General features: G+C 66.6%; 111 protein-coding genes, 1 tRNA gene and 1 riboswitch (2 of these 113 only partly in view). Of the genes, 65 read left to right on the top strand and 47 right to left on the bottom strand.

Translation table 11 applies throughout. The features are described 5' to 3' along the window. The 3 genes in view from FHR21_RS02185 to FHR21_RS02175 are tightly spaced (at most 12 nt apart) and all read left to right on the top strand, a layout consistent with a single transcriptional unit that may run on beyond the window. Positions 1-625, top strand: partial view of an FAD-binding protein gene (locus tag FHR21_RS02185; protein WP_184094849.1) — the final stretch only. Its footprint begins 1025 nt before the window's first position; only the last 625 of its 1650 coding nucleotides appear in the window; the start codon falls outside the window, past its left edge; the stop codon is at positions 623-625. Between the two features lie 11 nt (positions 626-636). Further along, the gene (locus tag FHR21_RS02180; protein WP_184094847.1) at positions 637-1209 is read left to right on the top strand and encodes a nuclear transport factor 2 family protein; all 573 of its coding nucleotides are present in this window, start codon (positions 637-639) and stop codon (positions 1207-1209) included. A gap of 12 nt (positions 1210-1221) precedes the next feature. Then, positions 1222-2229, top strand: coding sequence for a zinc-dependent alcohol dehydrogenase family protein (locus FHR21_RS02175; protein ID WP_184094846.1), 1008 nt, complete (start codon positions 1222-1224; stop codon positions 2227-2229). Between the two features lie 21 nt (positions 2230-2250). On the opposite strand, the gene FHR21_RS02170 is transcribed toward FHR21_RS02175, so the two are convergent. Beyond that, a complete protein-coding gene (locus FHR21_RS02170; RefSeq protein WP_184094844.1) occupies positions 2251-3174 on the bottom strand; it encodes an SDR family NAD(P)-dependent oxidoreductase in 924 nt (307 codons plus the stop codon). A gap of 196 nt (positions 3175-3370) precedes the next feature. Here FHR21_RS02170 and FHR21_RS02165 point away from each other — a divergent pair, with 196 nt between their 5' ends. The 6 genes from FHR21_RS02165 (at position 3371) to FHR21_RS02140 (ending at position 11406) form a co-directional block, all read left to right on the top strand. Further along, complete coding sequence (locus FHR21_RS02165; protein WP_184094842.1) at positions 3371-4183, top strand: SDR family NAD(P)-dependent oxidoreductase; 813 nt, start codon at positions 3371-3373, stop codon at positions 4181-4183. 4 nt (positions 4184-4187) lie between these two features. After that, positions 4188-5642: an aldehyde dehydrogenase family protein gene (locus FHR21_RS02160; protein WP_184094840.1), complete on the top strand. Its 1455-nt coding sequence runs from the start codon at positions 4188-4190 to the stop codon at positions 5640-5642. A gap of 10 nt (positions 5643-5652) precedes the next feature. Beyond that, positions 5653-7254, top strand: a complete 1602-nt coding sequence (locus FHR21_RS21155; RefSeq protein ID WP_184094838.1) for a GMC family oxidoreductase N-terminal domain-containing protein — start codon at positions 5653-5655, stop codon at positions 7252-7254. Continuing rightward, positions 7251-7943 (top strand): SDR family NAD(P)-dependent oxidoreductase, encoded by a 693-nt coding sequence (locus tag FHR21_RS02150; RefSeq protein WP_221234952.1) that lies wholly within the window; start codon positions 7251-7253, stop codon positions 7941-7943. The genes FHR21_RS21155 and FHR21_RS02150 overlap by 4 nt, the downstream gene beginning before the upstream one ends. Before the next feature lie 81 nt (positions 7944-8024). Further along, positions 8025-9521: a class I adenylate-forming enzyme family protein gene (locus FHR21_RS02145; RefSeq protein WP_184094836.1), complete on the top strand. Its 1497-nt coding sequence runs from the start codon at positions 8025-8027 to the stop codon at positions 9519-9521. Positions 9522-9552: 31 nt separating this feature from the next. Beyond that, the gene (locus FHR21_RS02140; protein WP_221234951.1) at positions 9553-11406 is read left to right on the top strand and encodes an AMP-binding protein; all 1854 of its coding nucleotides are present in this window, start codon (positions 9553-9555) and stop codon (positions 11404-11406) included. Here the strand turns inward: FHR21_RS02140 and FHR21_RS02135 are convergent. Continuing rightward, positions 11386-12594 carry a cytochrome P450 gene (locus FHR21_RS02135; RefSeq protein WP_184094832.1) on the bottom strand — a complete coding sequence of 403 codons (1209 nt, stop codon included), beginning with the start codon at positions 12592-12594 and terminating at the stop codon, positions 11386-11388. The genes FHR21_RS02140 and FHR21_RS02135 overlap by 21 nt on opposite strands. Before the next feature lie 94 nt (positions 12595-12688). Between FHR21_RS02135 and FHR21_RS02130 the strand changes: the two genes are divergently transcribed. The 4 genes from FHR21_RS02130 to FHR21_RS02115 all read left to right on the top strand — a co-directional run bounded on the left by FHR21_RS02130 (position 12689) and on the right by FHR21_RS02115 (position 17353). Next, positions 12689-13531, top strand: a complete 843-nt coding sequence (locus FHR21_RS02130) for an alpha/beta fold hydrolase (protein ID WP_184094830.1) — start codon at positions 12689-12691, stop codon at positions 13529-13531. Beyond that, positions 13528-15192 (top strand): class I adenylate-forming enzyme family protein, encoded by a 1665-nt coding sequence (locus FHR21_RS02125; RefSeq protein ID WP_184094828.1) that lies wholly within the window; start codon positions 13528-13530, stop codon positions 15190-15192. The genes FHR21_RS02130 and FHR21_RS02125 overlap by 4 nt, the downstream gene beginning before the upstream one ends. 84 nt (positions 15193-15276) lie before the next feature. Then, the gene (locus tag FHR21_RS02120) at positions 15277-16530 is read left to right on the top strand and encodes an FAS1-like dehydratase domain-containing protein (RefSeq protein ID WP_184094826.1); all 1254 of its coding nucleotides are present in this window, start codon (positions 15277-15279) and stop codon (positions 16528-16530) included. Positions 16531-16585: 55 nt separating this feature from the next. Then, entirely contained in the window at positions 16586-17353 is a 768-nt protein-coding gene (locus FHR21_RS02115) for an enoyl-CoA hydratase/isomerase family protein (protein WP_184094824.1), read from the top strand. 71 nt (positions 17354-17424) lie between these two features. Here the strand turns inward: FHR21_RS02115 and FHR21_RS02110 are convergent, their stop codons facing one another. The 3 genes from FHR21_RS02110 to FHR21_RS02100 all read right to left on the bottom strand — a co-directional run bounded on the left by FHR21_RS02110 (position 17425) and on the right by FHR21_RS02100 (position 23476). Next, entirely contained in the window at positions 17425-19701 is a 2277-nt protein-coding gene (locus FHR21_RS02110) for an arylsulfatase (RefSeq protein WP_184094822.1), read from the bottom strand. 85 nt (positions 19702-19786) lie between these two features. Next, positions 19787-22360, bottom strand: a complete 2574-nt coding sequence (locus tag FHR21_RS02105) for a TonB-dependent receptor (RefSeq protein WP_184094820.1) — start codon at positions 22358-22360, stop codon at positions 19787-19789. A 282-nt stretch (positions 22361-22642) separates the two neighbouring features. Then, positions 22643-23476 carry a sterol desaturase family protein gene (locus FHR21_RS02100; RefSeq protein WP_184094818.1) on the bottom strand — a complete coding sequence of 278 codons (834 nt, stop codon included), beginning with the start codon at positions 23474-23476 and terminating at the stop codon, positions 22643-22645. Positions 23477-23567: 91 nt separating this feature from the next. Here FHR21_RS02100 and FHR21_RS02095 point away from each other — a divergent pair, with 91 nt between their 5' ends. The 4 genes from FHR21_RS02095 to FHR21_RS02080 all read left to right on the top strand — a co-directional run bounded on the left by FHR21_RS02095 (position 23568) and on the right by FHR21_RS02080 (position 26573). Beyond that, positions 23568-24464: a LysR family transcriptional regulator gene (locus FHR21_RS02095; RefSeq protein ID WP_184094816.1), complete on the top strand. Its 897-nt coding sequence runs from the start codon at positions 23568-23570 to the stop codon at positions 24462-24464. A 76-nt stretch (positions 24465-24540) separates the two neighbouring features. Then, positions 24541-25113 carry a carboxymuconolactone decarboxylase family protein gene (locus FHR21_RS02090; protein WP_184094814.1) on the top strand — a complete coding sequence of 191 codons (573 nt, stop codon included), beginning with the start codon at positions 24541-24543 and terminating at the stop codon, positions 25111-25113. Beyond that, positions 25110-25934 (top strand): enoyl-CoA hydratase/isomerase family protein, encoded by an 825-nt coding sequence (locus FHR21_RS02085; RefSeq protein ID WP_184094812.1) that lies wholly within the window; start codon positions 25110-25112, stop codon positions 25932-25934. The genes FHR21_RS02090 and FHR21_RS02085 overlap by 4 nt, the downstream gene beginning before the upstream one ends. A 114-nt stretch (positions 25935-26048) precedes the next feature. Continuing rightward, positions 26049-26573, top strand: a complete 525-nt coding sequence (locus FHR21_RS02080) for a TetR family transcriptional regulator (RefSeq protein WP_184094810.1) — start codon at positions 26049-26051, stop codon at positions 26571-26573. A gap of 6 nt (positions 26574-26579) precedes the next feature. Here FHR21_RS02080 and FHR21_RS02075 read toward each other — a convergent pair whose 3' ends face one another. From FHR21_RS02075 to FHR21_RS02045, 7 genes are all read right to left on the bottom strand, one after another. Further along, a complete protein-coding gene (locus FHR21_RS02075; protein ID WP_184094808.1) occupies positions 26580-27359 on the bottom strand; it encodes a tyrosine-protein phosphatase in 780 nt (259 codons plus the stop codon). Positions 27360-27366: 7 nt separating this feature from the next. Further along, complete coding sequence (locus tag FHR21_RS02070) at positions 27367-28437, bottom strand: phosphotransferase (RefSeq protein WP_184094806.1); 1071 nt, start codon at positions 28435-28437, stop codon at positions 27367-27369. Positions 28438-28560: 123 nt separating this feature from the next. Then, positions 28561-29400 carry an acyl-CoA thioesterase gene (locus tag FHR21_RS02065; RefSeq protein ID WP_184094804.1) on the bottom strand — a complete coding sequence of 280 codons (840 nt, stop codon included), beginning with the start codon at positions 29398-29400 and terminating at the stop codon, positions 28561-28563. Beyond that, positions 29381-30619, bottom strand: coding sequence for a hypothetical protein (locus FHR21_RS02060; protein WP_184094802.1), 1239 nt, complete (start codon positions 30617-30619; stop codon positions 29381-29383). The genes FHR21_RS02065 and FHR21_RS02060 overlap by 20 nt, the downstream gene beginning before the upstream one ends. Positions 30620-30630: 11 nt before the next feature. Then, positions 30631-31827 carry a sulfotransferase family protein gene (locus tag FHR21_RS02055; RefSeq protein WP_184094800.1) on the bottom strand — a complete coding sequence of 399 codons (1197 nt, stop codon included), beginning with the start codon at positions 31825-31827 and terminating at the stop codon, positions 30631-30633. After that, complete coding sequence (locus FHR21_RS02050) at positions 31824-32645, bottom strand: SDR family NAD(P)-dependent oxidoreductase (protein ID WP_184094798.1); 822 nt, start codon at positions 32643-32645, stop codon at positions 31824-31826. Before FHR21_RS02050 ends, FHR21_RS02055 begins: the two co-directional genes overlap by 4 nt. 37 nt (positions 32646-32682) lie before the next feature. Beyond that, positions 32683-34293 carry a class I adenylate-forming enzyme family protein gene (locus FHR21_RS02045; RefSeq protein ID WP_184094796.1) on the bottom strand — a complete coding sequence of 537 codons (1611 nt, stop codon included), beginning with the start codon at positions 34291-34293 and terminating at the stop codon, positions 32683-32685. A gap of 145 nt (positions 34294-34438) precedes the next feature. On the opposite strand from FHR21_RS02045, the gene FHR21_RS02040 reads away from it, so the two are divergent. Further along, the gene (locus tag FHR21_RS02040; protein ID WP_184094794.1) at positions 34439-35152 is read left to right on the top strand and encodes a 2-oxo acid dehydrogenase subunit E2; all 714 of its coding nucleotides are present in this window, start codon (positions 34439-34441) and stop codon (positions 35150-35152) included. Beyond that, positions 35152-35919 (top strand): enoyl-CoA hydratase/isomerase family protein, encoded by a 768-nt coding sequence (locus FHR21_RS02035; protein ID WP_184094792.1) that lies wholly within the window; start codon positions 35152-35154, stop codon positions 35917-35919. The genes FHR21_RS02040 and FHR21_RS02035 overlap by 1 nt, the downstream gene beginning before the upstream one ends. Positions 35920-36030: 111 nt before the next feature. Here FHR21_RS02035 and FHR21_RS02030 read toward each other — a convergent pair whose 3' ends face one another. Further along, a complete protein-coding gene (locus tag FHR21_RS02030) occupies positions 36031-37122 on the bottom strand; it encodes a helix-turn-helix transcriptional regulator (RefSeq protein ID WP_184094790.1) in 1092 nt (363 codons plus the stop codon). A gap of 87 nt (positions 37123-37209) precedes the next feature. Here FHR21_RS02030 and FHR21_RS02025 point away from each other — a divergent pair, with 87 nt between their 5' ends. The 4 genes from FHR21_RS02025 to FHR21_RS02010 are packed head-to-tail and all read left to right on the top strand — an operon-like array spanning position 37210 to position 41066. Next, positions 37210-38226 (top strand): alcohol dehydrogenase catalytic domain-containing protein, encoded by a 1017-nt coding sequence (locus FHR21_RS02025; protein WP_184094788.1) that lies wholly within the window; start codon positions 37210-37212, stop codon positions 38224-38226. Continuing rightward, entirely contained in the window at positions 38223-39386 is a 1164-nt protein-coding gene (locus FHR21_RS02020; protein ID WP_184094786.1) for a sulfotransferase family protein, read from the top strand. Before FHR21_RS02025 ends, FHR21_RS02020 begins: the two co-directional genes overlap by 4 nt. Further along, on the top strand, positions 39383-39868 hold the full coding sequence (locus FHR21_RS02015; RefSeq protein WP_184094783.1) for a VOC family protein: 486 nt from the start codon (positions 39383-39385) through the stop codon (positions 39866-39868). Before FHR21_RS02020 ends, FHR21_RS02015 begins: the two co-directional genes overlap by 4 nt. Positions 39869-39881: 13 nt before the next feature. Continuing rightward, positions 39882-41066: a hypothetical protein gene (locus tag FHR21_RS02010; protein ID WP_184094781.1), complete on the top strand. Its 1185-nt coding sequence runs from the start codon at positions 39882-39884 to the stop codon at positions 41064-41066. 20 nt (positions 41067-41086) lie between these two features. On the opposite strand, the gene FHR21_RS02005 is transcribed toward FHR21_RS02010, so the two are convergent. Further along, positions 41087-42211 (bottom strand): Gfo/Idh/MocA family protein, encoded by a 1125-nt coding sequence (locus FHR21_RS02005; RefSeq protein ID WP_246427031.1) that lies wholly within the window; start codon positions 42209-42211, stop codon positions 41087-41089. Positions 42212-42401: 190 nt separating this feature from the next. Here FHR21_RS02005 and FHR21_RS02000 point away from each other — a divergent pair, with 190 nt between their 5' ends. Next, positions 42402-43430, top strand: a complete 1029-nt coding sequence (locus FHR21_RS02000; protein ID WP_184094777.1) for an NAD(P)H-dependent flavin oxidoreductase — start codon at positions 42402-42404, stop codon at positions 43428-43430. Positions 43431-43836: 406 nt separating this feature from the next. Here FHR21_RS02000 and FHR21_RS01995 read toward each other — a convergent pair. Next, a tRNA-Gln gene (locus FHR21_RS01995) sits at positions 43837-43910 on the bottom strand. A gap of 196 nt (positions 43911-44106) precedes the next feature. Here FHR21_RS01995 and FHR21_RS01990 point away from each other — a divergent pair. Continuing rightward, on the top strand, positions 44107-45399 hold the full coding sequence (locus FHR21_RS01990; RefSeq protein WP_184094775.1) for an FAD-dependent oxidoreductase: 1293 nt from the start codon (positions 44107-44109) through the stop codon (positions 45397-45399). 7 nt (positions 45400-45406) lie between these two features. On the opposite strand, the gene FHR21_RS01985 is transcribed toward FHR21_RS01990, so the two are convergent. Together FHR21_RS01985 and FHR21_RS01980 are read right to left on the bottom strand one after the other, a co-directional pair. Beyond that, positions 45407-45910, bottom strand: a complete 504-nt coding sequence (locus tag FHR21_RS01985) for a TlpA family protein disulfide reductase (protein WP_184094773.1) — start codon at positions 45908-45910, stop codon at positions 45407-45409. Between the two features lie 177 nt (positions 45911-46087). Then, positions 46088-47371 carry a dipeptidase gene (locus FHR21_RS01980; protein ID WP_184094771.1) on the bottom strand — a complete coding sequence of 428 codons (1284 nt, stop codon included), beginning with the start codon at positions 47369-47371 and terminating at the stop codon, positions 46088-46090. 210 nt (positions 47372-47581) lie between these two features. Here FHR21_RS01980 and FHR21_RS01975 point away from each other — a divergent pair, with 210 nt between their 5' ends. Both FHR21_RS01975 and FHR21_RS01970 read left to right on the top strand, forming a co-directional pair. After that, positions 47582-48760: an acyl-CoA dehydrogenase family protein gene (locus FHR21_RS01975; RefSeq protein ID WP_184094768.1), complete on the top strand. Its 1179-nt coding sequence runs from the start codon at positions 47582-47584 to the stop codon at positions 48758-48760. Next, complete coding sequence (locus tag FHR21_RS01970; RefSeq protein WP_184094766.1) at positions 48757-49959, top strand: M20 metallopeptidase family protein; 1203 nt, start codon at positions 48757-48759, stop codon at positions 49957-49959. The genes FHR21_RS01975 and FHR21_RS01970 overlap by 4 nt, the downstream gene beginning before the upstream one ends. A 142-nt stretch (positions 49960-50101) precedes the next feature. Here the strand turns inward: FHR21_RS01970 and nadB are convergent, their stop codons facing one another. Then, positions 50102-51691 carry an L-aspartate oxidase gene (gene nadB, locus FHR21_RS01965; protein ID WP_338113025.1) on the bottom strand — a complete coding sequence of 530 codons (1590 nt, stop codon included), beginning with the start codon at positions 51689-51691 and terminating at the stop codon, positions 50102-50104. Between the two features lie 113 nt (positions 51692-51804). Continuing rightward, the gene (locus tag FHR21_RS01960) at positions 51805-52728 is read right to left on the bottom strand and encodes an ABC transporter ATP-binding protein (RefSeq protein ID WP_184094764.1); all 924 of its coding nucleotides are present in this window, start codon (positions 52726-52728) and stop codon (positions 51805-51807) included. Between the two features lie 94 nt (positions 52729-52822). Here FHR21_RS01960 and FHR21_RS01955 point away from each other — a divergent pair, with 94 nt between their 5' ends. From FHR21_RS01955 to FHR21_RS01905, 11 genes are all read left to right on the top strand, one after another. Further along, positions 52823-53032, top strand: a complete 210-nt coding sequence (locus FHR21_RS01955) for a zinc-finger domain-containing protein (protein WP_184094762.1) — start codon at positions 52823-52825, stop codon at positions 53030-53032. A gap of 154 nt (positions 53033-53186) precedes the next feature. Beyond that, entirely contained in the window at positions 53187-54629 is a 1443-nt protein-coding gene (gene tldD, locus FHR21_RS01950) for a metalloprotease TldD (protein WP_184094760.1), read from the top strand. A 140-nt stretch (positions 54630-54769) separates the two neighbouring features. Beyond that, positions 54770-55996: a hypothetical protein gene (locus FHR21_RS01945; protein WP_184094758.1), complete on the top strand. Its 1227-nt coding sequence runs from the start codon at positions 54770-54772 to the stop codon at positions 55994-55996. A 130-nt stretch (positions 55997-56126) separates the two neighbouring features. Further along, on the top strand, positions 56127-56537 hold the full coding sequence (locus FHR21_RS01940; protein ID WP_184094756.1) for a hypothetical protein: 411 nt from the start codon (positions 56127-56129) through the stop codon (positions 56535-56537). A 7-nt stretch (positions 56538-56544) separates the two neighbouring features. Then, a complete protein-coding gene (locus FHR21_RS01935; protein ID WP_338113023.1) occupies positions 56545-57120 on the top strand; it encodes a DUF924 family protein in 576 nt (191 codons plus the stop codon). Beyond that, entirely contained in the window at positions 57117-57914 is a 798-nt protein-coding gene (locus FHR21_RS01930) for a hypothetical protein (protein WP_184094752.1), read from the top strand. The genes FHR21_RS01935 and FHR21_RS01930 overlap by 4 nt, the downstream gene beginning before the upstream one ends. Before the next feature lie 31 nt (positions 57915-57945). Continuing rightward, on the top strand, positions 57946-58509 hold the full coding sequence (locus FHR21_RS01925; RefSeq protein WP_184094750.1) for a pyridoxamine 5'-phosphate oxidase family protein: 564 nt from the start codon (positions 57946-57948) through the stop codon (positions 58507-58509). Continuing rightward, a complete protein-coding gene (locus FHR21_RS01920) occupies positions 58509-58721 on the top strand; it encodes a putative signal transducing protein (protein ID WP_184094748.1) in 213 nt (70 codons plus the stop codon). Before FHR21_RS01925 ends, FHR21_RS01920 begins: the two co-directional genes overlap by 1 nt. 166 nt (positions 58722-58887) lie before the next feature. After that, a complete protein-coding gene (locus FHR21_RS01915; RefSeq protein ID WP_184094746.1) occupies positions 58888-59592 on the top strand; it encodes an endonuclease/exonuclease/phosphatase family protein in 705 nt (234 codons plus the stop codon). Between the two features lie 200 nt (positions 59593-59792). After that, on the top strand, positions 59793-60131 hold the full coding sequence (locus FHR21_RS01910; protein WP_054590471.1) for a P-II family nitrogen regulator: 339 nt from the start codon (positions 59793-59795) through the stop codon (positions 60129-60131). A 14-nt stretch (positions 60132-60145) separates the two neighbouring features. Continuing rightward, entirely contained in the window at positions 60146-61498 is a 1353-nt protein-coding gene (locus FHR21_RS01905; protein ID WP_184094744.1) for an ammonium transporter, read from the top strand. Positions 61499-62056: 558 nt separating this feature from the next. Here FHR21_RS01905 and FHR21_RS01900 read toward each other — a convergent pair. Continuing rightward, entirely contained in the window at positions 62057-62431 is a 375-nt protein-coding gene (locus FHR21_RS01900; protein ID WP_184094742.1) for a VOC family protein, read from the bottom strand. A gap of 264 nt (positions 62432-62695) precedes the next feature. On the opposite strand from FHR21_RS01900, the gene FHR21_RS01895 reads away from it, so the two are divergent. Continuing rightward, positions 62696-63238, top strand: a complete 543-nt coding sequence (locus tag FHR21_RS01895; RefSeq protein WP_184094740.1) for a winged helix-turn-helix transcriptional regulator — start codon at positions 62696-62698, stop codon at positions 63236-63238. A gap of 284 nt (positions 63239-63522) precedes the next feature. Here FHR21_RS01895 and FHR21_RS01890 read toward each other — a convergent pair whose 3' ends face one another. From FHR21_RS01890 to FHR21_RS01865, 6 genes are all read right to left on the bottom strand, one after another. Further along, positions 63523-65109 (bottom strand): GMC family oxidoreductase, encoded by a 1587-nt coding sequence (locus FHR21_RS01890; RefSeq protein ID WP_184094738.1) that lies wholly within the window; start codon positions 65107-65109, stop codon positions 63523-63525. A gap of 180 nt (positions 65110-65289) precedes the next feature. Next, positions 65290-66204 (bottom strand): sterol desaturase family protein, encoded by a 915-nt coding sequence (locus FHR21_RS01885; RefSeq protein ID WP_184094736.1) that lies wholly within the window; start codon positions 66202-66204, stop codon positions 65290-65292. Continuing rightward, positions 66197-66667, bottom strand: a complete 471-nt coding sequence (locus tag FHR21_RS01880) for a hypothetical protein (protein WP_338113018.1) — start codon at positions 66665-66667, stop codon at positions 66197-66199. The genes FHR21_RS01885 and FHR21_RS01880 overlap by 8 nt, the downstream gene beginning before the upstream one ends. Continuing rightward, positions 66664-67098 carry a protein tyrosine phosphatase family protein gene (locus FHR21_RS01875; protein WP_184094734.1) on the bottom strand — a complete coding sequence of 145 codons (435 nt, stop codon included), beginning with the start codon at positions 67096-67098 and terminating at the stop codon, positions 66664-66666. Before FHR21_RS01875 ends, FHR21_RS01880 begins: the two co-directional genes overlap by 4 nt. 260 nt (positions 67099-67358) lie before the next feature. Beyond that, complete coding sequence (recQ, locus tag FHR21_RS01870) at positions 67359-69134, bottom strand: DNA helicase RecQ (RefSeq protein ID WP_184094732.1); 1776 nt, start codon at positions 69132-69134, stop codon at positions 67359-67361. 144 nt (positions 69135-69278) lie between these two features. Continuing rightward, positions 69279-70907, bottom strand: a complete 1629-nt coding sequence (locus tag FHR21_RS01865; protein WP_184094730.1) for a cation:proton antiporter domain-containing protein — start codon at positions 70905-70907, stop codon at positions 69279-69281. Positions 70908-71029: 122 nt separating this feature from the next. Between FHR21_RS01865 and FHR21_RS01860 the strand changes: the two genes are divergently transcribed. Continuing rightward, the gene (locus FHR21_RS01860; RefSeq protein ID WP_184094728.1) at positions 71030-72073 is read left to right on the top strand and encodes a phytase; all 1044 of its coding nucleotides are present in this window, start codon (positions 71030-71032) and stop codon (positions 72071-72073) included. A gap of 174 nt (positions 72074-72247) precedes the next feature. Here FHR21_RS01860 and FHR21_RS01855 read toward each other — a convergent pair whose 3' ends face one another. From FHR21_RS01855 to FHR21_RS01835, 5 genes are all read right to left on the bottom strand, one after another. After that, positions 72248-74062 (bottom strand): ABCB family ABC transporter ATP-binding protein/permease, encoded by a 1815-nt coding sequence (locus FHR21_RS01855; protein ID WP_184094726.1) that lies wholly within the window; start codon positions 74060-74062, stop codon positions 72248-72250. A gap of 96 nt (positions 74063-74158) precedes the next feature. Then, on the bottom strand, positions 74159-74314 hold the full coding sequence (locus FHR21_RS01850) for a hypothetical protein (protein WP_184094724.1): 156 nt from the start codon (positions 74312-74314) through the stop codon (positions 74159-74161). A 106-nt stretch (positions 74315-74420) separates the two neighbouring features. Continuing rightward, positions 74421-75005, bottom strand: coding sequence for an LptA/OstA family protein (locus tag FHR21_RS01845; RefSeq protein ID WP_184094722.1), 585 nt, complete (start codon positions 75003-75005; stop codon positions 74421-74423). Further along, the gene (gene lptC / locus FHR21_RS01840; RefSeq protein WP_184094720.1) at positions 75002-75640 is read right to left on the bottom strand and encodes an LPS export ABC transporter periplasmic protein LptC; all 639 of its coding nucleotides are present in this window, start codon (positions 75638-75640) and stop codon (positions 75002-75004) included. Before lptC ends, FHR21_RS01845 begins: the two co-directional genes overlap by 4 nt. Next, positions 75640-76257 (bottom strand): ribonuclease D, encoded by a 618-nt coding sequence (locus FHR21_RS01835; RefSeq protein ID WP_184094718.1) that lies wholly within the window; start codon positions 76255-76257, stop codon positions 75640-75642. Before FHR21_RS01835 ends, lptC begins: the two co-directional genes overlap by 1 nt. A 249-nt stretch (positions 76258-76506) precedes the next feature. On the opposite strand from FHR21_RS01835, the gene FHR21_RS21015 reads away from it, so the two are divergent. Continuing rightward, positions 76507-77262, top strand: a complete 756-nt coding sequence (locus tag FHR21_RS21015) for a cold-shock protein (protein WP_184094716.1) — start codon at positions 76507-76509, stop codon at positions 77260-77262. Between the two features lie 81 nt (positions 77263-77343). On the opposite strand, the gene FHR21_RS01825 is transcribed toward FHR21_RS21015, so the two are convergent. From FHR21_RS01825 to FHR21_RS01810, 4 genes are all read right to left on the bottom strand, one after another. Further along, positions 77344-77811: a Dps family protein gene (locus FHR21_RS01825; protein WP_184094714.1), complete on the bottom strand. Its 468-nt coding sequence runs from the start codon at positions 77809-77811 to the stop codon at positions 77344-77346. A 116-nt stretch (positions 77812-77927) separates the two neighbouring features. Next, positions 77928-78491 (bottom strand): TMEM165/GDT1 family protein, encoded by a 564-nt coding sequence (locus FHR21_RS01820; RefSeq protein WP_184094712.1) that lies wholly within the window; start codon positions 78489-78491, stop codon positions 77928-77930. Between the two features lie 14 nt (positions 78492-78505). Then, complete coding sequence (locus FHR21_RS01815) at positions 78506-78832, bottom strand: hypothetical protein (RefSeq protein ID WP_184094710.1); 327 nt, start codon at positions 78830-78832, stop codon at positions 78506-78508. An 81-nt stretch (positions 78833-78913) separates the two neighbouring features. Then, positions 78914-79558 (bottom strand): GGDEF domain-containing protein, encoded by a 645-nt coding sequence (locus FHR21_RS01810; protein WP_184094708.1) that lies wholly within the window; start codon positions 79556-79558, stop codon positions 78914-78916. Positions 79559-79743: 185 nt separating this feature from the next. Here FHR21_RS01810 and purE point away from each other — a divergent pair, with 185 nt between their 5' ends. The 10 genes from purE (at position 79744) to FHR21_RS01760 (ending at position 88813) form a co-directional block, all read left to right on the top strand. After that, complete coding sequence (gene purE / locus FHR21_RS01805; protein WP_184094706.1) at positions 79744-80241, top strand: 5-(carboxyamino)imidazole ribonucleotide mutase; 498 nt, start codon at positions 79744-79746, stop codon at positions 80239-80241. 4 nt (positions 80242-80245) lie between these two features. Next, a complete protein-coding gene (locus FHR21_RS01800; protein WP_276569232.1) occupies positions 80246-81319 on the top strand; it encodes a 5-(carboxyamino)imidazole ribonucleotide synthase in 1074 nt (357 codons plus the stop codon). Then, the gene (locus tag FHR21_RS01795; RefSeq protein ID WP_184094702.1) at positions 81316-81825 is read left to right on the top strand and encodes a dihydrofolate reductase; all 510 of its coding nucleotides are present in this window, start codon (positions 81316-81318) and stop codon (positions 81823-81825) included. The genes FHR21_RS01800 and FHR21_RS01795 overlap by 4 nt, the downstream gene beginning before the upstream one ends. Beyond that, positions 81825-83009, top strand: coding sequence for a dipeptidase (locus FHR21_RS01790; protein ID WP_184094700.1), 1185 nt, complete (start codon positions 81825-81827; stop codon positions 83007-83009). Before FHR21_RS01795 ends, FHR21_RS01790 begins: the two co-directional genes overlap by 1 nt. Before the next feature lie 118 nt (positions 83010-83127). Then, positions 83128-84057: a bifunctional riboflavin kinase/FAD synthetase gene (locus FHR21_RS01785; RefSeq protein WP_184094698.1), complete on the top strand. Its 930-nt coding sequence runs from the start codon at positions 83128-83130 to the stop codon at positions 84055-84057. A 149-nt stretch (positions 84058-84206) separates the two neighbouring features. Next, positions 84207-87299, top strand: coding sequence for an isoleucine--tRNA ligase (gene ileS, locus FHR21_RS01780; protein WP_184094696.1), 3093 nt, complete (start codon positions 84207-84209; stop codon positions 87297-87299). Further along, entirely contained in the window at positions 87296-87835 is a 540-nt protein-coding gene (gene lspA / locus FHR21_RS01775; protein WP_184094694.1) for a signal peptidase II, read from the top strand. The genes ileS and lspA overlap by 4 nt, the downstream gene beginning before the upstream one ends. A 24-nt stretch (positions 87836-87859) precedes the next feature. After that, complete coding sequence (locus tag FHR21_RS01770; RefSeq protein ID WP_184094692.1) at positions 87860-88276, top strand: DUF3035 domain-containing protein; 417 nt, start codon at positions 87860-87862, stop codon at positions 88274-88276. A gap of 71 nt (positions 88277-88347) precedes the next feature. Next, on the top strand, positions 88348-88566 hold the full coding sequence (gene relB / locus FHR21_RS01765) for a type II toxin-antitoxin system RelB family antitoxin (protein WP_184094690.1): 219 nt from the start codon (positions 88348-88350) through the stop codon (positions 88564-88566). 43 nt (positions 88567-88609) lie between these two features. After that, positions 88610-88813, top strand: coding sequence for a type II toxin-antitoxin system RelE family toxin (locus FHR21_RS01760; protein ID WP_338113051.1), 204 nt, complete (start codon positions 88610-88612; stop codon positions 88811-88813). Here the strand turns inward: FHR21_RS01760 and FHR21_RS01755 are convergent, their stop codons facing one another. The 3 genes from FHR21_RS01755 to FHR21_RS01745 form a co-directional block, all read right to left on the bottom strand. Beyond that, on the bottom strand, positions 88814-89680 hold the full coding sequence (locus FHR21_RS01755; protein WP_184094686.1) for a restriction endonuclease: 867 nt from the start codon (positions 89678-89680) through the stop codon (positions 88814-88816). After that, positions 89677-91605 (bottom strand): 1-deoxy-D-xylulose-5-phosphate synthase, encoded by a 1929-nt coding sequence (gene dxs, locus FHR21_RS01750; protein ID WP_184094684.1) that lies wholly within the window; start codon positions 91603-91605, stop codon positions 89677-89679. The genes FHR21_RS01755 and dxs overlap by 4 nt, the downstream gene beginning before the upstream one ends. Positions 91606-91986: 381 nt before the next feature. After that, a complete protein-coding gene (locus FHR21_RS01745) occupies positions 91987-92232 on the bottom strand; it encodes a hypothetical protein (RefSeq protein ID WP_184094682.1) in 246 nt (81 codons plus the stop codon). Positions 92233-92380: 148 nt separating this feature from the next. Between FHR21_RS01745 and FHR21_RS01740 the strand changes: the two genes are divergently transcribed. The 4 genes from FHR21_RS01740 to thiC all read left to right on the top strand — a co-directional run bounded on the left by FHR21_RS01740 (position 92381) and on the right by thiC (position 96267). Beyond that, a complete protein-coding gene (locus FHR21_RS01740; RefSeq protein ID WP_184094680.1) occupies positions 92381-93406 on the top strand; it encodes a MipA/OmpV family protein in 1026 nt (341 codons plus the stop codon). Between the two features lie 98 nt (positions 93407-93504). Then, entirely contained in the window at positions 93505-93726 is a 222-nt protein-coding gene (locus FHR21_RS01735; protein ID WP_184094678.1) for a 2-hydroxymuconate tautomerase family protein, read from the top strand. Continuing rightward, a complete protein-coding gene (locus tag FHR21_RS01730) occupies positions 93723-94178 on the top strand; it encodes a DMT family transporter (RefSeq protein WP_184094676.1) in 456 nt (151 codons plus the stop codon). Before FHR21_RS01735 ends, FHR21_RS01730 begins: the two co-directional genes overlap by 4 nt. Positions 94179-94215: 37 nt before the next feature. Continuing rightward, positions 94216-94326, top strand: a riboswitch (TPP riboswitch). Between the two features lie 42 nt (positions 94327-94368). Then, positions 94369-96267 carry a phosphomethylpyrimidine synthase ThiC gene (thiC, locus tag FHR21_RS01725; RefSeq protein ID WP_184094674.1) on the top strand — a complete coding sequence of 633 codons (1899 nt, stop codon included), beginning with the start codon at positions 94369-94371 and terminating at the stop codon, positions 96265-96267. 38 nt (positions 96268-96305) lie between these two features. On the opposite strand, the gene FHR21_RS01720 is transcribed toward thiC, so the two are convergent. Both FHR21_RS01720 and FHR21_RS01715 read right to left on the bottom strand, forming a co-directional pair. Continuing rightward, on the bottom strand, positions 96306-97262 hold the full coding sequence (locus FHR21_RS01720; RefSeq protein ID WP_184094672.1) for a retron St85 family RNA-directed DNA polymerase: 957 nt from the start codon (positions 97260-97262) through the stop codon (positions 96306-96308). Further along, on the bottom strand, positions 97259-98185 hold the full coding sequence (locus FHR21_RS01715; RefSeq protein ID WP_184094670.1) for a retron St85 family effector protein: 927 nt from the start codon (positions 98183-98185) through the stop codon (positions 97259-97261). Before FHR21_RS01715 ends, FHR21_RS01720 begins: the two co-directional genes overlap by 4 nt. 241 nt (positions 98186-98426) lie before the next feature. Between FHR21_RS01715 and FHR21_RS01710 the strand changes: the two genes are divergently transcribed. The 3 genes from FHR21_RS01710 to FHR21_RS21270 all read left to right on the top strand — a co-directional run bounded on the left by FHR21_RS01710 (position 98427) and on the right by FHR21_RS21270 (position 99674). Continuing rightward, positions 98427-98939, top strand: a complete 513-nt coding sequence (locus tag FHR21_RS01710) for a 2'-5' RNA ligase family protein (RefSeq protein ID WP_184094668.1) — start codon at positions 98427-98429, stop codon at positions 98937-98939. A gap of 231 nt (positions 98940-99170) precedes the next feature. Beyond that, positions 99171-99479, top strand: coding sequence for a zinc finger-like domain-containing protein (locus FHR21_RS01705; RefSeq protein ID WP_184094666.1), 309 nt, complete (start codon positions 99171-99173; stop codon positions 99477-99479). A 15-nt stretch (positions 99480-99494) separates the two neighbouring features. Beyond that, the gene (locus tag FHR21_RS21270; RefSeq protein WP_420825267.1) at positions 99495-99674 is read left to right on the top strand and encodes an NAD(+)--rifampin ADP-ribosyltransferase; all 180 of its coding nucleotides are present in this window, start codon (positions 99495-99497) and stop codon (positions 99672-99674) included. A 120-nt stretch (positions 99675-99794) separates the two neighbouring features. Here FHR21_RS21270 and FHR21_RS01695 read toward each other — a convergent pair whose 3' ends face one another. Continuing rightward, positions 99795-100763 carry an SMODS-associated NUDIX domain-containing protein gene (locus FHR21_RS01695; protein ID WP_184094664.1) on the bottom strand — a complete coding sequence of 323 codons (969 nt, stop codon included), beginning with the start codon at positions 100761-100763 and terminating at the stop codon, positions 99795-99797. 144 nt (positions 100764-100907) lie between these two features. Then, entirely contained in the window at positions 100908-101777 is an 870-nt protein-coding gene (locus FHR21_RS01690) for an arylamine N-acetyltransferase family protein (protein WP_184094662.1), read from the bottom strand. Between the two features lie 259 nt (positions 101778-102036). Between FHR21_RS01690 and FHR21_RS01685 the strand changes: the two genes are divergently transcribed. The 4 genes from FHR21_RS01685 (at position 102037) to FHR21_RS01670 (ending at position 104082) form a co-directional block, all read left to right on the top strand. Continuing rightward, positions 102037-102423, top strand: coding sequence for a glycine zipper 2TM domain-containing protein (locus FHR21_RS01685; RefSeq protein ID WP_184094660.1), 387 nt, complete (start codon positions 102037-102039; stop codon positions 102421-102423). A 57-nt stretch (positions 102424-102480) separates the two neighbouring features. Beyond that, entirely contained in the window at positions 102481-102996 is a 516-nt protein-coding gene (locus tag FHR21_RS01680; protein WP_184094658.1) for a hypothetical protein, read from the top strand. Continuing rightward, entirely contained in the window at positions 102986-103321 is a 336-nt protein-coding gene (locus FHR21_RS01675) for an antibiotic biosynthesis monooxygenase family protein (protein WP_184094656.1), read from the top strand. The genes FHR21_RS01680 and FHR21_RS01675 overlap by 11 nt, the downstream gene beginning before the upstream one ends. Positions 103322-103512: 191 nt before the next feature. Beyond that, positions 103513-104082, top strand: coding sequence for a hypothetical protein (locus FHR21_RS01670; protein ID WP_184094654.1), 570 nt, complete (start codon positions 103513-103515; stop codon positions 104080-104082). Between the two features lie 11 nt (positions 104083-104093). Here the strand turns inward: FHR21_RS01670 and FHR21_RS01665 are convergent, their stop codons facing one another. The 5 genes from FHR21_RS01665 to ung all read right to left on the bottom strand — a co-directional run bounded on the left by FHR21_RS01665 (position 104094) and on the right by ung (position 107318). Next, positions 104094-104522, bottom strand: a complete 429-nt coding sequence (locus FHR21_RS01665) for an OsmC family protein (protein WP_184094652.1) — start codon at positions 104520-104522, stop codon at positions 104094-104096. A gap of 28 nt (positions 104523-104550) precedes the next feature. Continuing rightward, a complete protein-coding gene (locus tag FHR21_RS01660; RefSeq protein ID WP_184094650.1) occupies positions 104551-104886 on the bottom strand; it encodes an Mpo1-like protein in 336 nt (111 codons plus the stop codon). Positions 104887-105379: 493 nt separating this feature from the next. Continuing rightward, entirely contained in the window at positions 105380-105841 is a 462-nt protein-coding gene (locus tag FHR21_RS01655) for a YaiI/YqxD family protein (protein WP_184094648.1), read from the bottom strand. Then, positions 105838-106596, bottom strand: a complete 759-nt coding sequence (locus tag FHR21_RS01650; RefSeq protein ID WP_184094646.1) for a sulfite exporter TauE/SafE family protein — start codon at positions 106594-106596, stop codon at positions 105838-105840. Before FHR21_RS01650 ends, FHR21_RS01655 begins: the two co-directional genes overlap by 4 nt. Then, positions 106593-107318, bottom strand: coding sequence for a uracil-DNA glycosylase (ung, locus tag FHR21_RS01645; protein WP_184094644.1), 726 nt, complete (start codon positions 107316-107318; stop codon positions 106593-106595). The genes FHR21_RS01650 and ung overlap by 4 nt, the downstream gene beginning before the upstream one ends. A 199-nt stretch (positions 107319-107517) precedes the next feature. Here ung and FHR21_RS01640 point away from each other — a divergent pair, with 199 nt between their 5' ends. The 3 genes from FHR21_RS01640 to FHR21_RS01630 all read left to right on the top strand — a co-directional run. Continuing rightward, a complete protein-coding gene (locus FHR21_RS01640; RefSeq protein ID WP_184095534.1) occupies positions 107518-107838 on the top strand; it encodes a phosphoribosyl-ATP diphosphatase in 321 nt (106 codons plus the stop codon). A gap of 30 nt (positions 107839-107868) precedes the next feature. Beyond that, a complete protein-coding gene (locus tag FHR21_RS01635; protein ID WP_184094642.1) occupies positions 107869-108246 on the top strand; it encodes a histidine triad nucleotide-binding protein in 378 nt (125 codons plus the stop codon). Positions 108247-108502: 256 nt separating this feature from the next. Then, positions 108503-110412, top strand: the 5' end (the start) of a protein-coding gene (locus tag FHR21_RS01630) for an alpha-2-macroglobulin family protein (protein ID WP_184094640.1). The gene runs 3928 nt beyond the window's last position; the window shows 1910 of its 5838 coding nt (coding positions 1-1910); it begins with the start codon at positions 108503-108505; the stop codon falls past the right edge of the window.

The raw sequence follows: 110412 nt of genomic DNA, 5'->3' as shown, positions 1-110412 counted from the left end.
GGTCGACGGGGCCGGCCGCCGCTTCGTTGACGAGGCGCAATCCTATATGGCGAACGGCCAGGATTTCTATGCGCATGGTGCGGTGCCCGCGCATGCGATCATGGACGCCTCCTATTTCAAGAAATATAGCTGGGGCTTCCGCATGGGCGCGGTGCCAAAAGTTTGGCACGAAAGCGGCTTCCTGAAATCCGCACCGACGCTGCGCGAACTCGCGGCGAAGATCGGCGTCGACCCCGACGGGCTCGAGGCGACCGTCGCGCGCTTCAACGGTTTTGCGGCGACCGGCAAGGATCTGGATTTCAAGCGCGGCGACAAGGCCTATGACCTCGTCTACGCCGACCGCACCCACAAGCCGAGCCCGACGCTGGGGCCGATCGAGACACCCCCCTTCTATTCGATCGAGGTCTTTCCCGGCGATGTCGGCACCTTCGGCGGCATATTGACCGACGAATATGCCCGCGCGCTGCGCGAGGACGGGTCGGTCATCCCGGGTCTCTATGCGACGGGCAATTCGACCGCTTCGGTGATGGGCAAGACCTATCCCGGCGCGGGGGCGAGCATCTCGCCCTCCTTCATCTTCGGCTGGGTCGCGGCGCAGCATGCGCTGGGTCAGTTGCCGAACTGAAGGCGCGCGCGATGGAACCGACGCTGGAGACGATGGTCCGCGAGCTCTACGACAAGCAGAAGATTCGCGAGGTCGTCACCCGCTATTGCCGCGGGGTCGACCGGATGGACCGCGACCTGTTCCTGTCCGCCTATCACCCCGACGCGATCGACGACCACGGCTTCGTCGTCGCGGGACCGGAGGCATTCTGGGCCTGGGTTCATCATTATCACACCACCGCCCAGTCGACGCACCAGCACATCATCACTAACCATAGCTGCGAACTCGACGGCAACATCGCCCACGCCGAAACCTATTGGCTGTTCGCCGCGCTCGACCGCAACGGCCGGAATCTGACGATCGGCGGTGGGCGCTATGTCGACCGGATGGAAAAACGCGACGGCGAATGGCGGATTGCCGCGCGCAAATGTGTGCCCGACTGGGGCGGCCAGCCGGTCGAGACGCAGATCAGCCCCGAAGCGCGCGCGATGCTGGCGCAGAGCGGCACGGTCGCCCGCGATGCGAGCGATTGTTCCTACGAACGGCCGCTGACCATTCCCGAGGAGCGCATCGGCATCAACGTCGACATCCTCGCCGGCGCCTGACGAACGCGGCGCATGAAGCTCTATCGCCTGCGCGATCACGGATCGCTCGATCATCTGGCGATGGAGGAAGCATCGCCGCCGCCGGTCGGCGCGGACGAGGTACTGGTGAGAATCCGCGCCGCCTCGCTCAACGCGCGCGATCTGATGATCGCGATGGGCCCCTCGCCCTATGGCCCCAGGCCGGGACTCATCCCGCTGTCGGACGGCGCGGGCGAGGTCATCGCCTGCGGCGCGTCGGTAACCGGGCTGGCACCGGGAGCGCGCGTCGTCATTCCCTTTCGGCCGGGCTGGATAGACGGACCGTTCGACCCCGCCGCCATCGCAACCGACCTGGGCGGGGCGGTCGACGGCGTGCTGGCCGAACAGGTGGCAGTGCCCGCCCGTGCCGTGGTGCCGCTCCCCGACGGGATGAGTTTCGAGCAAGCGGCGACGCTGCCCTGCGCGGGCGTCACCGCCTGGGCCGCGCTGGACCGCGGCGCGGCGCTCGGCGCGGAGCATTGCGTGCTGGTCATGGGGACAGGCGGCGTATCGCTCTTCGCGCTCCAGATCGCGCGGGCAAAGCGATGCCGGGTCATCGCGACGACCTCCAGCGAAGCGAAGGCCCGGCGGCTGCGCGATCTCGGTATCGACGACGTGATCGACTATCGCGCCCACCCCGAATGGGATGCGCGCGTCCGCGAGCTGACCGGCGGACGCGGCGTCGACCGCATCGTCGAGGTCGGCGGGGCGGGAACCCTGCCCCGCTCGATGGCCGCGCTCGCGCCCGAGGGCGAGATCGCGCTGGTCGGGCTGCTCGACGATCCGGCGAGCCTTGTCAGCCCGCTCCCGCTGATGCGCACGATGGGAAGCATACGCGGCATCTCGGTCGGTTCGCGCGCCGATCTCGTCGGGCTGATCGGCTGCGCGGCCGCGCATTTCGCGCCGGTGATCGACCGCATTTTCGATTTCGGAGAAGCGCGCAAGGCTTTCGCCTATCTCGCTTCCCGTCGACATTTCGGAAAAGTGGTGATCCGAGTCTGACCGCCCCGGATCACCTTCCCCCTATTTTCCGGTAAAGCGGTTGCGGATGTCCCAGGTGAGCGCACGGGTGGTTCCTTCGTCGCACAATCCTTCGAAGGTCCAGCCTTCGACCGCGAACTGGCTGCGCACGAACTCGGGCTCTTGGACCAGCGCGACGTGGCCGCCATTGATATAGAGTTCACGCCCGTTGAGATTTTCCGACAGGTCGGAGCAAAGCCAGGCAGTCACCGCCGCGACGTTCCACGGGCGGCCGTCGGGGCCGCTGTTGCCGATCCAGTGATTCGACAGCGCCGGAATCTTCAGCGTGTTCATCGCATAGCCCAAAGTCTCGTACACCTCTGGAATGTTCATATTGCTGGGCCCGGAGATCGGGCGGACGACATTGGCGCGCACGCCGAACTCGGCAAGTTCGCGCGCGACGGTGCGGGTCATGCCGACGACACCCTCCTTCGCGGCGCTGTAATTGGCCATGCCATAATGGCCAAAGCCCGACGGCGAGGCGAAATTGACGACCGCCCCGCCCTGTTTCTTCAGATGTTCGGCGCCGGCACGGATCGTCGCGAAATAGCCCTTCAGATTGACCGCGAGGACGATGTCGAAATCCTCCTCGCTCATCTCGGTGATGCGGCGCGGGCGGATGATGCCGGCATTGTTGATCAGATAATCGAGCCGGCCGAACGTCTTGATGGCGCAGTCGACGACCGCCTGACCGCCCGCCATCGACGCGACGCTCGAGGTTTCGGCGACGGCTTCGCCGCCTGCCGACACGATCTCGTCGACCACCTGCTGCGCGAAACTCGCATCGGCACCCCCGCCCTGCGGTCCGCCACCGAGATCGTTGACCACGACCTTCGCACCCTCGCGCGCCATCAGCAACGCCGTCTCGCGCCCGATTCCGCGTCCTGCGCCAGTGATAACCGCGACACGCCCATCAAATCGTCCCATATCCTGCTCCCGCTTGTGTTTGGTGTCGAATCTCGCTTAAAGGTATAAAGGGTTTATACGATTACGACCATGATTCAACAGGACATGATGGGACGATCCGGGGCGCGTGCCCGGATATGAGGATGGAGATGGGATGCCGAACCGGATCGCACGCGACAAGGCTCGTCCGGCCTCCCGACAGTCGAGGATCAACTGCATGAATGACACCGGAAATCCGGCAGCCGCCGCGCTTGCTCCCTTTACCCTGACCGGAAAGGTCGCGCTGATCACCGGTGCCGCTTCGGGACTGGGCAAGGTCACGGCCGCGCTGTTTCTCGATGTCGGGGCGAGCGTCGTGGTCGCCGACCTCGACGCCGGGGGCGCGAAGGCGACCGCCGCGGAACTCGGCGGCAAGGGGCCGACCATGGGCGTCGGCATGGACGTATCGGACGAGGCTGCGGTGCAGGCGGGCTTCGTCGCCGCGGCGGAAGCATTCGGCGGGGTCGATGTGCTGGTGAACAATGCCGCCTATCGCGGCAAGGCCGATACCATGGACATGTCGGTCGCCGAATGGGATATCATGCATGCGGTCTGCGCGCGCGGCAGTTTCCTGTGCCTGCGCGAGGCCGTGAAACAGATGCGCGGGCGCGGCGGCGGGTCGATCGTCAACGTGTCGTCGATGAGCGCGCAGCATCCGACGATCTTTCCCAACATGCACTATGATTCGGCGAAGGCCGGCGTCGATGCGATCACCCGCCTCGCCGCGGTCGAGTTCGCCAAGGACGGCATCCGCGTCAATTCGGTGCTGCCCGGCGGCATGGCGACGCCGGGACCCGACAAGATGCGCGCGGCGCAGGCCGCCGGCGGCGCGGTGATCGTCGGCCCCGCCACCATCCCCGGCCGCAATCCGATGGGCCGCATCGCCGACCCCATCGAGATGGCCCGCGCCATCCTGTTCCTTGCCAGCGATGCGGCGAGCTACGTCAACGGCGCCGAGTTGCTGGTCGATGCCGGCTTCACCAAGGGCTGAGGCGATGACCAATCTTCTGGCGGACAATCGGCCGGTCATCGGCGATACCCGGCCAAGCGCCACGAGCCTCGGCACGCGCGAGCATGTCAATCCGGCGACCGGCAAAGCGCAGGCCATAGTATCCATCGGCGGCCCGGCCGAAATCGACGCCGCTGCGCGCGCGGCGGTGGCCGGACAAAAGGCATGGCAGGACCTCGGCCCCGAGCGGCGACGCGACTGCCTGCTTCGCCTTGCCGACCTGATCGAAGCCGACGCGCCGCAACTGCTGCAAATGGCGGCGCTCGAATGCGGCACGCCGCTGTCGAGCAATTCGAGCGGTCTCGCCCTGTCGTGGATTCGCTATTATGCCGGCTGGGCCGACAAGATCGAAGGCACCTGCAGCGAGCCCCTCGGCATCCACGGCCTTGCTTATGCGCGGCACGAGCCGATCGGAGTGATCGGGGTTATCATTCCATGGAACTCGCCGCTCGTGGCGATATCGATGACCGCGATCCTCGCAATGGCAGCGGGCAACGCCGTCATTCTCAAGCCGCCGACACAAACGCCTTTCGTGGCGCTACGCTTCGGCGCGCTGGCGCTGGAGGCCGGAATCCCCGCCGGAGTGCTCAACATCGTCCCCGGCGACGCCGAGGCGGGCGAGGCGCTGATCGCGCACCCCGCGGTAGGCAAGATCAGCTTCACCGGCGGCGATGCGGTGGCGAAGGCGGTGATGCGCACCGCTGCCGAGCATCTGAAACCCGTTGCACTCGAACTCGGAGGCAAGTCGGCAAATCTCATCTTCGCGGACGCCGACCTCGACAAGGCGGCGGCAATGGCCGCAGGGTGCAGCCTCGTCCCGCTCGCGGGACAGGGCTGCGTGCTGCCGACGCGCGTCTATGCACAGAGCGCGATCTTCGACGAGTTCGTCGAGCGCGTGCGCGCCCACGCGCAGACTTTCACGCTCGGCGACCCACTCGACATGGCGACGGTGATCGGGCCGGTGATCAACGAGGCAGCGGCGCAGCGAATCATGGGCGTGATCGACCGCGCGAAAGCGGAGAGCGGCGGACGGCTCGTAACCGGTGGGCGCCGCGGTCAGGGCGATCTTGCCGCGGGAAGTTTCGTCGAGCCGACGGTCTTTGCCGGCGTCGCGCACGACAGCCATCTTGCGCGCGAGGAGGTGTTCGGCCCGGTGCTGTCGATTATCCGCTTCGACACGGATGACGATGCGGTCGCGATGGCGAACGACAGCCGCTTCGGGCTAGGCGCCTATCTCCACACGCACGACCTGTCGCGCGCGCACAATGTCGCCGCCCGGCTCGAATCGGGCTGCGTCGCGGTCAACGGCATGCTCCCGATGGCACCCAACCAGCCGTTCGGCGGGGTCAAGCAGAGCGGCTTCGGCCGGGAGGGCGGTCGCCCGGGGCTCGAGGAGTTCATGCAGATCAAGCAAATTCTGCTGCACCTGCACCCGCGCTAAGGAATCGAGCGTGACGGAAGAGGCCGATTTCATCATCGTCGGGGGCGGCAGCGCGGGCTGCGTCCTCGCGGCCCGGCTGAGCGAGAATCCCGCGCACCGCGTTGTCCTGCTCGAAGCGGGCGGCGAAGGGCGCGATTTTCTCGTCAACATGCCGGCCGGCACGGCGAAGCTGATGGGCCACAAGGCGTTCGACTGGTGCCTGCCGACCGAACCCGACCCGACGATCGACGGCCGCACGATGCAATGGGCCGCGGGCAAGGCCCTCGGCGGCAGTTCGGCGATCAACGGACAGGTCTATATGCGCGGCGAGCGGTCGGATTATGACCGTTGGGCCGCGATGGGCTGCACCGGCTGGGGATATGACGATATTTTCCCCTATTTCCTGAAGGCAGAGCAGTTTCACGGGACGCCCATGCAGTCGCACGGACGCCACGGTCCACTGAGCGTTTCGCCGATCCAGGGACCGCAACCGGTGGGCCAATATGTGATCGACGCCTTCGTTGCCGCAGGCATTCCGCTGAACGAGGATTATTGCGATGGCAGCCAGAGCGGCGTCTATCGCATCTTTTCGACGCAGAAGAACGGTCAGCGCTGCTCGGCGGCGCGAGCCTATCTGGAGCCGGCCCGACAGCGGGCGAATCTGTCGGTCGTCACCCACGCGCATGTCGACAAGATCATGATCGAGGGGAGTCGCGCGATCGGGGTCGAGGCTCGGATTTCGGGGGAAAAGCGCATATTCCGAACGAGGCGCGAGGTGCTGTTGTGCGCGGGCACGCTATTATCGCCGACGATGTTGATGCGCTCGGGCATCGGACCGGGCGACGAACTCGCCGCGCATGGCATAGAAGTGCAGGCCGATTTGCCGGGGGTCGGACAGAATCTGCGCGAGCATAACAGCGTGTCGCTGGCGAAGTTCGTGAACATTCCGACGATGAGCGCCGAGCTGGGGCCGCTGAAGCTGGTACGCCATATGCTCGATTACATGCTCTTTCACCGGGGTCTGCTGACCACGCCGGCGGTGCAGGTCATGGCGGCCTTCCGCACCGACCCCGCGCTCGCCGATCCCGATATCATCCTGTCGATGCTGCCGGTTGCAGTCACCTTCAACGACAAGGGCGATGCGGTGGTCGAGAAGCGACCGTCCTTCTCTTTCGGATTCCACGTCGCACGGCCCGAAAGCAGGGGCGGGATCCGCCTGCGCAGCGCCGATCCCGACGCAAAGCCGCTAATCGATCACCGGCTGCAAAGCGCGGCGAGCGATGTAGCGAAGCTGGTCAAGGCGCTGAAGATCGTGGAGGGCATATGCCGGACGCGGCCGCTGTCGGACATCGTCACCGGTACGCTGCGCCCCGACCCCCTGCCCGAGACCGACGAGCAGTGGGAAGCCTATGTCCGCCGTTGGGGCGGCATCGGCTATCATCCGGTCGGCACCTGCCGCATGGGAGCCGATGGAGACTCGCTGGCCGTGCTCGATACCAAGCTTCGGGTTCGGGGCATCGCCGGGCTGCGCGTCGTCGACGCATCGGTGATGCCCGAGCCGGTTTCCGCCAACACCAATGCGCCAACGATCATGATCGCCGAGCGCGCCGCCGAATGGATCGGACAGGGATGATGACACTCGACCGGATTTTCGGAGTCGCAGGTCTGCGCGTGCTGATCGTGGGCGCGACGCCGATCGGCGTCGCCAGCCAGACAATGTTCGAGGCGCTGGGAGCGAAGGCCGAGCTTGCCGACATCGTCCCCGACGAGGCCGCAATCGTCGAGACTGTAGCGGCCTTTACCGGTCGGCACGGAGGCGTCGATCTGCTCGTCTATGCCGTGACGCGGATCGGCACCTATGCGTTGCCGACGATGGCGAGCGAGCAATGGGACGCCGTGCAGGACGCCAATCTGCGCGGCGCCTTTCTGGCGATGCGCGCGGTCATTCCGCTGATGCGCGCGCAAGGCGGAGGCTCGATCGTCGCCGTGTCGACGATGGGGTCGATCCATCCGGTATTGAAAGGCAATGGCGCCTATGGCGCGTCGAAGGCCGGGCTCAACGCGCTCGTCCGCGCCGCGGCGCTCGACCATGCCGAGGACGGCATTCGCGTCAATGCGGTGCTGCCGGGCGCGGTCCCGGTCGGCGATCCGCCGGCCGACATGGAACGACTGGGCGGACCCGCAACGCAGCCGGGACGGCTGATGCTGGGGATGGGCAGCGCCGAAGATGTCGCGAGCGCGATCGTCTATCTCGCCTCGCCGGCGGGGCGCTTCATCACCGGTCAGGCGCTGGCGCTCGACGGCGGATTTCTGATCGGCTGACGAATGACCTTGCAATCCTCTATATGATTCGTCTAAATCAGATAGACGTTAATTTTGCAGACAGGTGAGGATTCCGGCTTCATGCCCACGCTCAATTCGATCGTCCGCCAAGTCCTGGCGATCGATCCCTCCGCCCCGGCCATCGAATATCAGAAGCAATGGCACAGTTGGGGCGACCTCAGCGCGATCATCGACGCGATCGAGGGAATATTGCGGGCGAACGGCATCGGCGCCGGCACCCGGATCGGCGGCATCCTGCGCAACAGTCCCGAGATCGCGGCGGTCATCATCGGCACGATCATCCACGACCGCTGCATCGTGACGCTCAACCCGGCGCTGCCCGATGAAACGCTGGCGGCCGACATCGAGAGCCTGAAGACCCCCGTCGTCATCGCGAGGAGCGAGGATTGGCAGCGTGCGGCGGTGCGCGGCGCGGTCGAGCGAGCGGGCGCACTGGGGATTGAAATTACCGGCGACCGGGCAGACCCCGCGCGGGTCGTCACCAAGCTCAGCGGCAGGGATTTCCGCAGCGATGCCGAAGGGATCGGCATCGAGATGCTGACAAGCGGCACCACCGGAACGCCGAAGCGCGTGCCGCTGAAGGCCGGGAACTTCTCGAAGATGATCCTCGACGCCGCGGTGTTCGAGAAGCGCGACGTGAACGCGCCGCCGAAACTGTCGAAGGCGGTGACGATCTCGAACACGCCCTTTTCGCACATCGGCGGCATTTTCGGTCTGTTCGTGTCGCTGTCGGCAGGACGCAAGTCGTGCATGCTCGACCGCTTCCGGGTCGAGGAGTTCGTCGACGCGGTGCAGCGGCACCGGCCCAAGGTCGCAGGGGCGCCGCCATCGGCGCTGCGCATGATCCTCGACGCGAAGGTGCCGAAGGAGGCGCTGTCGAGCCTCGTCGCCTTCCGTACCTCGACCGCGCCGCTCGACCCCGAACTTGCCGATCAGTTCCACAAGCATTTCGGTATTCCGGTGCTGCAGAATTACGGCGCGACCGAATTTGCCGGCGGCGTCGCGGGCTGGACGCTTCCCGATTTCCTGAAGTCGGGGGAACAGCGGCGCGGCAGTGTGGGCAAGATGAATCCCGGCGTCGAAGGGCGCATTGTCGACGCAGAAAGCGGCGAGCCTCTGCCCTATGGCGAAAAAGGACTGCTCGAACTACGTGCGCACCATCTGGGCGACGGCAGGAACTGGGTACGGACGACCGACCTCGCGCGTATGGACGAAGACCAGTTCCTGTGGATTCTCGGCCGCGCGGACAATGCGATCATTCGCGGCGGGTTCAAGATCATCCCCGACGATGTGGTGAAGGCGATCGAGGCGCATCCCGCGGTGCTCGAAGCCTGCGTCGTCGCATTGCCCGATCCGCGGCTCGGGCAGGTTCCCGCTGCCGGTTATCGCGTGAAATCGGGCCGGACGGTGAGCGCCGACGAGCTGCGCGCCTTCCTGCGCGAGCGGCTGACCGCCTATCAGGTGCCGACGAAATTGCTGGAGGTACAGGATTTTCCGCGCACCCCGTCGATGAAGCCGAGTCAGCCCGAACTCAAGAAATTGCTCGAAGCGGCTTGATCGCCCGGCGCGCGCATCGCATCGGGTGATGGTGGACTATGCCGCCCTCCCCTTCAAGCCGGATGGTTGCCGTTTCGAATTTCGCGGCGACGGTTCGGTGCTGATCACGCCCGGCTACGACCTGCCGACGCTCTGGCCATCGATCCCGCATCTGTTCGTGGATCGCGCGCGACGCTTTCCCGACCGCCCTTTCGTCGCGCGCCGCGAACGCCTTGCCGACGGCAGCCGCGGCGACTGGCGGCGGCTGACCTACGGTCAGGCGCTGACGCAGGCGCGCGCGCTGACGCAGGCCTTGCTCGATCGCAGTATCGGCCTCGACGCATCGGTGATGGTGCTGTCGGGCGGCAGTCCCGAACATATGGTGGTGAATCTCGCGGCGCAGATGGCGCGGGCGCCCTATGCGCCGGTGTCGGTCAACTATTCGATCGCGGGCGAGGATTTTGCGCGGCTCCGCCATTGCTTCGCCATCTGCCGCCCCCGGCTGATCTATGCCGACGACTGGCGCACCTTCCTGCCCGCGATGCGCGCGCTGCGCGAGGAGGATTCGGCGCTGATCCTCGTCACCGACGAGGCCGCGCCGGAGGGCGAGACCGTCGCCCTCGCCGATCTGCTCGCCGCGGTTCCGACCGGCGCCGTCGACGCCTCGATGACCGCGATCACCCCGGACACGCACGCCAAGACCATCTTCACCTCGGGCTCCACCGGCAAGCCCAAGGCGGTGATCCAGACGCAACGCATCCTGACCGGCATCGTCGCGCAGCACCAGGCGATGTACGAGGAGCCCGACCGTGAAACGCAGGCGCGCGCCTTCCTTGCGTGGGTGCCGTGGAGCCATGTCGGCGGCAACAACACGCTGCCAGCCGACGTGCTCAACGAGGCGGCGTGCTTCTATATCGACGACGGCCGGCCGCTGCCGGGACAGTTCGCCGAGACGATCCGCAACCTGCGCGAGATCCGCCTCACCGAATATAATTCGACGCCGATCTTCTTTTCGGAGCTGGTAGGCGCGATGGAGGCCGACGCCGCTTTGCGCGACCATTTCTTCGCCGAACTCCGGTTTCTGAGTTACGGCGCGGCGGGACTGTCGGAGGATGTCTTCCGCCGACTGCAAGCGCTCGCGGTGGCCGCGACGGGACGCCGCATCCCGATCATCACCAAATATGGCACTACCGAGACACAGGGCACGACGATTGTCGGCCGCCCGCTCGAAACCACCGGCGCGATCGGCCTGCCCTTCGCCGGCAACGTCGTGAAACTCGCGCCTGTCGGCGGCCGGCTGGAAATTCGCGTCAAGGGGCTCACCGTGACGCCCGGCTATCTGGAAGACGCGGAGGCGACCGCCGCGGCATTCGACGAGGAAGGCTTTTATCGCACGGGCGACGCCGCACGCTTCGTCGACCCCGCCCGACCGGAACTGGGACTCGCCTTCGACGGGCGGGTAACCGAGAATTTCAAGCTTCTGTCGGGAACATGGGTCCATGTCGGCGCGCTGCGCATGGCGTTGCTCGACACGCTCGACCTGCTGCAGGACATCGTCATCGTCGGCGAAGGCCGCGGCGAGCTACGCGCCCTCGGCTGGCTGCGCGCCGCCGACGCGCGTCGGATCGCCGGCGCCGGGATCGACGCCGGATCGCTCGCGGTACATCCGGCGGTGACCGGCCATCTTGCCGAACGGCTTGCTGTACATAATGCCGGCGCCGGCGGCCAGTCGCGACGGGTTGCGGCGCTGCGTCTGCTGGCCGATGCGCCCGCCGGCGACGAGATCGCCGACAAGGGTTATATCAATCAGCGGGAAGTTCAGCGCCGGCGCGTCGCCGATGTCGAAGCGCTCTATCGCGGCGAGGCGATCTTCCCCGCTCGCCCGTCAATCCCAGCGCAGATATAATTCGTCGAACCCAGGAACCGAGCCGCAATGCTCGATATTCTTGCGTTCCGGATCGAGGCGGAACTCGGGGATGCGGGTCATGAATTCCTCGAGGAAAACGTCGATCTCCGCACGCGCGAGATGGGCGCCGACACATTTGTGCGGGCCATTGCCAAAGGTGTTGTGCGACGGGGCGTTGCGGTCGAAATCGACCTCCATCGGCCGGTCGTACATGCGATCGTCGATCCCCGACAGATTGTTGGGGACCATGATCATCTCGTCCTTCTTGAACAGCACGCCCTTATATTCGAAGTCGCGCGTCAGGATGCGCCCGGTGTTCGACAGGCCGAAACGGCGGAGAAACTCCTCGCGCACGGCAGGAATGATCTCAGGCTCCTCGCGCAGGCGGCGCTGCTGTTCGGGATGCCGGGCAAGATGATGGGTGATGTAGGAAAGCTCCGACGCCACCGTATCGAGCCCGCCCGCAAAGAGCAGCGTCGCCATCGAGAGCACCTCCTCCTCCGACTGGAAGCGCGGATTGCGGCGCCATGCGGCAACACGGGTCAGCAGGTCGTCGCCCTCGCCCTGATCGCGTTCGTCGAGAACCGTCTTCAGATATTCGCGCACGCGCATCTGCGCCGCCATGCGATCGGCAGGATCGTAGGAGGACATGATCGCGATGCCCCATTCGACGAATTCCTCGCGGCGGTCGAGCGGCAGGTCGACGATGCGGAGGAACATCGTCACCGGCATCACGCGCGCGAATTCGCCCAGAAACTCGCAGCCGCCGTTGGGCTTCATCTTCTCGATCAGTTCGATCGTCAGGTCGCGCGCATCATCACGCATCTTCGCGACCTTGCCTGGCATGAAGCCGGGATTGATCACCGCGCGATAGCGCGCGTGCATCGGCGGATCGACCGCGAGCGGAAGCGGTTTCAGCGGCATCAGCGTGCGTGGAATCATGAATTCCTCGTGGCTGAAGATTTCGTAATTCTCCTGAACGAAGCGGATATCCTCGGCGCGGGTGACCATCCAATGACCTCCGTGGCGCGGCGACCAGATGATGTCGGGGCCGTCGTGCAGGCGCTTCACGGCATTGTAGACGCCGACTTCCTCCATCCCCGCCGGGCGGACATAGTCGTAGTCGACGACCAGTTCGTCGGGCACATGGCCCGGCTTGGGGGTCAATAGGGGAATGGGGCTGTTCATATCCTGCTCCGCTGCCTGATTGTTGTATATATCATCTATCTGTTTATACCGAAATGCAAGCGCCGCAAAAGCAAGGCGGATCGGGAGGGAGAGGATGGGGGATACAGTCTATCGCGTAGGCGAGCTGGCATTATCCGCGCGCGAACGGCAGCCGGCCGGTGCGCCGAAAGGCATCGTCCTTGCGCTGCACGGCGGCGGCTCTGGGGCCGGCTATTGGGATTTCTCCCCGACCTCGCTGCTCGACGTGGCGGCGGCGCGCGGGCATCTCGGCGTGGCGATCGACCGGCCGGGCTATGGCGCTGCCTTCGCCCGCCCGATGCCGCTCGCCGAGCAGGCGACGGTCGTGCTGGATCTCGCCGAGCAATTGCGCGCACGGGAAGGCGGTCCGCCGCTGCTGCTCGCCGGTCATTCGATGGGCGGCATATTGGCGCTGATCGCGGCCGCCCGGCCCGGTGCGGCGAACAGCATCGCCGCGATCGACGTTTGCGGCGTGCCGCTGCGCTATGCCGCCCCGATGCAGGCCGCTCTCGACGGGCGGCGGCTGGCGGAGGGCGCGACGCATTTCCCGGCCCTCGGCGATGACCATGCGCGTCAGGCGTTTTTCGGCGCCGAGGGCGATTTCACCGCCGAGGCGCTCGCCTATGATGCGACGCTGCGCACCCCGGTGCCCGGAGCCGAATTGCCCGATGCGGCCAGCGCTCCGCGCGACCTGCCCGCCGTCATGCGACGGATCGCCCTGCCCGTGCGGCTGAGTTTCGCGGCGGAGGAGGCGAGCTCGATCGTGAGCGAAGAAATCGCGGCGGAGGCTCGCGCCGATCTGGCAGGCAACGCCCGCAACCTGGTGCGCTTCGAGCTCCATACCGGGCACAATATCAGCCTGCATCGTGGCGGGCGCGCTTTCCATCAAGCGATGATCGACTGGCTGGAGGCAGCATGATCCCCGAACCCCATTTCACGCCCACGGTTCCCGGCCTGATCGGCCATTTCGCAGCACAGCATGGCGAAGCCGAAGCCTTGGTTCGCGACGGGCTGCGCGTGACTTTCACCGAACTCGACCGCCGGTCGGCGGCCGTCGCGCGCGCGCTGATCGAGCGGGGGGCAGGCAAGGGCGCGCGGATCGCCATCCTTGCCCCGCCTTCGCCCGAGTTCGTCATCGCCGTGCTCGCCGCCGCACGGATCGGCGCCGTCGCGGGGCCGCTGAGTACGCTCTATCAGGCCCCCGAGCTCGCCTGGGTGCTTGCCAACGCCGAATTCGATCAACTGATCGTCGCCGACGCCTTCCTGCGCCACGATTATCTCTCGCGGCTCGAGGAGGCGCTGCCAGGGCTGGCCGGGCAAGGTGACGGCCCGCTCCACCTGGCCGCGGCGCCGCGGCTGCGGCATATCCACGTCATCGGGTCCGGCAGCCGGTGCTGGTCGCGGCCCTTCGACACCTTGCTGGCGGGCAGCGATGTGGTGGACGAGGCGATGCTGCGTTCGATCGAAGCATTGGTGACCCCGGCCGATCCGGCGTGCATCATTCACACCTCGGGCAGCACGGCGAACCCCAAGGGCGTGATCCACGGCCACGGCCCTCTGGTGCGGCATAGCTGGCAGATGGGCATGGGCTTCACCCCCTTCGGCCCCGGCGACCGGGTGATCGTGACGCGCGCGATGTTCTGGGTCGCGGGCTTCGTTGCGACGCTCTTCTATAGCCTGAACAATGGCGCCTGTCTGATCACCACAAGCGACGGATCGCCCGCCAACGTCGCGCGGCTGATCGAGGAGGAGGGCGGCAACGCGCTCGCAGGCGACGTCGGCTGGTTCGACGTGCTGCGCGAATCGGACGCCCTGAAGGCCGCGCAGCTCGACGTCGTGCGGCTCAACATGGACACGGCCGGAATTGCGCGCGACGGACGCTTTCTGAGCGCACATCTGGTGAAGCGGATCGGTGACCCCATCCACCATCCCGCAGCCCGCTTCGCCCGGACCTTCGGCATGACCGAAACGCTGGGGGGGCATACGTCAGCGCGCTTCGACGAATTGCTGCCCGAGGACCGGCCGTCGTGGCAGGGGCGCGCGGTGCCCGGCGTCGAGTTGAAGATCGTCGATCCGGTCACGCGCCGCCCCCTGCCTGCCGGCGAAGTCGGCGAATTGCTCGTGCGCGGCTATTGCCTGATGCAGAGCCTCAACGGACGCGAACGGCACGAGGTCTTCGATGCCGAGGGCTATTACCCCACTGGCGACCTCTGCCGGCTCGACGTGGAGGGTTATCTGAAATTCGAGGCCCGGCGCGGCGAGATGATCAAGATTCACGGCGCCAACGTCGCGCCTCTGGAGGTCGAACTCGCGATGACGGGATTGCTGGGGATCGAGAAGGCCGGCGTCGTCGGCGTGGCGAGGAACGGCGACACCTTGCTCGCCGCCGCGGTGCTGATGGCGCCCGGTCGCGCGCTCGACGAGGCGGCGGTGATCGCCGAACTCAAGCGGCGGCTTTCCTCGTTCAAGGTGCCGACGCGCATCGTGGCGCTCGATGAATCGACGCTGCCCGCAACCGGATCGGGAAAGATCAAGAAGGCCGAACTCACGCAACTGATGGTCCGGTTGCTGGACAAATAATCATATATAGAATTTACTTGATTAACCCCGCAGACGCCTGCATGGATTCGCCGGTAGACATCGAACAGCGAAGCGAGAGGACAGATGGCCGAAGCCAAGACGAAAGACCTGCCCGACACCTATGGCGTCCTGACCGACGAGGGAATCGCCAAGCTGCGCGAGCGCATCGGCATCCAGGTCAACAAGCCGACCCCGCCGCACAATTACGAGGTGACCTGGGACGGGACCCGCCATTTCGCCTTCGGCTATGGCGACGACAACCCCCTGTGGTGCGACAGGAATTATGGCGAGAAGACACGCTGGGGCGGCCTGATCGCGCCGCCGAACTTCCTTTATACCATGGGCGAATCCGACGCGCCGCCGATCACGCCCGAGGTGAAGGCGATGATGAAGGGCGACCCGCTGGCGGGGCTCGGTTCCTATCAGGCGCAGATGGAATTCGAATGGTGGCGTCCTTTGCGGATTGGCGATCAGCTCAAGCAGCGCTTCGCCCTGATCGGCGTCCAGGTGAACGACAAAAGCGGTTTTGCCGGGCGCACCGTGTCCGAGGTGAATGGCTATATCTATCGCAACCAGAACGACGAACTGCACGCGATCCAGCGCGGCACCTGGATTCGCGCCGAGCGCCACGCATCGAAGGAAAAGAAGAAGGAATATGACCTTCCGACCCCCTATACCAAGGATCAGCTCGACGAGATCGACGCCTGCTATGCCGCCGAAACGCTGCGCGGCGCAGAGACGCGCTATTGGGAAGACGTGATAGAGGGCGAGGAATTGCAGACGATCGTCCGCGGTCCGCTGCGTACCAGCGACATCGTGGTCTGGCACGTCGGCTGGGGCATGCAACTGACCCCGCCGGGCGCCTTCCGCCAAAGCTGGAAAATCCGCGCCAAGGTTCCGGGGCTCTATACCCCCAACGAGCTCAACATCCCCGATACGGTGCAGCGCCTGCACTGGGAAAAGGCGTGGGCGAACGAACTCGGCATCCCCATCCCCTATGACTATGGCGGGCTGCGTGAAACCTTCCTCACCAACCTCTGCACCAACTGGATGGGCGACGACGGCTGGCTGTGGAAAATGTCGTGCCAGCACCGCAAGTTCGTCTACACCGGCGATACCTATTGGATCAAAGGCAAGGTCCGCAGGAAGGTGCAGGAAGATGGCCGGAACGAGGTGCATCTGGATATCTGGGTCGAGAACCAGCACGGCACGGTCGTGTCGCCCGGCAACGCCGTCGTCCTCCTCCCAACCCGCGATGCGCCGGTCGAGCTGCCGAAACCGGCGAAGGAGGATATCGACGAGATGTATGCCCATGAAGTCGAGCGGCTGAAGCAATGATTCCCGCTCGCGCCGCGGCGCTCGCCGGCGCCGCGGTCCATCGAGGGACGGCAGGATGACATACGAACATATCCGCTACGAAAAGCGTGGGGCCGTCGCGGTCATCACCTATGACAAGCAGGAGCGGCGCAACGCGTGGAGTCCGCCACTCTACCGCGAGACCGAGCGGGCGATCGAAAGCGCCAACGAGGACGAAGAGGTCGGCGCGATCGTGCTGACCCACGAGGGACCGATCTTCTGCGCCGGAACCGATTTCAAGGCGGGGCCCGAGGTCGATCCCGACACGGGCGGGAAACTGAACATCGCGCAGATCTGCATGATGCAGGACAAGGGCTGGATTCACCTGCTCGTGCGCTCGAAACCCATGGTCGGCGCCGTGCACGGCGCGGCGATCGGGCTTGGCGTCACCCAGCTTTTGCCGATGGATATCCGCATCGGCGGCGAGGGATCGACCTGGAGCTTTCCCTTCCTCTCGCTCGGCTACATGCCCGAACTCGGCTGCACCGCGCTGCTGCCGCGGCTCGTCGGCTATGGCCGCGCGCTCGACATCTGCCTGACCTCGCAAAAGCTGAGCGCGACGGAGGCGAAGGAGATCGGCCTGATCAGCCGCGTCGTTCCCGATGATCGGGTGATCGACGAAGCCATCGCGGTGGCCGAAAAGCTGGCGAGCGTGCCCAAGCTGCAGATGCGGCTGACGCGCGGGCTGTTTCAGGCAAATGCGCTCGAAACCGACGCCAACGCCTATTTGCAGCGCGAGACCGACGCCTTCATCGAGATGCTGCGCGCCGCGAAACGCGCGCGTGAAGCTGACGGCAACAAATAGGCCTTATCGGATCGAAGGCGGGCGCCCCCATCTCCGCCTTCCCGCCGAAAAGGGCGGCGTCCGCCCTTCCCTCAGCGCAGCAGCACCGTCACATCCTGAAGCTTTGCGTCGAAGGCGAAAGGCACGCGATAATCCTCACTGACGGGCGTGCCGGTATCGACGCCGACATCGAAAGTTTCGGAAAGCGGCATCAGGAGCCGGATCGTCGCGGGCACGCGCACGACCACCGGCGACGCACCGTCGACCGACAGGCGGGCGGTACCGCCCTGCCCCAGCCCGCCGCCGTCATAGTCGAAGTCGAGCCGGATTTCGTGCCGTCCCGGCGCCAGCGTATCGGTCCAGTCGACCATAGTCCGCTGAAGCCCGAGCCTGTTGTACACGAAGCGCGGCACCCCGTTTCGCACGAACAGGCCATAGCCGCCGAAGCGGCCGCCCTGCGTCACCAGCATGCCGTTGCCGCCGCCGGTCGGCACCTCGACGCGGGCGACGAGCGAGAAGGAGCGATTGAGGATCGCCGGCGCGATCGCGCTCGGGATGCGTTGGACCCCCGCGGGATAGGAAAAGCGCGTGCGCCCCTTGTTGATGTCGGGCGCCGGCAGGCCGCGCGGCGAACGCGAAATGGGAAGCGCATTATTGCGTTCGGCCTCACGGAAGAAGAGCGCCTTGAGCTCGGCCAGCTTGGCCGGATTTCGCGCCGCAAGGTCGGTCGACTGGCTGAAGTCGCGCGAGAGGTCATAGAGTTCCCACCTCCGCTCGCCAAAGGGCACGTCCTTGAAGCCGGTGAATTGCCACGGCATGGTCACCGGCCGCGTGTTGGCGAGCCAGCCGTCGGCATAGATGGCGGCATCGCCCGACAGCTCGTAAAATTGCATCCGCCGCGTCGACGAGGCCGATGCGCCGCGGATGGCATAGAGCATCGAAGCGCCGTCGAGCGTCATCTGCGAAACGCCATCCACCGCCTGCGGCGGCGCGATACCCGCCGCATCGAGGATCGTCGGCACGATATCGGTCAGATAATGATATTGGCTGCGCACCTCGCCACGCACATCGGGCGCGCGGCGCGGCCAGGAAAGCACCATCGCGTTGCGCGTCGCGCCGAGGTGCGAGGCGACACGCTTGAAATAGGGAAAGGGCGTCGACATCGCATGGGCCCAGCCGGTCGGGAAATGCCCATAGGTCATCGGACCGCCGAACCGGTCGATGTTCGCGAGCGCGACGGGATAATCGGCCTCGCCCGCCTCGTTCAGGCCTGCTGTTTCATTAAACAGGCCGTTCGCACCGCCCTCGGCGCTCGATCCGTTGTCGCCTTCGACGAAGAGGACGAGCGTGTTGTCGAGTTCCCCGGCGCGCTCGATCTCGTCGAGCACCCGGCCGATCTGATCGTCGGCATAGGCGATCGCCGCGGCATAAGCCTCCATCATCCGCGCATAGAGCCGCTTCTTTTCGGCCGGCAGGCTGTCCCACGCCGCGATTTCGGGCGGCCGCGGCGTCAGGCGTGTGCCGGCGGGGACGATGCCCATAGCGATCTGCCGCTGCAGCGTGCGCTCGCGCAGCGCGTCCCAGCCGAGGTCGAAGCGACCGCGGAAGCGTTCGACCCATTCGCGCGGCGCCTGGAACGGCGAGTGGGCGGTGCCGGTCGCATAATAGAGAAAGAAGGGCTTGTCGGGCTGCACCGCGTGCTGGCGCCGCAGCCAGGTCATCGCGCGGTTGGCAAGGTCGCGATCGAGGATATAGCCGGGGTCGTCGACGGGCGGTTCGACCGGTTCCGTGCCGAGATAGAGTTGCGGCGCGAACTGATCGGTATCGCCGTCGAGGAAACCGTAAAAATATTCAAAGCCCAGCCCGGTCGGCCAGCGATCGAACGGGCCGGTCGGCCCCGTTTCCCATTTCGGCGTGATATGCGCCTTGCCCACCATCGCGGTATTGTAGCCGTTGTCACGCAGGATGCGGGCGATGGTCGCCGCGCTTTTCGGAAGGATGGTGGTATAGGCGGGGTGCGAACTTGCCGAATTGGTGACGCCCGACATGCCGACGCGGGCCGGGTTGCGCCCGGTCAGCAGCGCGGCACGGCTCGCCGAACAGATGGCCGCGGTGTGGAAGCGGTTGAAGCGCAGGCCGCGCTGCGCAAGCCGGTCGAGCGTCGGCGTCGGCACGGGGCCGCCAAAGGTCGATGAAGCGGCGAAGCCGGTGTCGTCGGTGAGCACGACCAGCACATTGGGTGCTCCCGCCGGCGCGGCGGGCTGAGACGGCCATGCCGGCAGCGCCTCTGCTGCCTCCTGCGCGACAGCGGGCGCAACCAGCGCGGTCGCGGCAAGCAGAAGGATGGCGGAAAACCTGCGGTCGATCATGTTGAACTCTTTCGGATGGGCGCCGCGCGTCGACACCGCTGCGACCGGACGGCGAGGGCCGCCCGGTCGCAGCGGCGCCAAGCCGTCAATAGGCGTCGCCGCCGAAGCGATATTTCAGGCTGACGCCCCACATCCGCGGCGGCGCGTAGATGCTACCGCGGACGCCCAGCGACGACCGCTGGGTTAGGTCGTTGCTGCCGATGCGATAGAGCTTGTTCGTCGCATTGGTCAGGAAGACGCCGAGATCGACCGGCTGCCCCATCACATCCTTCCAGTTGAGCGAGAAATCGAGCGTCGTATAGGCGGGCTCGATCGCGTTCGGGTTGAGCGCGCTCGTATCGGTGAGTGCGACGCTCGACTGGTGATAGAGACGGCCGCCGAAGCTGATCTTGCCGATCTTGTCATCGAGCGGCAGCACATAATCGAGGTTCAGCGTATATTGCGTCTTGGGCACCGAGTTGAAGCGGTTGTCCGAGCAGAAACCGACGATCGCCACCGAGGTGGGATCGCAAGGATTCGCGACCGGATCGGGCGTCGTGCGGTCGAACGTCGCGTCGGTATAGGCAAAGGTGCCGCCAAGGGTCAGTCCCTCGACCGGGATCAGGCTGACCTCCGCCTCGATGCCCTTGATCCGGCCGTTGTTGACATTCTGCACCAGCGAGACCGGCACCGCTCCCGGCAGGACGACATTCTTCTGAATGGCCTTGTAGCGGTCGGTATAGGCGGCAAGGTTGGTGCGCAGGAACACGCCATCGAAATCGAAGTCCGCCTTGACGCCCGCCTCGATCGAAACGTCGGTTTCCGGCTGGTAGGCCGGGCTGACGCCGGGGGGGGCCGAACTGTTTACGCCGCCGGGACGATATCCCTTGCTGATCTTGGCATAGAAGAGCTGCCCCGCATCGGTCTTGTAGGACGCCCCGAAAGTCCAGGTGGTCGATTTGAACGACCCCCGCGTTTCGACGCAGGTCGCGGTCCCGAGAACGTTGTTGAGCGGGATCACGCCGACCCCCGGCCCCAGATCGAGCGAACCGAAGCCATAGTCCTGGCATTTGCCGTGCGGGATGGGTGCGAAGGTGGACGCGACGAGGACATCGGCGAGCGGTTCGGGAACATTGCCGCCGCCCGGCCCCATCAGAAAGGCCTTGAGCGCCTCTTCGCCGCCCGGGATCGGGCTGAGGTAGGTCGCCTGGCGCGACAGTACCCGGTCGTGCGTATAGCGCAGACCGCCGTTGATCTTCAGATTGTCGGTGATCGCATATTCCAGCGAACCATAGACGGCGCGCGACTTGGTCGTCAGATCGTTCACGCCGGCGCGCTGCAGGATCGCGACGTTGATGGTGGCGTTTTCGGCCGGGCCGCCGGGGCGCTGCTCGTCCATATAGCCGCCGACGGCCCAGTTGAGCTTGCCGTCGAGGGCGAGGCCCGACAATCGCAACTCCTCACTGAGCTGTTCGGCGTTGGTGAAGAGCACGTCGGTGTTCGGGCAGGCCGAGTGGCAGGTCAGCACCGCGGCTCCGTTGGCGGCGCCGAAGTTGGAGGCTTCGTCCTCCTTTTCGCGGACATAGCCGAAGATATTGGTAAGCTGGATGTCGTCGGCCAGGTCGACGACCGTGCGATTGACGAGATAGAGATTCTTCCGCTTGCTGTAGAGCGGGTCGACAAGCGAGATCGCGCGCGGGCCCCGCGCATTCTGTGCGTCGAGCTGCGCGTGCTGGGCGGCGAGATAATTGGTCGCGGTGAACGGCGTCAGCCCCGGCGCCATCGGCACGACGCTGCCGTTCGCGTCGATGCCGTAACCGCCCGCGAACAGCCCCGCGAGGCCGGCGATGTTCGCACCGAGCGCGGCATCGTTGATGCCCCCAAAGATCACGGCGGTGCCGTTGTCGTGCGTGTTCTGATAGGACAGGATCGTCGTATTCTCGATCGTGTCGGTCGGCCGCAGCGTCAGCGAGCCGCGGAATCCTTCATAGGCGAGATTGTCATGCCGCTGTCCGGTCGCGAGGTTGCGCGTAAAACCGTCGCGCCGCGCGGTTTCGAACGCGCCGCGCAACAGCACCCGATCCTCGACGATCGGAATGTTGATCGCACCATTGACCGTGCGCAGGCCGTAATTGCCGACCTTGACCCCGACATAGCCGCCGAAATCCTCCTTCGGCGTCTGCGGCGAGACCATGACGTTGCCGCCGTCCGTGACGCGGCCGAAACCCACTCCCTGCGGACCGCGCAGCACCTGCACATTGGCGAGGTCGTAGAATTGCCCTTGCGTCAGCCGCGAGATCGGCACTTCGGCGAAATAGGTGATAACCGCTGGAAAGACGGTACCAAAGGAAAAGCCCTGGCCGCGGATCGTGTAGGTCAGATTGTTGCGGTCGGAGACCGAAGCCGAAACCGCCAGGCCCGGCGTCGTCTGGACGAGGTCGACGGGATTGAAGCTTCCGCGCTGATCCATCTGTTCCTGCGACACCACCGACACCGCGATCGGAACGTCCTGCAGCCGCTCTTCCTGGCGCCGGGCGGTCACGACGATCTCGCCAAGGCCTCCCTGCCGATCCGCACCATCGGCGGCCGGCGCGGACTCGCCTTCGCTTTGTGCCTGCGCCGGCTGGATCAAAAACACACTCGCCGCGCCGGCGAATAATATCGCTTTCCACTTGTGCATGGGGGTTCCTCTCCCGTTCCGGGCTCTTTGGCCCTTTTCCCTTCGAGTCTCATTCGAAGCTTCCCCGACGGAACCTAGCCCGGCTTGGAGGGCTGTCAATATCGTATATATTATTCTGTGAATTTATATGAAAATTTAAGGACATTGCCTCGCTGGGAACCCCGCGAGAAGAGAGAATCGGGGCGCTCTTCGGGCCCTTTCCGTCCTCATTCGAGCACATCGGGCGAGGAAATGAATGAGCGCGGCCGCGGCCCCCGTCCGACAAGGACGGCAATCGACCGGCTAAATCCCGGGCTGGCGATCCTTCGCTGCGCGCCGTCCCCTCGTCCAGCCGAAGACGGGGAAAAACACTTCCTCGAACCAGGGGGGCGTGGGCCCGGGCAGGCCGTAGTTCGCGGGACGACCCTCCGGAATGTGGAGGGTCCCGAAAATCCGATCCAGAAAGGAAAAGGTCACGGCGTAATTGCGAAAGGAAGCACCGTCGCGCCCATAGCCATGGTGGGTGTGATGGATGCCCGGCGACACCAGGACCGTCTCGATCGCACGAAACAGGCGACCGAAGCGCCGTGATCGCCGGATAGCGTCATCCCAGCGGAAATGGGCATGGGTGATCAGATTCCATCCATAGATGGTCAGGATGGTCAGCGTCGCCGCAAGTTCCTGTCCGAAATAGACGGCCGCGCCCAGAATCCACGTCGTCGGCACGAAGAGCGTCCAGAGGGGATGGATGCGCAACGTCACCAGGACATTCATATATTTCCCGGCGTGATGTGTCCGATGCAATTTCCAGAGCCAGTCGCGCCCCGGTTTGCCCTTGGCTTCATGGGCCCATCGATGCACCCAGTAAAAGCTGAATTCGCACGCGAACAGGATGAGAAGGAATGACGGCAGCACCGGAAAGGCTGCGAGCGCGCCCCGATCCGCCGGAAAGCAGGAAGACAGCAGCAAGGCGATCGCCACGGCGAAAAGCGGCCGGGTCACCACCCGGGTCACGGCGATGCAGAGGATCAGGGTCGCATAATCGTTCCTGCTGTAGATGCCGCGATGAGCGCCGGCGATCAACTCGAGAAGCAGGACTGCCAGCGTCGCTGGAATGATGAAAATTCCAATTTCCATTCGACCGCACCTCCTTCATCGGAGGTAGACATGCCAATAGAATTTCTCCAATGAATATTATTACGTATTTTGATTTCTATTGGTTATAGATATGGAACTGCGCCACCTCGTTCATGCAAAATCCCTGGCGGACGAAGGAAGCTTTCGCGTCGCCGCCGCCAAGCTGGGCCTGACGCAGCCTGCCCTGACCAAGAGCATCCAGGCGCTCGAAGCCGAGGTCGGGGTCCGGCTTTTCGATCGCAGCCGCAAGGGCATCGCACCCACTGCCGCGGGAGCCGCGCTTCTTCGCCGAGCGACCGGATTGCTCGACGGGATGGCGGACCTGCAGGCCGAACTGCGAGCGATACGGGGCGGACGGCTGGGGAAAGTCCGTGCGGGGCTGGGACCGGTGCCGGCCAAGCTGGTTCTGGCGCCGTCGATGGAGCGTTTCGTTCGGGATGGAATGGGGATCGAAATATCGACGGAAATCGGGTCCGCCTCCGACCTTGCGCTCAAGGTAGCGCGCGGCGAGCTCGATTTCCTCATAGCGTCGCTGGCCGAGGACTTGCCGATCGAGGGCATCGAAACGACTCTCGTCGGCACCATGCCCCTGGCCCTGCTGGCCCGGCACGATCACCCCGTGCTTGCGGAAGGGCTGCCCGGCGCCGAAGCCCTCGACCGGTTTCCCATTCTGGGCGGGAGGATTCCCGTTACCAGCCATCGCCGTATCGCGGCGGGTGGCTATCGCCCGCTTCTGGCCTGCGACGATTATGACGTGATCGGCCGCGTTGCGCTGAACAGTGACGCCCTGGTCGTGGCGACACCCGCCCTGACGCGCATGGGCTGGCCTTATAGCGAGTTGGCGCCGTTGCCGCTGCCCGCATCATGGCCGGATGATCGCCGCGTCGCGCAACTGTATCTGGCAACGCGGGAGGGCAAGACGATGTCGCCCGCAGCCGCCGAGGTCGTCGCGGAATTTCGTCGCCAACTCGATGTGGCGCTAATATAACCGTCTATCTAAGTTAATTGATACTTGCATCCCCTCGACTTCGGCTCCACTCTTCCGGGCGGAAGAGGAGAGACCGATGGCACGCATTCCCCTGGTCGAAGTGGATGAGCTGACGCCGGCGCAGCGCGATGCTTATGACAATAAGCCGGGCGGCAAGCTCAACCTGTCGCGACTGCTTGCCCATGCGGTATCGATCCAGCCGGGAATCGGTCTCGCGGTGCAAGGCATGATGACCGGGATCGACGTGCCGCCGCTCGAACGCCAGATCTGCGTGCTTGCGGTGCTCCACCTTGATCGCGGGGCCTATGAATGGGCCCAGCATATGGAGGTTTCGAAGGCGATGGGAATCGCCGAGGAAAAGGTCGCCGCAATTGCCGACGATCGCTTCGGCGATCCGGTGTTCGACGACCGCGAGAAGGCGCTGCTCGCCTTCACGCGGCAGGTCGTGAAAACGGTGCGTGTCGACGACTTCGTCTTTGGCGCGGTCGCATCCTTCTATTCGCCGCGACAGATCGTCGAGTTGATCCACGTCATCGGCATCTACATGCTCTTCGCGCGTGTCTCGGAGGTCGCCGAACTCGAGATCGACGCCATCGCAGGAGGCGATTTCTGGAAGAAAGCCAATCAGCGGGCCGGGCTGGTCGAATGACGGCGGCAGGTGTGGAGACGATCGACTATCCTTTCGTCCGACTCGCATTCGACGGCGCGCTCGCCACGATCACATTGAACGATCCAGAGCGGCTCAATGCGATGGGGGACGAGATGGCCGAAGCGCTCGCCGCAGCGCTTGCCGAGATCGTCAAGCCGCGACGGCGCTGCCGCGCGGTCCTGCTGACCGGCGAAGGACGGGCCTTTTGCGCCGGCTATAATCTGATGGCGAATCGGAAGGCGATGGCCGCAGGCAGATCGACGATCACGCCGCTTGGCGGGGCGGAGACGCTCTATCATCCGATGCTGCGCCGGCTGCACGGGTTGCCGATCCCGCTGATCGCCGGAGTCAACGGCCTTGCGATCGGCATCGGACTCGGCGTCGCGCTCGCCGCCGATCATATCGTGATGGCCGAGGATGCGTGGCTGCAGACGCCGTTCGCCACCCTCGCCTCAGCGCCCGATTCGGGTTTGTCGTGGCTGCTGCCGCGCATGATCGGAGTGGCGCGCGCGAAGCGGATGCTGATGCGCGCCGAACGCATCGACGCCGCCACCGCACGCGATTGGGGACTGGTCGACGAAACGGCGCCCACCAATCAGCTCCGCGACCGCGCGCTCGCGGTGGCCCGTGAATTTGCCGATGGCGCGACCCTTGCGCTGGGTGAAATCAAGACGCTGATCGCCGACGGGCTGCGCCAGGATCTGCACAGCGCCTTCGAGGCCGAAGCGCGGGCCGTCGGACGCACGGCGCGGACGAAGGACAATCTCGCCGCGGTCCGCGTGTTCGCATCGAAGCAGAAACCCGTCTTCTCCGGCGAATAGCGCAACTCGGTGACATTCTGACAAAAAGCGTCATTGCGTTAGAAGCGTGATCGCTCTAGCCCCTTGCCCGCAAGGGGAAAAAGGATGGCGTCCGAAGCGAAAATCGACAGGGCCGTGATAGCTGCCGCCGACCAGTTCATCCGCTATGGCTTCGCCCGCACGACGATGGGCGACATCGCGCGCGCCGCCGACATGTCGCGTCCCGCACTCTACCTGCTTTTTCCCGGAAAGGAAGAATTGTTCGAGGCGGCCGTCACCCACCTCAACCGCATTCGCATGGCGGAAATCCGGGGCGCGCTGACCAGGGCGAGCAGCCTGTCCGAACGGCTGTTCATTGCCTGCGACCTCTGGCTCGTGCAGGTATTCGACCTCCAGCGCCGCACCCCCGACGCACGCGACATGGATGATCTGTCGATCCCCGTCGTCCGGCGCGTCTATGCCGAACTCGAGGCGCTTATCGCGGAACTGATCGATGCCGATACCGCGAAGCCCCTGCCCGCGAACGCCGAGATGCTCGCGCGCGGGCTTGTCTTCGCAGTGCGCGGCTTTGGCGCGGCGGCCGAAGATGTCGACATCTTCCGCTCGATGACACGGCTGCATGTCGACCTGCTGTGCCGTGCGCTGGCGCCGCGCGACTGAGGTGCCTCACCCCTCGAGCAGCAGATTCCGCAGCCGATCGAGCGCTTGCGCGTCCACGCCATGCTCCGCCGCCAGATAGGTTTCGACGCTGCCGTAACTTTCGGCGAGCGCACCGAAGGTCGCGTCGATATATTCGGGCGCCGAACGCATCATCGTCCGCCACACTTCGGGATCGACCGTCAGCAGATAGGCAAAGGGGCCATCGGGATCGACGGGAAAGAGCGGCGCGCGCGGGTCCTGTATCTGTTCGGTCAGCGCGTAATCCGTCCGCACGATTTCGAGCGGAACGCCGAGGGCCGCGAGCAGAAGCGCTGACAGCACCCCCGTCCGGTCCTTGCCCGCGGTGCAGTTGATGAGAAGCGGCGCGCGTCCCGCCAGCAGAAGCCCGAACATTGCCGCCACCGCCGCGCGCTGCTCGCCGAGCAGGCGGCGATAGGTCTCCAGCATATGGGCATGGATGTCGGCTGCGCGCGTTGCCGGATCGCGCATCAGCGTAACGATATCACCGCGGCTGAGATCATAGTCGCGCGTCCAGTAGTGCAGTCCCTCGGCGAGGCTTGGCGGATAGGGTTGTCCTGCTCGTTCCTCGGTCGTGCGCAGATCGAGAATGGCGGCGAGGCCGAGCGCGGCAAATTGCCGCGCTCCTTCGGCCGTCAGTTCGCCGGGATGGCCGCTGCGCAACAGCATCCCGCGGCGCACACGCCGTCCGTCCATGGCGCGATAGCCGCCGAGGTCACGCAGATTGCGCGACCCCGCGACGGTCAGCAAGCGTGCGTACGACGCCATCACCCGATCAGACGCCAAGCGCACCGAAGGTATCGAGGTCGGCCACTGCAGCACCGAAACAATCGCCCTCGGCGGTGACGATCTCGATCGGCTGCATTTCGAGCGGGGTAAAGGGCCACATGAAGCCATGCATTGCGTGACGCCGATAAGCCTCCCACGCATCTTCGCGGCTTGGCGGGTTGGCGACGCCGTGAGCCTTGAGGGCCGTGAGATAACCCGCCAGCAGGTCCTTTTCGGCCGCCCGGCGATCCTCGACCTTCAAGTTGCCGATGATCGAATAGGCGACGTCGTGCATATAGGGGCCCTCCTGCCACGCCTGCCAATCGAGAAAGCCCGGCCGGCCGTCGATCTCGAAGAACATGTTCCCGAGGTGCGCGTCGCCATGCGAGAAGCATTGCGGAATTTCGAGCGATCGCTTCCACTGGGTGCGCAACCCCGCCATGATCCGCTCGCGATCGCGATAGGGGCCCACATAGGCGGCGCAGCGGCGATGGTCGATGCAGGCGTTGAAATAATCGGGTTCGAGCATCATCATGACGACGCGGTCGGCCGCCTGCCATACGGTCGAGAAGTTGCGGAGTTGCTTGAGTTCGCCCGATTGCCACCAGCGCGCGTGCATACGCGCCAGCAGTTCGAGCGTCTGCGCCTGCTGGTCGATGCGGATCGGGCGCGTCGCATTGCCGAAGGAGACGTTGCGCGCGGCAAGGTCCTCCATCAGCACCAGCCCCTGCACCCCCTCATGCCAACCCGACCAATAGGCGCGCGGGATATGGATGTTCATTTCCGGCGCCCAGGTCGCGAAGAACTTCGCTTCGTTCACGAAGGATTCGTCGAAGGTATAGGCGTGGCGGATGAAACCGCCCTTCAGCCACATGGTCGGTGGCAGGCGATGGGCGTGTCCGGCTTCATTGTAGGCGAGCAGCAGGCGCACCTTGGTGGCGGTGCCCGCGATGACGGTCCCGACATGTACCTCGGTCACCTTCGTCCCCGGATAATTTTCGGCGAGGACCGTCGAGAGCCAGTCGGCGGTAATCTCTTCGATACGCAGCGGCAGATGGCTTTTCGGGGTTTCGGTCATGCGCTTGGAACTCCCTGCTCGATTCTCCAATAGATTATTTAGTATCCTGTTTTAGATCTTTCGCAACCCTCCGCGACCGACTGCCGTCTCTCGCTCGGAGCAGGGTTCGCGATGCCGGTTCCTTCAGCCCGTCGTAGCCGCCCGCAGCAGCATCGACTGGTCGGCAACGGCGAGCAGCGCACCGCTCTGCGCAAAGAGCCGCGTCGAGACATGGGCAATTCCGTTCCCGACCCCCTCGACCCGCATCCGCGCGAGTGTCCATTCGCCCACCGGCTCGGCAAGAAAGCGGATGGCATTGTCGAGGCTGCTGCCACTCGCCGGCCGGCCGAGCGCGCCGGCGAGCGCCAGCGCGGCGCAATCGGCGATGACCGCAAGCAGCCGACGGTCGAGCCGCGCCCCATTCCGCGACCGGACCCAGCATAGCAGGTCGATCCCGCCGCGCCCCTCCCACTCCGCCCGATCGGGAAATTCGCCGCCCGCAAGCCGGAATTCGAGCAAGGCGTTGAGGTTCGACGAGAGCAGCCGCGCGACCGAGCGCTCGGGGCAGGCTTCAGGCGGCGGCACTGCTGGCATCGCCGCGCCCTGATGCGCCGCGAGGTCATCGCGGCCGCCGCAGGCGCCATGGCCTTGCAGAAACAGGGTGTCGCCGCACCATCCGGTGATCCCGCATTGCCGCACGGTACGGCCGTCGGCGGCAAGCGCTGCGTCGAAGCGCAGGCGATCGCCCGGGCGCACCTGCGTGAGAAATTGCACGGCGGCAAAGGTTGCCGGCTGCCCCGTCCGCCGCTCCATCGCCTCGACCACGGCGGCCAGCGCGACTCCCCCGAACAGGAACTGGCGTCCGGGCGGGCCGACGCATGAGGGTTCGGGTACGCTGGCAGCGAACGATTCCCCGTCTGCCCGCGCGCTCAGGACAAGCAGACCCGCCGCCGCGCGCACGGCTTCAGCAGACCCGCCGGGCATAGGCCGCAAGCCGTGCTTCGAGTTGCGCCTGGCGCTCGTTCGAATCGACCCAGCGCGTGTCGGCAGGCAGATCGCTCTTCAGCCGGTCGATCGTCGTCAGGCGGAGACTCGACGAAAGCGGAGGGCCATCGGCGCGCATCCGCTGCCAGCGCAGGATCGAGAAGACATGTTCGTGTCCGCCGGTGTCGAGCCAGTTCCACACACCGGGGTCGCGCCGCGCGATGACGAGGCGGATGCGTCCATCGCGGTCGATCGCCGACTGGGCGGCGGTCAGGCTCGACTGGATGCGGTGATAATCGCGTGAGCGATAGAGCCATTCGGTAAGCTGCACGGCGGCATAGCCCGCGCCTGCGGGATCATATTCGAGGATCGCGGCATCGTCGGGACCGAGCCGGTAGCTGCCGTTCGATATCCCCTGTGTCACCAACCCGCCGCCCGCGCCGCGAAAGGCCTGCGGCGCCGTGATGCTGTTCGGCGTCAGCCCGCTCCACACATTCTGGAACCAGAAATAGAGATAGAGATCGCCGAGCGCGTGCTGCGTCGCGCGCGCCGCCATCTCATCGACAGCGATCGGAGCGGATTTCGCATCGCCCAGGCGCTCGATCGCCAGTTCAAGCGGCGTTTCCACGGCCCAGTCCATGATCGAATCGCGCACGAAGAGGAATTTGACCCCAGGCCGCGTGACGAGCCGATTCTGCCTCGCTTCGTCGGCACCGTCATCGATCCACAGCTCGAAACTGCCATCGTCTGCAAGGTCCAGCTCATGATCCTCGATCGTCTGGATGGTCTGCGACGTTCCGTAGTTGGCGGTGAGTGTGAAGGATGTGTTCGCAGGCTTGGCATCGCGGATGCGTCCGGTGACGCGATAGTGCGTGCCGTGTTCGATGCCCGCAAGCCGGTAGCAGTTGTCGGGATTGTCGCCGCCGGTGCGCGCGCCGGGGACGTCGTTTCCGTGCCAGCGATAGGCCGGCATGAAGTCGCGCACGAAACGCGGATGCCGCGCGTCCGATGCCGCCGCCTTGAACAGCCAATTGTTCAGATATTCCTCGCAGAAGGCAGCGAGCAGAGGGCGCGATTCGGTCGGAATGCGATCGCCATAACCGCGCGCGAAGAGCATTTCGATCTGCGCCCGCGCCGCGACGATACGCGGGTCATGCAACATAGCGCGCACGTCGGCCTCGGCGGCGAACTGGCCAGGATTGGCAATCGGATTGGTCATGGAGGAAGGGGTCATTGGCGTTTCTCCCGCTCGATGGCGAAGCGTTCGATATAGGGAGCGAAAGCAGCCTCGATCGCCGCGGCGTCGAGACCATATTCGGCGAGCGTATAGGCGCGCTTGGGCGCGGAGGCGTGATGGTCGGTTTCGAGGTGACGCGCCATCGCGTCACGCGCCTGAGCCGTGAGCGCGAGGCCCAGCTCGTCATATACGCGCGCCACCGTCTCCAGCGGGTCGGTGACGAGATCGGTGAAGCGGACGTCGCTCACCCTCGCATCGACACCCTCGCAATCGCGCCATTCGGCATAGGCATCGACGGCATATTGCCATGCGGCAAGCTGCTGCGCGCCGATCGCCACCGGATCGACCGCCTCGTCCGAGAAGAGCGAGCGCAGCTTGCAGAAGAGACTCGCGATCGAGGGGATGACCTTGCCCGGATCACGGTGGTTCACATAAAGGCGCGCATCGGGGAAGGCCATCAGCAGTTCGCGCCAGGCGAACAGATGGCCCGGCCCCTTGAGCGCCCAACGGCGTGGCGCGGCTCCGCGTTGCAGATATTGCATCACTCCGACCTGCCACGCAAAGGCCGAACGCATCTTGTCGGCGATCGCCGTCTGGAAAGCGGGAATGTTCCAGTAGACACCGTAAAGGCTGCCGAGATTCCCTTCCTGCAGGAAGATGCATTCTTCGGGCAGCGTCGAACCGAAGGGATGGATCGCGGTGACATCGGGAGCGGTCATGCCCTGAAAAGCCAGAATTCCGGCGTAGAGCGCTTCGCGGTCGCCATTGCCGTCGAGCGGTGCCGGGATCGCCGCTTCCCACGCGGGCACGGCGCGATTGGCGGGGTCCTGCGCGAACAGGCCGTGGAGGAAGGTCGTGCCCGCCCGCGGCATGCCCGACCCGATCAACGGCGCGACCACCCGCTCGGCATCGACGCCGGTCGCCGCCTTTCGGGCATCGAGATAGCGGAGGCGCGAGACGAGCATCGTCAGCAGGCGGCTGTGCGTCCGGCTGCGGCCGATGGCGGTGAGATCCGACTTCGCCTCGATTTCGCCGCAGAGGAGGGCAAGATCGTGTCGGAACCGGTCTTCATCCCAGCGTGCGCCGCCCCAGTCGGAAAGTCCGCTACGGGCTTCAGCTTCGCCGAGCAGCGCGGGCGCGGCGAGCGGCGCGGAAAATCCGGTTAGCGCCGATGCGTAAGGGCCGCTCATTCGCCGACCATGCGCTCATAGGCAGCCAGCGGACCGACCTGCGTGACCCCGCCATCTACAGGCAGCGTCACGCCGGTCACGAATCGGCTCTCGGGTCCCGCAAGGAACAATGCGGCTTGCGCGATATCCCATGCGTCGCCCTCGATTCCGAGCGGCGCGATCGCGCTGCGGATACGGCGGCGCTCGCCCTCCAGATGTGCGGCGACCATCGGCGTCACGATATGGCCCGGCGCAACGCAATTGGCGCGAATGCCATCGCGACCGTACATGACCGCCAGTTCCGCGGTGAGTTGCTGCACCGCTGCCTTGCTGGGACCGTAGGCCGCATTGCCGTGCGCGCGGATGCCCGCGACCGAGGAGATATTGACGATCGCCTTCCCTTGCCCCTCCATCAGCGCGGGGATGGTCTGGCGGCACATGTTGTAGATGGTACCGAGATTGACCGACAGCACGCGGTCGATATCGGCTTCGGCGACCTGATGGAGCGGCCCGGCACCGGCACCGATGCCGATATTGTTGACGAGAACATCGAGCCCGCCGAGCCATTCGAGGCTGGCCGCGACCATGTGCGCCGCGTCGGCGGGATCGGCGACATCGCCCGCAACGACCAGCCCCTCGCCGCCGAGTTCGCGCACAAGGTCGAGAGTTGCCTCGGCCCGCCCCGCTTCGAGATCGAGGAGGGCGACGCGCGCGCCTTCGGCGGCGAACAGCGCGGCGATCGCCTTGCCCGTACCGACACCGTCGCCGAGCGTCCCCGCGCCGGTGACGATCGCGCGCCAGCCGTCCAGCCGGCGATGAAAGCGTGGGGGCTGGGGCATGGCTTCGTCCTTTCCTGTGGGAGGTGCGGCGCAGGCGTCAGTCGGCCGGCGTAACCAGTTCGCGCAGCTTCGGCTTGACGATCTTGCCCATCGCGTTGCGCGGGAAAGAATCGAGGAAGCGCCATTCGTCGGGTATCTTGTAGCGCGTGAGCTTTTCGCGGCAGAGCGCGACGAGTTCGGCCTCCAGCACTGCACGGTCGATATCGGACCGCGCGGGCTGGATGCAGGCGACGGTCAGCATTCCCATGCGGAGGTCGGGTTTGGGAACGACGGCACAGTCGGCGACACCGTCATGCGCGTGGAGGACGCGCTCGATCTCCGCCGGGTAGACGTTCGAGCCGCCGCGCAGGATCAGGTCCGAGCTGCGGTCGGCGATCGTCAGCCAGCCGTCGGGGTCGAGGCTGCCGTGATCGCCCGAATGCACGACCCCGCCGCGCAGCAGCGCCGCCGTCTTCTCCCCCTCGCGCCAATAGCCGAGCGGCGGCGTATAGACATCCGCCCAGGGGCCCGTCCGCACCGGACCGAAACAGACCTCGCCCACGGCTCCCGTCGCGAGGGGACGTCCCTCCGCGTCGCGGATCGAAATCTCGAGATGCGGCAGCGCATGGCCGCTCGCCCCGTCCGGCGGAACCGCGTCGAAGCTGTGCGCGACGACGGTCGGCGCCTCGGTCAGACCGTAGGAGGGCGAGACATGATAGCCATAGCGTTCGAAGAAGGCCTCGCGGATCGCGTGCGGCAACGGCGCGCCGCCCGACGACATGCGGAAATGGTCGGGCAGGTCGAGGTCCGCCTGCAGCAGGTCGTAGATCATCGTGGGCACGAACGCGACCTGACCGATCCTCCGTTCGCGAATCCATTCGATCAGCGGGTCGATCTTGATCGACGGCGCGAAGAGGAAGGGGCGATAGGCGAGAAAGGCCGACACCGGCCCCAGGATCATCACATTGGTGATCGTGAGCGGCAGCGCCGAGCCGCGCCGCGCATCGGGCGTCATCAGCCCGTGCGCGAAGGCTGCGGCGGGAACGACGATCATGTTATGCTGGCTGTGCACGACGCCCTTGGGAACGCCGGTGGTCCCGCTGGTGTACATGATCGCGGCGGGGGCGAAGGGGTCGATCGCGGGCAGCGGCGCGGTCGCATCGGCCGCATCGGCGAACGCCGCGGTCCAGCCGCCGTCGCGCGCCGCGTCGTCGACCATCCAGACATGCGCAAGGTCGGGCGTGTCGCCCCGCAACGCATCCACCTGCGCGGCCAGGCTGCTGTCGGTCAGCAGCAGCTTCGCGCCGCTGTGCGCGAGGATATGGCGTTTGTCGCCTTCGGGCAGGATCTTGTTGATTCCCACCCAGACCGCGCCGAGCCGCATTGCCGCGAAGAAGGCGATGACGAGGTCGTTCTGGTTGCCGAGCGACGCCGCGACACGGTCGCCCGCGCCGATCCCCGCACCGTCGAACAGCGCCGCCGCCGCGGTCACCGCCTCGGCCAGTTCCCGGAAATTATAGCTGCGCCGCGAATCGACCAGTGCCTCCGCGTCGGGACAGTGCGCCGCCGCACGCGCGATCAGGCCCGCGACGTCGCGCGGCGCCCCGGGGGGATCGATTCGGGCCGGGGGCGCCTGAAGTCCGAACGTCGCATATTCCTCTTCCGTCATGGTCCTCGCCATATAAGCGTATCTCTCTTGCATTAAGGTCTATATGATTATGATGTATTCGTGCAAGAGCGGAGTCCCCGCCCGCCCCTCTTTCGTTGGGCGCGGGCGTTGGCCCGATCAAGAGCCAAGCCAGCGAGAGGATGAAATGACCGAAACTTCGCCCGAAGCCCAGTTCGCCGCCTTCGGTGCCGTCGAAGCGGTGCCGACGAGCAATTTCCAGCGGGTCGTCGCGCGCCGCCTGACGCAGAGCTGGACGCAGGTTCCCCACGTCACCCATCATGACGAGGTCGACGTCACCGCGCTCGACGCGCACCGCGGGACGCTGACCGGCGATGCGAGGATCTCGCCGCTGATCTTCCTCGTCAGGGCGCTCGCGAAGGCGATGGCGCAGTTTCCGCATTTCAACGCGTCGCTGTCCGACGACGGCAAGACGCTGGTGCTCAAGAAATATTGCCATATCGGCATCGCAGTCGACGGACCGCTGGGGCTCCTCGTCCCGGTCCTGCGCGATGCCGACCGGAAGAACGTCGCGACGCTTTCCGCCGAACTCGCTGCCCTCAGCGCGCAGGCGCGCGACAAGGGGCTGCCGATGAGCGCCATGTCGGGCGGCTGCATCACCATCACGTCGCTCGGCGGGATAGGCGGCACAGGCTTCACCCCGATCATCAACCAGCCCGAGGTCGCGATCCTTGCGGTGACGCCGTCACGGATGCAGCCGGTCTGGGACGGCACCGCCTTTCAGCCGCGGTTGATGATGCCGCTGTCGCTGAGTTACGATCATCGCGTCATCAACGGCGCCGACGCCGCGCGCTTCGTGCGGTCGATCGGGCAAGCGCTTGCCGAACCGGAGAAATTGTGATGAACGCGAAAGCGACCCCCGATCTGGTACTGCGCGTCGACGCCGAAGGCGTGGCGACGCTGACGCTCAACCGCGCGGAGAAGCGCAATGCGATCAACCGCGAGCTGTTCCGCACGCTGCGCGCGCATATCCTTGCGCTGCAGAAGGACCGCAGCATCGGGCTGGTCGTCATCCGCGGCGCCGGCGAGCATTTCTGCGCCGGGCACGACCTTTCCGAAAAGCCGCACGCCGACGCGCTCGGCTGGCTCCGGCGCGAGATGCAGACGCTCGAGCTGCTGACCCGGCTGCGCCAGCCGGTGATCGCCGCGGTGCGGGGAACCTGCTTCACTGGCGGGCTCGAACTCGCGCTGTCGGCCGATTTCATCCTTTGCGACGAAAGCGCGCGGTTCGCCGATACGCACGGCAAATGGGGGCTGGTCCCCGGCTGGGGCATGTCGCAGCGGCTGCCGCGGCGCATCGGTCACGCCAGGGCGCTGGAAATGATGATAAGCTGCCGCCCCTATGACGCCGCGGAGGCAGCGGCGATGGGGCTGGTCAACCGGTGCATGCCCGCAGGCGCCCTCGACGAGGCGGTCGGAGAACTGGCGGAGGCGATCCTGGCCAACAGCTGGCACAGCAATGCCGAGAACAAGCGCCTGATCTACAGCACCGACGGCATGCGCCTGTCCGAAGGGCTCGACCACGAGATCATGCGCAATGCGGGTTTCGACCGCGACGCCGCCGCGCGGCGCCAAAGTTTCCATGACCGGCCGCGCGGCGGGACATAATGGGTCGGTCCCGGGAGACCGGCTCGATGGACGTTGCCCTGATGGAAGGTTCGGATGAAGCGTCGCCATAGGACCGATATCGCTCCATAAGCCCGGCGGCCCCTTTCGCCGTCAATCGAGCACCGCGACGCTGGTCAGGATGCGCTGGATCAATTCCCCCTGCCGCGCGGTGCCGGTGCGGGAATAGATGTCCTTCGAATAGGTGCGCGCGGTCTGTTCGGTGATGCCGATCTCCGCCGCCGCTTCGGCCAGGGTGAAGCCGTTGGCGAGCAGCATCGCGAGCCGCGCCTGTGTGTCGCTGAGCCCGAAGAGCGCCGCGACATGGGCCGAATAGTCGCGTTGCGGCGCCCGCCGTCCCGACAGATAGAGCATCAGCCGCACCGCCCGCGGGCCGGCATCGGCGCGCGCAGCGAGCGGCACGAGCAGCAGGTCGATGCCGTCGGCATCGCCGAGATGGATCGCCTCTCCCTCGCCGGAAGCGAGCGCCGCGGCGATACGGGCCGGCAGGTCGACCCGGCTTTCGCTCGCGAGCAGTCGGTCGCCGCGCACGGCGAGGCCGCCGGCGCCGCCGATCCAGCGCCGCGCGGCATCGTCGATACCGACGATGCGTCCTTCGGCATCGAGCGTGACGACGCCGAAGGAGAGAAGGTCGGCGGCGCGGCGATAGACCTGCGTTTCGGTCGCGCGCGCGAGCAGCGCCGCATAGCAGGCGAGCGCAGGGACGAGCATGTGCGCGAGCCGCGCGCAAAGATCACGATCGTCCACCCCGAAAGGCGCCGCCGCCGCGGGGCGCGTTACCGTCACCCAGATATTGCAGCCACCGGGTTCGGCGACGCGAAAGATCAGGAAATGTTCGAAATCGGCGGCACGGAGGAAATCCTCGCGAAAATCGTCGCGTTCCTTCGCGGCGATGCCGTCGAGTTCCTCATAGGCATAGACGCGCCCCGGCTGCATCGCGAAATAGGGAATGGGATCGGCGGAGGCGAAACGCTCGCGATAGCGGTCCCACAGCCAGGCGGGCGGCGCCGATGCGTCGTGCACCTCGATCCCCGTCGCGGGGTCGGCGCCGGCGCGGCGAAAGATCAGATTGGCGAAATTGCATCCCAGACGGGCGCGCAGCCGCGCCACCAGGCCCGACCAGGGCGGGTCTTCCAGCGGCCCCGACTGGACCGACAGCAGCAGCGCCTCGAAATCCTCTTCCAATATCCTCTCCGTCCCCTTCCCATTTGGGGATATCGCGGGGTCCCTTTCGCTAATCATATACAGGAAAATCCGAGTCGGGAGAGAGAAATGAAAGCAGCGCTATTCAAGGCGGTCGGCGAACCCCTCGCCATCGAAGACGTGCCCGATCCCGAGCCCGGCGAAGGCGAGGCGGTCATCCGCGTCGCCCGGTGCGGCGTGTGCGGCACCGACCTGCATTCGACAAGCGGGCATGGCTATACGCTGCCTGCGGGAGCGCAGCTCGGGCATGAATATGCGGGCGAGGTCGTCGCGGTCGGGCGCGGTGTCCGGCGCCTGAAGGTCGGCGACCGCGTCGCCGCGCTGCCCGTCGTCGGCTGCGGCGAATGCGAAGCGTGCCGCACCGGCATCGACGTGCTCTGTTCGCGCTGGCGGGGCTATGGCGGAGGGCTTGCCGATTATGCGAGGATCAGCGAGCGCGGCGCAACGCTGCTGCCGCAGACGCTGTCGCTCGCCGACGGTGCGCTCGTCGAACCGTTCGCGGTCGGACGGCGCGGCGTGCGCCTCGCCGATCCGGCACCGACCGACCGCGTGCTGATCGTCGGCCCCGGTCCCATTGGCCTTTCGGTTCTTTTCTGGCTGCGCCGCGCCGGGGTGCGCGCCGTCGCCCTGCTCGCGAGCAGCGACCGCCGCCGCCCGCTCGCCGAAGCGATGGGTGCCGAGCATTTCCTTCTCGAGAGCGATGCGGCGCAGGAGGAGATCACGGCGGCGCTCGGCGGGGCGCCGGACATCGTCTTCGAATGCGCGGGCGTTCCCGGCACCATCGCGCGGTCGATCGCGCTCGTCCGGCCGCAGGGCCGCATCGTGTCGCTCGGCTTCTGCATGGTACCCGACCAGTTCGTGCCCGGCATGGCGCTGATGAAGGACGTCGCCCTTCGTTTTTCACTCATCTATACGCGCGAGGATTATACCGAATGCGCCGCGGCGCTCGATGCCGACGGCGACCGGGCGCGGGCGATGGTGACCGACACCGTTTCGCTCGCCGATGCGCCCGCCGCCTTCGAGCGGCTTCGCACAGGTACAGGCGGCGGCGGCAAGCTGCTGATCGATCCGTGGCTCGGCCGATGACGCGCTGGCGGGACCGTTTCGACGCGCTGCACGAGGGCGCGGTCGCCGCGACGGGGCATGAGGATTTCGGCGACGGCGCCTATCGCGAAGGGATGCGCGTGCTGCTCGACGCGCTCGACGACAATCCCCCCGCGGGGCCCGCGACCGAGGCGGCAGCGACCGGCGTCATCACCGGCGCGCTCGCGGGGCGGCTCGTGACCCAGGCCGGCTGGACCGCTCACCCCGGCTATGCCGCCGAACGGATCGAGCGCCCGCTTGTCGTGATCGGCCTGCCGCGCACCGGGACGACCGCGCTGCACCAGCTTTTGAGCATGGACCCCGCCTTCCAGGGTTTCGAACGCTGGCTGACCGCCAATCCGATGGTCCGTCCGCCGCGCGAAACATGGGAGGTTTATCCCGCCTATCGCGCAAGCGTCGAACGCATCGCCGCGATGCGCCGGGCCGCGCCCGAGGTGATGGCAGCCCATTCGACCGAAGCGGACGAGGTCGACGAGTGCCTGATGCCGATGGCGCAGAGCTTCCTGTGCAACTGGTTCGCCTCGAATCTCGACGTGCCCGTCTATGACGCCTGGTTCCGTGCTTCGGACGAAACGCCGTCCTTTCGGCGCTACCGGGACGTGCTGAAGCTCGTCGGGCTCGGCGACGGGCGGCGCTGGCTGCTCAAAAACCCCAGCCACGTCTTCGGCATCGACGCGCTGCTCGCCGCCTTTCCCGACGCCTGCATCGTCCAGACGCACCGCGACCCCGCGGCCTCGATCGCCTCGCTGATGAGCCTGCTCGGCGGCATCCGCGACCTGATGGCCGGCGCGCCGGTCGATCGCCGGCGCCTGCTCGCCCGCGAGGCGGGCTTCTGGGCCGAGGGCGCGCGGCGCAGCATGGCCGCCGCCGACCGCGGGCCCGACCGCTTCGTCCACATCCGGCAGGAGGATATCCGCCGCGACCCGATGGGGGTGGTCGAGCGTATTTACGGCCATTTCGGCCTCCCCATGTCCGCCGACGCCGAGGTCCGCTTTCGTGCCTGGGCGGCGGCCAATCCGCCGGACGCCCGTTCGACGCACCGCTATCGGCCGGTCGAGGCGGACGCGGTCGATCCCCTCTTCGCCGACTATATCGCGCGCTTCGACCTGAAGCGCTCCGCACCAGCAGGAGCTCCGGCATGACCGTTTCCGTCCTTTTCCAGCAACATTTCCAGGTCGCCTATGTCGTGCGCGACATCGAGGCCGCGACGCAGCGCTTCGCACGCGAATTCGGCATCGCCCGATGGGACGTCATGGACATGGCGGCGCTGCTCGGCCCCGGCCATGGCACGCGCTTTATCGGCAACGCCTATGCCGGCGAGGTGATGATCGAGCTGATCGAGCCCGACCCGACGGGCGAGAGCCTCTATCGCGACTGGATTCCCGATGCGGCGGACGGCGTGCGCCTCCACCATCTCGGCTTCCTCGTCCGCAGCGATGCCGATTTCCGCGCGGCGGTCGCGCAGCTTGAGGCGGCAGGCTATCCGACGGCGCACAGCGGGAGCTTCGGCGACAATCTCGACTATCATTACGCCGACACCACCGCGCTACTCGGCCACTATTACGAACTGATCCACCTCAAGCCCGCGGGCGAGCAATTCTTTGCCCGCATCCCGCGCAACTGACGGGAGGCGCGCCATGGCGACCGGCCCCGCCGTCCCGATGGAATGGGAAGGCTTCATCGACCTCATCGCGGGAATTGACCGCAGCCTGCAACATGTGATCGACCCCGCCGACCCCTGGCTGAAGCAGGAGGCGATCCAGCAGATGGCGATGAGCCTGTCGCAGGGTTATGCGCCGATCATGGCGCAGGACAGCCGGGTTCCAGCCTTCTTCACCTTCCTCAACCCCGTCATCAAGTCGGCGGCGCCCAACCCCGACTATATGTACCGGACCTGCTTCGTCGAAGGCAGCGGGACCTATCGCCTGTCGGGGACGCGCGGGACGACCCTGTTCGTGCATGTCGGCATCGGTTCCGGCTATATCGGCGTCGACGACCAGGCGGGGCCGTCGGTCGGGCATATCGACCTCGACACGCTGTCGCTCGGCGAGGGCGGACGCTTCTCGGTGATCCTCAGCGCCGAGCGGCCCGCGGGCTACGACGGCGACTGGTATCGGCTCCCCGCCAACGCGCGCACGATCGGCATCCGCGAGGCGAGCTACGACTGGGAGAATGAGATCGACAGCCGCATCGCGATCGAGCGGCTCGACGACGCCGGCGACCACAGGCGTCCGTCGATGGACGAGATCGCGCATCGCCTGGAGCGCCTCGCCGGCTTTCCCGAGCGCTACGCGCAGCTCTTCGTCCATTTCGTCAAGACGCTGAGCCGGCATCCGGTCAACAGCGTCGTCCTCAACACATGGTCCGACATCGGCGGCCTCGCCGAACAGACCTATTACGAGGGATTGTTCGAATTGTCCGACGGTGAGGCGCTGATCCTCGAGACCGAGGTGCCCGACCGGGTACGCTATTGGGCGGTGCTGCTGGCGGACCAGCTCTTCAACACCATCGATTGGGAGAAATGCCAATCGAGTCTCAACGGCTTCCAGGCCCGGCTCGACAGCGACGGCCGGTTCCGCGCGGTGATCGCCGCCGAGGACCCGGGCGTGCCCAACTGGCTCGACACCGCCGGGCGGTTCAAGGGCGTGGTGCAGGGCCGCTGGTATCAGGCGAGCGCGGCGCCGACACCGACACTGAAGCGCGTGGCGCTGTCGGATCTGCGCGATCATCTGCCCTCCGATACCCCGCGCATCGACCGAGCGGCGCGGCGCGAAAGCCTGCGCGCGCGCTTCCGCGGCGCCCAGTTCCGCCGCAAATGGTGAAGGCGGCCGGGGAACGGCGGCTAGAGATTGATCCGTTCCCCTTGCCGGTCGGATGCCTCCGCCGCTTCGCAGATCGCCTGCACCTGTAGTGCCTGGGCGAAACCGGGACTGCATTCGCGCCCCTCGCGCACCGCCGACACCATCTCGTCGAGCATCAGCGTCATCGGGATGACGACGCGCGCGTCCGCGGGTGCGGCGATCGGGGCGCCGCGCAATTGCGCCAGCGTCGCGGGCAGCTCTACCGGCTCCTCTGGCTTGCCGAGCGCCTCGCGCGGACCGGCCGGCGCATGGAACAGCGCCGCATTGCCCGCGTCGGGGAAGGCCGAGGGCGCCTCGATCCGCAACCGGCCGTTGGTGCCATAGGCCTCGATCGCGAAGCCGCGTGCGCCCGCGACGCTCCAGCCGATGTTCATCTGCGCCGTCCCGCCGTCGCGGAACCGCAGGGTCGCAAAGGCGGTATCGACCGTCTGGGGCGTGAAACGGCTGCCATCGTCGAAACGCCATTCGCGCAGCCCGCGACCGAGCGTCGCCGACACGCTCTCGACCTCCCCGAACAGATAGAGGAGCGCGTGGAGACAATGGCCGCCGAGATTGCGCAGCGCGCTCGCGCCCTCCCCCGCCATGCCGAGCCAGTTGTAGTTGGTCGTATAGCCCGGCCGGGTGACGAAGGGGAAAAGCGCATCGCCGTCACGGATCAGCGGGAAGTGGCAACGCAGTTCGACCCCGATCAGGTCGCCGAGCGCGCCGTCCGCGATCATCGCCTTCATCTGGCGGAATTGCGGCAGCCACTGGAACTGCGCCTCGATCATGCCGACGACGCCGGCCGCCTGCTGCGCCTCGCGCATCGCCTTCGCCCCGGCGATGTCGGGCGCGAAGGGATTGGCGTTGATCACATGCTTGCCGGCGGCGAGCGCGTGCATGACCATGTCATAGCGCAGCATCGGACGCGTGCCGACGTCGATGATGTCGACCGGCGCCTCGTCGATCATGCGCCGATAGTCGTGATAGGCATGGGGGATGCCATGCGCGTCCGCCGCGGCCCGCGCCGTCTCCTCATGCGCGGTGCAGATCGCCGCGACCTCGACGCCGGGCAGGTTCCGCCACGCGGGCAGATGGCCGACGATTCCCCAATTGGCTCCGATCATACCCACTCGCAGCGGTCGTTGCCGATCCGGCATAGTTCCTCTCCCGTCCGTTCACACCTGGCCCGGTTGGCGATTGCCAGCTTGACAACCGATGGCCGCGCACGCCAATTATCATATGTATAGTTTATATGTTTTGAAAGAGGATTGGGCATGAATCGAGGCCGGCCGAAAATGCATGGGGCGATACGCGATGGCGCTGCCTGATCGCCTTCACGACCGCATGCTGCTGCCCGCGGTCTGCGCGCCGATGTTCCTCGTGTCGGGGCCCGACCTCGTCGAGGCGGCATGCCGCGCGGGCATCGTCGGGGCGCTGCCGCGCGCGAACGCCCGCGACATCGGGACGTTCGAGGCCTGGCTGAAGCAGATTCGCGATCGGCTCGATCGTCATGCAGCGGAAAATCCCGGCGCGCGCATCGGCCCGCTGGCGGTCAATCTTGCGACGCGGATGCAGGAGGAGGAGCTGCGCGCCAACCTCGACCTGTGCGGGAGATATGGCGTCGAGATCATCATCAGCGCGACGGGCGACCCGACCGAGCTGGCCAAGCAGGTTCACGACTGGGGCGGCCTCCTCTGGCACGACGTCGTGTCGCTGCGCTTCGCCGAAAAGGCGATGAAGGCGGGGGTAGACGGCATGACCTGCGTCGGCGCGGGCGGCGGCGGCCATTCGGGCAATATCGGCCATCTGGTCCTGGTGCCCAAGATTCGCGAGATGTTCGACGGCACGCTGATGATGGCCGGATCGATCTCGACCGGCGCCGCCATTCGCGCCGCCGAGATATTGGGCGCCGACCTCGCCTATATGGGCACCCGCTTCATCGCGACGCAGGAATCGCGGGTCGATCCCGCCTATCATGCGATGCTGGTCGAGAGCAATTCGAGCGACCTGATGTTCACCGGCAAGGTCGCGGGCGTTCCCGCCAACTGGCTCGTGCGGTCGATGGAACGCGTCGGGCTCGACCCGCGGAACCTGCCGGTGCCGGAAGGCAAGGGCATGCGCCACGACCATCTGCCCGAAGGGGTACGACCGTGGAAGAATCTCTGGTCGGCCGGCCAGGGCATCGACCTGATCCACGATATCCCGAGCGTCGGCGAACTCGTCGAGCGGCTGCGCGGCGAATATCGCGCGGCCTGCGCCCTGCCGGCATTCGGCGCCTCCGAAGGCGTTCACCGCGAAGCAGAGATATCCCCTGGCGTTTCGGCCGACGCTGGCGACCGCTGAAAACGCGATGTCCGAGTCGATCGGATTTCTTCTCGACGACACCGTCCGCCTTTATCGCCGCGACTTCAATGCGCGCGCTCGCGCGACCGGGTGCGCGCCCACCTCTCCCGCCCGCCCTTGCGATAATAGCGAGGATTGAGCGCTATCGCGCCTTCGGATCACCGCCTGGGTTGAAACGAGGACGGGTTGGCTCGCCCGTCGCTGGCGGCCGGACAATTCTCCCGATCCATGGCTTTGCATCGGCATTGATACCGCCCGGAATCGTCCCCGGCTGCTTCAAGACAATGGGGGATATCTTTCCCGAAAATCCGCTTCGTTTTCCTGCCGTTCGCAAAGCAAGACGAAGGAGGGGATGCTGGTTTCCCCAAGGAAAGCTCAATACATTCAGCAATGTATCAGATGTTACTGGATGCCCCGCGAGGATTCGAACCTCGATAGACGGAATCAGAATCCGTAGTCTTACCATTAGACGACGGGGCAGGAGCGGGCGCCAATAAGCCGCGGATTTGCGCGGGTCAAGGGGGAAGGATTGTGACCGTGTGACGATTTATCCGTCACAATTGCGCCGACAGCCCCCGCAACAGCCCGCTTGCCCTCGGGCAATTCGCCGTTAGCATCATGGTCACGACAAAGGGGCCGCGATTCCGGCGCAGGCGCCCGATATGGAGGTGAACTGATGCGTCACGTCGCGATCGTCGGGTCGGGCCCGGCGGGCTATTATACCGCCGAGGCGCTGCAGAAGGCCGACGATATTGCGGTCGACGTCATCGACCGCCTGCCGGTTCCCTATGGCCTGATCCGCACCGGCGTCGCCCCCGATCATCAGTCGATCAAGGCCGTGTCGCGCCGCTACGAAGGCGTCGCGCTGACCGACAATGTCCGCTTTGTTGGCCATGTCTCGGTCGGCAGCGACGTGACCGTCGACGAACTGGTGTCGCTCTACGACGCCGTCGTGCTCGCGACCGGCGCCCCGCACGACCGCCCGCTCGACATCCCCGGCGCCGGCCTGCCCGGCGTGATCGGCAGCGCCGCCTTCGTCGGCTGGTACAACGGCCATCCCGATTTCGCCGCGCTGAGCCCGCCGCTGGGTGCGCCCGGCGTCGCGGTGATCGGCAACGGCAATGTCGCGCTCGACGTCGCGCGCATCCTCGCCAAGACCCCGGCCGAATTCGCCGGCAGCGACATCGTCGCCCACGCCCGCGAAGCGCTTGCGACGAGCGGGGTGCGGCATATCCACATCCTCGGCCGCCGCGGGCCGCACCAGATCGCGATGACGCCCAAGGAGCTCGGCGAACTCGGCCATCTCGAGCGCGCGGGTCCGCGCGTCGACCCCGCCGACCTGCCGCCCGAGGGCGACGACGCGATGCTCGAACCCGGCATGCGCAAGTCGGTCACCCACCTGCGAAGCTTTGCCGCCAATCCGGTCGCCAAGCCGGTGACGATCGACTTCGATTTCTTTGCCATGCCGGTCGCGATCGAAGGGGACGGCCACGTCCAGCGCGTCATCGTCGAGAAGACCGAACTCGACGCCGAATTGCGCAGCCGCGGCACGGGGGAAACCTATGCGGTCGAGGCCGGGCTGGTCGTAAGCTGCATCGGCTATCAGACCCCGCCGATCCCCGGCGTGCCCTATGAGCACGGCCGCGGCCGTTTCGCCAACGACGAGGGGCGAATCCTGCCCGGCCTCTATTGCGTCGGCTGGGCGCGGCGCGGGCCGACGGGGACGATCGGCACCAACAAGCCCGACGGCGCGCGCATCGCCGAGATGCTGCTCGAGGATATCGGGCGCGGCGCGGGCAAGGCGGGGCGCCCCGGTCTCGACGCAATGCTCGCGAGCCGCGACGTCACCCCGGTGACCTTCCGCGACTGGCGCCGTATCGAGGAGGCCGAGGTCCAGGCAGCGATCGAAGGCGCGCCGCGCGAGAAATTCACCAGCATCGACGCGATGCTCGCCGCGATCGGGCGCTGAAGCGGGCTCAGGGCGCCTCGGCGAGCAGCGGATCGACCGTCTTGCGAAAGGCCGTTTCCGAAAAGGCGCCCGCCCGCGCGACGCGCAGCACGCCCTTGCGATCGATGATGAAGGTCGAGGGCACCGCGCCGCCGATCGGCCGGTAACGGGGCAGAACCTGGTTCGCGAGCGGGTAGGAGAGCACCCCCGAAAGCTTCTTCAGCCATGAGCGGACCTCGATCCCCTCGCTCGTCACCCCGAACATCTCCAGTCCCTGCGCATGATGTTTCTGGTAATAGGCGTGCATCATCGGCATCTCCGCCTTGCACGGCCCGCACCAGGTTGCCCACAGGTTTATCACCACGACCTTGCCCTTCAGATCCTCGAGCCGCACCTTGCGCTTGTCGAGCGTCGTGAAGGAAAAGCCGGGCGCGAGCTCGCCGATCTTCGCCGGGCCGGACGCCGCCAGCAGCAACGGGGCCGCGGCTAGGATCAGCACGGCCGCGATACGGCGCAGGGTCCGGTTGAGCATGGTCCTGTCTATAGGGGAAGCCGGGCCCCGGAGGAAAGGCGCGATGATGGGCGTCAGCGCGGCAATTGCTGCCAATCTGGCGCGAACGGGGTAATATCGTGAGTGGCCCGATCCCTGCTTGCGATCACCCCGCGCTGAAGGATTCCCGTTTGTGCAGCAGGGATGGGGATATGGGAATCAATCCTCCGCCTTCTTGGCCACCGGCGTCTCGATCGGCGGGTCGCCGGCGTGCACCTTCGCATAGGCTTCGACCGCCTTCAGCACGCGCAGCATATTGCCGCTCGCGATCTTTTCCAGATCGGCCTGGCCGTAGCCGCGCCGCGCCAGTTCGACGAACAGCACCGGATAGCCGGTGACATCCTCCATCCCGACCGGGGTCGCGTCCATCCCGTCATAATCGCCGCCGATGCCGATATGGTCGATGCCGATCGCGTCGCGGATATGGTCGATATGGTCGGCGGCGACCGCGATCGGCGTCTGCGGGGCGGGGTGCGCCGCGTCCCACGCCTTCAGCGCCGCCGCGGCGCCGTCGGGATTGCCGAGATATTGCGCCTCGAGCCGCGCCTTCTCTCCGGTCCGCGCGAGGTCGTGCGCGCGCAAATCGGGATCGAGGAAGGCGGCATAGAGCACCACCATCACCACCCCGCCATTCGCCTTGACCAGCGGCAGCACGTCGTCGGGGACGTTGCGCGGATGGTCGTTGACGCCACGCGCGCCCGAATGGCTGAACATCACCGGCGCCTTCGCCGCCGCGAGCGCGTCCTTCATCGTCGCCGGGCTGACATGGCTCAGGTCGACGACCATCCCGATGCGGTTCATTTCGGCGACCACCTGCCGCCCGAAATCGGTCAGCCCGTCGTGCTCGGGCGCGTCGGTCGCACTATCGGCCCAGGGGGTGTTCCGACCGTGGGTCAGCGTCATGTAGCGCGCGCCGAGGTCGTACATCTGGCGCAACACCGCAAGCGACGAGCCGATCGACTGCCCGCCTTCCATGCCGAGCATCCCAGCGATCTTGCCCGCCTTCATCGCCTTTTCGAGCTCGGCCGAATTGGCCGCGAGCATCATGTCCTTCGGATAGCGCGCGATCAGCCGCTTCGCGACGTCGATCTGCTCGATCGTCTGCCGCACGGCCTCGTCCTCGTCGTCGTTCGAGGGGACGTAGACCGACCAGAATTGCGCCCCGACATGGCCCTTACGCAACCGCTGGATGTCGGTGTGCATCGCCCCGCGCGGCGGGTCGCGGTCGGGCTCGGCGGTGTCGGTCGTGTCGACGAAGTCGAAGCCATTGATGACGTTGCCGACCCGTCCGCGCAGCGCCCAGGGCACGTCATTATGCCCGTCGAACACCGGCGCGCGCGTCAGCGCCGCTTCGGCCACCGCCTCGGGCGACTGCTGCGCGGCGGCGGGAATGGAGACGAGGGCGAGAGCGGCGAGGCCGGCGAGCAGGAAGGGCTTTGTCATGGAACGCGACCTTAAGGACCGTGACGCGGAAATCGACCCGAAATTTCAACCATCCGCGCGGCCGCAACGTCGCACTCTAATGACTTCACGCAAAGACGCGAAGAAGATTGCGGCCTTGTCCAGCCTCTTCGCCTCTTCGCGTGAAATTCCACAGGCGCCTGCAGCGCAGTCCAACTTGACGTTGACGTCAACCCGGCCCAGCATCGCGCCATGACCGCTTTCGACGATTGGCGCGCCCGTTCGCCCTACTATGACGACACTCACGAAGCGCTCGCGCAAAGCATCCGACGCTTCGTCACGCGCGAGATCGCACCGCATATCGACCGCTGGGAGGTCGAAGGCGAATTGCCGCGCGAGCTGCACAAGAAGGCCGCCGAAGCCGGTATCCTCGGCCTGCGCTATCCCGAAGAATATGGCGGGCACAGCGAGGGCTTCGACAATTTCCACAGTCTCGTCGTCACCGAGGAACTCGCCGCGGTCGGTGCGGGTGGCCTCGGCGCGTCGTTGATGACCCACGGCATCGGCCTTCCGCCGATCCTCGTGCTCGGTTCGGAGGAGTTGAAACAGCGCGTCGCGCCGCCGGTGCTCGCGGGCGACAAGATCATCGCGCTCGGCATCACCGAGGCGGGCGGCGGCAGCGACGTCGCGAACCTGAAAACCACGGCGATACGCGATGGCGACCATTATGTCGTCAACGGCGGCAAGATGTTCATCACCAGCGGCATGCGCGCCGACTGGCTGACCTGCGCGGTGCGCACCGGCGGGCCGGGCGCCGCCGGCATTTCGTTGCTGCTGATCGACATGGACTCGCCCGGCGTCGAGCGGACGCGGCTCGACAAGATGGGCTGGCGCTGCAGCGACACCGCCGCCATCCACTTCGGCGACGTCCGCGTGCCCGCCACCAACCTCATCGGTCCCGAAAATGGCGGCTTCATCGGCATCATGCGCAATTTCAACAGCGAGCGGCTCGGCATGGCGATGGGCTGCTGCGCCTATGCCCGCGTCGCGATGGCCGAGGCGGCCGAATGGGCGCGGCAACGCGAAACCTTCGGCAAGCCGCTGGTCGGCCACCAGTCGATCCGCATCAAGCTCGCCGACATGGAGCGCCAGATCGAGGCGACCCAGGCCTGGGTCGACCTCGCCGCGTGGCAGGTCAGGGAAAACAAGGCCCGCCCCGCCGATTTCGCGATGCTGAAGGTGCAGGCGACCCGAATGCTCGAATCGGTGGCCCGCGAAGCAGCGCAAATCCTCGGCGGCGCGTCCTATATCACCGGTAGCAAGGTCGAGCGCATCTACCGCGAGGTCCGCGTCAACGCGATCGGCGGCGGCAGCGAGGAAATCATGCTCGATCTGGCGGGACGGCAATTGTTTGGAGGAGGACGGAAATGAATGAGATCGCCCGAAGCTGGCCCGCCGAGGCCGAAACGCTGCTCGACGATCTCGTCGACCTCCGCCGCGCGATTCACCGCGAGCCCGAACTGGGCTTGCAGAACCCCAAGACACTCGCGAAGATCAAGGATGCGCTCGCCGGCCTGCCGCTCGAATTTCGCGAGGGGCCGTCGACCACCGGGCTGATCGCGATCCTGCGCGGGCCGGCGAACGGGCGCACCGTGCTGCTGCGCGGCGACATGGATGCGCTGCCGCTGGTCGAGGATACGGGGCTCGCCTTCACCTCCGAAACGAACGGCGCGATGCACGCCTGCGGGCACGATACGCATGTCGCGATGCTCGTCGGCGCGGCGAAGTTGCTCTCGGCCGCGCGCGACCGGCTCGCGGGCACGGTCATGTTCATGTTCCAGCCGGGCGAGGAGGGGCATCACGGCGCGCGCTTCATGCTGCAGGACGGGCTGATCGACCCGCTGCCCGACGCGGCCTTCGCGCTCCACATCATGCCCAACGCTCCGCACGGCGTCTTCGCGGGGCGCGCCGGGCCGCTGCTCGCTTCGTCCGACGTGCTGTCGATCATCGTCAAGGGCGCGGGCGGCCATGCCTCGATGCCGCAGGATGCGATCGACCCGATCCCCGTCGCCTGCGCAATCGTAACCGCGATCCAGACGATGGTGACGCGCCGCATCTCGGTCTTCGATCCCGCGGTGATCACCATCGCGAAGATCGCCGCGGGCACCACGAACAACATCATTCCCGAAACCGCCGAGATGCTCGGCACGATCCGCACCCTGTCGCCACACCGTCGCGCGATGGTGGCCGAGGAACTGAAACGCCTCGCCCCCGCGATCGCCGAAGCGCACGGCTGCACCGCCGAAGTGCATATAGAGGAAGGCTTCCCCGTCACCATCTGCGACAGCCGCGCCGTCGCCTTCGGCCAATCGGTGGTCGAAGAAACCTTCGGTGAAGCGGCGTGGCTGACGATGGACAATCCGGTGATGGGCGCCGAGGATTTCTCCTACGTCCTCGAAAAGGTCCCCGGCGCGATGTTCTGGCTCGGCGCGAGCGAGCAGGGCAGCGACTGGCGCGCCTGCTGCGGCCTGCACTCCAACCGCATGGTCCTCGACGAAAGCGTCATGGCACGCGGCGCGGCGCTGCACGCGGCGCTGGCGGAGCAGTTTCTGAGCGAGGGGTTCGGTTAGAGTTCACGCGAAGAGGCCTGCTTGGGCCGAATGGCCCCATTTTCATACAACCGCGTGGTTGCCGCGATGTTTCTGGAAAAAGCCGCTTCGCGGCAAGCGCGACCTCTTCGCGCCTTCGCGTGAAATTTTCCTTACACCAATCTCACGGCACCAGCACCGTATCGACCGCCTCCGCCGCCAGTTCGGGATAATCGAGCGTATAGTGCAGCCCGCGGCTTTCCTTGCGGTGGAGCGCGCTCTTCACGATCAGTTCGGCGCATTGGAGCAGGTTGCGCAGCTCGATCAGGTCGGTGGTCACGCGGAAATGGCCATAATATTCGCCGACCTCGCCCGATAGCATGTTGATGCGGTGCTGCGCGCGCTCCAGCCGCTTCGTGGTGCGGACGATGCCGACATAATTCCACATGAAGCGGCGGATCTCGGTCCAGTTCTGCTTGATGACGACCTCTTCGTCCGAATCGGTGACGCGGCTTTCGTCCCACGGATGAATCGCAGGCGGCGCCCCCAGCTCGTCCCAATGGCGGACGATATGCTTCGCCGCCGCCTCACCGAAGACGAAACATTCTAGCAGGCTGTTCGACGCGAGGCGGTTCGCCCCGTGCAGCCCGCTTTCGGTCACCTCGCCCGCGGCATAAAGCCCGGGAAGGTCGGTGCGCCCGTCGAGGTCGATCAGCACACCGCCGCAGGTATAATGCTGCGCGGGCACCACCGGGATCGGCTGCTTGGTCATGTCGATGCCGAGCGTCAGCAGCTTTTCGTAGATGTTGGGGAAATGCCCCGCGACGAAATCGGGGTCCTTGTCGCTGATGTCGAGGTGGACGTAATCGAGTCCGAAGCGCTTGATCTGATCGTCGTTCGCGCGCGCCACGATGTCGCGCGGTGCCAGTTCGGCGCGCGGATCGTAATCGGGCATGTAGCGATGCCCGGTGACCGGGTGCTTCAATATGCCGCCCTCGCCGCGCACCGCCTCGGTGATCAGGAAATTCTTGACCTCCAGATTATAGAGGCAGGTCGGGTGGAACTGCATCATCTCCATGTTGGAGACGCGGCAACCCGCGCGCCACGCCATCGCGATGCCGTCGCCGGTCGCGCCCCTGGGGGCGGTCGAGAATTGATAGACGCGCCCCGCCCCGCCGCTCGCGAGGATCGTCGCACGCCCGACATGGGCGTGGACCTTCCCCGTCGCTTCGTCGAGCGCATAGACGCCCCAGACGCGCCCCGACCCCGAATAGCGTTCCTCGTGCCGGCCGGTGATCAGGTCGATGCACGCCTGTCCGGGGAGCAGGGTGATGTTCGGATGCGCCTCGGCGGTCCGCAGCAGCGCCGCCTGCACCGCCCAGCCGGTCGCATCGTCGACATGGACGATGCGGCGATGCGAATGCCCGCCCTCGCGCGTCAGGTGGAGCGCGCCTTCCTCCTTGTTGAAGGCGACCCCCATCTCGATCAGCCGCTCGATCGCGTGCGGGGCATTCTCGACCACGAACTCGACCGTCTCGCGCCGGTTGAGTCCCGCACCCGCGACCATCGTATCCTCGATATGATTTTCGAACGTGTCGCCAGCATCGAGCACCGCCGCGATCCCACCCTGCGCCCAGGCGGTCGACCCGCCGGTCAACTCGCCCTTCGCGAGGACGAGCACGCGGCAATGGTCGGCAAGCGTGATCGCGGCGGTCAGCCCCGCCGCGCCGGAGCCGATGATGATGACGTCGTGATCGCTATTCGGCAGAGCCACAGCGCACCTTCCCTTCCGTTCGTCCTGAGCTTGTCGAAGGACCGTATTTCCCTTGCGCTAAAGGAAGGACGGGGCTTCGACAAGCTCAGCCCGAACGGCGAAAAGGGGTATCCCTATTGTGCCGCCGCCCGCGTCAAATTCAGGAACACATCCTCCAGATCGGCCTCGCGGGTCGAGACGTCGACGATGCCGTGCCCCATGGCATTCACCGCCGCGAGCACCTCGCCCGCGTTCATCCGGTCCTTGTTGTAACTGATCGCCAGGCCCCGCTCGCCCTCGCGCTCGACCTTGTCGAAGGCGGGGTGCGTCGGCAGCACGGTGACATCCTCATCCAGCGTCACGACGACGATCTTCTCGCGCGCCATGTCGACCAGCTCGCGCGTCGGCTTGTTCGCGATCAGCCGGCCGTGGTTGATGATCGCGATGCGGTCGCACAATTCCTCGGCCTCTTCCAGATAATGGGTCGTCAGCACCACGGTCACGCCGCGGTCGTTGAGGCGCTGGACATAGTCCCAGAGCTGCTGGCGCAGCTCGATGTCGACCCCCGCGGTCGGTTCGTCGAGGACGATGATCGGCGGCGAATGGACCATCGCCTTGGCGACGAGCAGCCGGCGCTTCATGCCCCCCGACAGCGTCCGCGCATAGGCATCGCGCTTGTCCGACAGATGCACCGCTGCGAGCAGCTCGTCCGAAATCCGCCGCTCCTTCGGTACCCCATAGAGTCCCGCCTGATTCTCCAGCGTCTCATAGGGGGTGAAGAAGGGATCGAAGACGATCTCCTGCGGCACGATGCCGATCGAATATTTGGCGTTGCGCGGATCGGCGTCGATGTCGAAGCCCCAGATGCTCGCCAACCCGCTCGTCTTGTTGACGAGTCCCGCCAGGATGTTGATCAGCGTCGACTTGCCCGCGCCGTTCGGCCCCAGCAGCCCGAAAATCTCCCCGCGCGGCACGTCGAAACTGACGGTGTCGAGGGCCTGCTTGCCGCCGGCATAGATTTTGGAGACGGCGTCGATGCGGATGGCGGCTTCATTCATGGCGGCCTCCATAGCGGCGGCGCGACGGGTGCGAAAGAGGCTGCGGCGCACAGCCGATTGCCGAGGCGCGAGACGCTTGCTATGGGCGCGGTCCATGACCCACGCTGCACCCGCCCCGGCCCCCGAAACGCTCCGCGTCCAGAAAACGCGCATCGCCTGCGACGGCACCGGCGACGGCCTTGCCAACGCAGCGCTCGGTCACCCGCGCGTGTGGCTCGAGATCGACCCCGACGAAGGCTATGTCGACTGCGGCTATTGCGACCGCCGCTTCATCCTCGCCGGCGGAATCGCCGACAAGGGCTGAGCGTCGGCGGAAGCGACCGGATCAGGATATTCAGCCTCTCACACCTTCGTCATTCCCGCGAAAGCGGGAATGACGCAGATGGGGAATGCAGCCCGGAACGGCTCCCGGACGAACGGCCTTTGCGCCCGACGCCCTGCGCGCCTATATCGGCGGCATGACAAGCCCGACCGACCCCCGCCGCTTCCTCTACCGCGCCGACGCGCTCGACCCCGATCTGGCGCAGAGCCTCGCGCGCGAGGCCCTCGCCAGGGCCGACGACGGCGAGCTTTACCTGCAATATCGCGCGACCGAGAGCTTCGGATTCGATGACGGGCGGCTCAAGACCGCCGACTATTCGACCGACGCCGGCTTCGGCCTGCGCGCCGTGTCGGGCGAGATGACGGGCTTTGCCCATGCGAGCGATATCAGCGCCGGCGCGATCCGCCGTGCCGCCGAAACACTGGCGCTGCTCGATCCCGCCAAGGCGCCGCCCGCGCCGCCGCCCGCGCGCACCAACCGCCATCTCTATGATGAGGCGAACCCGCTCGACCTGATTCCCTTCGCGAAAAAGGTCGACCTCTGTCAGCGGGTCGACGCCGCCGCCCGCGCCCGCGACCCGCGCGTCGCGCAGGTGTCGGTCGCGCTCGCCGGAAGCTGGTCGGTGGTCGAGATCGTCCGCGCCGACGGCTTCCTCGCGACCGATATCCGCCCGCTCGTCCGCCTCAACGTCTCGATCGTGGTCGAGGAGAATGGCCGCCGCGAATCGGGCTATTTCGGCCTCGGCGGCCGCTATATGTACGATCATCTGTTCGAAGAGGCGCAGTGGAACCGCGCAATCGACGAGGCGCTGAACCAGGCGCTCGTCAATCTGCGCGCGGTCGACGCCCCGGCGGGCGAGATGACCGTGCTGCTCGGCCCCGGATGGCCCGGCGTACTGCTCCATGAAGCGGTTGGCCATGGGCTCGAAGGCGATTTCAACCGCAAGGGCACCAGCGCCTTTTCGGGCCGCATCGGGCAGCGCGTCGCCGCCCCCGGCGTCACCGTGATCGACGACGGCAGCCTCGAAAGCCCTGTGGACGGCGGGCGCCGCGGCTCGCTCTCGATCGACGACGAGGGCACGCCGACGCAAGAGAATATCCTGATCGAGGACGGCATATTGAAGGCCTATATGCAGGACCGGCTCAACGCCCGGCTGATGGGCGTCGCGCCGACCGGCAACGGCCGCCGCGAAAGCTTCGCCCACGCGCCGATGCCACGGATGACCAACACCTTCATGCGCGCCGGCAACGACGATCCCGCCGAACTGCTGAGCCGCGTCAAATCGGGCATCTTCGCCAAGAGCTTCGGCGGCGGACAGGTCGACATCGTTTCGGGCAAGTTCGTCTTTTCCTGCACAGAGGCCTATAAGATCGAGAACGGCCGGCTCGGCGATTCGATCAAGGGCGCGACGCTGATCGGCGACGGGCCGAGCGTGCTGACCAAGGTCATGGGCATCGGAAGCGACATGGCGCTCGACGAAGGCATCGGCGTTTGCGGCAAGGGCGGCCAGAGCGTGCCCGCCGGCGTCGGCCAGCCGACCCTGCTGGTCAGCGGCCTGACGGTGGGCGGCACGGCTTAATGCGAAACCCTTCGGGTCGCGTTCGCTTTGTGACCTCCATCACTTGGCGCCCTCCGCCGGCCGGCCTATAGACGCCTGAACACAAGAAAAGATACGGGTCGCATCGTCCGCCGGATTGTCCGGCAACAGGGAGGACAAGCATGCGTTCGATTCTGCGTCTGGTTTCCGTCACGACTCTCGCCGCCGCGCTCGCCGCGGTACCCGGCTCGGCCCAGAAGACCACGGGGCCCAAGGAGCGCTACGAGATGGATGTCGCGACCGCCTCGGGCTTCGCGGCGATGGCCGCGGGCGGCAAGCCGGGGCTTGGCAGCGCGATGAGCATGATGTTCGGCGGCGGCCCCGAGGGCAAGGTCGCCCACACGCTCGAGTTGCGCCTCGGATCGAACCAGGGGCCGACCAGCCCGCCGGTGCGCGGCGACCATATATTCGAGCCGCAGGCGAAGCTCGGCAAGTCGGTGCCGCTGCTCGGCCCCGAACCCGGCAAGGGCCAAACGCAGAATGACGGCAACGACATGGGCGGCAGCGGCTTCGAGCGACCCAAGGGGCGGATGCTGCTTTACTGGGGTTGCGGCGCAACGCCGGGGCCGGGCCAGCCGGTCGTCATCGACTTCTCGAAGCTCGCGGCGGGGCAGATGCCGCCCGACCTCTTCACCACCACCATTCCGCGCATCCGCCAGGTCGCGGCGTCGAACAGCGCCTCCTATGCCGCCTGGCCGAACGCCAAATCGTCGAAGCAGCCGCCGAAGGACAGCTCGCTGCTCGGCGCGCACCGCATCGCCAGCAATGTCGGCTCCGATATCAATTTCACCCTCGCGCAGGACTATATGCCCGCGCTGAACGCGTCGGCGACGCAGCAGGCCGACGGGTCGGTGATGCTGCGCTGGGACGCGGTGCAGGCGGCGACAGGTTATGTCGCCTGGACCTTCGGCGGCATGGGTCGCGGCGGTGATGGCGGCGATATCGTCTGGTGGACAAGCAGCAGCGCGCGCCAGTTCGGCGGCGGCCTGTGGGACTGGCTGCCCCCCGCGACGGTCGCCCGGCTGGTGACGCAAAAGGTCGTGATGCCGCCCAGCCAGACGAGCTGCCAAATCCCGGCCGCGGTCAAGCAGGCGTCGGGCGAGATGCTGTTCGGCAACCTCAACGCCTTCGGGCCAGAGGTCGATTTCGCCTATCCGCCCAAGCCCGCGGGTAAGGCGGTGTGGAACATCGACTGGACCGCGAAGGCCCGCTTCCGTTCGCACAGTTCGCTGCTGATCGGCGCCGATTTCGGCGGAGGCAGCGGCAATGCGGCCAGCGCGCCGCGCGAGAAGAAGAAAAAGAAATGCAAGGGCCCGCTCGGTATCCCCCTACCGCCGGGCGCGTGCTGAAAGCCGATCCGCCCCTCCTCTGAAGAGGAGGGGCCTCACCCGACTCCGGTGAAAATCAGTCAGCGACCGTTCACCCTGTTCCTGCTATGATCGCATTCAGGGTGAGACCTATGAAAGCAGGAGTCGAACCATGCGACCGCTGATTGCCACCATCCTTTCCGCCGCGATGCTCGCGGCCGCGCCCGCCGCCGTCGCCAAGGACAGGCCGACCGGCGAGGAAAAGCTCGCCAGGATGCTCGAGGGCCGCGCCGCCGGCGAGCCGCGCGACTGCATCACCCTGTCGTCGGTCACCAGTTCGCAGGTCGTCGACAAGACCGCGATCGTCTATCGCGTCGGCAGCACCCTGTGGGTCAACCGGCCGCGCGGCGGCGCCGAATCCCTCGACGGCGACGACAACATCCTCGTCACCAAATTGACCGGCTCGCAGCTCTGCTCGATCGACACGATCCAGCTCCACGACCGCAACAGCCATATGTATGCGGGCTTCGTTTCGCTCGGCGAGTTCGTTCCCTATCGCAAGGTCGATACCGCTGCGAAGTGAAGGGGACGTGGGCGACAGCGGAACCGCGCCGGCCGCGCCGCCGCCCGACTGGGCGGTGCGGCTCCTTGCCTTCTGGTTCGACGGCCGCGGCATGGGCGACTGGTATGGCGGCGGCCCCGATTTCGATGCCGCGGTGCGCGACATCGCCGCCGACTGGCGCGAGGCATTGCGCGCGCAGCCGCCTGAGGCCTTCCTGACCGATCCCGACACCGCGCTCGCCGCGGCGATCCTCTTCGATCAGGTGCCGCGCAATATATTTCGCGGCAGCGCCGAGGCCTTCGCGACCGACAGCCTCGCCCGCGCGATCGCGCGCGCCATCGTCGAAAAGGGCTGGGACCGGGACTGGCCCGACGAGCGCCGCCAGTTCGCCTACCTCCCCCTCCAGCACAGCGAGGACAGGGACGACCAGCGCGAATCGCTGCGCCTGTTCCACCAGCTCGCCGATCCTGCCTTCCACGATTATGCGCAAAAGCATTTCGACATGATCGACCGCTTCGGCCGCTTCCCGCATCGCAACGCCGCGCTCGGCCGCGCGACACGCCCCGAGGAGGAAGCCGCGATCGCCGAAGGCAGCCAGTGGTGAAGGCAAGCCGCGTCGATATCGTCACCGTCGCCGGGCTCGGCCTGCTGCTGATGCCGCTGCTCACCATCTGGCACGAGGTCGGCGGCCACGCCGCCGCCTGCGCGCTGCAGGGCGGCCGGGTAATAGAGATCGGCGCCTTCTATGCCGATTGCGACGGACTCGCCGGCCTCCCGCGCCGGGTCGTCGCACTCGCCGGCGTCGGCGCGAACACGCTGCTCGCGCTCGCCGCTTATGCGCTGTGGCGGCGCGCGCGCGGCGATTTCGCGAAGCTCCTGCTCTGGCTGGTCTGGGTCAGCGAAGGCTTCGTCGCAGCGGGCTATTTCCTCTTCTCGGGCGCGAGCGGGGTCGGCGATCTCGGCCCCGGCGTCGACGGCGGCATCGGGCCGCTCGCCCATCCCGGGCTGTGGCGGATCGGCGAATTCCTCTTCGGCCTCTGCGCCTATATCTGGCTCGTTCGCAGCGCGATCCGCAGCCTCACCGCGATGCTCGGCGATTCGCCGGCCACGAAGGCGACCCGCAGCACGATCGCGCACGGCTATTATCTCGTCGCCGGCGTCGCCGCGGTGCTCACCGGCCTCCTCAACCCGGTCGGTCTCTTCATCCTCCTGATGTCGGCCGCCGCCTCTTCCTTCGGCGGTCTCGCGGGCTTCATCTCGATCGGCTTCGCAGTGCCCAAGGGCGCGACGGAAACCGGCTTCGCGGTCGGGCGGCGCTGGCCGCTGTTCGTCGCGGGTCTTCTCGCCACCCTTGCCTTCGCCCTCATCCTCGGCCCCTCGATCCGCTTCGGCGCGTGACAAGCGCGCCCAACGCCCGCTAGATCGCGCCATGGCCGAGTTCACCGACGCGCTGACCGACAAGCACATCGCCTTTATCGAGCGCCAGCCGATGTTCTTCGTCGCGACCGCGGCGGCGGACGGGCGGATCAACCTGTCGCCCAAGGGCTATGCCGACAGCTTCCGCATCCTGTCCGAATCGCGGGTCGCCTGGCTCGATCTCGGCGGATCGGGCAACGAGACCCATGCGCATCTTGCCGCTGACGGCCGCATCACGCTGATGTTCTGCGCCTTCGACCGCCCGGCGTGGATTTTGCGCATCTACGGTCGCGGGCGCCCCGTGCTGCCGCAGGACGCCGATTGGGACGCCGTCGCGGCGCCCTTCGCCCTGCTGCCCGGCACGCGCCAGATCTTCGACATCGATGTCGAAAGCGTGCAGACGAGCTGCGGCTGGGGCGTCCCGATGATGGAATTGCAGCACGAGCGCGACACGCTGCGGAAATATCATCGCCAGGCCGACCCCGCCGAATGGCTGGAAAAATTCGAAGGGCGCACGCGCAGCATCGACGGCCTGCCGACGCGTCCGACCGATCGCTATATCGCGGGCGACGCCTGATGCCGCTGGTCGAACTCGTGCGCCTGCCGAGCGGCGTCGAGGCCGAACTGCTGCGCGGCCGGCTCGAATCGGCCGGTGTCCCCGCGGTCTGCTTCGACGCGGGGATGAACATCGCCGACAGCGTCGGGCTGATGATCCCGGTGCGCGTCATGGTGCTCGACGAGGATCTCGCCGAAGCGCAGGCGTTGATGGAAGAGTTCGGCGCGGGTTAAATATCCCTCGTCATTGCGAGGAGCGAAGCGACGAAGCAATCCAGGGTTGCGTAAACCGCTCTGGATTGCTTCGCTTCCGCTCGCAATGACGGGCATGTGAGGCAACCCAAATCCCTCCCGCTCGTCCTTTGTACTGGAATAACCGAAGGACAGCCCTTTCTTCCCCATGATCAAGGTCGCCTCCTACAATATGCGCAAGGGCATCGGGCTCGACCGCCGCCGCGATCCCGCGCGGGTGCTGTCGGTCCTGCGCGAGCTCGACACCGACGTCGTCGCCCTGCAGGAGGCCGACCGCCGCTTCGGCACCCGCGCGAGCGCGATCCCGCCGCACATGTTCGAGGAGCATAGCGACTATGTCCCCGTCGACCTGCTGGGCGGCCGCCCCTATGCGATCGGCTGGCACGGCAACGCGCTGCTCGTCCGAAAGGGGATCGACGTCGAGGAAAGCCATGTGCTGCACCTGCCGACGCTCGAACCGCGCGGCGCAGTCGCGGCGACGGTGCGCGTCGGCGGCACCCGGCTGCGCGTCGTCGGCATGCACCTCGACATTTCGGGACTGCGCCGCCGCCAGCAGGCGCGCGCGATCCTCGATCATGTCGCGGAGGGCGAGGCGCTACCGACGATCCTGATGGGCGACTGCAACGAATGGCGCAACCGCGGCGGCTGCCTCGCCGATTTCGGCGCGGGCCACCGCCTCGTCGACACCGGCCACAGCTTCCACAGCCGGCGCCCGGTCGCGCGGCTCGACCGCATCTTCGCCTCGCCCGACCTCGAACCGGTCGAGGCCGGCGTCCACCTCAGCCCCCTCGCCGCGCGCGCATCGGACCATCTGCCGATCTGGGCGCGGTTCAGGCCAGCGGCGGAAGGATAAGCGAACCTCCCCTCCCGCAAGCGGGAAGGGAGCCAAGATGCCCAAAATTTAGGCATTATGTCCCATACTTGCCTAATCTCTGAACGATTATTATATATTTATCGCACTTAAACTCACAAAATATCTCCGTCTTTCCGCCCCCAATCCATTTGGCACGCCTGTTGCACCGCAACATCAGGCCACAAGCAGAAGGGGGCATCATGAAGCTGATCCTGGCTATCATCAAACCGTTCAAGCTCGACGAGGTGCGCGAGGCGCTGACCGGGCTCGGCATCGCCGGCATGACCGTGACCGAGGTCAAGGGCTTCGGCCGGCAAAAGGGGCAGACCGAAATCTACCGCGGCGCCGAATATGCGACCAATATGGTGCCGAAGGTCAAGATCGAGCTCGTCTGCGACGACGCGCTCGCCTCGCGGGTCGTCGAAACGCTCCAGCAAAGCGCCGGAACCGGCTCGATCGGCGACGGCAAGATCTTCGTCCTCGACGTGGGTCAGGCCGTGCGCATCCGCACCGGCGAGACCGGCGAGGCAGCTCTCTAATGAAGGGGGAACATATGACGTTCGCAAACAAGATTGCGGCGAGCGCCGGGGCCGCCGGCCTCGCGCTGGCCGCCGCGCTGCCCGCCTGGGCGCAGGACGCCGCCGCGGCGGCGGCACCGACGCCCGACAAGGGCGACACAGCCTGGATGATGACCGCGACCGTGCTGGTGATGGCGATGATCGTGCCCGGCCTCGCGCTCTTCTACGGTGGGCTCGTCCGCACCAAGAACATGGCCTCGGTGCTGACCCAGATTCTCGCCGTCGCCAGCCTCGCGATGATCCTGTGGGTAAGCTATGGTTACGGCCTCGCCTTCGGCGGCGACGCCAATATGTTCGTCAGCGCCGGCAAATGGTTCCTCGCCGGGATGACGGCCGATTCGACCGCGGCGACCTTCACCGACGGGGTCGTCATCCCCGAATTCGTCTTCGTCGCCTTCCAGATGACCTTCTCGGCGATCACCGTCGCGCTCGTCCTCGGCGGGCTCGTCGAGCGCATGAAATTCTCCGCCGTGATGGTCTTCGCGGTCGTCTGGCTGACCATCACCTATTACCCGATCGCGCACATGGTCTGGTACGCCGGCGCCGACGATGCCTCGACCGGGCTGATCTTCGGCTGGGGCGCCCTCGATTTCGCGGGCGGCACGGTGGTTCACATCAACGCGGGCGTCGCGGCGCTCGTCGGCTGCCTGATCATCGGCAAGCGCACCGGCTATCAGAAGGAGATCATGGCGCCGCACTCGCTGACCATGACGCTGATCGGCACCGGCCTGCTGTGGTGCGGCTGGTTCGGCTTCAATGCCGGCTCGGCGCTCGAGGCCAATGGCTCGGCCGGCCTCGCGCTCATCAACACCTTCACCGCCACCGCGGCGGGCGTTCTCTTCTGGATGCTGACCGAGCGCGCGCTCGGCCACAAGGGCTCGCTGCTCGGCGCCTGCTCGGGCGCGATCGCCGGCCTCGTCGCGGTCACGCCGGCAGCGGGCAATTCGGGTCCGTTCGGCGCGATCCTGCTCGGCGCGATCGCCGGTATCGCCTGCTGCTGGTTCGTGATGATCGTGAAGCCGAAGCTCGGCTTCGACGATTCGCTCGACGTATTCGGCATCCACGGCATCGGCGGCCTGATCGGCTCGGCGCTCACCGCGGTGACCATGCTGCCCGCGCTCGGCGGTCCCGGCGGCGCCGACTATGCGCTGGGCGGCCAGCTCTGGATTCAGGTCAAGTCGGTCGCCGTCGCGGTCGCCTGGTCGGCGGTCGGCTCGGCCATCGCCTTCTCGATCGCCAAGGCGGTCACCGGCGGGCGCGTCTCGGCAGAGGTGGAGCGCGAAGGCCTCGACCTCGGCGAGCATGGCGAGCGCGCCTATAATTATTGACGAGACAGGATAGCCGCCGCCCGCTCTCTCCTCTTTCGAAAGGCGGCGGCATCCTACCGGGGTTCCTCCTGCGAACCACTGAAGGCCGGGACCACCAGTCCCGGCCTCTTTTTGTGCATTTTGTGCGCAAAAACGCCTGCACAAAATTGAAGCGCGCCGGCGCCAATTTAGGCCTTTCCAAGGTGACATTAATGTGGCATTCATTGCGTCAACAGTTTCAGGAGGGGAGAGCCTGAAAGGCTGGGCCGGGACGCAAGTCCCGGCCCTCTTTTTTTGCCCGCACTCCGGCGCGCGGACAAAATCCCCGAAAATCCTCGCCTTTTCCTGATGATGATACCGCGCCGAATCGCCGCGGCTTCGAATCGAATCGCCCTTTCCGGCAACGCCGAAAATTTTCGGCCGCCGGGAACCATCGCCTCTTCCGGCGCGTTTCATTGACCTACTTGATCGAAAGAAAGAGTAGAATTTGGTCCGCGTCTTCGGACGCGACCTAGGGAAGCCCCGCCGCAGAAATGCGACGGGGCTTACCTTTGTCCATAAGCCCGCGCGGCGCCCTCCTCAGGCCGTCTTTTCCGCCTGTGAAAACATGAAGGCATTGCCGTCGGGATCGTAGAAGGTGATCAGCCGCACCAGCCCCGGCACATGCTGGATATCGCCGTCCTGCCGCACCCCCTCGGCATCGAGATGCGCCTTCGCGGCGTCGATGTCGGCGACCTCGAACACATTGGTCGCACCGCCGCCCTGCCCCGCCGATTCGACCTCGCTCAGCCCGATGTTCACCCCCGCCATCGGCGTCGCCAGCTCGCACCAGCCGATCTCGTCGGCGCGATAGAGCAGGGCGCATCCCATCACCCGCTCGTACCAGGCGATCGACGCGGCCATGTCGGTCACGCCCATCGAGCAGGTCAGTTCGGATCGGATTTCGAGTGTCATTTCGCGTCTTCCTTTTGCAAAACGGGCCAGAGCCGTTCGTCCGAACGACAACCCCCACCCTTCTTTGGTCGCCCTCCCCGCGAAAGCGGGAATCCCGCTCCGCGCCGATCACGACCGTCGCGCACGCAGCACCGAACGAATCGGAGCGCTCGCCCGCTATTCGAAAAAGGAAAGCCGGCTTCCCGCTTTCGCGCGAATGACGATGTCCCCTTCCAACCCTTCCAACCCTTGCTTCCATAGTCTGATTTATATAGTTAGTTGCAAATGCGGTCAAGTGCACCCGATCCGCTGCTCGTCCAGCTTTCCGGCCATCGCTGGCTGGTACCGCTGCTCGCCGATCTCGCGAGCCGCAAGGGCGCGCGCTTCGTCGAGCTGATCCACCGCCTCGGCCTCTCGCGCGACAGCCTGACGCGCACGCTTCAGGCCGCGGCGGCGCTCGGCTGGGTGCGGCGCAACCCCGGCCACGGCCACCCGCTGCGCCCCGAATATATATTGACCGAGGCGGGCAGTGCCGCCGCCGCGCGCGCCACGATAATCGCCGGAGCGCAGGCCGCGCTCGGCCTGACGCCCGGCGCCGCGACGCGCTGGGGCCTGCCGATCGTCGCGGGGATCGGGACGGGACATGACCGCTTCAACGCCCTCGCGCGCCTCCTCGTCCCCGCCAGCCCGCGCGCACTGTCGCAGGGGCTGACGGCGCTCGGCCGGCACGGGCTGGTGACGCGCGACGTCATGGACGGGCGGCCGCCGGCGAGCCGCTACGGACTCACGGAGCGGGGAGGGCTGCTGGCGGAGGCGTGCCTGCCCTGAAAGCCCCTCCTCGTCAGAGGAGGGGTTTGGCGTGGTGGACGTCGTGCAGGAACACCACCCCGCTGCGACTAGAGCGGCGAGCCTTAAATCTGACCCGTTCCGCGGGGGCAGGCTCTGAGCTTGTCGAAGGGCCGTTCTTTCTTTCCGCGCCGCAAGAAGAAGGACGGTGCTTCGACAAGCTCAGCACGAACGGAAGAAAGGGTGATGCAGATTTATGGCTCGCTGCTCTAACGTGCAAGCGCGCAAGTCCCGCTGCCCCTCCTCTGAAGAGGAGGGGATGGAAATCATCCCAACGCCGCCTTCACGAAATCCGCCGCGCGCTCGCCGATCATGATGCTCGGCGCATTGGTGTTGCCCGAAACGAGCCGCGGCATCACGCTCGCGTCGGCGACCCACAGCCCCTCGATGCCCTTCAGCTTCAGCGCCGGGTCGACCACCGCGTCGGCGTCGCTGCCCATCCGACACGTTCCAACCGGATGATAGACGGTGTCGGCGCGGCTGCGGATCAACGCGTCGAGCGCCGAATCGTCTTCCAGATCGACCGGATGCCGGTCGACGCCGCCATAGTCCGACAGCGGCGGCGCGCCGACGATCCGGTGCATCATCCGCACCCCGGCGCGCAGCGTCGCGATGTCGCGGTCGTCGGTCAGGAAGCCGGGGTCGATGCGCGGCGCCGCGGCGGCATCGCCCGACGCCAGCGTCACGCTCCCGCGGCTCTCGGGGCGCAGTACGCAGGCGTGGCACGAAAAGCCGTGGCCCTTGACCTTGGTCCGGCCATGATCCTCGAGCATCGCGGGGACGAAATGATATTGGATGTCGGGCGCGGGCAGACCGGGCCGCGATGTCCAGAAGCCGCCCGCCTCGGCAAAGCAGGTCGTCAGGATACCGGTGCGCTTGCGGCGATGCTCGACGACCGCTTTCAGCATCCGCCAGGTCCCGCCCATGCTGTCGCCGAAGGGCTCGGTCGAGCGCGTCTCCCAGCTCGACACATAGTCGATATGGTCCTGCAGATTGGCGCCGACCCCGGCGCGGTCGGCGACCACCCCGATGCCGTGTGCGCGCAGATGCGCCGCCGGCCCGATCCCCGACAGCATCAGGATCTGCGGGCTGTTGAACGCCCCCGCCGACAGGATCACGCCGCCGGCCGCGCGCAGCGTCTCGCGCTTGCCGCCGCGCCGGATGACCACTCCCGTCGCGCGCCCGTCCTCGATCAGGATCTTCTCGACCAGCGCGCCGGTGCGGATGTCGAGGTTCGCGCGCCCGCGCAGCGGCTCGACATAGGCACGTGCCGCCGACCAGCGCTCGCCCGCCTTCTGCGTCACCTGATAAAGGCCGAAGCCTTCCTGCTGCGCGCCGTTGAAGTCCGGCGTGCGCGGCAGTTGCAGCGAGGCCGCGCTTTCGACGAAACGCCGGCTCGTCACATTGGGCCAGCGCTGGTCCATGACGTTGAGCGGCCCGTCGCCGCCGTGGAAATCGTCGTCCCCGCGCTCATTGCCTTCGCTGCGCCGGAAATAAGGCAGCACGTCGGCGTAGCTCCACCCGGTCGCACCCAATTCGGCCCATTGATCGTAATCAAAGGCGTTACCGCGGATATAGACCATCGCGTTGATCGCGCTCGACCCGCCCAGTCCGCGCCCGCGCGGCTGATAGCCGATGCGCCCGCCCAGCCCCGCCTGCGGCACCGTGTCATAGCGATAGTTCGATGCCTTGGGAATGAAGGGCATGAAGCCCGGCGTCTTCACCCGGATGATGTCGTTCGACCCGCCCGCCTCGACCAGGCACACGCGCCGCGTCCCGTCCTCGGCAAGCCGCCCGGCGGCCGCGCTCCCTGCGCTGCCGCCACCGATGACGATGATGTCGAACCGATCCATATTCCGCTCCCCTCGCCGCCCGATCGGCGGTCCCTTGCGGCTTACATGAATGTCATTAGGCGGCGAGGCAAGGCACTTCGTCTTTGCGAGCGGAGCGAAGCAATCTCCTGCTATCGTCGCGCCTTGTCGATAGCTGGAGATTGCTTCGTCGCTGATGCTCCTCGCAATGACGCCGCAGAATTATTCCGCCGCTTCCTCCGCCGCCCGCCCCGCGCGCCAGCGGTCCCTGATCATGTCGCTGGTCATCCGGCTGCCGTCGTGGCTCCAGCCCGGCTCGCGCCATAGATAGGACAGCTTGTGCCGCCACGGCGCCGCCCACACGTCCTTCGCGATCCCGACCCATTCGTGCACCGCCGCCCACAGGATGTTGAAGCTGCCGAGCTGCTTGACGATGCCGTATCGCACCGGCTCGTCGTCGCGTTCGGGGACGAAGCTGCCGAACATCTTGTCCCAGACGATGAAGACCCCGGCATAATTGGCGTCGAGATAGCGCGGGTTGACCCCGTGATGGACGCGGTGATGCGACGGCGTGTTCATCACCGCCTCGAACCATTTCGGCATCCGCCCGATCGCCTCGGTATGAATCCAGAACTGATAGATCAGGTTGAGCCCGCCGCAAAAGAAGACCATCGCCGGCGGAAAGCCGATCAGGAACAGCGGCAGGCGAAAAAGGAAGGTCAGGCTGAAGAAGCCCGTCCACGTCTGCCGCAGCGCGGTCGACAGATTATAGTGCTGCGAGCTGTGGTGGATGACGTGGCTCGCCCAGAACCAGCGCACCCGGTGCGCGGCGCGGTGAAAGACATAATAGGCGAGATCGTCGAGCAGGAAGCACAGGATCCACGCCCACCACCAGCGACGAAAATCGATGCCGATATCGAACAGACGGTATTGATAGGCCCAGAAGGCCAGACCGACCACCACCGCGCCGACCGCCGCCCCGGCGACCTGGCTGCCGGTGCCGAGCATCAGCGACGTCAGCGTGTCGCGCGCTTCGTAGCGGCTCCGGTCGCGGCGCAGCGAGATCAGCATCTCGACGATCAGCAGCAGGATGAACGCCGGCACGGCATAGACGACGGGATCGGGCAGCTCAGCCATGGTGACGTATCTCACCGCCTGACGAAGCGGCCGGCGGCGCCAGGTCCGGCATCGCCGACCGACCGGACAGGCTCCGCATCCGCGACGCCCACACCCCCGCTTCCTTGCCCAGGTGCAGCGTCACCGCCCCGAACGTCCGTTCGGGCATGGTCAGCGTCAGATAATCCTTGTCGAGCCGTCCGATCACCGCGGCATCCACGGCGCGCGCCGCGAAATGATTGCCGTGCGCGCGGATCAGCATCATCCGTCCCTCCCCGTTGCGGACGATCGCCGCGAAACCCGCGCGGTCGCGCGCGACCTCCACTCCATCGAATCCCGTCTCGGCCTCGTCGGCGAGGCGGATCGCATGGGCCGCGTCGGCGATGCGCGGATCGGCGCCCAGCCCCATCTTCCCGACCAGCCAGGCGATGAAGACCACCGCGACCAGCGATGCGCCGAGCTGAATCCAGACCGCCGCCGTCACCGGTCCCCCGCCAGCGCATCCATCATCGGCCGCAACGCCGAAAGATCGTACCCCGCCTTCGCCGCGGCATCGCACAGGGCATCGACATCGTCGCCGGCCCGCGCGCGCGCCAGCGCCCACAGATGCGTCGAGCGCGTCCCCGACCGGCAATAGGCGAGCACCGGCCCCGTCGCGTCGGCGAGCAGCGTGTCGAGCGCGTCGAGCTGCGGATGGCTGAACCCGGCATGGCCCACTGGAATCGCCGCATAGGCGAGCCCCTCGGCGGCAGCGGCCGACGCGATGTCGCCCCCCTGCGGCGCCGACGGCTCCTCGCCGTCGGGACGGTTGTTGACGATCATCGCAAACCCCGCGGCCTTCGCCTCCGCGACATCCTCGATGGCAATCTGCGGGGCGACGCTATAGTCGGGGCTCAGGGGACGAAAATCGCTCATGCCCACGATGTATAGGACAGCCGCATTTGCTGACAAGCGTGAAGGTGGAAGCCGACAGGAGATAGTGGCTCGCACAAAGGCACGAAGATATCTTCTCTTCCGTTCGTGCTGAGCTTGTCGAAGCACCGTTCTTCATTCTTAAAACGTCAGAAAGAAAGAACGGCCCTTCGACAAGCTCAGAGCCCGCCCCCGCGGAGGCGGGGGGCGAACGGGTTGGTAGGCGCTTCACGTCTTCGCGCCTTTGCGTGAGATTGTCTTCCCTAAAACTGCCGAATCACCGCCAGAAACGCATCGCCCCACGCCTCCAGCTTGCGCGCGCCGACCCCCGGAATCTGCGCCAGCTCCGCCAGCGTCGCCGGCCGCTCGCTCGCCATCGCGCGCAGCGCCGCGTCGTGGAAGACCACGTAAGGCGGCACCCCCGCCTCGGCCGCCAGTTCGCGCCGCGCCGCGCGCAGCGCCTCGAACAGCGGATCGCCGACGGGGTTCGCCGCCGCCCCCTCGCCGCGCGCCGTGCGTTTCATGCGCCGCGCCGGCGGTTCGGCCATCAGCACCGGCACCTCGCCCTTCATCACCGCGCGCCCGGCGGGGCCGAACATCAGCCCGCCATGCTCGGTGGTCGATAGCGCCTCGCGCGCCATCAGCGTGCGCACCAGCGGCTTGATGAGCCGCGCCTCCTCGCCCTCGACGAGGCCGAATACCGACAATTTGTCGTGGCCGCGCTGGACGATGCGCTCGTCGCTGCGCCCGGTCAGCACCGCCTCGACATGCCCGGCGCCATAGCTTTGCCCGGTGCGATAGACCGCGCTCAGCAGTTTCTGCGCCAGCACCGTCGCGTCGACCTGCTTCGGCGGCTCGAGGCAATTGTCGCAATTGCCGCAGCGCTCGGGCGGGGTCTCGCCGAAATGGCGCAGCAGCAGCGCGCGGCGACACTCGACCGTCTCGACCAGCGCGCCCAGCGCATTGAGCCGCGCCCCCTCGCCCGCGACGCGCGCCTCGGGCAGCTCGCCCAGCCGCATCCGCGCCCGCGCGAAATCCTCGGCGCCCCACAGCATCAGCGCCTCGGCGGGATCGCCATCGCGCCCCGCACGCCCGGTTTCCTGATAATAGCTTTCGATCGACTTCGGCAGCCCCGCGTGCGCGACGAAGCGCACGTCGGGCTTGTCGATCCCCATGCCGAACGCGACCGTCGCGGTGACGATGCCGTCCTCCGACGCGACGAAGTCGTGCTGCACCCGCGCCCGCCGTTCGGGGTCGAGCCCGGCGTGATAGGCGGCGACCGGCCGCCCCGTCGCGGCGGCGAGCTTCTCGGCCATCCGCTCGGTGCCGTCGCGCGTCGGGCAATAGACGATCCCCGGCCCCGGATTGGCGGCGATGAACTCGGCGAGCTGCTTCGCGGCGCCGATGCGCGGACTGACCCGATAGCGGATGTTCGGCCGGTCGAACCCCGCGAGCACCAGCCCCTCGGCCGCCATGCCGAGCTGGACGAGGATATCCTCGCGCGTGTGCCTGTCCGCCGTCGCGGTCAGCGCGAGCCGCGGCACCTCCGGAAAGGCGTCGAGCAGCGGCCGCAGCAGACGATAGTCGGGGCGGAAGTCATGCCCCCATTCCGAAACGCAATGCGCCTCGTCGATCGCGAACAGCGCAGGGCTGCGCGCCTCCATCAGCGCGCGAAACCCCTCGCCCGTCGCGCGCTCGGGCGCGACATAGAGTAGGTCGAGTGCGCCGTCGCGATAGGCCTGCCGCGTATCGGCCCAGTCGGCGTCGGCGCTCGTCCACGACGCCGCGCGTATTCCCGCCGCGCGCGCGCCGCGAAGCTGGTCGTGCATCAGCGCGATGAGCGGCGACACCACGACGACGCAGCCGTCCAGCGCCACCGCGGGAAGCTGATAGGTCAGCGACTTGCCCGCCCCCGTCGGCATCACCGCCAGCGTGCGCTCGCCCGCCATCACCCGCGCGACGACCTCCGCCTGCTTTCCGCGAAAGGCGTCGAAGCCGAAGGTCGATTTGAGCAGCGGGAGGAGAGCGTCGGCGGTCATGGCAGGGGGGCGATAGGGCGGATGGCGGAGAGAAGAAAGGCCTATCCGTCGCCCCCGCGAAGGCGGGGGCCGCTGTCGGCCTTGTCCCGCGATGAAAGCGTAAACCTCCAACGGCCCCCGCCTTCGCGGGGGCGACGAACACCCTCAGGCCCTAGCCCGCTCGGCCATCCGCGCCGCCGTCTCGCGCTCGGCCATCACGACATGGTCGGCACCGTGGCGGACGATATCGGCCCTTTCCTCGTCCGAATGCGCACGCGCGACGATCGTCAGCTTCGGGTTGATCGCCCGCGCCCGCCGCACGATCGCCCCCGCCTCGACCCCCTCGGAGATCGCGATCAGCAGGGTCGAGGCACTGTCGAGCCCCGCCTGACGCAGCACGCTTTCGCCCGCGGCATTGCCGACGATCGCCACCGCTCCGGCTTCCTCGGCGGCGGCGGCACGGTCCGTCCGGTCGTCGATCACCGTCAACGCCTCGCCCCGGCCGCCCAGCAGTTCGCCGATATGGCGGCCGACGCGGCCATAGCCGATCAGTACCGTGCGCGCAGGCGCGGCCTCGGGCACCGCCTCGACCACGGTTTCGGCCTCGGGCGGCTCGTCGGCGCGCATCCGCCGCACCGCGAGGGTGAAGAAGAGCGGGTTGAACAGGATCGACAGGATCGATCCTGCCAGGATCAGGTCGCGCGCCTCCTCCGGCATCACCTTCAGGCCGACGCCCAGCCCGGCAAGGATGAAGGAGAATTCGCCGATCTGCGCCAGGCTCGCCGCGATCGTCATCGCGGTCTGCGACCCGTGACCGAAGGCGCGCACGATCGCATAGGCGGCGACCGCCTTGCCGACGACGATGATCGCCACCGTCGCGACCAGCGGCCCTGGATGCTCGGCGAGCACCTTGGGGTCGAACAGCATCCCCACCGACACGAAGAAGAGCACCGCAAAGGCGTCGCGCAGCGGCAGCGTCTCCTCGGCCGCGCGGCGGCTGAGTTGCGTCTCGCCGAGAATCATCCCGGCGAAGAAGGCGCCCAGCGCGAAACTCACGTCGAACACCACCGCCGCCCCGAAAGCGACCCCGAGCGCGATCGCGAGCACCGCGAGCCGGAACAGCTCGCGCGACCCGGTATGCGCGGTCCAGTGCAGCACCGCGGGCAATATCCGCCGCGCGACGATCAGCATGAAGGCGACGAAGCCGACCACCTTCAGCGCGACGATCCCCGCCGATTGCAACAGCCCGGCGCCGCCGCTTTCGTCGCCGCGCCCGCCGAACATCGCGGGCAGCAGGACGAGCGCGAGCACCATCGCCAGATCCTCGACAATCAGCCAGCCGACCGCGATCCGTCCCTTTTCGGTCTCGACCATATCGCGCGCCTGCAACGCGCGGAGCAGCACCACCGTGCTCGCGACCGACAGCGCGAGGCCGAAGATCGCGCTCCCCGCGAGCGGCCAGCCGAGCGACAGGCCGAGCGCGATGCCGAGCCCGCTCGCCACCGCGATCTGCGCGATCGCCCCCGGCACCGCGATATTCCGCACCGCGAGCAGGTCCTTGAGCGAGAAATGCAGCCCGACCCCGAACATCAGCAGGATCACCCCGATCTCGGCGAGCTGGAGCGCGAGCCCGGTGTCGGCGACGATCCCCGGCGTGAACGGCCCGACAAGCACCCCCGCGAGCAGATAGCCCGCGATCGGCGAAATCCGCAGCCGGTGCGCGAGCGCGCCCATCAGAAAGGCGACGCCGAGGCCCGCGACCACGGTTCCGATCAGGCTGGTGTCATGCGGCATAGGGCAGCGTAAAAGGCGCGGGGACGCGCGGTCAAGCAACTCAAGTGATTTTGTTGCGATTGCCCGAATCAGGAACCCGGCGCGGCTGCGGCCCGTTACCCCTGTCATGATGGAGGCTGCCCATGCCGCATCCCCTGCTTCTCGCCGCGCTGTTCGCCGCCGCCGAGCCGCCGCCGCGTCCCGAAGTCCCGGCGCGCGTCGAAACCACGCCCGCGACCGCGAGCAAGGGCGACCGCGCCGACGACCCCGCGATCTGGCGCAACCCGCAGGACCCGGCGAAAAGCCTGATCCTCTCGACCGACAAGAAGGCCGGGATCGCGATCCACGACCTCGCGGGCCGCCTGCTCGCCTTCCAGCCGTTCGGCGACCTCAACAATGTCGACCTGCGCCCCGACGTGACGATCGCGGGCGAAAAGGCGACGCTCGTCGCCGCATCGGATCGCAGCGACCATGACCACCCGCGCCTCCGCCTCTTCCGCCTCGACCCGAAAGCCCCGCGCCTCGTCGAGATCGGCAGCGTCGATCCGCCTGCGGGTGAGGCCTACGGCCTCTGCCTCCACCGCCGTGCCGGCGGCATCGATGCCTTCATGGTCTATGAGGAAGGGGTGGTCGAACAGATCGCGCTCGACCTGTCGGGCGCCGTACCGACCGGCAAGGTGCTACGCCGCCACGACCTCGGCAGCCGCGCCGAGGGCTGCGTCGCCGACGACCGCACCGGCACCCTTTACGTGGCCGAGGACAAGGTCGCGATCTGGCGCATCGCCACCGACCCCGCGCGCGCAATGACGCCGCAGCGCTTCGCCGCGGTCGACGGCGTCCACCTCCACGACGATGTCGAGGGCCTCGCGATCCTGCCGCGCGGCAGGGCCGGCGGCATGCTCTTCGCCGCGAGCCAGGACGACGACAGCTTCGCCGTCTTCCGCCTGCCGGACGGCGCCTATGCTGGCGGCTTCCGCATCCGCGGCGGCGCGATCGACGGTACCGAGGACACCGACGGTATCGCGCTTCACGCTGGCGATTTCGGCGAGGCGTGGCCCGGCGGACTATTCGCGGCGCAGGACGGCAAGAACCGGGACGCTACGGACGAAAAGGCACCGCAGAATTTCAAGCTGGTGCCGCTGGGGGATATTCTGCGGGCGCTGGGCGTGGGCGCGAATCGAAACTGAGAACGACAGCTTTGGGGTGGGGAGCGGCCATACCCCACCTTCGTCATTCCCGCGAAGGCGGGAATCCAGTGTGGGGTCAGCCGGCGCACGCTCTGGATTCCCGCCTTCGCGGGAATGACAACGTTATAATGCGCCGATCATCGTCTACGCGGTCGCAACCGGCCACCTTCCCCTCTAAACCGTCCCCTCTTCCTTCTCCGCCTGCTGCCGCGCCCACATGTCGGCATAGAGTCCGCGCATTGCCAGAAGTTGCTCGTGCGTCCCCGTCTCGGCGACGCGGCCCTTTTCCAGCACGATGATGCGGTCGGCGTTCACCACCGTCGACAGGCGGTGCGCGATGACCAGCGTCGTGCGCCGCTCGGCGATGCGGTCGAGCGTCGCCTGGATCGCCGCCTCGGTGCGGCTGTCGAGCGCGCTCGTCGCTTCGTCGAGGATCAGGATCGGCGGGTTTTTCAGCAGCGTTCGCGCGATCGCGACACGCTGCTTCTCGCCGCCCGACAGCTTGAGCCCGCGCTCGCCGACCTCGGTCTCATACCCCTGCGGCAGCAGCGCGATGAAACCGTCGATCGCCGCGCCCTCGGCCGCCGCCGCAATCTCCTCCGCGCTCGCATCGGCACGGCCATAGGCGATGTTGTAGCCGATCGAATCGTTGAACAGCACCGTGTCCTGCGGAACGATACCGATCTCGGCGCGCAAGCTCTTCTGGGTCACCGCCTTGATGTCCTGCCCGTCGATCGTCACGCGCCCGCCCTGCGGGTCATAGAAGCGAAAGAGCAATCGCGCGATCGTCGACTTGCCCGCCCCCGACGGCCCGACGATCGCCAGCGTCTCGCCCGCGCCGACCGCGAAGCTGACGCCGTTCAATATCGTCCGGTCAGGTTCGTAGCCGAAGACGACATTCTCGAACGTCACCGCGCCGCCGGTCACGATCAGCGGCCCGGCATCATCTGCGTCGCGAATCTCGGGCGGGGTATCGATCAGGCGGAACATCGCCTCCATGTCGATCAGCCCCTGGCGGATCATGCGATAGACCATGCCGAGCATGTCGAGCGGGCGAAAGAGCTGCGCGAGCAGCGTGTTCACCAGCACCACGTCGCCGACCTTGTAGATGCCCTGCGACCAGCCCCACACCGTATAGGCCATCGCCCCCGCCATCGCGGCGTTGGTGATCAGGCTCTGCCCGATGTTGAGCCAGGCGAGGCTGTTCTCGCTCTTGACCGCGGCGCGCGCATATTGGTCGGCGACGTCGCGATAGCGCGCCGCCTCGCGCTCCTCGGCGCCGAAATATTTGACCGTCTCGTAATTGAGCAGGCTGTCGACGCTGCGCCCGACGGTCAGCGTGTCGAGGTCGTTCATCCGCGTGCGCAGCGCGTTGCGCCAGTCGGTCACCTTGCGGGTGAAGGCGATATAGACGACGACCATCAGCGCGGTCGCCCCCGCGAGCCCCAGGCTGAACTTGCTCCAGAAGATCACCAGCACCGCGACCAGTTCGACCAGCGTCGGCGCGATGTTGAACAGCAGGAAATAGAGCATCGTGTCGATGCTCTTGGTCCCGCGCTCGATCACCTTGGTCACCTCGCCCGTCCGGCGCGCGAGGTGAAAGCGCAGGCTCAGCGCGTGCAGATGGGTGAAGGTCGCGATCGCCAGCTCGCGCGTCGCGTCCTGCCCGACGCGTTCGAACACCACGTTGCGCAGGTTATCGAACAATACCCCGGCAAAGCGCGCGCCGGCATAGGCGATCACCAGCCCGATCGCGAGCGCGACCCCTTCTTCCATGCCCGGCGCCATGCGGTCGATCGCGGCGCCATAGAGGAAACCCATCGAAAGCTGCACGCCCTTCGACGCGAGCACGATCAGCGCGGCGAGGACGATGCGAACCTTGTGCTCGGTATGCCCCGCCGGCCACAGATAGGGCAGGAAACGCTTCAGCGTCGCCAGAACGGGCGGTTCGCGTGCCGCATCGGCGGAAGTGGACGTGTCGGGCGGCATGCGGCCAGCATGTAGGGATGCGGCGCGCAAACGCCAAGCCGTGATGGCCGGAGGGCGGATCGCAATGGCGCCGTATTGGGCGCCCGCTTCCGTCTCTCATCGCCTCCCGCGCGGACCCGCGTGCCGCAGAATACGGTCGATCAGCCGCCGGTCCTCGGGGTCGGGCCGCGGCACGGCAGGGTCTTCGGCGGGACGGTCCTGCCGCCGTCCGAACAGCGGGCGGTGCGGCGGCACGAAGGGCGAGAAGCGCATGGGCAGCGAACCTTGCTTGCGCGGCGTCGCCCCCGGCGCCGCGGATGGCCTGCCCCCTCGCGCCGACCTTCGCCGGCCATGCCTGCCGGTTCGTGAAGGAACAGGGTTACTGCGTCGTTCGCTTCGGCACGGTGAAGGTGCCGGTCACCCGGCCACTGGTTCCGCCCGGCACGACATTGCCGTCGGGTCCGCGCGCGGCGCCGCGGCCGTCGACGGTCGCTCGCCCCGAATTGAGGTCGATCAGCATCCGCCCGCCCGACAGGCGATTCGCGCCCTGACGCAGTTCGACATTGCCGACCATGGTGATCAGCCGCCGATTGAGGTCGTAAATGGCGACATTGCCCTTTGCGACTTCATTGCCCTTGGTCACCGTGACCCCGCCCGAGGCGTCGAGCCGGTTGATGTCGGTGCCGCCGGCGCGGGTATAGGCGATGGTCATGCGCTGCGCGGTCAGGGTCATTCCCGCCTGCGTCACCCGGACATCGCCCGACACGATGACGCGGTCGGCGCGATCCTGCACCTCGATGCGGTCGGCCGCCATGTCGACCGGTGCGCTGCTGTCGTGATTCGCGAGCGCCTGCGCCTGCGCCGGGGCGCCGCCGCCGGCCGACAGGATCGCGACGCTGGTCAGCGCGAAGCTCGCGCCCGCGAGCGCCAGGCTGCGCCAGCCGAACAGGAGGGGGCGATTCATCGGAGGACTCCCTGGTTGATCCGCAGCCGCGCATTGCCCGACAGGCGCACGATCCGCTCGTCGAGATCGGCATAGAGCGCGTTGGCCGAAAAGCGGCCGATGTTCAATGTCCCCGCGACTCCCCCGTCGCCGGTCAGGCTGCGCGTCTTCAGGTCGACCGCAACCCCCTGCGCATCGATGCTGTACCCGTCGGCCCCCTTGACCAGCACCGTGCCGGGCACCGTGACCGTCTCGCTGTCCATATTATATTGCGCATGTTCGGCGGCGATCGTCGCCGGGCCGTCGGTCAGGCTGATCGCACCCGACAGGTCGGTCATCCGCACGATCGGCTCGGCGCTCGACTGCTGCACCGCGCTGCCCGCGACCAGCGCGAAGGGCCGGCCTTTCGTGTCCTGGCCGCGATATTCGGCGCGCGTCACCCGCATCCGCTCCTTCGCCACCTCGACCTTGTCCTTGGCGAGCAGAAAGCTGATCTCGGAGCGCTGGGTAAAGGGAGAGAAGATCAGCACCGCGGCGATGACCCCGATCACCAGCGGCAGCCCGACGCGCAGAAGGCGCACGACGCGGTCGTGGCGCGACCCGCTGGCCGCCCATAGCTGGCGCATCGTGCGGTCGAGGTCGGCGCGTTCGGACATCAGCTATGCGCGAAGATATCGACCTCGGGCCAGCCCGCGAGGTCGAGCGCCGCGCGTGTCGGCAGGAAATCGAAACAGGCCTGGGCCAGCCCCGTGCGCCCCTCGCGCGCCAGACGGGCGTCGAGCACCGCCTTCATCGCGTGCAGATAGCGCACGTCGCTCGCGGCATAGTCGCGCTGCGCGTCGCTCAGCACCGCGGCGCCCCAGTCGCTCGACTGCTGCTGCTTCGACACCTCCTGCCCCAGCAATTCGCGCACCAGTTCCTTCAGCCCGTGCCGGTCGGTATAGGTGCGCACCAGCTTCGAGGCGATCTTGGTGCAATAGACCGGCGCGGTGACGACGCCGAGCGCGTGCTGGAGCGCGGCGATGTCGAAGCGCGCGAAATGGAACAGCTTGAGCCGCGCGGGGTCGGTCAGGATCGCCTTGAGCACCGGCGCGTCATAGGCGCTGCCGGGACCGAAGCGGACGAGATGCTCGTCGCCGCCGCCGTCGCTGATCTGGACCAGGCACAGCCGGTCGCGCAGCGGGTTCAGCCCCATGGTCTCGGTGTCGATGGCGACCGGACCCGGGGCCAGCACGCCTTCGGGCAGGTCTTCTTCGTGGAAATGGACGGTCATCAGCGTGCCTTAGGCGAAGCGGCCCGGCCGCTCAATGACTGGTTTTCGCGGGCGCCCGCAGCAAGCCAAAGCGTGGCAAAAGCGCCACAGCATCCTTGAATTTTCTGTTCGCAGAAAAGCCGGGGATAGGTTATGTATTGCGCCCTTGGTGGCACGGGGCGAGTCTGTGCCCATGGTGAACTGCGTCCCCGTCCGGCGCAAGGAGCCGGTTCAATAGGGCGTGGACGAACCGAAAGCGACGACTAAGCAATGAGTTTCAACAAGGATCGCCGTGGCCATCGCGGGCGCGGCAAGCGCGATGATTTCGGCAATTTCGACAGCTTCGAACCCGCCCCCTACGGCGGCGACAGCTTCGGCGGCCCACCGCGCGGCGGATTCGGCGACCGCGACAGGGGCGGATTCGGTGGCGGTGATCGCGGCGGCTTCGGCGGCGGCGACCGTGGCGGCGGCTTCGGCGGCGGGCGCGGTGGCGGCATGCCGGCGCAGGTCGTCGGCGAGGGCCAGGGCACGGTGAAATTCTTCAACCCGTCGAAGGGCTTCGGCTTCGTCGCGCGCGACGATGGCGGCGAAGACGTGTTCGTCCACATCAGCGCGGTCGAACAGGCCGGGCTGCAGGGGCTCGCTTCGGGTCAGCCGCTCGGCTTCACCCTCGTCGAGCGCAACGGCAAGGTGTCGGCGATCGACCTCAAGATCGAGGGCGAGCCGATGCCGATCGAGGAATTCGCGCCGCGGCGCGACGATCGCGGCGAGCGCCCCGGCGGCGCGCGCGGCCGGCGCCAACTGACCGGCGAGCGCACCTCGGGCACGGTCAAATTCTTCAACACGACCAAGGGCTTCGGCTTCATCGCCCGCGACGACGGGCAGGCCGACGCCTTCGTCCACGTCACTGCGGTGCAGCGCGCCGGCCTCGCCGGCCTCGAAGAAGGCGACCGCCTCTCCTTCGACATCGAAGTGGACGATCGCGGCAAGTTCGCCGCCGTCAACCTCCAGCCCGCCAGCGAATAAGCGGCGCGCGAACCGGAAAAGAAAAAGGGCGGCCTCGCGGGGCCGCCCTTTTTCGTTGCGCGAGCGCGTCCGCCGGGACCGTCAACCGCCCAGCGTCGCCTTCAGGAACCAGATCCGCTTCTCCGTATCGTCGGCCCAGCCGTCGACGAGGCCGCTCGTCGCGATGTCGCCCGCGGCTTCGGCGGCGTCCTTCGTCTCCTTGAGCTGCGCGAGCAGCGCTTCATTGTCGGCGGCGAGGTTGGCGATCATCGCATCGGCGCCGACGCCGGCCTTGTCGTCGTCCTTGATCGACTGGTGCCGGCCGATGTCGCCGATCGAACGCAGCGTCGGCGCGCCGATCTTGCGCACCCGTTCGGCGATCGGGTCGATCGTCGCCAATATCTGCGCCGCCTGTTCGTCGAACAGCAGGTGCAGGTCGCGAAAGCGCGGCCCCTCGACATGCCAGTGATAATTTTTGGTCTTGAGGTAGAGGGCGAAGCTGTCGGCGAGCAGCGCGTTGAGCGCGTCGGCGACGGCGGGCTTGTTCTCGGAGCTTTTCTTCTCGGGCATGGCTATTTCCTTTCGTCGATCCGGATATAGGCCGGATGCCGATCGAACGCCCATGAAGTCTCTTGGTCGCCCTCATCGAAAAAATCGATGGCTGCGTTCCGATTTCAAGATTTCCTCTATAACCCAAAGGCGGTCAGGCCGCTGCGGAGTCCCCACAGAAGCAGGATCGCGGCGCTCGCCCAGCGCAGCACGCGCGCCGCGGGCCGCGCCGCGAGGTCGGGACCGAAGGCGAGGAAGGGCAACGCCGCCAGGGTCCAGCCGATCGCCCCGCCCGCCGCCGCCCACAGCCCGGCGCCGCTCGTCGCCGCCAGCGCGCCGATCAGGAAATGGCTGCGGTCGCCGATCTGGACCAGCAGCATCCGCCCCGCGAGCAGCGGCAAGGGCGCCGTGACCGCCTGTTCGTCGGCCAGCGTCAGCCGCCCGCGCCACAGCAGCGCCGCCGCCGCGGTCACCAGCGCGAAACCGACGAGCAGCGCGACGATGCCCTGCCCGATCATCCGGTTGGCGATCGCCCCGAGCAGCGCGGCGAGCAGCGCATTGACGACGAAGCTGCCGAGCGCGACCGCGACCACCGCGCGCCGGTCCGCCCGCGCGCCGAGCAGCCGCGCGAGAAAGCATCCGCTGCGCCCGTCGGCATTGGCGAGCAGCACCGCCACCAATGTCACCATGATCGCGTCCATCGGGCTGGCTCTTCCTACCCCAGCCGCATCGCGACCGACGCGAGCCACGCCTCCTGCATCGCGGTGGGCAGCGGACCCTGCGGCGCGCCCGTGGCGTCGCTCATCGCGTCGAGATAGGTGCGAACCGCGGCGCGGTAGCCTCCGGTAGCGACGGTCGATTCGAGCCGGCTGGCCAGCATCTCGACCGCGGCGAAGCCATGGTCGCGGGCAAGGCAGCGGATTTCGTCGATTCCCTGGACGATCTGCGTCAACGCCGTGTGCGGCAAGGCTCCGGCGAGCGCGTCGATGCGCCCGGCAAGTCGGTGACGTATCTCTTCGGACGGGTCATGGCTGATCGGCATGCGGCACCCCCTGTCTGGGGTCCGACCATGCGCGCTTTTGGTTAACGGACGGTTAGCCGAAACCCACGAAGGGCGGCGCTTTCATCTATGCCCCATCGGGGTGCCGAGCTTCTGCTTGCAGCGGTACATATCCTGGTCGGCCGCCGCGAGGATATCCGATTCGGTCATCCCCTTCGCCAGCATCGCGACCCCGAAGCAGGCCGACAGGGGGATCGCCTGCCCGTCATAGACGACCGGCGCCGCGCCCAGCACCTCGCACAGGCGCGTGACCTGCACCCGCGCGCCCTCTTCGCTCGACTGGTCGAGGATCAGTCCGAACTCGTCGCCGCCGATCCGCGCCGCGACGTCGCCGGTGCGGATCGAGGCAAGCAGCCGGTTGGCGAATTCGAGCAGCGCGAAATCGCCCGCCGCATGGCCGAAGCTGTCGTTGATATATTTGAGCTGGTTGAGGTCGGCGAAGACGATCGCCGCGCTTTCGGCATGGCGCTCGAAGCGCGCGATGCGCTGATGGATCGCGGTCAGGAAATAGCGGCGGTTGAACAGCGGGGTCAGCGTGTCGCGCTCCGACACGCGCTCGAGCTCGGCGACCGCGATCTTGAGCACGCGATTCTCGCGGCGCAGCGCATCGCGTTCGCGGCGCAGCGCGCGGAGCTGGTCCTCGATCGGTTCGATGGGCGCAAAGCCGATCTGATCGACCGCGATCCGTGCCCCCCCGATGCTGTCCATTCGACGTCCCCGATGCGTACCCAAAACGCCGCCGGCCCGACGCCGACGATCTGTGTGGCGACCGACGATAACCACGACTCCATACCAATCCGTAAACGCTCGGCGAATCAGGCGGCTTCCATCCGGGCGAAACAGGCTTTAGGGGGACGATCACGGTGGGAATCACCGGACAGGAGGGTTTGCGAATGGGCGACGGCGCGCCGCAGGTGGGCGTGATCATGGGCAGCCAGTCGGACTGGCCGACGATGGCGCACGCGGTCCAGATCCTCGAACAGTTCGGCATCGCGCACGAGGTGCGGATCGTCTCGGCCCATCGCACCCCCGACCGACTGGTCGACTATGCGAAAAGCGCGGTCGGGCGCGGGCTGCGGGCGATCATCGCGGGCGCGGGCGGCGCCGCGCACTTGCCCGGCATGGTCGCATCGATGACGCGGGTTCCCGTGCTCGGCGTGCCCGTCCAGTCGGCGGCGCTCAGCGGCATGGACAGCCTGCTTTCGATCGTCCAGATGCCCGGCGGCGTCCCCGTCGCGACCTTCGCGATCGGCAAGGCAGGCGCGACCAATGCCGGCCTGTTCGCCGCCGCGCTGCTCGCGGGACATGACACCGAATTGGCGCAGAAACTCGACGCCTGGCGCGCCGCGCAGACCGATGGCGTCGCTCCCATCCCCGTTCGCGAGGGCTGACCGTTTGCTCGCTCCGGGATCGACCATCGGCATTTTGGGCGGCGGCCAGCTCGGCCGGATGCTCGCCGTCGCGGCGGCGCAGCTCGGCTATCGCACGCATGTCTATGCCCCCGACCGCGAAAGCGTCGCGGCGCAGGTCGCCGCGCAGCACAGCCAGGCGGCCTGGGACGACGAACCGCGCCTCGCCGCCTTCGCCGTGGCGTGCGACGTCGTCACCCTGGAATTCGAGAATGTGCCGGTCGACACGCTGCGCTTCCTGTCGGGGCATGTCGCGGTGCGCCCCGGTGCCGCGGCGCTCGAGATCGCGCAGGACCGCCTCGCCGAGAAACGCTTCGTCGCCGGTCTCGGCGGCCGCACCGCGCCCTTCGCCGCCGTCCCCGACCGCGCCGCCCTCGACGCCGCGCTCGCCGGCATCGGGGCGCCCGCGATCCTCAAGACCGTGCGCATGGGCTATGACGGCAAGGGCCAGGCGCGCCTGGCCGCCGCGTCCGACGCCGATGCGGCGTGGGACGCGATCGGCCGCCACCCCGCGATCCTCGAAGGCTTCGTCGCCTTCGACCATGAATTTTCGGTGATCCTCGTGCGCGGGACGGACGGCGAGGCGCGCGTCTGGGATTCGCCGCTCAACGTCCATCAGGACGGCATCCTCGCCGCCTCGACCCTGCCGCCGCCGCCCATCGTTCGCGATCAGCAGGCGGAGGCGCGCGCGATGATGGAGCGGATCGCCGAGGCGCTCGACTATGTCGGCGTGCTGACCGGCGAATTCTTCGCCACCGCCGACGGCCCGGTATTCAACGAAATGGCGCCGCGCGTCCACAACAGCGGCCACTGGACGATCGAGGGCGCCGTGACCAGCCAGTTCGAAAATCACATCCGCGCCGTCGCCGGCCTGCCGCTCGGCGACACCGCCGCGCCGCGGCTCCCCGTCACCATGCGCAACCTGATCGGCCGCGACATCGACGGCGTGCCCGCGCTGCTCGCCGACGGCGCCTGCCACCTCCATCATTATGGCAAGGCAGAGGTGCGCGCCGGCCGCAAGCTCGGCCACGCCACCTGGGTCGGGACCGAGCCCGCATGAACCGCCCGGAGATCACGCTGATCCTCGCCCGCGCCGCCAACGGCGTCATCGGCGCCGACGGCAGGATGCCGTGGCACCTGCCCGCCGACCTGCGCCGTTTCAAGCAGCTCACCATGGGCCGCCCGATGATCATGGGGCGCCGGACCTTCGACAGCCTGCCGGCGCTGCTCGAAGGGCGTCGCCACATCGTCCTGACCCGCGACCCCGACTGGCAGGACGAACAGGCCGAGCCCGCGTACAGCGTCGAAGAGGCGCTGCGCCTTGCCAATGCGCCACAGGCGATGGTCATCGGGGGCGCCGAAATCTACCGCCTCTTCCTTCCCTTCGCCGACCGCATCGAACTGACCGAGGTCGCGCTCGAACCCAGCGGCGACGCGGTCATCGCCGCGCCCGACCCCGCCGAGTGGCGTGAGATCGCGCGCGAGGACCATCCGGCGGACGAGGCCGGCCGCCCCGCCTACAGCTTCGTCACCTTCGCCCGCAGAACCGACAGGGAGACACGCTGATGCGTCGCTGGATTCTCGCCATCCTCGTCCTGCTGATCGCGCTTGCCGCCGCCTTCTTCCTGCTCGCGCCCGGCATGATCGAGCGCGGGACCAACAAGATCGACGGCAAGCCGCTGCTCGTCGTCAGCGACCATGCGAAGGCGCTGCACAAGACGCTGACCATCGTCGACCTCCACAGCGACAGCTTGCTGTGGAGCCGCAATTTCCTCGACCGCGGAACCCGCGGCCACATGGACCTGCCGCGCCTCGAGGACGGCAATGTCGCGCTCCAGATATTGTCGAGCACGACCAAGTCGCCCAAGGGACAGAATTACGATTCGAACAGCGGCGACACCGACAATATCACCGCCCTCGTCATCGCCCAGCTCCAGCCGGTGCGGACGTGGAATTCGCTGCTCGAGCGTTCGCTCTGGCACGCCGAAAAGCTGCACCGAGCCGCCGGGGCATCGGACGGCCAGTTCCGCGCGGTCGCCAATCCGGTCGACCTCGATGCCCTGCTCGCGGCGCGGCGCGGCGGCAAGGCCGTGCCGGTCGGCGCGATGCTGAGCGTCGAGGGACTGCACGACCTCGAAGGCAATATCGACAATCTGGACAAGCTGTACGCCGCCGGATTCCGCATGGCGGGCATCACCCATTTCTTCGACAATGAATTTGCCGGGTCGATGCACGGCTTGAAAAAGGGCGGCCTCACCCCGCTGGGCCGCGAGGTCGTGCGGCGCATGGAGGCAAAGGGCATGATCGTCGATGTCGCCCATTGCAGCCACGCCTGCGTCGCCGACATATTGAAGATGGCCCGCCGCCCGGTGGTCTCCAGCCACGGAGGGGTGCAGGCGACGTGCAAGGTCAACCGCAACCTCACCGACGCCGAAATCCGCGGGGTCGCCGCGACCGGCGGCCTGGTCGGCATCGGCTATTGGGACGCCGCGGTCTGCGACACCGCGCCCGCGAGCATCGCGAAGGCGATGAAGCATGTCCGCGACCTCGTCGGCATCGACCATGTCGCGCTCGGCAGCGACTATGACGGCGCGACGACGGTGCGCTTCGACACCGCGCATCTGGCGCAGGTGACGCAGGCGCTGATCGACGCCGGCTTCACCGACGACGAGATCCGCGCCGCGATGGGCGGCAACGCGATCCGCGTCCTGCGCGCGGGACTCGTTCCGATGAGGGCGACTGTCCCATGACGCCATCCTTCCCATCCGTTCGTGCTGAGCTTGTCGAAGCACCGTCCTTCTTCTTTCTCCCGTTGAAGACAAGGGCAGCCCTTCGACAAGCTCAGGGCGAACGGAAAAGAGGGCGACCATGATCCGCCTCGACGGCCACGACCGCATCGCCGAACCCCTGCGCGGCGGCGTCATCGCGCTCGGCAATTTCGATGGCTTCCACGCCGGGCATCAGGCGGTGGTCGGCCGCGCGGTCCATCATGCCAAGGACGATGCGCGGCCGTGCATCGTCGCGACCTTCGACCCGCACCCGGTGCGCTTCTTCAAGCCCGACGCGCCGCCCTTCCGCCTGACCACGCTCGACCAAAGACAGGAACTGTTCGGCGCCGCGGGTGCCGACGCGATGCTCGTCCTCCCCTTCGACGCCGCCATGGCGGGCACCAGGGCCGAGGATTTCATCACCGACATCCTCCTGGATCGCTACGGCGCCGCCGGGATCGTCACCGGCGCCGACTTCGTCTTCGGCAAGGGGCGTGGCGGCGATGTCGTGACCCTCGCCGACCACGCTCGCCGCCTCGGCTTCTTCACCGAAATGGTCGCCCCGGTCGACGAGGACGGCGAGACCATCTCGTCGAGCCGCATCCGCGAGGCGCTCCAGGCCGGCGACTGCGCGACCGCGACGCGCCTCCTCACCCGCCCCTTCACCGTCCGCGGGACCGTCCAGCACGGCGACAAGAACGGCCGCCTTCTGGGCTTTCCGACCGCGAACCTCGACATGGGCGCCTATCTCCGCCCGCGCTACGGCATCTACGCGGTGACCGGCCACCTTCCCGATGGCCGCATCCTCAAAGGCGCCGCCAACCTCGGCATCCGCCCCAGCTTCGATCCGCCCAGGGAATTGCTCGAACCGCATTTCTTCGACTTCGCCGGCGACCTCTACGGGCAGGAGATCGACGTCGCCTTCCACGCCTTCCTCCGCGGCGAGGCGAAATTCGACACTATGGAGGCGCTGAAGGCGCAGATCGCGGCGGACTGCGACGCGGCGAAGGCGCTGCTGGCCGACCTCTAATTGCATCCAATAGCCTCGTCACCCCGGACTTGATCCGGGGTCCCGCTCGGCAATGTTTGAAAAGCGGGACCCCGGATCAAGTCCGGGGTGACGAAGGACTGGAGACGGTCTCTTTGCGCGCCCGCAAAACTGCGCTAAGCGCCGCGACCATGACCGACGCTCCTGACTATCGCGACACCGTCTTCCTGCCCAAAACCGACTTCCCGATGAAGGCCGGCCTGCCGCAGAAGGAGCCGGCGATTCTCGCCAAATGGCTCGAGAACGACCTCGAAGGCCAGATTCGCGAAGCCCGCAAGGACCGCGCGCAGTTCATCCTCCACGACGGCCCGCCCTATGCCAATGGCGACATGCACATCGGCCACGCGCTCAACCATATCCTGAAGGACATGGTCGTCCGCACCCAGACGCTGAAGGGCAAGGACGCGCCCTATGTCCCCGGCTGGGACTGCCACGGCCTGCCCATCGAGTGGAAGGTCGAGGAGCAATATCGCAAGAAAAAGCTGAACAAGGACGAGGTTCCGGTCGAGGAATTCCGCGCCGAATGCCGCGCCTATGCCCAGCATTGGGTCGACGTCCAGCGCGAACAGTTGAAGCGCCTCGGCATCGGCGGCGACTGGGACCATCCCTATCTGACGATGGATTTCGACGCCGAGGCGACGATCGTCCGCGAGCTGCTCAAATTCGCCGAAAGCGGCCAGCTCTACCGCGGCGCCAAGCCGGTGATGTGGTCGCCGGTCGAAAAGACCGCGCTCGCCGAGGCCGAGGTCGAATATGAGGACATTACCTCGACTCAGATCGACGTGGCGTTCGAGATCGTCGAGAGCCCGATCAAGGAGCTGGTCGGCGCGCATGCGGTGATCTGGACGACCACCCCGTGGACGATCCCGGTCAACCAGGCTTTGGCGTATGGACCGGAGGTAGAATACTCGCTGTTCCGCGCGTTGGACGGCGACAAGGAAATCAAGGTTTTGGTCGCCAGCGAATTGGTAACTGCCTTCTTGAACCGAACGGGTCTGCAAGTGGCGTCCGCACCGCTTGAACGGGGCATCTACAAAGGCTCTGACCTCGCCGGCACCATCGCCCGCCACCCGATCTACAACCATCTTCGTCATTCCCGCGAAAGCGGGAACCCAGAGCAGGCATCGGCCGACTCCTCAGTGGATTCCCGCTTTCGCGGGAATGACAGGGATTGGGAAAGGGCGCTGGAATTCTACGCCCGCCCGCGCCCCTTCCTCCCTGGCGATTTCGTCACCACCGACAGCGGCACCGGCCTCGTCCATATGTCGCCCGACCATGGCGAGGATGATTTCGACCTGTGCAAGGCGAACGGCATCGACCCCGTCTTCGCGGTCGAGGGCGACGGCAAGTACCGCGCCGACTGGGCATGGCTCGGCGGCCAGGGCAGCGTCATCAACCCCAAGTTCAACGCCCCTGACGGCCCGATCTGTTCGGACCTGCGCGAAGCCGGTGCGCTGCTCGCGGCCTCGGCCGACTACAAGCACAGCTATCCGCATAGCTGGCGCTCGAAGGCGAAGGTCATCTATCGCTGCACCCCGCAGTGGTTCGTGCCGATGGACAAGGTCGTCGACCATGACACCCCGCGCTGCGCCGCCGAGGCCGAGATCCGCGCCCATCAGGGCGACGGCGAGACGCTGCGCGAGACCGCGATGCGCGCGATCGCCGAGACGCGCTTCGTCCCCGCCAAGGGCCGCAACCGCATCTCGTCGATGGTCGAGGGCCGCCCCGACTGGGTGCTGAGCCGCCAGCGCGCGTGGGGCGTGCCGATCACGCTGTTCGTCCATCGCAAGACCGGGCAATATCTGATCGACCCCGCGGTCAACGACCGCATCGTCGCCGCGGTGAAGGCCGCCGGCGTCGACGCATGGAGCGACGCGCGCGCGCAGGAGTATCTGGGCGACGCTTATGACGCCGCCGATTACGAGCGCATCACCGACATCCTCGACGTCTGGTTCGATTCGGGCTGCACCCACGCCTTCGTGCTCGAAAGCGGCAAATGGCCCGCACTGATCCGCCGCGACGGATCGACCCACAGCGCCGACCTTTACCTCGAAGGCAGCGACCAGCATCGCGGCTGGTTCCAGTCGAGCTTGCTCGAAAGCTGCGGCACCCGCGGCCGCGCGCCGTACAAGGCGGTACTGACCCATGGCTTCACCATGGACGCCAAGGGCATGAAGATGTCCAAGTCGCTCGGCAACACGATCAGCCCCATCGACCTGATGCGCGACACTGGCGCCGATATCCTCCGCCTGTGGGCGCTGTCGGTCGACTTCACCGAGGACCACCGCATCGGCAAGGAAATCCTCGCTGGGGTCGCCGACCAGTATCGCAAGCTGCGCAACACGTTCCGCTACCTGCTCGGCGCGCTCGACGGTTTCACCGAGGCCGAGCGCGTCACCGACGTCGCCGCGATGCCCGAGCTCGAACGCTATATGCTCGCGCTCCTCGCCGACCTCGACGCGAAGCTCGCGGCGGCGGTCGACGATTTCGACTTCAACGCCTACACGCGCCTCCTCGCCGATTTCTGCAATGAAGACCTTTCGGCCTTCTATTTCGACATCCGCAAGGACCGCCTCTACTGCGACGTCAATCCGGCGACCGGGGCGCAGACCGCCGAGCGCGCCGCTTATCGCACCGTCCTCGACACTCTCTTCCACGCCCTCGTCCGCTATGCGGCGCCGGTGCTGGTCTTCACCAGCGAAGAGGTATGGGGCACGCGCTATCCGGGCGCGGGCAGCGTGCATTTGCTGGAGTGGCCCACCCTCCTCATTCAGCATCGTCATTCCCGCGAAGGCGGGAATCCATCACCTGCCGATGCGAATTCAAACCCGTCGGAGATGGATTCCCGCCTTCGCGGGAATGACGAGTTGGTGAAACGCTGGAATCGGATGCGGGACATTCGATTGATCGTAAACGAAGCCATCGAGCCGCTACGCAGTCAAAAAATCATCCGGTCCAGCTTGGAAGCGGATGTCGATCTAAGCTTGCAAGCCCATGATTACGAGTGGTTCGACGAAAGCCTCTTCACCGAAGTCGCCATTGTGGCGCGGGTAATCGCACATGGCGATCACGCCCATCCAGGCGACGTTCCGGCCGCGGCCGCGATCGCGAAGGTCGCCCCCACCACCGACCGCAAATGCGGCCGCTGCTGGCGCCACCTTCCCGAGGTCGCCGAGGACGGCGGCTTGTGCAATCGCTGCGAGACGGTATTGGACGGACAATGACCGGCACCCGCTCCCCGCACCTGCGCTTCGGCCTGATCGTCGCCGCGATCGCCTTCCTGCTCGATCAGCTCACAAAATGGGTCGTCATCGGGCCGCTGTCGCTCGAAACCCAGCCCGACGGCCGGATCGCGCTGCTGCCGATCTTCAACCTGCAATGGGCCGAGAATTGCGGCATTTCGCTGTCGATGTTCGCGCGCTGCGACGACACGCAGCGCTGGACCCTCGTCGCTGTCACCGCGCTGGTCGCGGTCGCGGTCGCCTTCTGGATGACGCGCGAAAAGGCGAAGGGCGACGTCCTCGCGCTCGCGATGATCCTCGGCGGCGCGATCGGTAACATCCTCGACCGCATCCGCCATGGCTTCGTCGTCGATTTCGCCGACCTGCATTTCGGCACCTTTCGCCCCTTTCTGATCTTCAACGTCGCCGACGCCTGCATCACATTGGGGGTGCTATTGCTGGTTGCGCGCGCGCTGCTCTTGCGCGAAAAGGCGCCAGCAGCGGGCTCGGCGTCCGACGACGCGCCCGCCACCGAATAACGGGGCGTATAGGAGAGTTTTCAAGTGAATCGCACGACCGCCATCCTCGCCGCCGCCCTTGTCCTGCCGCTGTCGGCCTGCGGGTCGAACAGCCTGTTCCAGCGCGACCGCCCCGACGAAATGGCGGTGTCGCGCCAGGCGCCGCTCGTCGTTCCGCCCGATTTCTCGCTCGTCCCGCCGGCTCCCGGCGCCGCGCGCACCGGCACCGATTCGACCGCCGAGCAGACGCTGCAGGCGCTCTTCGGCGGCCCGTCGCAGCGCAGCGCGACCGAGACGCAGATTCTCGATGAAGCAAAGGGCGCCACCGCCGACGCCGGCATCCGCAGCGAGGTCGGCAGCCCCGACACCAATGTCGTCGACAAGGGCACCGCCACCCGCGACATCCTCGCCGCCCCCGAAGGCGACGGCCGCGACGCCTCGGCGTCGGTGCCGGGGACCTGAGCGCCCCGCAAACCTGCCGATCTTGCGGAAAACCCGCCTTCGCTATACATGTATAGCGAAGGAGCGCCGTCATGCTTGCCATTCGCCTCGACAAGGAACTCGAAGAGCGGCTGACCGCCGCCGCGAAGAAATCGGGCCGCACCAAGACCGCACTCGCGCGAAAGGCGATCGAAGAATATATCGACGAACTCGAGGACATCGCGTTGCTCGAAGCCGCCTTGGCGGACTATGATCCTTCGCAGAATATTCCCATCGAAGAAGTGATCCGGCGCCTTGGTCTGGAAGATTGAGTTTTCAAGGCGCGTCGACAAGCAGTTCGACGGTCTCGCCAAGGTGGATCAGCAAAGAATCGTCAAAACATTGCGCCAGATCGCCGCTCTGGATGATCCCCGCCAACGCGGCCACGCTCTCGTCGGCGACTATGCCGGTCACTGGCGCTATCGCATCGGCGACTATCGCGTGATCGCGAAGATAGAGGATGGCCGAATGGTGATCGTCGTCATCGCGGTCGGCCACCGGCGCGAGGTTTATCGTTAGTCAGATTTGCTCAAACCATTCGGGGCGGATAGCGATTTCCTCGACCATCTTGGTCGATACTCCTAACTGCAGTTCCTTAAGCTTTTCACAAAGCGCCACCCCGTCGATCAAATCAATTGGAGGGGCGCCATCCCGCGTGGCTTCCCGGCGAGCATCAGGTGAAAAGGTCCCGGTCGTGATGATCAACCCCTTGTCAGTGCGACCCATCATCGCACCGCGGAAATCTCGAACAGCGCCTGATCCGACCGATCCTTGATAACGTTTGCATTGAAAGAGGACATGGAACGACATGAGGCTCAGGCGCAGGATGCCCGTGCCATCAATTCCTCCGTCTCCGGATCGCCCCGTGACCTCCACCTGCACGAAACCAGATTCTCTCAATAAACGTTGAGCCAAGCGCTCAAAGGCCGCTGGGTCCATACGGCGGAGAACAGAAAGAAGCGTATCTTGCCAATCTTCAACTGCATCATTGCCTGTTGCGCTCGAATCTGACATCCCGTTTTTGGAAGCATATTTCCTTTGATCTTGCGATCTCAATTCGCTTATTTGCTTTGCTAACGCTTCCCGTGTAGCAACTTCCCCGGCTTCGGTTACACTCCAAACACCTCGCGCACTATTCTCGATATATCCACAGCGTCGAAGCCATGTGCGAGCCCAAGCGAGCCGATACTCCAGTTCTGTTCGTCCAGAATCACCATGTAAAATGCCGGCAATAGAATCCGGCACCTCTTTCAGTTCTACAAGCTTGCTCAAATGTTCGGATATCGAGGCCGATCCTCCCAGCTCTCGGAGAGCGACCAACGCCGGCCAGTTCAACTCATCGAATGTCGGAACCCGATGCTTGAACGGCTGCTCGCTCTGCCTCATGCCCGCGCCCCCGCCTCCTCCACGCCCGCGCTGTTGTGGCGCAGCGCCTTCAGCACCGTGTCGACGATCTGCGGCGCGTTGAGGCCGGCGGCGTCATATTGCGCCTGCGGGGCGTCCTGGTCCTGGAACGCGTCGGGCAGCCGCATCGTACGCAGCTTCAGCCCCGCGTCGATCAGCCCTTCATCGCTCGCCAGCGTCAGCACATGCGCGCCGAGGCCGCCGATGCTGCCCTCCTCGATCGTCACGCACACCTCATGGTTGGCCAGCGTCGTGCGGATCAGCGCCTCGTCGAGCGGCTTGGCGAAGCGCAGGTCGATCACGCTCGTCGACAGGCCCCTCGCTTCCAAAGTATCGGCGGCCTTCAGCGCCTCGGCGAGCCGGGTGCCGAGCGACAGGATCGCGACCGTCTTGCCGCTACGCACGACGCGTCCCTTGCCGATCTCCAGCTTCTCGGGCACCGCGGGCAGCGGCACGCCGGTGCCGTTGCCGCGCGGATAGCGAAACGCGATCGGCCCTTCGTCATGTTCGGCCGCGGTATAGGTCATGTGGACCAGTTCGGCCTCGTCGGCCGCCGCCATCACCACCATGTTGGGCAGCGTCGCCAGATAGGTGATGTCGAAGCTGCCCGCATGCGTCGACCCGTCGGCGCCGACCAGCCCGGCGCGGTCGATCGCGAAGCGCACCGGCAGATTCTGGATCGCGACGTCGTGGACGACCTGGTCATAGGCGCGCTGGAGGAAGGTCGAATAGATCGCCGCGAACGGCCGCATCCCCTGCGCCGCCAGCCCCGCGGCGAATGTCACCCCATGCTGCTCGGCGATGCCGACGTCGAAGCTGCGGTCGGGATGCGCCTTCGCGAACCTGTCGACGCCGGTGCCCGATGGCATCGCCGCGGTGATCGCGACGATGCGCGGATCGGTCTCGGCCAGCTTCGCCAGCGTTTCGCCGAACACATTCTGATAGGACGGCGGTCCCGGCGGCGCCTTCGCCTGCTCGCCGGTGATGACGTCGAATTTCTGCACGCCATGATATTTGTCGGCCGCCGCCTCGGCGGGGGCATAGCCCTTGCCCTTGGTCGTCACCGCATGGATCAGCACCGGGCCATGGTCGCTGTCGCGGACATTCTCCAGCACCGGGATCAGATGCTCCAGATTATGCCCGTCGATCGGCCCGACATAATAGAATCCCAATTCCTCGAACAGGGTGCCGCCCATCGCCATGCCGCGCGCGAATTCGTCGGTCTTGCGCGCCGCCTTGTGCAGCGGCTGCGGCAATTTGCGCGCAAAGCGCCGCGCGATCTCGCGCAGCTCCAGGAAAGGCCGCGACGACACCAGCCGCGCCAGATAGGCCGACAGCCCGCCGACCGGCGGCGCGATCGACATGTCATTGTCGTTCAGAATGACGATCAGCCGGTTGCCCGCCTGCTTGGCGTTGTTCATCGCCTCATAGGCCATGCCCGCCGACATCGACCCGTCGCCGATCACCGCGATCGCGCGGCCGGGTTCGTCCTTCAGCCTGTTCGCGACCGCAAAGCCGAGCGCGGCGCTGATCGAGGTCGACGAATGCGCCGCCCCGAACGGGTCGTACTCGCTCTCGCTGCGCTTGGTGAAGCCCGACAGGCCGCCGCCCTGGCGCAGCGTGCGGATGCGGTCGCGGCGCCCGGTCAATATCTTGTGCGGATAGCATTGGTGCCCGACGTCCCACACGAGCTTGTCGCGCGGCGTGTCGAACACATAATGGATCGCGACGGTCAGCTCGACGACGCCCAGCCCCGACCCCAGATGCCCGCCCGTCGTCCCGACGGCGGAAATGGTTTCGGCGCGCAGCTCGTCGGCGAGCTGGCGGAGGTGTTCGGGCTTCAGCTTGCGAAGATCGGCGGGGAGGTCCACCGTGTCGAGCAGCGGCGTAGGCGGTCGATCGGTCATGGCGTCGTCATAAAGGCTGCCGCCCACCCTGTCGAACGAAAAGCCGCCGCCATGATCCCGCTTCTATCTAGGCGGCGTGGACAAATTCGATTGACCGATATTCGCCGTAACCCGATGGAAAGCGGGCCGTCCGGTTTCGACCGGAAGGCGACGTTTCCATCATCGTCACCCTGAACTTGTTTCAGGGTCCATGGCCTGCCGTTTCCTTCGGCGCAGCGCAGGGTGAGAGGTCCGGCCATGGATGCTGAAACAAGTTCAGCATGACGAGGCCGCGAGGCAGTTTCCCACCCCCTTCCCGCCATTTCGTCGCCTCCAACCCGCTCTTTCCAGGCAGACATTCGCCTGGCATGGAATTTGTCCACGCTGCCTGGGGTCCTGTCCCTAAAGAGGTGGGGCCCGGTCCTGCTCGGCATCCTCCTCCCGCTTCGCCGCATCGACCTGCGCATAAAGCCCGCGCACCATCAGGTCGGTGAAGACCAGCATCATCCCCAGCATGCCGAGGAACAGCGCCACCGCGACCGCCGGAAAGGGACCGATCGCGTCCACCGCCCCGCGCCGCATCGCGAGCGCGAGCAGCGCCGCCGCGGCCATCAGCGCATAGCCGGCAAGGCGCGGCGCGCGGCTCATGCGTTCATCTTTCCGAAGCCTGGGTCCTGATACATGGGGATCACGATGGCGGGAAAAGCGCGCGCCGGCAAGACGCGGCCTTTGCATTGCCCCGGCAATGACATAGAGCTTGCTCCAGAGGGGCAATATCATGGGACTCTCTCAATCTATGGACCGGTTTCTCCCCTGCCTTGCCCGCCGCCTTCCCCCTTTCGCCCTTCTTGTCCTCGCCGCGGTGCTGGCCGCCCCGGCGCAGGCGGCCGACGAGCGCGCGCTCGCCGATGACGGCGATCGGCTCGCCGCTGCCGACGGCGCACCCGACGTCCCGCTGCCGGCGCAGCCCGCGCCCGCCCGCTTCCTGCAGGACAGCGAGGTCAACGAGGATATCCTGCTTCCCCCCGCCCGCCCGCAGGACGACGATCCCGACCGCACCTGGTCGCGCGACTATTTCGGCGTCGCGGTCGGCGTGATCAGCGTGCCGCGCTACAATGGCGCCGACGACAACAGGATTCTGCCCGGCTTCTATGTGCGCGGCCGCGTCAGCGGCTATTCCTTCTCGACCCGCGGCACCAATCTGCAGGTCAACCTGATCCGTCAGCGGAGCGGGCGGCGGCTGGACTGGAAATTCGGGCCGCTCGTCAACCTGCGCAGCGACCGCAGCGGGCGGGTCAAGGACGACCAGGTCGACGCGCTCGGCAAGCGCAAGCTCGCCGTCGAGGCCGGCTTTTCCGCCGGCGTCTCCTATACCGGCGTGCTGACCAGCAAATATGATCAGATCGGCGCGCGCGTCGTCGCGCTCAAGGACATCTCGGGCCGCCACGGAAGCTGGGTCGTCTCGCCGACGGTCGAATATGGCACCCCGATCTCGAAGCGCGCCTTCATCGGCCTTTCGGCCTCGGTCAATATCTACGGCAAGGGCTTCGGCCGCTATTATTACGACATCGACCCCGCGGGCAGCGCCGCAAGCGGCCTTCCCGTCTATGACGCCGCCGGGCGCAAGACGACGGTGGGCAAATATCAGATCGGCCTCGCCGGCGCCTATGCGCTGTCGGGCGACCTCCGCAAGGGCCTCGCGCTGATCGGCGGCCTCCAATACGGCCGCATGGCCAGCCGCTTCGCCCGCTCGCCGATCGTCAGCATCGCCGGCGACCGCGATCAGTGGATCGCGGGCGGCGGCGTCGCCTATCAATTCTGACCGCCGCCCAAGCGATTGTCGCGGCGGACCAAGCAGAAATATCTTCCCCGTCGCGCCGCGATGGCGAACAAGGGCCCGGCGAACAGGAAGGAACGCCCATGCCCTATGTGAACATCCGCATCACCCGCGAAGACGCGACCGCCGAGCAGAAGCGCGCGCTGATCGCCGGCGTGACCGAATTGCTCCAGCGCACGCTGGGCAAGAACCCCGCCACCACCGTCGTCACCATCGACGAGGTCGAATTGGACAATTGGGGCATCGGCGGCCTGCCGGTGCGCGAGCATCGCGCCGCGCTGGCGGCGAAGGACGCGCCGCGATGACCAGCGGCCAGGCGACCAGCTTCGCCCTCATCATGTTCCTGACCGGGGTCGGCATCCCGATCCTCGCCGCGCTCAACGGCGGCCTCGGCGCGCGGCTCGGCAGCCCGATGGCGGCCTCGGTGATCCTCTTCGGCCTCGCGCTGCTGATCGCGCTCGCGGGCGCCGCCGCGACGGAATCGCTCGGCGACGTGCGGCTGTCGTCCGGGGTGCCGCCGCAATTTTACTTCGGCGGACTGTTCGTCGCCTTCTATGTGATCGCAGTGACCTTCATCGCGCCGCGCTTCGGAGTCGGCAACGCGATCTTCTTCGTCCTCGTCGGCCAGCTCGTCAGCGCCGCCGCGATCGACCATTTCGGCCTCTTCGGCTCGCTGCGCTTTCCCATCGATGCCCGGCGCACCGCCGGCATCGCGCTGATGATCGCCGGCGTCTGGCTCGCACGCCGGACCGGCTGAGCCCCCTTCCCCTTCGGCCCAAGCCCCTCTATAGTCCCCGCCATCCCCGGGGAGCCTGTGTGAAGGAACAGGTTGAGAGCGGAACAGCCCGCGACCCGTCGAACCTGATCCGGGTAATACCGGCGGAGGGAGGGTCGGTATTCCTAGCCCGGAATCCCCAACTCGCTCCGAAACCCTTGGAGCGACTGACATGGCCGACATCGATTCCCGCATAGAAGCTGCCGACAGGATCGGCGTCACCACCGGGCCGATCCGCGGCAGCCGCAAGGTCCATGTCGCGAGCCCGACCGGCAGCGGCATCCGCCCAGAAATCCTTGTGGCGATGCGCGAGATCGACCTCGACCCGCATTCGGGCGAACCCAGCGTCCGCGTCTACGACACCAGCGGCCCCTACACCGACCCCAATGCCCGCATCGACATCGGCCAGGGCCTCCCCGAACTGCGCGCCGCATGGATCCGCGCCCGCGGCGACGTCGAGGAGGTGACCCAGCGCGAGGTCCGCCCCGAGGACAACGGCCAGCTCGGCCCCGACCGTTCGGGCGGCGTCCCCGCCTTCCCCAACGTCCGCAAGACGGTGCTTCGCGCCAAACCCGGCGCGAACGTCAGCCAGATGCACTACGCCCGCCGCGGCATCATCACGCCCGAGATGGAATATGTCGCGACCCGCGAGAATCTCGGCCGCGAGCGCCTCGCCGAATATGTCCGCGACGGGCAGGACTGGGGCGCCAGCATCCCCGATTACGTCACCCCCGAATTCGTCCGCGAGGAGGTCGCGCGCGGCCGCGCGATCATCCCCAGCAACATCAACCACCCCGAAAGCGAGCCGATGGCGATCGGCCGCAACTTCCTCGTCAAGATCAACGCCAATATCGGCAACAGCGCGGTCGCGTCGGACGTCGCGTCCGAGGTCGACAAGATGGTCTGGTCGATCCGCTGGGGCGCCGACACCGTCATGGACCTCAGCACCGGGCGCAACATCCACGACACGCGCGAATGGATCATCCGCAATTCGCCCGTGCCGATCGGCACCGTCCCCATCTATCAGGCGCTCGAGAAAGTCGGCGGCATCGCCGAGGAGCTGACGTGGGAGATCTTCCGCGACACGCTGATCGAGCAGGCCGAGCAGGGCGTCGACTATTTCACCATCCATGCGGGGGTCCGCCTGCCCTACGTCCCCCTCGCCGCGAAGCGCGTCACCGGCATCGTCAGCCGCGGCGGCAGCATCATGGCGAAATGGTGCCTCGCGCATCACAGGGAGAGCTTCCTCTACGAACGCTTCGACGAGATCACCGAGATCATGAAGGCCTATGACATCGCCTACAGCCTCGGCGACGGCCTCCGCCCCGGCAGCATCGCCGACGCGAACGACGAAGCGCAGTTCGCCGAGCTCTACACGCTCGGCGAGCTCACCAGGCGCGCGTGGGAGCAGGATGTGCAGGTGATGATCGAGGGCCCGGGCCACGTCCCGATGCACAAGATCAAGGAGAATATGGACAAGCAGCTCGCGGCGTGCGGCGAGGCGCCCTTCTATACGCTCGGGCCGCTCACCACCGACATCGCGCCGGGCTATGATCATATCACCAGCGGCATCGGCGCCGCGATGATCGGCTGGTACGGCACCGCGATGCTCTGCTACGTCACCCCCAAGGAGCATCTCGGCCTCCCCGACCGCGACGATGTGAAGGTCGGCGTCGTCACCTACAAGCTCGCCGCGCACGCCGCCGACCTCGCCAAGGGCCACCCCGCCGCCAAGGCCCGCGACGACGCGCTGTCGAAAGCCCGCTTCGAATTCCGCTGGCGCGACCAGTTCAACCTCAGCCTCGACCCCGACACGGCCGAGCAATATCACGACCAAACCCTCCCGGCGGAAGGCGCCAAGACCGCCCATTTCTGCAGCATGTGCGGTCCTAAGTTTTGCTCGATGAAGATCAGCCAGGAAGTCCGCGAGTTCGCGAAGCTGCAAAATCAGGACAGCGCGGGCTTCATCGCGGCGGAAGAGGCCGAGAAGGGCATGGCGGAAATGAGCCAGGTCTATGAGGACACCGGGCGCGAACTGTATATGGGCGCGGGTGGCCGGGAGCATGATTGACCCAACCGCTTGCGCGCACGCACGTTATGGTGGGGGTATTAGCGATATTCAGGACGCCGATACCCCTTAACCAAATACTTGAGCTGCGATAGCAAATCTTTTCCGTATGTTAGCTCCATTCTGGTATAGAATTCGGGCTCCACATCACGAGCGAACGCCATAAGGCCTGCAAGCTTTACGCTTTGATCGATATCTAGTTTGCCTTCTCGGAAATGATGAAGCGCTGCGCGAAGATTCCGCTTTCTTTCTCGGCCTAGAGAAACTCTCTTATCGTTCGTCAAAATCAGCCCCGTAACTTGGCGACGGTATTTTTCCGTCGCAACCACAGTTTTCTCCTCATTTATCTTAATCTTAGGCAACTGAACTTGAGAGATTGTTGAGCGGAGTATTCTATTTACAGAATTAAGATACCCCGTCCTCCGAGCGGAGAACGTAAGATCATCAGCATATCGGGTATATGTGACTGAGTGCTGAGCGACTCGCTCATGCAACATTTTATCAAATTCATACATCAAAACGTTGCTTAGAATGGGCGAGGAGGGAGCCCCTATAGAAAGACGAAGAATTGTGCCTCCATGCGGCCTTCGAAATAGCAGACGCCCAAACTGTATGGCCTCTACTCTATCAAAAATACCATGAATTTCACAATACCTTAGCCAAGCCCGCTCGGTGATTGAGGGGAAAAACTCCTTGAAGTCATATTTCAGTATCGGACCGTTGACAGAGTGTATCGCGGCATTCCGCCTGATCGACGATCCCGGCACATAAGCCGTTGCGGCCGGATGAATGGGAAGGTGCTTAAGATATTTTTCGACTATAGCTCGCTGCACAATCTTAAGCTCAGTCGCCGGCTGGGCAATCTCTCTCCACCCACCGCTGCGCTTCCGGATGTGATAGACTTTATACCGCTCCGGCGCAGTTTGGATTAAACGCTCTATGTTACGAGCGCTAAGGCCCACTTCAGAGACGAGGAACTCGATGAGTTTGCTTGTCATAGCCCGACCGCCTCAGCGTGGGCGTCGATCCTCGCCGGATCGGTCTGAATCCAATGCTGCCTAATCTCTACTCTGCGTCGTAGCTTATCAGCATACTCCCCGTTCAACTCAAATTTCGCCGCCTCGTTTCCATTTAATGCAAAATGAACGCGATCAAACCCGGCTTGCGAGGCTCCAGACCAGCGAACGCACTTACAGCAAAATGCTATTCTATCTAAAAGGGCATCACTAAGTTTAACGCCAAACGCATCAAAAAGAACCTTCAATTCATCGTCCTTAAGAACCGAAAATTCCTTTAGAAAAGCTATATACAGCTTACACCTGTGGCTAAATCTATTTTTTTGAAAAGTTGTCCGGCCCTTCGACTCCAGAAGCCTCTCATTTATCGGAGATTTCAAAACTGACAGAAGCACCTCCGGCTTCACGGACGAAAAACTTGGACCTTTTATACCAACCTGACCGTTAGTTATAGAAAACACAGAATTTTTATATTTTCTTCGCAAGAAAGTTACAGGGCCTTTCAAAATAAAACTTGATTTTGTCAAATATTTTGATTGGACTACTACGAGAAGTTTCTCATGTATCTCTCTATATGAGGAGAATGATCCAAGCTCCGTAAAACTTCCTGGGCTTTCGGAAAACAAGAGCACCATATCGCTTATCTGAGCGATATCGCGCTCAAATTCCACTAAATCCTTATAAGGACAGTCTTTCTCAAAATACTCTTGTATCTCTTCTATCTGAACTATTTCAGCGTTCTTAATAGCTACACCCGCCTCAGCGCGCAGAAACGCATCTCGCAGAGAAATTGGGTGTGGATCAGCTATGGAAGATACTGGTCCTCCACAGAGCAAAAAATATGGTTTTGGGGAGTAAACGCGGGTGCTGTCAGCATTCAAGTTTTCAATGAAAGCCGACAGCATCCCGGTTGCTTACCTAAGCCCCGAACGGACGAAGGATTCGTACGAGCGGAGCGGCCTTTGGCGGACGAATCCTTCGTCCGTTCGGGGCCCATAGAATTGACCAATTACGTGATATCTGGCGAAGCGCCAGACAAAGTACCGTCTCCGGCACTTAATCGCGTAAGCTCCAGTACTATCTTACCCGGAATATTTTTAGTCAAGATGGTCATGTATCACCCCCACATCATGCTACACGCCCACCATGCGCGCCCGGAACCCCCTCTACGTCATGGCCAAGCCGCCGCCGGGGGTGCAGGCGGCGATCGCCGCGCTGCCGCGCAACGATCCCGGACGCGGCCCCGACCTCCTCCATGTCACGCTCATCTCGCTCTACGACCTGCACCATGCGCCGCCCGAGTGGCTGCCCGCGACCATCGCCGCGCTGGACAGCTTCGCCGCGGCGCCCTTTCCGCTCCGCTTCGACCGGATCGAGAACCGCAAGGCGGTGACGCTGCGCACGCGCGAGCCGCTGGCCGAGGCGCGGACGTTCCAGAAGGCGCTGGTCCATCATCTGCTCGCGGCGAAGGCGCCGATCATGGACGGCACCACCCCCGAACCGCATATCACGATCAACTATCGCGGCGACCGCCTGAACGCCCAGAAAATGCCGCCCATCGGCTGGACGGTCGACGAGATCATCCTGACCGAAAGCATCGTCGGCAAGACCACCCATGTCGAGCACGGCCGCTGGCCGCTCCGCGCCGGAGTCGCCTGAGGGGCGGTTGCCGACGGATCGGGCGTGCAGAGGGCGGTCCTTATCATCGTCACCCCGGACTTGATCCGGTGTCCCGCTCAGCCACGGTGATAAGCTGGCCCCCGGATCAAGCCTGTCCCGAGCTTGTCGAAGGGTCCGGGGTGACGAGAAAGGACAGAAAAGACTCAGGAGCGCGACGGGTCTTTGCCCCCGCATTGCCAACCCCCCACCCCCCGGCATATCCTCCGCCGCATGTCGCACGCCTCGAACATCGTCCATTGTTCCGGCCCGCACGATCCGCACGCGCTCGACGGCATTTCGGTTCGCCCGCGCGCCGGCGACCTCGATGCCATCTGCCCGGTCTGCGCCGGCCATGGCCAGTGGAACAGCCAGATCGACCTCGTCAGCCAGCGTTCGATCCGCGTGCCCTGCCCCAAATGCGACGGACGCGGCTGGATCGAGACCGGAGCCGACCCGGTGCCCTCGCCCGACATCGCGCTGTCCCCCGAGGGCCGGCCACAATGGGTGGTGCGGCTCGATCCATCCGACGACGTCGAATGACCCCTCGGCGGACAGATCGCCGCGAGTCCGGATCGCGGCGCGCCCTTCTATCACGGCGCCCGCGCCGGCCTGCGCCCCGGCGACCTGCTCACCGCCGGCCGGGCGAGCCATTATGGGGCGCGAAAGCCGATGGCGTGGATCCATGTCTCCGCGACGCTCGACGCCGCGATCCGGGGCTGCGAGGTCGAATGCTGACAGCCCCACCCACCCGCGGCACTGCGGCAAATGAAGGAGCATCTCGCAAAGCTGAAGGACGAAGGCAGGACGCCTATCGTCGATTGAGCGGCGTGGCGACACAGGGGCCACGCCCGTCGATCATCGCGGCCGCATATTCGGGGGCGCGGCGGTCATGCGCCGAATCGAATTGCGAATGAACAATTCGCAAGGGGCCCCGATTGGCTTGTTGTGGACGCTGCACCGGCCATCGAGAATGTCGTTGCGGCTCACCCAAAGGATTTCATCGCCCGGAATCGACGATATCTGTTCGAACAAGGCAAAGGCTTCACGGGTGCCGTGCAGGTCGTAAACACGAAAAAGCTGCGCCTGGGTCAGGGGCGCCAGATCCTGTTCCCAGCTCGACAGCTTGAGATATTGATGCGAATATTTGAAACGCAGCAGATCGAAGGGGAAATCCTTCGGCAGGATTGTCGTTTCCTCTGCCAGTTCTTCGCGAATTTCCCGGCGAAGACATTCCTCGCCGCGCTCGATCGCGCTCTGCTCCTCCGCCGACCATTTCAATATCTTCCCGATGAATTTTCGCCGCGTATAGCCGCGCACGTCGTTGGTGACGTCCTCGCCTTGCATGCGATTTTCCGGGATGAACCCGAATGCGTCGAGTTCCAGCGGACCCGATTTCGGATGACATTTATAGACACCGCCAATCGCGGAATAATCCTCCGGCCGATGCAGGTTCTTTATGACGGCGAAGCATCCGTCGTCCCGCTGGATGCGCAGCAGCGCCGATACCGAAATGCGCGCCTTTCCACCCGGCCGCCAGACCGACATGCCGATCAGGCGCCGTTCCTTCTGCAATTTTGCAAAGGCGCTCGCGACGCCCTGTTTCGCTACACCTGTCGCGGCGTCAACGACCAGCGATCCCACTACCTGCTCGATCACCGGCATTGCCCCCCAATGTCGAAAACCCGGGACATTAGAATGCAGAGTCGCGCAAATTGCAATGGCGCGGCGGCGGCGGATCGCAAAACCATCGCGATTCCTGAAAAGCGCCGATGCAGTCCCTCGGCGCTCGTCCCAATAGAAGGGCCGGTCGCCCGCGATCGTCACCCGCGCCATGCGGCGTACCGCGCCGAGCCGCCTGGCGAAGACGCGGGCGATGTCGTGGACCGCGGTCAGCGAGCGGCACGACCTGCAATCGCGCGAAGGCCCGCCGGCGCCGAGTCAAGTTCAGCGCCGCTTTTCCTTCGCCCGCTACCCCTCGATCTCCGCGGTCGCGGCGCGCTCGATCGCCGCCTGCCAGCTCGGGCGCACCGGCAGGCCGAACAGCTCGGTCAGTGTCTCGGCAATCCCCTCGGCGGTCAGATAGCGCCGCTCGCTCGTCCCGTCGGCGCGGCGGATGGTCAGCCGGTTGTCGCGCAGCGCAAGGCGCGCAGCGGCGGTCGTTCGCGCCGCGATCAGCTCGTGGCGGAAATGCGAATCGGGGTGGGTCGCGGTATACCAGTTGGCGACCTCATAATCGATCGGCGCCGGCGGCTCGTCGTCGATCGCATAGAGCGGCGCCCATTCGTCTTCGATCGCGATGCGCACCGACCAGCGGCTGCCGCGCCGCACGATCCGATAGCGCTCGTGCGCGGTGGCCTGCGCCGCCTCGCTGTCCATCGCCAGCGGGCGCGGCGGCACCGCCGACCCGAAACCGACGTCGGACAGCCACGGACGCCCATCGATGCGCACGCGCAGCACCATGTGGCTGCGCGGCGCCGGCGGCGCATCCGGCGGCCGCATCCAGCGCACCCGGCCGAGCAACCCCTCGGCCTCGAAGCCGATCGCGCGCAGCACGCGCAGGAACAGACCGTTCTGCTCGAAGCAATAGCCGCCGCGCCGCGCGTCGATCAGCTTCGCCGCCACCGCCTCGGCGCCGATGTCGATATGCCCCTCGACCAGCGCGTCGATCGATTCGAAGGGGATCGCCGCGATATGCGCCGCCTGCAGCGCCTCGAGCACCGCCAGCGTCGGCCGCGCCGGCCCGGAATAGCCGATGCGCGCGAAATAGCGCGCCAGCAGCGCCTCGTCGGGCGGCGGCGGCACGGCAGCGGACTCATCGGGATCGGGGCGATAGAGCATGGGCGAATCTCCGGTTTCGCGAATCAATGCCGCCGTAATGCAAGCTCAACCGCAGTTGAGGTCAAGCGGCGGTTCATCCGGGTGGCGACGCAGTCGGGATTTGGAAGGGGCCATTCCCTGTCTCGTCACCCCGGATCAAGCCCGGGGTGACGAAGAAAGCAAAACCTCGCTCCCGCTTCCAAACCGCGTCACCCCTCCCTCCGGGAACCCCATCGCCGCTCGCGGGTCTCTTATCCGAAGCCCCGCAAGGAGATATCCGATGAACAAATTCCTGCTCGCCCCGCTCGTCGCCGCGACCGCCCTTGCCGGCGGCTGCGCCTCGACCGGCTATGGCTATGACGACGGCTATCGCGGCGGAGGTGGCGGCGGCTGGTACGCCGACGACCATTATCGCGACGGCGATTATCGCGAGCGCCGCCTCGGCAGGAACGACCGCGTCTATCGCGGTCGCGACGGGCGCTATTATTGCAAGCGCTCGGACGGTACGACCGGCCTCATCGTCGGCGGCATCGCCGGCGGCGCGCTCGGCAACGTCATCGCGCCGGGCGATTCGAAGACGCTCGGCACCATCCTCGGCGCCATCGGCGGCGCGGTCGCCGGCCGCGCGATCGACAAGGGCGGCGACGACGACGTCCGTTGCCGCTGAGTCCGCTTGGGCGAATCGGGACGGTCGTGGCATGATCGCCGACGAAGGGAGACTGCCATGACCGACCGTCGCTCCACCTGCGCCCTGCTCGGCGCCACCCTGTTGCTGGCCGCCTGCGGTCCATCCGCCGACCGGACCGCAGCCACCGACCGGCCCGCGCCCGCCGACCAGGCCGCCCCGGCGAGCGCGCCCGCCGCCGACACCGGCCTCGCCGCCTATGTCGGCAAATATCCGTTCGACAAGGTGGACGGCGTCGCCTGGACCGATCATCCCGCGGTCAAGGCGGGCCTCGCCGCGACCGTGACCGACGCGAAGATCCGCCAGACCATCGCGGCCGCCGGCGCCACCGCGGCGCCGATCGAGCTATATCAGGGCAAGGTGATGTCCTGGGCGTGCGAGGCGCATAATTGCGGGCCGCATCAGTGGGCGGTGCTGATCGACCCGGCGAGCGGCGCGACCGACGCCTGCTATCATGACGAGGATGTCGACGCCGGCCGCTCGCACTGGTTCCTCGCCGGCGGCACCGAGGAATGGCGCGACGGCAATTGCCAGCTCGGGCAGGATGAAGGCTGAGCCGAGATTCGTCGCCGCCTATTGGTGGCGCGTGCATCCGGGCAAGGAGGATCAGTTCCGCGCCGCCTGGCGCCGCGGCACCGAGTTGATCCGCGAAAAATACGGCTCGCTCGGCTCGCGCCTCCACCGCGAGGCGCGGCCCGACGGAACGACGCGCTTCGTCGGCATCGCCGAATGGCCCGACCGCGCGACGTGGCAGGCGGCGTTCGACGCCAAGATGGTCTATGACGAACCGGCGACCCGCGCCGCCTTCGTCGATGCCATCGCCGACGCGGGCGACGAACCGCTGCTGCTGCTCGAGGTCACCGACGACCTGACGGACTGAGGTGGCAACGTCGTTTGAGGGGCGAAGCGGGGTTTTACTCGATTTCGTCACCCCGGACTTGATCCGGGGTGACGATCAAGGGAATCCAACCTTCCAGTGCCGGACGACCTCATCACCGAGACAAGGTAGGATTCGACTCCCTCCGGGATAAGGAACATAATGGGAACATCTATCCGAGTCGGAGACGAACGATGGACCCGGAATATCGCTATTTCCTCGGCTTCCGCCCCGCCCTCGCGCTACGCGCGCTCCTCGCCGCGCAGCAGGCGCGCGCCGGTCAGCACAAACGCCGGGTCGAGGCGGCGCGGCTCCATCTTACCCTCTGCACGGTTGCCGAGCGGCGCGCGACCGACGCATCGCTCGTCGCCCGCGTTGCGGCGGCGCTTGCGGACCGGTTACCCGAAGCGCCGCCGATCCGCCTCGGGCGCGTCCATGCCCGTGCCCGCGGCGCCGAAATCGTCACGCGCGGACAGCGGCGCGAGATATGCGGCTTCTACGAAGCGGCCGCGGCGCGGCTGCGGGCGGCGGGCATCGCGCCGCTCCACCGCAAGGCGGGACTGCGCCCGCATATCACCCTCGGCTATGACGCCTGCGCCTTCGCGTCCTTCGACATCGCCGCCTGGTGGCTCCCCGAAGACCTGCTGCTCATCGAAAGCCATGTCGGCAAAGGGCGCCACGTCGTGCTCCTGCGCCTGCCGCTCGCGCGCCCGGCGCAGGCGAGCTTCGCCTTCGACGAACCGCCGCTGCGCCTCGCCGCCTAAGGTCCCCGACCCTAAGCCTCCAGCGTGTGCGCCAGCGTGATCTCGCAATCGAGCAGCTTCGAGATCGGGCAGTTCGCCTCGGCGTCCGTCGCCAGCCGGGCGAAATCGTCGGCCGCGATCCCCGGCACCTTCGCGGTCAGCGTCAGCGCCGATTTGGTCACCCTGAAACCCTCGCCATCCTTGTCGAGCGTCACCTCGGCGCGCGTGTCGAGCTGGCCGTCCGTGTGCCCGGCGCGCGCCAGTCCGAACGACAGAGCCATGGTGAAGCAGGCGGCGTGCGCCGCGGCGATCAGTTCCTCGGGGTTGGTGCCGGGCCCGTCCTCGAAGCGCGAGGCGAAGCCATAGGGTTCGCCGTCGAGCGCGCCGCGCGCGGTCCAGATATGCCCCTTGCCGTCCTTGCCCAAACCTTCGTAGCGGGCGCTTGCGCTGTTCACGGTCATCGTCTTTCTCCTTGTCGACAGGGTATGATCAACGCCGCGCCACCCCGGCCCGATCGAGTTCCGGGCCCAGCCGCCCGGTCAGCCACAGGCCCCACATGCGGAAATCGGCGGCGAGGCTCCACAGCGGATAGGTGAAGGTCGCGGGCCGGTTCTTCTCGACCCCGAAATGCGCGACCCACGCGAAGGCATAGCCCGCGACGGGCAGCGCCGCGAGCCATCCCCAGCGCCCGGTCGCCGACGCGGCGAGCGCGATCAGCACGACCAGGCTCGTCCCGACATAGTGCAGCGCCCGCGTCGAGGGCTTGCTGTGCTCGCGCAGGTAAAAGGGCCAGAAATCGGCGAAGCTCGTATAGGTTCGCGCCATGGCGGCAGGATGCGGCGACGGAGGGGGCGGGTCAAGGGTGTTGGCGACCGGGCCTATGGAACGAGGCGGACGTTCAAGGACCGGGCTGCGATCCCCTCCCACCTGCGAGAGGGGCAGCGAGGCTTGGCAGCGTGCCTGGTCACCTGGAACTGAATTCGTCCTATAAAGATCGTCATGCTGAACTTGTTTCAGCATCCATGGCCGGTTCTTTCCTTACAAGCTGCGCTTATTTCGAGGGCCGGCCATGGACCCTGAAACAAGTTCAGGGTGACGCTTGCTAGAGCGGGGTGCCGTAAATCTGCAACGCGCCTTATCCGTTCGTGTCGAGCGAAGTCGAGACACCCATCGGTCTTACGCCACCCCGATGGGTGTCTCGACTTCGCTCGACACGAACGGGACGATGGGTCAGATTTAAGGCTCGATGCTCTAATGCCGCGAACTTCGTTTCCACTATACTAGCCGCAGCGGGGTAGGAGAAGTATGGCCGCTCCCCTCACCCCCGCTTCAACCGCACCAGCGCCGCATCGAGCGCCTGCAGAAACCGTGACCGGTCGGCCTTGGAAAAGGGCGGCGGACCGCCGACGCCGTCCCCCATCCCGGCGCGCAGGTCGGCCATGATCGCGCGCGTCGCGATGGCGGGGCCGATCGACGCGGCGGTGAAGGGCTTGCCGGTCGGCGCCAGCACCGCCGCCCCCGCCTTCAGCGCGCGGTCGGCGAGCAATATGTCGGCGGTGACCACGATGCTGCGGTCGTCCGCCGCGTCGGCGATCCAGTCGTCGGCGGCATCGAAGCCGTCCGACACCACCACCCGCTCGACCAGCGGATGCTCGGGCACGCGCAGCCGGCTGTTGCTGACGATCTTCACCGGCACCGCGTGCCGCCATGCGACGCGGTACACCTCCTCCTTGACCGGGCAGGCGTCGGCGTCGACCAGGATGACCGGCGCGGCGCTCATCCCGCCACCCCGTCCCACAGCAGCTTGGCGCCGAGCGCGACCATCAGCAGGTAGATGATCAGATAGAAACGCTCGGGCTGCATCCGCTTGAGCCACCGCACGGTGAGCAAGGTCGAGACGATCGCAAGCGGCATCAGCAGCAGCGCCGCGACGACGACCTCGTGCCGGAAGGCGCCGAGCGCCAGATAGGCGGGCACCTTCATCCAGTTGACGATGGCGAACAGGATCGAACTCGTCCCGATGAAGGCCAGGTGCGGCAGCTTGCGCGGCGTCACCCACATCTGGAACGGCGGGCCGCCGGCATGGGCGATCTGGCTGGTCAGCCCGGTCGCGAAGCCGAACAGGCTGCCCACCCAGCCCGGCGAGCGCGACGCGGCGACGACGCGCCCGCCGCGCTCGACCCACAGGCGATAGAGGCCGAAGGCCAGCGTGATCGCGCCCAGCGCCGCCATAAGCTGCGCCTCGTTCACCCGCTCGGCATAGAACCAGCCCGCCGCGACGCCCAGCGCGGCGCCGGGCACCATCCAGGCGATGATCCACCCGTCCCATGTGCGGCGAAAGGCCCAGACGCTGACCACGTCCTGCACGATCAGCACCGGCAGCAGCACCGCCGCGGCGGTCGCGGGCGGCAGCACCAGCGCCGCAAGCGGCGTCGCGAGCGCGCCGACCCCGGCCAGCCCGCCCTTCGCCATGCCGAGCAGGATCACCGCGACGACGAGCGCCGCGAGCGTCGCCGGCTCTGCAAGCAGGCTCATGCCGTGGCGGCGCCTGACGGTTCGGCGGGCGCCTCGGGCAACCGCCAGTCGATCGCGCCGCGCCCCTGCGCCTCGAGGAAGGCATTGGCCTGGCTGAACGGCTTCGATCCGAAGAAACCATTATGCGCCGACAGCGGCGACGGATGCGGCGCACGCAGGATCAGGTGCGGACTGCCCGGCCCCAGCCCCGGCACGTTCGCCGCCTTGCGCTGCGCGTGGCTGCCCCACAGGATGAAGACCTTGGGCGCCGGGTCGGCGGCGACCGCCGCGACCGCGGCGTCGGTGAAGCGCTCCCACCCCTTGCCCTGATGCGACGCGGCCATTCCCGCCTCGACCGTCAGGCAATTGTTGAGCAGCAGCACGCCCTGTTCGGCCCAATGCCCGAGGTAACCGTGCCGCGCCGGCGGAATGCCGAGGTCGGCCTGCATCTCCTTATAGATGTTGACCAGGCTCGGCGGCACCCGCACCCCCGGCTGCACGGAAAAGCACAGCCCGTGCGCCTGCCCCGGCCCGTGATAGGGGTCCTGTCCCAGGATCACGACGCGCACATCCTGCGGCGGCGTCGCGTCGAGCGCCGCGAACCAGTCACGCGGGCGCGGATAGATCGCCTTGCCCTTCGCGCGCTCGCCCGCCAGAAACTGCTTGAGCGCCGCCATATAGGGCTGCTCGAACTCGCCGCCGATCCGCGCGAGCCAGTCGGAATGAAGCTTGACCTCGGCCATGCGCGCCCTTCGACCAGAGCCGCGCGGCCTTGTCCAGAGGGTTATCGGCGGCTAGTGCGCCTGCACCAAGCAAAGTATTTACCTCCGTTCGTGCTGAGCTTGTCGAAGCACCGTTCTTCCTTCTGCGACGCTGAAAGAAAGAACGGCCCTTCGACAAGCTCAGGGCGAACGGATAAGGGGCAAGACGATGACACAGGATATCGGCGGCGCGCTCGAACAACTGGAAAGCGTTGTCCGTGACCGGCTCGCCGCGGGCGACGCGAACGCCTCCTATGTCGCGAGCCTCGCGGCGAAAGGCCGCGGCAAGATCGCGCAGAAACTGGGCGAGGAAGCGGTCGAGACCGTCATCGCCGCGCTGACCGAGGACGACGCCGCGCTGGCCGGCGAGGCGGCCGACCTGATCTTCCACCTGACCGTGCTGCTGGCCGAGCGCGGCCTCGGCTGGGCCGATATCGCCGCCGAACTCGGCCGCCGCCACGGTACCTCGGGCCACGCCGAAAAGGCCGCCCGCCCCCAATAGACAAGCCCAAGCGACAAGACGGAGTCCGCGATGCCGATCGACGCCACCCAGCCCTATGACGACAGCAACATCTTCGCGCGCATCCTGCGCGGCGAGCTACCGTGCAAGAAGGTTTACGAGGACGAACACGCCCTTGCCTTTCACGACATCAACCCGCAGGCGCCGCTGCACATCCTCGTCATCCCCAGGGGCGCCTATGTGAGCTGGGACGATTTCTCGGAGCGCGCGAGCGCCGAAGAAATCGCAGGCTTCGTCCGCGCCGTCGGCGAGGTCGCGCGCGATCAGGGCCTCGTCGCCCCCGGCTATCGCCTGCTCGCCAACGTCGGGCTCGACAGCCATCAGGAAATCGCCCACCTCCACGTCCACATCTTCGCCGGCCAGCCGCTCGGCCCGATGCTCGTGCGCTGAAGATAGGCTGAAAGAGCACTCCGAGAACACGTCACCCCGGCGAAAGCCGGGGTCGCAGTCGGTTTACGCGGCGCTGCCGGAAAAGGCCACCAGCGGCCCCGGCTTTCGCTGGGGCGACGATCTCTGCTTCGCGCCTGTGCGTCCCGTCACATCCTTTCCCCACCGCCCCGCTATCCTGCCGCCCGCCGGTGACGGGTGGACTCTCGCCCCTGTTTCCAGCAGGATAGCGCGCGTGCCAACAGGGAAGGGCGGCGGAATGAAGCAGGGATGGCGCGCGTTCGCGAATCGGCTGACCGGCGGGATGCGCCTCGCGCTGATCGTCCCCCTCGCCGCACTGCTCGCCGCCGCGGGCGGCGACACCGTCCCGCAGGTCACGCTCGCGACGCCGGGCAGCTCGGGTACCGGCGACGGCACCATCACCCGCTTCACCCTGCGCTTTTCCGAGGATATGGTGCCGCTCGGCGATCCGCGCGCCAAAGCCCCCGCGACCCACGACTGCAAGCTGCCCGCGACCGGCCGCTGGGTCGACACGCGCACCTGGGTTCTCGAATTCGACCAGCCGCTGCCGGGCGGCAAGCGCTGCACCGTGTCGCTGCGCCCCGACCTCGCCACCGCGCGCGGCGTGTCGGTGGTCGGCAACGACCGCTTCGCGCTCGACACCGGTGGCCCCTCGGCGCGCGCGGTGCTCGCCGGCGGAACTTACGATGGGATCGAGGAGGACCAGATCTTCCTCGTCGCGACCAACGTCGCCGCCGACCGCGTCTCGGTCGGCCGCTTCGCCTATTGCGCGGTCGACGGCATCGGCGAGAAGATTCCCGTCGACGTGCTGCCGCGCGAGACCGCGACCGAAATATTGACCGGCCTCGGCCGGAACGACTGGCGAGCGCGCTCCTTCGCCTATGACGCCGGCCTGCCCGAGCGGCTGCCCGCCGCGGGCGCCGACCGCGACGCCGCGCTCGACCGCATCGTCCCCCTCAAGTGCCGCCGCCCGTTGCCGCCGGGCCGCGACATGGCGCTCGTCTGGGATGCGCGCATCCAGCAGGCCGGGGTGCCGTCGCGCACCGCCGGGCGCGACCAGCGCTTCGACTATGACGTGCGCCCGGCGTTCACCGCGAAGATGGCGTGCCGCCGCGTCAATCCGCAGGCGGGCTGCAACCCGATCGAGGCCGTCACGCTGAAATTCGCCTCGCCGGTCGCGCGCGCTACCGCGCTGGCCGCGACGCTGTCCACCGCCGACGGCCAGCGCCTGGCCGCAAAGGCTTCCGACAGCGACAGGAACGATCCCTGGCTGACCGAGGTGCATTTCGCCGGCCCGCTGCCGCAGAATGTCGACGCGACGCTGGCGCTGCCCGAAGGCGTCACCGACCAGAGTGGCCGCACGCTTCAGAATCAGGCGAATTTCCCGCTGAAATTCCACATCGACCGCGCCCCGCCGCTGGTCAAGTTCGCCGCCCCCTTCGGCATATTGGAGGCGGGCGAGGGCGGCGTCCTCCCCGTCACCGTGCGCGGGGTCGAGGCGTCGCTGGTCCGCAAGGATCTTCAGATGCCCGCGCGCACGCTGCGCGTCGGCGACGACGATGCCGCGATCGCGCGCTGGCTGAAGCGCGTCGACGACGCCGACGACACGGATTACCGGCAGGAACGCGACGCGACGGGCAAGGACGTCACCGTCAACTATACCGGCATCACCTCGGTCTTCGACGACGCGCCCGCCGGCGGCACCCGCCGCGACCTGACGCTGACCCCGCCCGGCGGCGGCAAGGCGTTCGAGGTCATCGGCATTCCGCTCAAGGAAAAGGGCTTCCACGTCGTCGAGATCGCCAGCCCCGAACTCGGCGCCGCGCTGCTCGGGCGCCAGGCGACGCGCTATGTCGCGACCGCCGCGCTGGTCACCAACATGGCGGTGCATTTCAAATGGGGCCGCGAAAGCTCGCTGGCCTGGGTGACCTCGCTCGACAGCGGCAAGCCCGTCGCCGGCGCCGACATCCGCGTCACCGACAGTTGCACCGGCCGCCAGCTTGCGCGCGGCACCGCCGACAAGGCGGGCCGCCTCGCCTTTCCGACCGGGCTGCCCGAGCCGGAAACCTGGTCGAGCTGCGGGAAGGACCCCGACCCCGCCGACAGCGAGGGTCATGCGCTGATGGTCACCGCGCGCGCGGGCGACGA

This window comes from Sphingopyxis panaciterrulae, assembly GCF_014199295.1.
GTDB classification, from domain to species: domain Bacteria; phylum Pseudomonadota; class Alphaproteobacteria; order Sphingomonadales; family Sphingomonadaceae; genus Sphingopyxis; species Sphingopyxis panaciterrulae.
Note: the sequence above shows the minus strand (reverse complement) of the source record. Positions and strands in the feature narration are given on the sequence as shown.

Excerpts from the sequence above, each read along its gene's own strand:
- FHR21_RS01815 (WP_184094710.1), bottom strand. The coding sequence starts at position 78,832 with ATGCCGATCAGCCATGACCCGTCCGAAGAGATACGTCACCGACTTGCC.
- FHR21_RS02065 (WP_184094804.1), bottom strand. The coding sequence starts at position 29,400 with ATGCCCGGCGGGTCTGCTGAAGCCGTGCGCGCGGCGGCGGGTCTGCTT.
- relB (WP_184094690.1), top strand. The coding sequence starts at position 88,348 with ATGCTTGCCATTCGCCTCGACAAGGAACTCGAAGAGCGGCTGACCGCC.
- FHR21_RS01665 (WP_184094652.1), bottom strand. The coding sequence starts at position 104,522 with ATGACCGTGAACAGCGCAAGCGCCCGCTACGAAGGTTTGGGCAAGGAC.
- FHR21_RS01790 (WP_184094700.1), top strand. The coding sequence starts at position 81,825 with ATGCGTCGCTGGATTCTCGCCATCCTCGTCCTGCTGATCGCGCTTGCC.
- thiC (WP_184094674.1), top strand. The coding sequence starts at position 94,369 with ATGGCCGACATCGATTCCCGCATAGAAGCTGCCGACAGGATCGGCGTC.
- FHR21_RS02010 (WP_184094781.1), top strand. The coding sequence starts at position 39,882 with ATGGCGACCGGCCCCGCCGTCCCGATGGAATGGGAAGGCTTCATCGAC.
- FHR21_RS01920 (WP_184094748.1), top strand. The coding sequence starts at position 58,509 with ATGCCGCTGGTCGAACTCGTGCGCCTGCCGAGCGGCGTCGAGGCCGAA.
- FHR21_RS01685 (WP_184094660.1), top strand. The coding sequence starts at position 102,037 with ATGAACAAATTCCTGCTCGCCCCGCTCGTCGCCGCGACCGCCCTTGCC.
- FHR21_RS02055 (WP_184094800.1), bottom strand. The coding sequence starts at position 31,827 with ATGAGCGGCCCTTACGCATCGGCGCTAACCGGATTTTCCGCGCCGCTC.
- FHR21_RS02105 (WP_184094820.1), bottom strand. The coding sequence starts at position 22,360 with ATGCACAAGTGGAAAGCGATATTATTCGCCGGCGCGGCGAGTGTGTTT.
- lspA (WP_184094694.1), top strand. The coding sequence starts at position 87,296 with ATGACCGGCACCCGCTCCCCGCACCTGCGCTTCGGCCTGATCGTCGCC.
- FHR21_RS02125 (WP_184094828.1), top strand. The coding sequence starts at position 13,528 with ATGATCCCCGAACCCCATTTCACGCCCACGGTTCCCGGCCTGATCGGC.
- FHR21_RS01825 (WP_184094714.1), bottom strand. The coding sequence starts at position 77,811 with ATGCCCGAGAAGAAAAGCTCCGAGAACAAGCCCGCCGTCGCCGACGCG.
- FHR21_RS01990 (WP_184094775.1), top strand. The coding sequence starts at position 44,107 with ATGCGTCACGTCGCGATCGTCGGGTCGGGCCCGGCGGGCTATTATACC.
- FHR21_RS21015 (WP_184094716.1), top strand. The coding sequence starts at position 76,507 with ATGAGTTTCAACAAGGATCGCCGTGGCCATCGCGGGCGCGGCAAGCGC.
- FHR21_RS01740 (WP_184094680.1), top strand. The coding sequence starts at position 92,381 with ATGGACCGGTTTCTCCCCTGCCTTGCCCGCCGCCTTCCCCCTTTCGCC.
- ileS (WP_184094696.1), top strand. The coding sequence starts at position 84,207 with ATGACCGACGCTCCTGACTATCGCGACACCGTCTTCCTGCCCAAAACC.
- FHR21_RS02070 (WP_184094806.1), bottom strand. The coding sequence starts at position 28,437 with ATGACCGAAACCCCGAAAAGCCATCTGCCGCTGCGTATCGAAGAGATT.
- FHR21_RS02025 (WP_184094788.1), top strand. The coding sequence starts at position 37,210 with ATGAAAGCAGCGCTATTCAAGGCGGTCGGCGAACCCCTCGCCATCGAA.
- FHR21_RS02015 (WP_184094783.1), top strand. The coding sequence starts at position 39,383 with ATGACCGTTTCCGTCCTTTTCCAGCAACATTTCCAGGTCGCCTATGTC.
- FHR21_RS02145 (WP_184094836.1), top strand. The coding sequence starts at position 8,025 with ATGCCCACGCTCAATTCGATCGTCCGCCAAGTCCTGGCGATCGATCCC.
- FHR21_RS01745 (WP_184094682.1), bottom strand. The coding sequence starts at position 92,232 with ATGAGCCGCGCGCCGCGCCTTGCCGGCTATGCGCTGATGGCCGCGGCG.
- FHR21_RS01670 (WP_184094654.1), top strand. The coding sequence starts at position 103,513 with ATGGACCCGGAATATCGCTATTTCCTCGGCTTCCGCCCCGCCCTCGCG.
- lptC (WP_184094720.1), bottom strand. The coding sequence starts at position 75,640 with ATGTCCGAACGCGCCGACCTCGACCGCACGATGCGCCAGCTATGGGCG.
- FHR21_RS01860 (WP_184094728.1), top strand. The coding sequence starts at position 71,030 with ATGCCGCATCCCCTGCTTCTCGCCGCGCTGTTCGCCGCCGCCGAGCCG.
- FHR21_RS01690 (WP_184094662.1), bottom strand. The coding sequence starts at position 101,777 with ATGCTCTATCGCCCCGATCCCGATGAGTCCGCTGCCGTGCCGCCGCCG.
- dxs (WP_184094684.1), bottom strand. The coding sequence starts at position 91,605 with ATGACCGATCGACCGCCTACGCCGCTGCTCGACACGGTGGACCTCCCC.
- FHR21_RS02120 (WP_184094826.1), top strand. The coding sequence starts at position 15,277 with ATGGCCGAAGCCAAGACGAAAGACCTGCCCGACACCTATGGCGTCCTG.
- FHR21_RS02110 (WP_184094822.1), bottom strand. The coding sequence starts at position 19,701 with ATGATCGACCGCAGGTTTTCCGCCATCCTTCTGCTTGCCGCGACCGCG.
- FHR21_RS01945 (WP_184094758.1), top strand. The coding sequence starts at position 54,770 with ATGCGTTCGATTCTGCGTCTGGTTTCCGTCACGACTCTCGCCGCCGCG.
- FHR21_RS01735 (WP_184094678.1), top strand. The coding sequence starts at position 93,505 with ATGCCCTATGTGAACATCCGCATCACCCGCGAAGACGCGACCGCCGAG.
- FHR21_RS01960 (WP_184094764.1), bottom strand. The coding sequence starts at position 52,728 with ATGAATGAAGCCGCCATCCGCATCGACGCCGTCTCCAAAATCTATGCC.
- FHR21_RS01975 (WP_184094768.1), top strand. The coding sequence starts at position 47,582 with ATGACCGCTTTCGACGATTGGCGCGCCCGTTCGCCCTACTATGACGAC.
- FHR21_RS02165 (WP_184094842.1), top strand. The coding sequence starts at position 3,371 with ATGAATGACACCGGAAATCCGGCAGCCGCCGCGCTTGCTCCCTTTACC.
- FHR21_RS01915 (WP_184094746.1), top strand. The coding sequence starts at position 58,888 with ATGATCAAGGTCGCCTCCTACAATATGCGCAAGGGCATCGGGCTCGAC.
- FHR21_RS01905 (WP_184094744.1), top strand. The coding sequence starts at position 60,146 with ATGACGTTCGCAAACAAGATTGCGGCGAGCGCCGGGGCCGCCGGCCTC.
- FHR21_RS01795 (WP_184094702.1), top strand. The coding sequence starts at position 81,316 with ATGAACCGCCCGGAGATCACGCTGATCCTCGCCCGCGCCGCCAACGGC.
- FHR21_RS01810 (WP_184094708.1), bottom strand. The coding sequence starts at position 79,558 with ATGGACAGCATCGGGGGGGCACGGATCGCGGTCGATCAGATCGGCTTT.
- FHR21_RS02005 (WP_246427031.1), bottom strand. The coding sequence starts at position 42,211 with ATGATCGGAGCCAATTGGGGAATCGTCGGCCATCTGCCCGCGTGGCGG.
- FHR21_RS01675 (WP_184094656.1), top strand. The coding sequence starts at position 102,986 with ATGAAGGCTGAGCCGAGATTCGTCGCCGCCTATTGGTGGCGCGTGCAT.
- FHR21_RS01900 (WP_184094742.1), bottom strand. The coding sequence starts at position 62,431 with ATGACACTCGAAATCCGATCCGAACTGACCTGCTCGATGGGCGTGACC.
- FHR21_RS01980 (WP_184094771.1), bottom strand. The coding sequence starts at position 47,371 with ATGACAAAGCCCTTCCTGCTCGCCGGCCTCGCCGCTCTCGCCCTCGTC.
- FHR21_RS01910 (WP_054590471.1), top strand. The coding sequence starts at position 59,793 with ATGAAGCTGATCCTGGCTATCATCAAACCGTTCAAGCTCGACGAGGTG.
- tldD (WP_184094760.1), top strand. The coding sequence starts at position 53,187 with ATGACAAGCCCGACCGACCCCCGCCGCTTCCTCTACCGCGCCGACGCG.
- FHR21_RS01835 (WP_184094718.1), bottom strand. The coding sequence starts at position 76,257 with ATGACCGTCCATTTCCACGAAGAAGACCTGCCCGAAGGCGTGCTGGCC.
- FHR21_RS02175 (WP_184094846.1), top strand. The coding sequence starts at position 1,222 with ATGAAGCTCTATCGCCTGCGCGATCACGGATCGCTCGATCATCTGGCG.
- purE (WP_184094706.1), top strand. The coding sequence starts at position 79,744 with ATGGGCGACGGCGCGCCGCAGGTGGGCGTGATCATGGGCAGCCAGTCG.
- FHR21_RS02160 (WP_184094840.1), top strand. The coding sequence starts at position 4,188 with ATGACCAATCTTCTGGCGGACAATCGGCCGGTCATCGGCGATACCCGG.
- FHR21_RS02130 (WP_184094830.1), top strand. The coding sequence starts at position 12,689 with ATGGGGGATACAGTCTATCGCGTAGGCGAGCTGGCATTATCCGCGCGC.
- FHR21_RS02100 (WP_184094818.1), bottom strand. The coding sequence starts at position 23,476 with ATGGAAATTGGAATTTTCATCATTCCAGCGACGCTGGCAGTCCTGCTT.
- FHR21_RS01875 (WP_184094734.1), bottom strand. The coding sequence starts at position 67,098 with ATGAGCGATTTTCGTCCCCTGAGCCCCGACTATAGCGTCGCCCCGCAG.
- FHR21_RS01865 (WP_184094730.1), bottom strand. The coding sequence starts at position 70,907 with ATGCCGCATGACACCAGCCTGATCGGAACCGTGGTCGCGGGCCTCGGC.
- FHR21_RS01885 (WP_184094736.1), bottom strand. The coding sequence starts at position 66,204 with ATGGCTGAGCTGCCCGATCCCGTCGTCTATGCCGTGCCGGCGTTCATC.
- FHR21_RS01715 (WP_184094670.1), bottom strand. The coding sequence starts at position 98,185 with ATGCTGTCGGCTTTCATTGAAAACTTGAATGCTGACAGCACCCGCGTT.
- FHR21_RS01940 (WP_184094756.1), top strand. The coding sequence starts at position 56,127 with ATGCGACCGCTGATTGCCACCATCCTTTCCGCCGCGATGCTCGCGGCC.
- FHR21_RS02020 (WP_184094786.1), top strand. The coding sequence starts at position 38,223 with ATGACGCGCTGGCGGGACCGTTTCGACGCGCTGCACGAGGGCGCGGTC.
- FHR21_RS01845 (WP_184094722.1), bottom strand. The coding sequence starts at position 75,005 with ATGAATCGCCCCCTCCTGTTCGGCTGGCGCAGCCTGGCGCTCGCGGGC.
- FHR21_RS01635 (WP_184094642.1), top strand. The coding sequence starts at position 107,869 with ATGCCGATCGACGCCACCCAGCCCTATGACGACAGCAACATCTTCGCG.
- FHR21_RS01710 (WP_184094668.1), top strand. The coding sequence starts at position 98,427 with ATGCGCGCCCGGAACCCCCTCTACGTCATGGCCAAGCCGCCGCCGGGG.
- FHR21_RS02085 (WP_184094812.1), top strand. The coding sequence starts at position 25,110 with ATGACGGCGGCAGGTGTGGAGACGATCGACTATCCTTTCGTCCGACTC.
- FHR21_RS01855 (WP_184094726.1), bottom strand. The coding sequence starts at position 74,062 with ATGCCGCCCGACACGTCCACTTCCGCCGATGCGGCACGCGAACCGCCC.
- FHR21_RS01655 (WP_184094648.1), bottom strand. The coding sequence starts at position 105,841 with ATGAGCGCCGCGCCGGTCATCCTGGTCGACGCCGACGCCTGCCCGGTC.
- FHR21_RS01730 (WP_184094676.1), top strand. The coding sequence starts at position 93,723 with ATGACCAGCGGCCAGGCGACCAGCTTCGCCCTCATCATGTTCCTGACC.
- FHR21_RS02170 (WP_184094844.1), bottom strand. The coding sequence starts at position 3,174 with ATGGGACGATTTGATGGGCGTGTCGCGGTTATCACTGGCGCAGGACGC.
- FHR21_RS02095 (WP_184094816.1), top strand. The coding sequence starts at position 23,568 with ATGGAACTGCGCCACCTCGTTCATGCAAAATCCCTGGCGGACGAAGGA.
- FHR21_RS01650 (WP_184094646.1), bottom strand. The coding sequence starts at position 106,596 with ATGAGCCTGCTTGCAGAGCCGGCGACGCTCGCGGCGCTCGTCGTCGCG.
- FHR21_RS01755 (WP_184094686.1), bottom strand. The coding sequence starts at position 89,680 with ATGAGGCAGAGCGAGCAGCCGTTCAAGCATCGGGTTCCGACATTCGAT.
- FHR21_RS02115 (WP_184094824.1), top strand. The coding sequence starts at position 16,586 with ATGACATACGAACATATCCGCTACGAAAAGCGTGGGGCCGTCGCGGTC.
- ung (WP_184094644.1), bottom strand. The coding sequence starts at position 107,318 with ATGGCCGAGGTCAAGCTTCATTCCGACTGGCTCGCGCGGATCGGCGGC.
- FHR21_RS01890 (WP_184094738.1), bottom strand. The coding sequence starts at position 65,109 with ATGGATCGGTTCGACATCATCGTCATCGGTGGCGGCAGCGCAGGGAGC.
- FHR21_RS02040 (WP_184094794.1), top strand. The coding sequence starts at position 34,439 with ATGACCGAAACTTCGCCCGAAGCCCAGTTCGCCGCCTTCGGTGCCGTC.
- FHR21_RS01660 (WP_184094650.1), bottom strand. The coding sequence starts at position 104,886 with ATGGCGCGAACCTATACGAGCTTCGCCGATTTCTGGCCCTTTTACCTG.
- FHR21_RS02035 (WP_184094792.1), top strand. The coding sequence starts at position 35,152 with ATGAACGCGAAAGCGACCCCCGATCTGGTACTGCGCGTCGACGCCGAA.
- FHR21_RS02180 (WP_184094847.1), top strand. The coding sequence starts at position 637 with ATGGAACCGACGCTGGAGACGATGGTCCGCGAGCTCTACGACAAGCAG.
- FHR21_RS02060 (WP_184094802.1), bottom strand. The coding sequence starts at position 30,619 with ATGACCAATCCGATTGCCAATCCTGGCCAGTTCGCCGCCGAGGCCGAC.
- FHR21_RS01785 (WP_184094698.1), top strand. The coding sequence starts at position 83,128 with ATGATCCGCCTCGACGGCCACGACCGCATCGCCGAACCCCTGCGCGGC.
- FHR21_RS02050 (WP_184094798.1), bottom strand. The coding sequence starts at position 32,645 with ATGCCCCAGCCCCCACGCTTTCATCGCCGGCTGGACGGCTGGCGCGCG.
- FHR21_RS02000 (WP_184094777.1), top strand. The coding sequence starts at position 42,402 with ATGGCGCTGCCTGATCGCCTTCACGACCGCATGCTGCTGCCCGCGGTC.
- FHR21_RS02150 (WP_221234952.1), top strand. The coding sequence starts at position 7,251 with ATGATGACACTCGACCGGATTTTCGGAGTCGCAGGTCTGCGCGTGCTG.
- FHR21_RS01850 (WP_184094724.1), bottom strand. The coding sequence starts at position 74,314 with ATGCGCTTCTCGCCCTTCGTGCCGCCGCACCGCCCGCTGTTCGGACGG.
- FHR21_RS01955 (WP_184094762.1), top strand. The coding sequence starts at position 52,823 with ATGACCCACGCTGCACCCGCCCCGGCCCCCGAAACGCTCCGCGTCCAG.
- FHR21_RS02090 (WP_184094814.1), top strand. The coding sequence starts at position 24,541 with ATGGCACGCATTCCCCTGGTCGAAGTGGATGAGCTGACGCCGGCGCAG.
- FHR21_RS02135 (WP_184094832.1), bottom strand. The coding sequence starts at position 12,594 with ATGAACAGCCCCATTCCCCTATTGACCCCCAAGCCGGGCCATGTGCCC.
- FHR21_RS01985 (WP_184094773.1), bottom strand. The coding sequence starts at position 45,910 with ATGCTCAACCGGACCCTGCGCCGTATCGCGGCCGTGCTGATCCTAGCC.
- FHR21_RS01820 (WP_184094712.1), bottom strand. The coding sequence starts at position 78,491 with ATGGACGCGATCATGGTGACATTGGTGGCGGTGCTGCTCGCCAATGCC.
- FHR21_RS02045 (WP_184094796.1), bottom strand. The coding sequence starts at position 34,293 with ATGACGGAAGAGGAATATGCGACGTTCGGACTTCAGGCGCCCCCGGCC.
- FHR21_RS01925 (WP_184094750.1), top strand. The coding sequence starts at position 57,946 with ATGGCCGAGTTCACCGACGCGCTGACCGACAAGCACATCGCCTTTATC.
- FHR21_RS01720 (WP_184094672.1), bottom strand. The coding sequence starts at position 97,262 with ATGACAAGCAAACTCATCGAGTTCCTCGTCTCTGAAGTGGGCCTTAGC.
- FHR21_RS01680 (WP_184094658.1), top strand. The coding sequence starts at position 102,481 with ATGACCGACCGTCGCTCCACCTGCGCCCTGCTCGGCGCCACCCTGTTG.
- FHR21_RS02075 (WP_184094808.1), bottom strand. The coding sequence starts at position 27,359 with ATGGCGTCGTACGCACGCTTGCTGACCGTCGCGGGGTCGCGCAATCTG.
- FHR21_RS01705 (WP_184094666.1), top strand. The coding sequence starts at position 99,171 with ATGTCGCACGCCTCGAACATCGTCCATTGTTCCGGCCCGCACGATCCG.
- FHR21_RS01895 (WP_184094740.1), top strand. The coding sequence starts at position 62,696 with ATGCGGTCAAGTGCACCCGATCCGCTGCTCGTCCAGCTTTCCGGCCAT.
- FHR21_RS01970 (WP_184094766.1), top strand. The coding sequence starts at position 48,757 with ATGAATGAGATCGCCCGAAGCTGGCCCGCCGAGGCCGAAACGCTGCTC.
- recQ (WP_184094732.1), bottom strand. The coding sequence starts at position 69,134 with ATGACCGCCGACGCTCTCCTCCCGCTGCTCAAATCGACCTTCGGCTTC.